Here is a 115,343-nt window from a genome sequence, read left to right as displayed (position 1 = left end):
GCCGGTGGCGCGTCAGTCGGCCCCGCAGTTGGCGAAGCTTTAAACATCAAGTCACATCCAACGGCGGCGGTATAAACCGCAGTCCCTGTCATTGCCGAAACTAATCAATAGCCGTTAGTAGGTGTATCGCGAGTGGCGGGCCGTTGCACTTCACCCCGCTTCATTGCGGCTCATTGCGGCTCATTGCACTTTATTTTGTGAAATACCGGATATCGCGCCACTCGTGCACAAAAGTAAAATCCGCTATTGAGTCAGCAGGCAACGCGGCAATAAAACAACTGGCTTTTCCCCCATGAAGGCGTAAATCAGTGCCGAGCAAAAATTAGTTAATTTATCTGTCGCTGCTCGCTAAGAGCCAACACCGTTTGTTTGATTTTGACCGCCTTTTCAAAATGGTCGAATTGGTTTTCCATGATCCACCAGTTCGCGGCTTGCATGAGCAACGGCGGGTTATCGTTTTTATTGGCAAAAAATGCATAAAACGAAAGTCCTACGTTTTCGCCTTTTTGCTCAATCTTTCGAGTGCAGACGTCAAGGATCTTGTTAATCAGTTCTGGCGGCATTGCTTAACCTCTCGGCGGGTGACTGTCTGATATTCAGGGTATTGCGTTACGAGCCCATGCCGCCCCTTGTGTGGGGCGCACAGAGGGTGCAGAGCCATTTGCCTGGACGGGTAAACCGTGGGGCTCAATCACGACCGTCTCAACGTCGCTGGCTGGCCGACTTGAGCGAGCCCAACCGAACCTGTAATCACGATTGAGGCGGGTCAGCTCGCGCCTAACAGCAGCTAAACACCGGCAAGCCCTGAATAAATGCCTCTCCTGTGAAAACATCTGTGTGCGCCCTGAAAATATTTGAGCCTTTCTGATTTTGATTGCCGTCAGTCGAGGCGGACAATAGGCCCAACGAAACAACCTACACTAAACGTCAAGGAAAACTCTCAGGAGCCCCCATGAAAAAGCTGATCCTATTGCCGCTCGCTCTGGCCCTTGCTTCCAATGCCGCACTCGCCGCTAATTCGGTGGACCTGCGCGTTACCGGTACTATTACCCCGGCGGCGTGCGATATCACTCTCGCAGGAGGCGCTTTTGACTTGGGTAGCTTTGATGTCGGCGATTTGAACGCAACAGGTAATACTAGGCTTCCAGTTCCAGCCGCTAAAAACCTGAGTGTGATCTGCTCCGCCCCTACACTGGTGGGCATTACAGTCGTTGACAACCGACCAAATACGGTACCCGTCGACGCTGAGTTCGGTCTAGGCAGCGACGGCGCCGGAGCCGATATCGGCTGGTACATCATTGATCTTTTGCCCCCTACCGTTGACACGGCAAGCGGCGTATTTACCCAAAGTGAAAATGCCGGGGCTACATGGACCTCAGCGGCTAGCTATCTAAATCATAATGCGAGTAGCGTTGCCTCTTGGAATACGGGCACGGGAACCGACCCTATCCAAGTCACGACTATAGTTCAGCCGATTACGGTATCTCCGGTGATCTATCCGACAAACAATCTTGATACCAGTTCTGAAATCACTTTCGACGGTTCCGCCACTATCGAACTGGTCTACCTGTAATTCGCTGACCGCTGAACTTGTTGAGCGACCGGTGCAATGCCGGTCGCGTTATGCAACACCGCTTTGCGGGGCGCCGTTGTCACTGAATGGGTTCGTGCGTAGAAGGCTCCTGCCCATTCAGTGATAACAGTGCCTCACTTTATTTTTAATCTCGCCTTGGCAGAGCCCGCAGCCCATCAACGGCCTAGGTGTAACCCCGTGGATTGGTCCGCGTAACAATATGGAATCTGAAATGACAGTCAAATATAGGCCGCTCCACGCTAAAGCACTCGTCAAAAGCCGCCTCGCAATGGCGTGTACTCCTCTTCTGATGATCGCGCTGCCTATTTTTCCTGCGTTCGCTGCCGACGTTACCTCTCCCGCCACACTTGAAGTGATCGGCCATGCTCCCACGGCCACCGTCCCGGTCTTGAGCAACGCCACCGCTCCCGGCAAGAACCCTGCGGTCGGTGATACCCTGAGCGCGACCTACACCCTTCTAGACTCCGACGGCGACCTCGAAGACCCCGCAACGACGGTCCGTCTTTGGAAGGCCGACAATGCCGCCGCCGCAGGCACCAGCAATACCCTGTCCTATGTCCCGCAGACCGGCGATCTCGACAAGTTTTTGAGTTTTGAGGTCACCCCGGCCACGAACGACCTGATTACTGACCCGTCCAAGGCAACAGCCCCGGTCAGCAGCGGATTGCAGACGGCACCCGTATTACCTTCGCGTGCCCAACTGGCCAGTGAATATATCCGATCGCCGTCTAGCAAACGTTGGGGCGATGCCTACATGTACTGTGCGGATCAGGGCGAGCGGTTACCAACACCTACTGAGCTACAAACTCTGTTCATCACTTATACCCGGGCCAATGCCGTCGGCGAGCAGGCTCAGGCGGATATGCAGAATACCTATGGCTGGGGCGGCCATACCTACTGGGCCAGTACAACCGATGCCGTAGATCGACATCATTATGTCTATATCAATGACGATGGCCGCATCGCTAAGAATGCCGATTCGGGTGCCTATAATTTTGCATGCATCAAAGCCGGGGCCGCTGAAGGACTGCCGACGGTCACCGGGATCACCATTCCCAATGCAGCGGTCGGCACGCGGGTCACGGCGGCCTATACCTACAACGGCAACGCCACCATTCCGGATCGCTCGCGCTTTCAGTGGTACACCGCCACCGCCACCAACGGCACGGGCAAAGCCCTCGCCACCGGGGCTGGTGCCACGACCAAAACCTACACCCCGGTAGCCGCCGACGCCGGCAAGTACCTCATGGTGGAAATCACCCCGGCCAGTTACGACACGGTTGCGGGCACCATGGTGACGAAGGTCGGTATGCAAATCGTCTCCATTCTGACCATCACCGGGCTGACCATCGAGAAGCCGACGCCAGCCCGCGGGTCCTTCGAGGCCAAGTACACCACCATCACTGGTGGCACCGAAGCCGACTTGACCTATCAATGGTACTGGAAAGGCGCCGCCATAAACGGTGCGACGGCGAAAACCTTTGCCTTCTCGACCTTGACCATTCCTTCGACCAGCGCAGCGGAAGAGCTAAAAGTGGAAGTCTCAAAACGTCCCGCTGTAGCGAATCGGCTTAATCGGGTCGCTGAAGAAAAGGCCGCCCTGGCGACCGCCACGCTGTGGTTAAGGAGTTCGATTGCCTGGAATGCGCCGTTCGGCCAGGGAACCTGGTACGACATGGCGAAAACATGCGCCAGTCAGAGCAATGGCAACAAACGCCCCGGCACCACCGCCGAGCTGCAAGCCTTGGTCGCGTCGCTGGGCAACATGGCCGCTTACGGGGTAAATACAAGCAATAGCTATTGGACACGCACCATTGGCGCGACTCAGGGCACGCATCAGATCGTCCATTTGGGTAAAGGGGAAATGTCGAACTCATATGCAGATAGCGGTACGGGCGAGCGCGGATTGTGTGTGGCCGGTACGGCGCCTCCTGCCCCGGCATTGGGCGGCAAAAAAGCTAACGGACACATCTTTGACGAGTCCAACTTCCCTACTACGGGCTTTGATGGTGCTTACTTTGAATTTGAAGGCTTGGAGGATCGCCAAGGCTATGCCTATCGCTCAACGGATACTTCCAAAGCCATTGTTTATAACGATGGCCAATGGCATGGCGGCGTAACGCTGAAAGCCAAAGGCTCTGTCAACATTGAAGTTTATAACGTGGACGGTGGCAATCCGGCCATTTACACCATCAACCCAAGTAGTTGGTTTTTTAACAAAAATTATAAAGGCAATCGGGCGAATGCTCGATCGAGATGTCAGAGTGGCACGGATTTACCGTATTGGGAGCATTTGACGAAAACGACGTCCGGTTCAAGCCCGAGGGGGACAGGAACGTTGTATTCCGAATGGGGTGATATGGCAAGTTACGGATGGACAACCAATAATGGGTACTACTGGACTGATTCTGATTACGGCGCCGCCAGCTCCTATATCGTGGAACTAAATAACGGTAATCGGCACGTTAATACAGAATCGAGCACTCAAAACACTGTTTGCAGAAATCCAGCACCCTAACGGAGCAAAAAAAAACAGTGCCCCCTACATAATGTCGCAATAGAGCGGCATTATGATCAGAGATGGTATATTTATGCAAATCAAGGGTAAGTTGCATTAAATGAATCCCTGATTCTCTTTGTCGTTTAACTTGTAGAGCGACCACGTATAATCCGGTCATTCAATAGCCACACCGCTGTATGGGATAACGTCGCCACTGAGGGTTTAGTGAGGCTCTCAGGAATTCGATGGCGACGTTCCCCACGTTGAGCATAAATACCGGTAAGACTAGCTAGGCAGACTGAAAGTACTTCGACATATGCAAAAGACTTTCCACAACTAATTTTATAGCACTACCGAACTATGAGTGGCGCGCCATCGCTCTGGCCACAGCTGTTCATTAAGCTGACCAGCCTAAAAACCAACAACACTCCTAGGCGCCGTTATTATTGCTACATATATTTGATTGCTATCAATGAAATAAACTTGACAAGGCCGGATTATTTTCGGTAATAAAACAATGCAGTGTGCACGTTTTTTGGGTTCTGCCATTAAGGGGGGCTAAACAAGTGCTCTGCCAGCTCTCTGGCGAAGGTAGATGCCCCAAATGACTTTAACGTTCAGCTTAAAATACGTCTTATTTTCCGGAACTTCATGATTGGACGCCCTCGCACGAGCAAAATTCCAGGGAGGACGATCTGATCCCAGATGAGCCGAATAGTTTTTTGCTGCTCTATCGCTGGAGTGCGAACAGCCAGCCCCCATCTAAATCCGCTGCTGCATGACGCAGAGAGGATTGACTACTGAAAACAGGTCTATGCGTTTAATTTCTCCTCTGTTGGGCCTCGGCGTTGTTTGCCTGAGTTCATTCGCCAACGCCGCGCCGAGCTCTTCACCGTTGTCGGCCCCGATCATCGGACGCGTACCGACGGCGACCGCCCCAGTCATCACGAACGTTACCGTGCCCGGCAAAAATCCCGCGCAAGGCGATGTGCTCAAGGGCACCTATACCTATGCTGACCCCGACAATGACTTGGTGGACCCGACCAGGAGTGTGTTTAGCTGGTCCGCTGCCGGCGCGGCGATCAGTGGCGCCACGGTAGAGACCTTCACCCCGACGGCGGCGCAGAACAAGAAGTTTTTGAGCTTCGCCGTGACCCCGGCGTCGCTGCCGCCCGCCGATCCGAGCAAGGCCACCACACCGGTGACCAGTCCGAATTCGGCGGCCCCGGTTTTGCCGCCTCGGTCGCAGTTGACGAATGAGTTTATAAAAAGCCCGAGCAGTCAGAGTTGGGGCGACGCTTACAAGTATTGCGCGATCCAAAATGAGCGCTTGCCGTCTGTTGCCGAACTGCAAACCCTATTTACCACCTATACCCGCGCTAATGCAGCAGGTGAGAGCAGTCAGAACGATATTGGCAATACCTATGGTTGGTCCGGCGGAAATCACTGGACAACTCAACCCAACGGTGAGGACCGACATGTCCGTGTCCACCTCTCGGATGATGGGCGTGCCCTCAGTGATTTCAATGGGTCAGAATACGTATTTGCCTGCATCAAAGCTGGGGCCGCAGAAGGCTTGCCGACGGTCACCGGGATCACCATTCCCAATGCAGCGGTCGGCACGCGGGTCACGGCGGCCTATACCTACAACGGCAATGCCACCATCCCGGACCGCTCGCGCTTTCAGTGGTACACCGCCACCGCCACCAACGGCAGCGGCAAAGTCCTCGCCACCGGTGCCGGTGCCACGACCAAAACCTACACCCCGGTAGCCGCCGACGCCGGCAAGTACCTCATGGTGGAAATCACCCCGGCCAGTTACGACACGGTTGCGGGCACCATGGTGTCGAAGGTCGGTACGCAAATCGTCTCCATTCTGACCATCACCGGGCTGACCATCGAGAAGCCCACCGCAACACGTGCCAGCTTCCAGGCTAACCACACCGTAACCGGTGGCACCGAAGCCGACTTGACCTATCAATGGTACTGGAAAGGCGCCGCCATAAACGGTGCGACGGCGAAAACCTTTGAGTTCTGGACCTTGACCATTCCATCGGCCAGCGCAGCGGAAGAGCTGAAAGTGGAAGTTTCCAAACGCCCGGCCATCGCTGATCGTCGTAATCGGATGGTTGAGGAAAAGGCCGCCCTGGCCACCGCTACGCTCGGCTTGAGGAGTTCGATTGCGTGGAACGCACCGTTCGACCAAGGCACCTGGTACGACATGGCGAAAACCTGCGCCAGTCAGAGCAATGGCAACAAACGCCCCGGCACCACCGCCGAGCTGCAAGCCTTGGTCGCGTCGCTGGGCAACATGAGCGCGTATGGCGTGAACACTAGCAATAGCTATTGGACCGGCACCAGAGGTGCGACACTAGGAACGCACCAGATCGTCCATTTGGGTAAAGGGGAAATGTCGAACTCCTATGCGGACACGGGTACGGGGGGGCGTGGATTATGTGTGAACGGCACAGCAGCCGCGGCCCCAGCCGTTGGCAATAAATGGGCCAATGGACATTCGTTCAGCGAGAGCAACTTCCCAACTACTGGCTTCAATGGGGCTTACTTTGAGTTTGAGGGTTTGAATGGGCGCCAAGACTTCACTTATGTTTCCACCGACAATTTCAAAGCTATTGCTGCGACTGACGATGGTGAAGATGCGGGTGTACAACTGAATTCAAAAGGCTCTGTTAACATTGAAGTTTACAACGTTGCAGGCGGCAACCCGACCATTTACACCGTTAATCCGAGAAATTGGTTCTTCAGCTCCGAACCTTATCGATTTGATTCCGCCAATAGTGAATGTTTCCTACTCGGCGGTCGTATGCCAGAGTTCCGCGACGAACTTTCACATGGTACTGGTGTGCGGGGAGTTGGATCTTTGTACAGCGAATGGGGTAATGTTAGCTCGGCATTTGGAACAAAACCTGTATGGAGCGGCGAGTTCGCGTTCACGCACGGGGCCATTATAAGAGTTGATTTTTACTATGTAGTCAACCTACAGACCGGCGATTACGATAGTACAAACGAGATAGATAGGGGGGTAAGTGGGACTGCATGTGTGAAATGAATCCCTGATTCTCTTTACCGTTTAACTTGAAGAGCGACCGCGTATAATCCGGTCATTCAATAGCCACACCGCTGTATGGGATAACGTCGCCGGGAGGCTCAGAAATTCGACGGCAACGTTCCCCACCTATGCCACAGCGCTCTGCGGGGCGCGGTTGTCACTGAATGGGGCCGTGCATAGAGGGCTCCTGCCCATTCAGTGACAACAGTGTCGCACCTTATTCTGATACGCCTCCTGTCAAACCTCCGGTCCTTCGCCAATTAATAAGCTCAGGCCGTGCCCCGCGCAGCCCTGCGCCTGCATCCGCCACATAACGTCCTTCGCGTGAATATTCAGGACTTCCAACCAAGCGGGCCCAATCATGCCGGTCGACCCTCACTGCGACAGCGTAAAGCCGTCGCCAATTGAGCCGAAAAAGTGAACGCCGACGGCACGCGCCCCCACTGGACGAGCCCCATGAAAGACAGGACACCGTTTCCCCCTTACGATAAGGGATAGGCAAACGGTTATGTTTATGACTAACAGCAACGATAAGAGTGGGGAGCTTTTGGGCCAGGAGCGGCGACGCCGCTGGAGCCCGGAGCAAAAACTGACCATGGTTCGCGAGAGCCTTGAGCCAGGGCAAAGTGTGTCGGTCGTCGCTCGGCGCAACGGCATCAATGCCAACCAATTATTCCTGTGGCGCAAGCTTTACCAGGACGGCAGCTTGTCGGCGGTCAGTGCTGGCGAAGCCGTGGTGCCTGCCTCCGAGCTAAGCGATGCGCTTAAGCAGATCCGTGAACTGCAACGGATGCGGGGCAAGAAAACAATGGAAGCAGAAATCCTCAAAGAGGCCGTAGAGATCGCCCGGTCGCGAAAATGGATTGCGCACTCACCCTTGTTGCCGGGGGACGACCAGTGAAGCTGGTCAGTAAATGTCTCGGTGTAGCGCGCTCGCAATTAACGGTTCGAATCAAGCAATCGGTATCGCCCAAAGTGCGGCGAAGCAGGCCTGTGAACGATGTAGAGCTGGTCGCTGAGATCCAGCAAGAGGTCAGCGAACTGCCCAGCTATGGATACCGCCGCGTCTGGGGACTGCTGCGTCGTGCACGTGAAAAGCGGTCGCTGCCGGCGATCAACGTGAAACGGGTTTACCGGGTGATGCGTGATCACAACTTGCTGCTTGAACGCAGGATCAAACAACCCGGCGTGCCGCGTCGGCACGAAGGCCGTATTGCGGTGGAAACCAGCGATACACGTTGGTGCTCGGACGGTTTTGAGTTCCGATGCGAGGACGGCGCCAAACTGAGCGTGACCTTCGCCCTCGATTGCTGTGATCGCGAAGCCATCGGCTGGGTGGCAAGCCCGACCGGGTACAGCGGCGATGATATCCGCGACTTGATGCTGGAAAGCGTGGAGAAGCGTTTTGGTGATCAACTGCCCACCACGCCAGTGCAATGGCTAAGCGACAACGGCTCGGCGTACACCGCCGAACAGACACGCCTGTTTGCTCGACAGATCGGCTTGCAGCCGGTGACCACCCCGGTGCGCAGCCCGCAGAGCAACGGCATGGCCGAGAGCTTCGTGAAGACGATTAAACGAGATTACGTGGCGCACATGCCCAAGCCGGATCGAGAAACAGCGTTGCGTAACCTGGCAATTGCCTTCGAGCACTACAACGAGCAGCATCCACACAGCGCCTTGAACTATCGCTCACCGAGGGAGTTCAGGCGCTTAGCGGCAGCATCAATTTAACGGGGACTTGGTGTCCGGTTTGGTAGGGGCAAGTCCACCCACAACATTTGCAATTCATCCTCCGGCAAATGGCGTTGTGCAGCTGGTTAGCAAGATGGTTAACAGGAAAAACCGGCCATCGTTTCTTGAGACGCCAATGCTTGTGTCGGATTGGTCCTGAGCTACTTGAGAAAACTTCTATTGCCGAATCAATTCAAAAGCGTATGAAACACTGATGGCGCGGGCGCGAGGCCTGTGGGACAGAGGGTTATCTCACCGATGGAAAAGTGAACACCGCAAAAGTGAACCGAGCGTTCACTTTCTGAAGACTTGTATTCTGCCTGCTCGGGAATTAATTCCGCTTCAATTGCGCGTGTCAGCACTCCCCAATCAATTCAGGTGCCTGGACTGGTCAACACGCCAGATTTATTGATGCCTACCGGATCGATTTGAACGCGACACGAGCAGCAATTCGGGTTCAATACGGCGAAGGAACGAGGGGGTACCGCCCCCCTGAAATCAGTGCTCGTCAGAAGTAGAATTTTCTCCTAATCGGATCAAGGAAATTTTGCGTGAAGACATCATGTTTTTTCAGACAGCCAAATCATCCCCATCCTCAAGCAAGCCGAAGCCGGTAGTCCGGCCTCCGAACTGTGTCGCGAGCATGGCATCAGCACCGCCGCCTTTTACAAGTGGCGAACCAAGTTCGGCGGCATGGATGCGTCACTGATGTCTCGGTTGCGCGAGCTTGAGGAGGAGAGGCGCAGGCATTCCACGCGGGTTCCGCGCCAGCGTCCAAACAGGGGCAAAGTGGCGCCCAAAACTTCGCAATTCGGCGGGTACGCAACACTGAAGTACGCAGGTCGGTGAACTGACCCAAAAAGGTGGGACAAACACCTGTGGGTAGTATGGCAAAGTACACAGTTCAACAGAAGCTATTGGCGGTAAAGGAATACTGTACCGGCCGCGTCAGAGCGCGGTATGTCTTGATGAGGCGTAAAGCTCTGTCTAGATATGCCGGAGTTCATGTTCACGCGATCGGCGTTGGTCCAATGGTTGTCGTCGTTATGCAGAAGAAAAAAGACCCCGCGCTCCTGGGGAGAAGGCGCGGGGTAAAAGGTGCAACCCAGCGAGAAAGGCCGGCCTCACCGATACCAAACTGTATCCGTATTCCCCGCAGAAAGGAGTAGCCATGAAAATACCCCTTGCTAGCCTTCTCTTGTACAGGTTAAGAGTTCTACTTGCCTAAACAAAATTAAGAATAATCAAAGTGTTGGTAGCTCGATTTGCTCGGGCAGCTGATTACGACCTCATCGCGCTGTCATGCGGAAACGTAGGTTCAACTGCAAGTGAACACCATCGAAATTCCCATATCTGCCGGATGAAAGAAAGGGCGAACAGTAGTTATCCCATGCCTTCAGCACGGTTTTCTTGAGTATTCTCAGCTCATGCTTTGAAAGCCATGGACACCCGATATTAACCAATTTTAGCGGTTATGAGAAGTTATGGTTTTAAGCGAAATGACAAAATTTCGGGCTTACCTTCCCTGGACTAAGATTGCTTTCGCCAATTCCCTGTCAGATGCTTGGGCAAAAAAGGTGGTTTGTAAACGAATGACCTGGAATGCGCGCTCGAGTGTCACGCTCCGAATACTTCCTTCACTGGCAACGAAGCTGGCTGCGTCCGAGCGCGCCGCTCGCACAATATCGTTGTTTTGCAGTGAAAATGAGACATTGGAGATGGCGGCTGTGCTGGTGTCTAGAGATTCCGGAACAGCATCATAGGCCGTTATAAAACTGGCGGCATGTGCGCTGCTGGTCATTGTCGCAAAAATAAAAATTGTGGAAAAATGTAGACGCACAGGGACCTGCAAAAGGGCTAGTTTTCCGCCCGTCAGGGTATTTACTTGTTTACAGAAAGGAACATAAAGGAGTCATGGAGCGTAGGGAGGAAGAGGTGGCCTCTCTGTATGCAGCTACGGGCTTCTGCACACAAAATCTTTTATGGAGATTGCACCTGACAAGCAATCCAGGCCACTTCTTCCTCGGGAACTATTAGATATCGGCGAGTCGGCAATGAACAATCAATAGTTGTTAATAATCGGATTCGAAGTTTTTTTTGGGGGGGGGGGGCAGCGAATCGCGAAGTTCGTTCATCGCCTTCACATTTAACCGCCGGCAATTGCTCTGACGGGGGGGGGGGGGGGCACCGTCGTCTGGGCGCTCGAAATTACGTGCACTAGGAAACGGTGTTGTACGAATTACATGGTTCGACCCTCCTATGACGAGCGATAGTTTATGCTGGGCAGGAGCGGTGCGCGGCAACTGAGCAAATTTGTTTGGCGAGAGGTGCGAGGTGTTAACCATCTACCAGGAATAACGACGGCGTATCGGGGGAGAATATAAACGAGCTTGATAGCCTGAGACGATAGTTCAAGCTCCTTTCGAGAAGGGGAATTTTGAGTAGGGAATTAAGGGGGTAAAAGTGTGAGCGGGCGTTTTAAGCGCCGCTCACCTAGTGCGTTCCGTCAGTGGTGAAGAATGCGTGGCCGCGGAGTCTGAGTAGCCAATACCTGGCTACTCATCGTTTTAATACCGCGTTGTCAGGCGCAGACCTCTTAACGGCGCAGCTGTACTGCTCTGGTATCAGGTACGGTCACGGTAATGACCTCTTTCTGATCGCCGCCAACCGGAGTGTAGGTGTCGCTGGAGTCACCGACTACAGAAGAGCCCGCCTTCCAGATGTAAGCCAAGCTTGGGTCGCAGGTAGATGGGCAAGTAGGCACGGCGGTCAGTGCTTCCCCAACCGTTGGACGACCGGTGAGTGCGCCGTTCTCATTATGGATGACTACGCTGGTTGGTTTGTTCGCTGCGGTCGTTCCTGTGGCAAGCGTCACAGTCACCGGGTCACCGCCCACTGGGTCCGTTTCGGCGCTGTTGGTTGCAGGAGTAACAACCACCGTAATCGTTTTTGCAAGGTCAGTATCCTTCACCACATAGGTAAGTCCCCCCGTCTCTGGGGTGATCGGCCCATCGTCGTTGGACCAAGCGTACGTTGAGGTGCTGGTGTCATCGCCGTCGACATCGGTAATGCCAGGGGTCAAAATAATCGTTTCCCCTTCGGCTGGAGCCTGACCAGGACGGTCTTGGTTGGCGATCGTCGGAGCAGCGACAGACTTGTGTCCTTCAACCGCGAGTGTTGGAGTGGAAACAATGTCGACCGCAGAAGCCAGACCTGCGTGTGCGGTCAGGCCAATAGCAAGCGCCAAAGCCGAAGCCCACTTGATGGGAGTGCGTGTGGTTGTCAGCATAATAAATTCAAGGGCAGAAGAAGGGGAAAAATACTGCCCGTCGAGCCGATCAAATCAAAATCAAAAATTGTCTATCGCGGCGGCGGGGGGGCATTTCCACCCACGGCACTGTTACACCGAATGTTTGTCCCAGACGGCTCTGCGTATCTCGACGGATCCGAAAAAATCAGCGTAAGCGGCGTTGGGGGGCCTGAGCCAGTTATTGGCGGAGGCCTTTAAATTTCGAGGGGAACGTTTCCGATAAGATTTTTATGTCAAAGGTCTTCTTTGACGATTAGTGATTCGGCTACGCAGGATCGGGGTGCTAATGTTCAGTCTTCGAGGAGACGCGGGCAAAAATTTTAAATCGACGAGTAGTCGTGCAGGCCCACTGTGCGAACTCTGCTGCGCCCGCCAAAAAATTGCTAAACAAAAATTTATGGTTCAAAGGTACGCAATAACCTTATTTTATCTTGCGAAAATTGGCGTATGAAATAATTCGAGCCAATCGTAAGAAATAAAGGAAAGTAAAAATGAGTCGCGCCCTATTTTTGTTTTGTGGCGTGGCCTCGATTCTGACAGAAGATTATTCGGGTGAATACATAATGGCTATCTCTCAGTCACGACGTGGCGATAAGAAAACGCTCTTGATGCGAATAGGCGCGTGGATTGGCCTAAACGTTCGTGGAAAAAATTCAACTAAACGAGTCAGTACTTTATGCCGTCACTCCGCTCATTATTACGGCATGGCTGAGATCACGTTGTTTCGAGCGAATCGGAGGCAGCCGTTAGCCACATTTATTTCAGCCGTTTCAATAAATTCATATGATCATTCGAAACTTCGCTTGCCGTGCCTCTGGCCGATTGATGACCTAAGGCTGGCGACGCTGATTCGAGTGGTGTTGCCCGACGGTCGGGCGCAAACAGGCGCTGTGCTCTGGCAGTCCACGACCGAACTCGCATGGTATAAACTTCATGAGTAACAACAAAGAAGTTTGACGGGGCAGGGATCATCCCTTCGTAGACTGCTGAAATGTGAGCAACAACAACACGGCTGCTTTGGTTAATCGACTGAGTTTCAGATGTTGGTGATTGCTGGCTTGTTTTGACGGATGGACGCCATGATTTGACCCCAGCCAATCTGGAGATCCCATGAAACGTTTGCCTAGGATTTCGCTGTACTTCGTTTTTCTGGGGTGCTGTGTGCACGCCCAAGCCGAAACGATTTACCCCACAAAAGGGCAGAGTGCACAGCAGGTTCAACAAGACGTTAATGAATGTCGCAGGGCCACCGCCTCAACCGCGCCCCCACCCCCACCAGGCACTTCCCAAATATCGGGTGGAAGGGTTCGTGGCGCTGCGGTAGGTGCGGCTGCAGGTGCTGTAGGGGCTGAAGTCCGCGGGCGGCGACATGATGATTTGTATGACCAGGTTGATGACTCCGTAAAGCAGGACTATCGGCAGAACAATGCTAAATCAGCTGCCGCAACGGGCGTGATCATCGGAGGTGCGCGTCAGCGTCAAGAGCGCCGACAAGAGCGTCGAGAGAATCAGGCACAGGTTGTGAACGCCCAATCAACAAGTTCGGCAGCATATCTAGGCTGCTTGCAGGGGCGTGGCTACTCCGTTACCCCTTAGGTGTCGATTCCAGTGCTGGTTTCGGTATTTTATTTTGGTCTACGATTGATCGCTTGAAGCTAGGCATTCTATGGCTTCAACGTCCGCAGGCCATGTCCGAAAAACTGCTCCCCATTAATTTCGTAAACCAAGCTACTCAGAGGTCGAAGTCGCTGCGCTGACGTCCGAAGTTATGCTCGGGTGTGAGGCGCAAGGTAGAGGAGGGGGCTCATCGTGCACAGGCTGCAGTAAACGCTCTCGGCTCCTTAGGAGAGAGGCGTTGTGGGAAGTCGCTGATCAAGCAGGCGGATCATGAAGCAAGCGTAAAAGGTCACCGCGATAAACAACCCCATACGCAAGGCAAAGGCTGAATAGACGTCTTTGCCGGCCATGCTGTCGTGTACTGATTGTCCGAGAAGGATGATCATGGTGATAAGGCTATTCAGCCAGAAAGCTGGACCGTACTGGGTAGGAATGAGCCCGTAAATTTTCCGTGAAAAAAACAGGCTGAACAGCAACATCCACAGGAAGAGCATCCATAGGTGTACGAACAAACTAAGTGCGCACCAGAACAGTATTGCCAGCAATCCTCCCAGTAGCGTCGACCCGATCAGTTCACGTCCAGCGTTATCAGCCGCTGTTGTGCAACTTTGCTGGCCAAGGCTTACTGACTTGAGGATCAATGGCATAAAGCCGGCTGGATTGATTAACGTTAGGAAAAAAGCCGGCACTACTACCAGGGTCGCGCGGAATGCCATTCGATTGGCGAGGTTTGCAGGCACATATGAGCTGCTCGGTACTCCCTGCACCTGATCCGGCTCGGGAAGCAGCCAGTGGCTGAATGCCAAAGCCACGAGGGCCAGGATGAGTCCTTTCACCATCGCGCCTATCACCGTTAATGCGAAGGCGAAACTTAAGGTGCCAGCCGCTGAAATCATCGTCAAACCTATGACGAGAAACATCACGATCAGTTGATTGGCACCTCGCACACCCAATAGAAAGGCGAAAAAGAGGCCTGCTATAACCAGCAGCGCACCACCCACGGGAAAATAATGTAACACCGGGATCAAGACCAGGCCGCAGCCGGTGGTGAGCGTGAGCGCTATCGTTAAGCTCACACCGGCCTTGAAGGATATGGGGCGATTAGTGGTGGCGAGTAATACGGCGAGGACTGGGGCTAAAAAGGCTAGCGGCAGGGCAAGCCCGAAACTTACGACAAGGCTGAGTGAAGAGGATATTGCCAATCGCAATACCCTGCGGCTGCGCAAATCAGGCTGTTTCCCCTTTGCATCAGTAGGCATAAGAAAGCCAGCTCATCAAGTGCAAAAAGCCGCGACCGAGCACGTTCAGTGGATTGGTTTCACTAGGAAATGCCATGACCTCCGCTTGCCCGCCAGCGCGAAGACCGCGCAAGTCAGTGGACTGCTCTGAGGGGATATCGATTATCACGGGAAATCTCTGTGCAGGCCGAAGCCAGTCACGGCTATTTTGAACAGAGGGGAGGGTACCTGGTCGGGCTTGTAGCCCATCGCCGATTCCATGGCCGATGCTTCGAATGCGCCCCTCTATCACCTCACCCGGTCTGGCATCCAATACCACGGCGACTGGGGTACCCGGAGCAAGGAGTCCCAGGTTGTTCTCGGTCATTTCAGCGTTGATCCATATATCTTTAACCGCAATAAGCGTCATCACGGGACTGCCCGCTGCGGAGAACTGTCCCTTTGCCGTGCGCAGATCCGTGATGAGTCCCGCCGAACTCGAACGAATTTTCGTATTGGCCAAGTCTAATTCAGCTTTTTCCAGCGCGGTGGTCGCGCTGTGAAGCATGGCATTTTCTGCTAATGGACCGCCCTCGAGTTCTCGAGCTCGCTGTATTTCAGATCGCGCTGCGGTGACCTGCGCCATTGCTTGTTCTCGATTCGCTCGGGACACTTCGAGAAGTCGCACGGATACCGTACCTGGATCATCGCGGTACAGTCCTTCCAGCCGTTGATTATCCTGCGTAGTTTTCAGTTCGTAAGCTTCTGCGGCGCGTAGAGACGCTTGCGCTGCTGCGACACCTGCGGTATTGGCACCAATCTTTCGACGTGTGGACTCGACGTCGGCGCGTGCGCGGTCCACCTCGATTTGGTATTGGCGGGAATCTATCTCAAAGAGCAGCTCGCCCGCTTTGACGTTCTGATTGTCCCGGACATGCACTTGAGTCACTTGGCCGGCGACCTCAGAAGCCACCGGGATGACGAAAGCCTCCACTCGCGCTTGTTGGGTATACGGCGTGAAGCGATCGGCAAGTAAGTACCAGCTCAGACTACCGGCGATAATCAACACTACCCATCGGGTGCTTTTTTTTGCAGTGTCAGTAGTTGCAGGTGGAGTCGATGCTGGCGGGGTGGTCGGTTGAGCTTCACTCATGAGTAGTTACCCTTTGAGGAGTTAAAGGGGCCGCAAAGGTTGGATCGTCTAGAAGAGGTCCCCAATCGGAACGCGAGCGCATTTGATCGCGGATGCTTTGGTCGATGAGAGGACTGTTGCTGTGCCATCCACCACCGAGGGCTTTGTGCAACGCGATCAAGTTGCTCACGGCATTGCTGCGACTGATCAAGTAGTTGTCTTGCTGAATGGATAACGCCTGTTGCGCATCCAGTACACGCTGGAAGTCAGAATAGCCTTCACGATACTGGGATGTCGCTAAGACTAGTGAGCGTTTGGCTGCGCTTGATGCCTCCCGCAAAATCTTCTCGCGCTCCAATGATTTGCTCAGACCCACTGCCGCGTCGTCAGCCTCCCGTGCTGACTGGCGTACCTTGTCTCGATACACTTCAATGAGCTGCTGCAGTCGAACATCCTGTATGCGCACATTGTTTCTGATCTGATCGCGATCAAGGCGCCAGCGCAAACTGGGGCCGGCAATGAAATCCAACGAATTGGACGTACTGCCAAGAGAATCACTTGACCATACGATATTGCCGAGTAGGGCCAAGGATGGGTAAAAATCTGCTTTAGCCACACCTACCAGGGCCGATTGGGCTGCTACATCAAGCTCAGCAGCACGGATGTCCGGCCTACGCAGCAACAGTTGAGCTGGCACATCTTGAATCAGTGCGTGATCTACCAGTGGAATGAGCGCCTCATTTACCGCCAATTCAGGTAGCTGATCAGGTGAATGACCAATCAACAACGCGAGGGCATTGCGTAGTCGGTGGACCTGGTCTTCGAATTGGGGAAGGCTGCTCAGCGTGCCTAGATATTGAGTCTTGGCTTGCTGCAAGTCCAACTCGGAGTTCTGCCCACTGTTGAAGCTCTTTTCTGTAATTTCAAAACTGCGCTTTTGATGCGCAGCGTTCTCTTTGGCAACCCGTAGCCGTGCTTCCGCGGTTCGTACGGCGAAGTAGGTCTCGGCCACCTGAGCGTGGAGAAGGACCAGTGCGTGCTGGTAATTGGCCTGATTGGCGAAATAAGCCGCGTCGGCCGACTCTACTGCACGACTGAAGCGGCCCCAAAAATCCGCTTCCCATCCGATACCGAATTCCAACCCATGTTGCCAAGAACTGCTGTCTTGTGGATTGCGTCCACCAGATTGCTGGCGATGAACATAGAGGCTATCCGCGCCAATCTGCTGAAATTGCGGGTACTGGGTCCGCTGAGCGATGGCGAGCTGGGTATGGGCTTGCAGAACTCGTAATCCAGCCAGCTTTAGATCGGCGTTGTTTTGATCGGCTATGGTCATCAGACCATTGAGCGTGGAATCGCCAAAAATTTCCCACCACCGCAGGGGAGCTGCCTGTGGTTGGAGGATACTCACCTGGTCAACCGTAGGACTTTTCCATTGATCTATCCAGGGTTCGTGAGGCGTGCTGAAGTCTGGTCCCACACGGACGCAGCCGGTCAGGCTGATCACACTGAGTACCATTAGTCGTCCAAGTCGCATTAGTTCACATTCTGATCGTCAGGGGGGGATATGCAATCGGCGCCGTCCACCCAGTACCAGAACAGCTGGTAGGCAACTGCGAGGAGGATGGGGCCAATGAACAGGCCAATGATCCCGCTGGTAATCATGCCGCCCAATGCTCCAATGAGGATCACAGGCATGGGGACTTCGACGCCACGTCCCAGCAGGAGGGGTTTAAGTATGTTGTCCGCAAGGCCTGCGATCAGCACATATATCGCAAAGGCAATGTTCGTAGCACTTGCACCATCGGTTGCGAGCACATAAGCAATGACCGGTAGTGTTACAAGGCTTGCAGGCAATTGCGCGATGCCGAGTAACAGTACCGCGATCGCGAGTACACCTGCGCCTGGAACATCGTTAATCATAAAGCCCATGGCGACTAATATCGTTTGAATGAACGCGATGCCCACGACACCTTGTGCGACAGCGCGGGTGGTGGCGGTGCACAAAGCAGCAACGTGAGGCCCCCTTTCGGAGCCCGCAATCCTTGAGGCAATTAAGGATGCATTACGATGGCCGCTTTTCCCGTAGGCCATGATAATGCCGGCGATGATGAGCGATATGATGAAGGTGCCGAGTGCAGCGCCGATGCCTGCCAATTTACCCAGCGCTCCCACGCTAAACTGCTTGAGTTGCGGTAAAAACGTCTGCACCAATCCACTCAAGTCAGTTGAGGCCTGTAACCAAAGGCCGTACAGAGGCTTTCCCAAAACGGGCAGGTCGGCAATCGCTTGGCTTGGCGGGGGAACATGAAAGCTTCCCTCTTTGACAATTAGTAGGGATTGTTGAATCGAGCTGGTTAATGATGTACCAAGCAGGTAGGCGGGGACCAAGATTCCGATAATGGCGAGGGTAACGATTAATGTCGCACTCAATCCGTTGCGGTCGCCGAGCATTTTTTTAAGCTTGTTGTGAAGCGGGTAGAGCGTTACGGCCAATATCAACGACCAGAGCATCAAGTTTAAAAATGGCTTGAAAATATAAAAGCAACAGACTGCTAGTGCGGCGATGAGCCCCGCCCGAATAAGCACATCTAACAATCCGCGGAATAATGTCATCTCTGATCTAGTTTCCATGAAAAAACACCTCACTAAGAACGTACACAATGCGATATCAATATAGAATCGGACAAATCGTACTATGAGGGGGCGATCGCAGGTGGTCTACTTGATGCTGCTTAAAAATTATCAATGACGTCGTGGAGGGCGAGACGTCATTAACGCTCGAGTCCGCGAGCACATAGGCACCTTGAACAAGAAATTTGCCTTGATATTGTCTTCACGGTAGAAAGTGTCGCAGGTTGAACGATAAATGATTAGAACTTTGGATGTAAACCTGTTCAAAGATATTCAAAATCAGACACATACAAGGAAACGCCCAGCGATGTGCTCAGAGATATGCTGCCATCCGTGTTGTCCTCGATGGAAAATAGGAGAAATTCGTTGCGTTGTGCGGATGTTGTCGTGTGAGAGTAAAGCATCGCGCGGTGGTAAACGTCGAACTCGTCCTCGATGAGTTCGATATGCTCCTTAAATGGAATTAACGTTTTTTGGCCCGATTCGCCCTCCCAAATCCGGTTGTACGTTTTGTCGTTAAAACTATAAGTAGGCTTTCCGATAGGGCTATCAGGTCCGCTAATTCTGCGCAGGTCCGCCTCGTTATCAAGCGCAACCCGATTAATACGATTGAATAGAATCATGGTGCCGGAGGGGTCGCATGGGGAGTTAGCGGTTTGTACCTGGATCCATAGGTTTTCGGTATTCATGTAATACCGAGTCAAGGCATTAACGTTAGGAAGCTCTGTCGTGCCGACGCCGGTAATTTTCAAATTTTCAGGCGTCGAAGCAGCAGTGGTTTCAAGCAGCGGTCGAAAGGCTGGCTTGAAAGCAATGCCTTGTCTGGCGCTAAGCTGTTGCAAGGCTGGGGGGGAGAGTGCATGTTTTCGCGAAAAGAGATCCGATTTCAAAAATTGTTTCAACCATACCATGTGTGATTTCCTGTAAAGACAGCACGATTAATTTGTGTGACACTCAACACAACGGTTCGACTATTTCGTCATGTCGAATGCATTAAAATATAGCCCAATTAGTTTGCTATCCAGGCGATCAGCAAACCGGACACGTAAGCCATCAGTCCAAACACGATTTTTTGCTTTCGTGAAAGATTTTTCAATGTGAATTGCCGCATGTAATCTCCGGTGCTAATGAAGAAGCTCGCACAATCGATTATCGGAAATTTTACGGCGATACGGAAATTAAAAATTATGATTACGCGAAGAGGGGGGGAGTGCGGGCTGCGGAGGATCAAGAAGAGTGGGAGTATCATGTCAAGGGTTTTTACTCCAGGCCACCAGCCGCAGAAAGTGCCGAATGATGGCCCGGGTGTACTTTCAGTTATGCATGCAGCGTAACCGATTCAGTTCTTGGATATAAAAACACAATGCGTCTTTGTTGGGGGTTGGAAAAAATTTATAGCTCAGAATAGACCCCTCTTGTAGCGCGTACTGGCGCTTGAAAAACAGAGCTGGGTTAACATCAGCGAGCGACAAGTCAGAATTTTGCTTGAGATCTAATTTTTTGATCTGGGCTTGTGCGTCAAATTTATCGGCTGTTAGCACTTCGGCGGTGATGGTACCGCTTTGTGGTTTGGCGTTGATGTTTTCAATCGAGGTGAGGGTAAATGTTCGCTGATTCATAATTAGGTGTTCTTCAGTGCTAAACTGATTGCCGCTGCTGAGAGCTTGACGGGAAAAAGTATGATACCCCGTGTTTTCTTTATACGGCGTGTCAGAGTCCGCCAGTTCAAAGATGCACCCCAGCGCTATAACGCCTATGAGCGCCCAGTGCAAGCTGCGTTTCACTTTCGGCGTCATATGGGCTGCTCCAAGCATTGTTGAATCATTTTCTGAAGTTCTATCTGGTTGGTTTCGTATTGCAAATTTAACGTGCTTTGATCAGTGCGGATGCATGAAATCGAATAGCTTGTTTTGTCAGAGCTAATCCATACATTCCCGTTTAGTTTCTCAGGGAAATTTTTTAGCTGGGCAGAAAGCGATTTTTTTAACGTTGCAGCATTATTAGAGTCGGTGCCTACAAAGTTCAGCGTGACCGCGCCGATCTCAAGCTTTGATGCAGCGACGTTGGACGAGCCAAATGGTGTGATATGCAAAATTGTAATCACTGTGAGTGGTGCGAGTAAGGCATATCCAACCATTAAACTGTTAATTTTGCGTTTTTTCTTGGGGGGGGGAGCGTTAAAAAAAGGACTTTCGTTGGAGGGAGGCGGCGAAATTGGTTGCAGCGGGTCGGCAGCTGTTTCCGGCAAAGCGGGTTCGGGTTCATTTGCCATAGAATTGACCAGATAGTCCCGATTGAAACGGTATCCTCGGCGCGGCACGGTCATCAAGATTTCATGCTCTCGACTGTCGTTGAGAGTATTGCGAAGCGAAAAAATGGCCTGATTGAGGCTGCCAGAGGCTACTACTCGATCATCCCATACATATTCGACAATTTCGTTCCGGCTTTTAGTGGCTCCTGGGTCGCTCAGCAATAAACTAAGGAGGCGTGACTCAGCTCTGCCGAGAGTTGAGCGATTGATTTCCCCATGTACGCTTGTAATGGAGAGTATAGAGTTCTCCGCGTCGAAAATAGCAATTTCACCATTTTTCAACTTGAAAGAGTAGCTCATTTTCCGTCGTCCGTTCAGGTGGATTGGGTCTTTGGGAGTAGACTCATGTTGAATGTTGATCTTAAGCGTAGCTCATTTTACCATTCTCAAAACGTTTCTGACATTTTTGTTTTTTCCTAAGGCAAACCTGCAGAATGCGCTTTAGCGCTAGCATTAGAGGGCGGCCTAGAGGAAGGGCATTACTGCAAAGGTCGGCGAAGCAATGCTCAAAAAACCCCAAAGGTTTCTATCAGGTTCATCTCTCTTCTTTATCGGAAATTGGGTGAGAGTTCTGCTTGGTTGAATAAGTTTTGTCGGCGCGCTCTCGAAGCTGTTTCGCCCACATATCGAGCGCCAGGTAGGTATCCTCTACAGTGGCTTCGGCTCTGGGGGATACATTGTTACCGGTGCTGACACTCACTGATTGTCCCAATAGCTTTTTTGATTGGGCATCGCGCAACTCGGACTCAAAAAATATTCTCACGCTTTCGTCGCGAAATCCGGCGAAATGCATACTGCCCGATAGGATCATTCCAATTGGAAGGTACTCCAGTAGCGTAACATCTCGAGGAGTGCGCTTTGCGCCGGTTATTGCTGTGCGCAGCAAAAAAGTATTAGCCTCGGGTTGTGTGGTGATTTCGTAACCTGCAGTGAGAAACTCATATAAGAGAGCCTGGTGTAGATAGCGCAGCATTTTGCTTACATCCTCAGGATGCTCTGTCAAAAATTTCAGATCTTCCCCGGCCAGGTAATATAGGGGGGGCTCAAGGTAGATGCGCTTTTTATTTGGCGTAGCCAATTTCAGATGTGGGTCTACCCAATACTGGCTGCTGGGCCACGCATCATCTTTTTCGAGTTGACTGTAGTCGTCAAGGAAGCCCGATTGACGGCTCTCCGGCTTGGGAATGGTTGAGCAGCCTGCTAAGCCTATCAAGACAACTGCAGACAAAAGCGTTCGTATGTACATTGAGGTCCGTAATCTTCAGTCTGGAAATTTTGACGAGTATTGCTGTCTTTTCAATGCGGCGAAGGGTAGCGGGTTGCCTGAGCTAATGAAAATCATTGTTTTACATTGAGCGTTGTTATGTTTGGGGTAGTGTGATGGTTGTCTGGCGAGGCTTGAGATGGGGGAAATGTGAATTGTTGATTTCCCTGAAAGGGCGTGATCAGGAATTATGACAGCAGGGATATCCATTCCCTCTCGTGAAAAAACCAAGAATGGGGTTTGATAAAAATATGCATTTCAAGAGCATGGCTGTCGCTTCGCTAGTATCTTTGTTGTCTCTCCAGGCATTTGCTGATGATAAAGGTTTGTATGTCGGTGGGGGTATAACAAGCGTGGCCGTGGATAAGGGAGCATTGAGTGATGACGATACGAGCTACAAAGCTTATGCCGGATATCGGGCAAACGGATATCTAGCTTTTGAGGGGGCGTTGGTAGATTTGGGTGATTTCAAGGAAGGAGAGAAAAAGTTTGAAGGAAAATCGGCGCAGGTAGCAGCTCACGTGGGTTTTCCGCTGGGTCAGCGTATCCGTATGTACGGTAGCCTTGGCGCGCATGCCTGGGATTCCGACGGCAATGTCGATGAGGATGATACTGGTTTCGACTTGACGTATGGTGCGGGTGTGGAGCTGGATGTTTTTCGAAATGTTGGCGTGCGGGTCGAATACGAAATTCTTGAAGTAGGTAAAATTGATGTAGAACAAACCTCAGCTTCCGTATTTGCTCTGTTCTAATATTGTAAATAATGGCCCGCTTTCGTGGTGGGCCGTTATGTTTTGATAAGCGCGAATGTAAAAATTTCGGCCCAGATTTGAAGTGCGTTTTTTTATTTGTTGGTGTTGTAAATTGCATGGCGCGGTTGGGGTTTTAGTCCTAAGCGTGCCGAGCCGCTGGTATTTTATTGGATGTATTAAGGAGTACAGCATAAAGGAGCAATTTTCATGTTCCCTTATGCTTCGGGTGAATTTTAAATTTTAAATTTTAAATTTAAAATTTATTACTTTGTCGTTGTCTAACAAGATTTTTTTGGTTTGCTCCATTTTCTGTGAGTTTACCTGGATGGAATGATAACCTTTAGGCAGCGCCAAGACTAAGGGGGTATGGCCATATTTGGCGCCGTCAATGCTGACCACATCGTCATGTTTGTTGCTACGTACTGTCAATGTATACAGCGCATTGGTGCATAGCTGGGGATTGATGTCTAAAATTGTACAAGCCAACGATGATTTCGGATGTAAAGTCGCGTTGATTTGAACGGTAGCGCTTACGAAGCCATTCATGTCCATTTGAGCATTTTTGAACGAATGGTTAAAGCTGTAAGACAGATCGTTTTCGCTAAAAGGTGGCACCTTCCTGAAGGCGTTAGGATTTTTGCGCAATGCCATGGAGTAGTGATGAGCTATGTTTTCTTGAACCAACGACGTGATGTTTTTCTCTTCAAGGCAGTAGGACAAACCTTTGGCAGTGGAGCATTTAAAACTAAGGTTTTCAACAAAGGTCATTTCCTTTGGGAATGATTTCCTTGTTTCAGCTATCGCTAATTTATCTCGTGCATTTTCCAAGCGTGTGAGCGAAGTTTCAGTCTCAGCAATACTTACCTTGAGGCTGTTGCTTTTTTTTGTGGCAACATCGAAGATTTTTTTCATCTTGATGTACTGATTCTGAAGCGATTCCCGTTGGTCGTTTTGAGTGACGTACTCCGCCCTGATTTGGTCGAGTCCGTTGACCGTAGTTTTGCCCTGAAGGAAATTTTCCGTTTCTAAGACTATCGTCTGTTTCAGGCGCGCTTCCAAAGTCTTCGCTTCATTCAAATCCAGTTCTAGGGAGGCTAATCCCTCGGCTGCTTTGGTGGCTCTCTCCTCCAGTTCGAGCAGTTCCTTCTGTTTGGCGCGTAACGCCTCTCTAATATTTCCGATATTTGATTCTGTTGATGGCTGAACAACAGGAGTGGGTGCTTGCGTCGGTACCACGTTAATCTTAGAGGGAGCGGAATTATTGGCTGGAGCGGTTTCCCGTGCTGTGGAGGGCGCGATAGGACTGCTCGTTTTAGCAGTTGACGCAGCGGGGGGGGTAGATGTCTGCAGAGATGGGGGAGAATCGGGACTAATTTTGGTAGGAGCAGTAGTCGGTAATCCTCCGCCCTGAGACGTTTCTGACCTATCGGTAGAAGTCGTCGCGGTGTTCTGCTCGGCGAGGGCGCGCTGGGTTGGCAAACTGACCGGCGTGGCTTGAGCGGAGGCTAATGCTGCTGTCGGCTCTGGCGTAGCGCGCGGAGGTTGTGCGATGGCTTGCTGGGGTTGTGCATTTTTTTCTGCCGCCGTGGACCCTGCAGCGACAATGGGCGGTTCTCCACCTGCAAAGCTATATAAGGGCAAAAGAAGGACTGCGCCAGAGAGGGCGAGCAGTTTCTTTGGCGTTAAACAGGAAATCGTTGGGTTTTTATTGGTTGTGAGAGATATGGATCGAGTGTTTTCCATGCGAAAACGGTCCCTGGTCGGTAGAGTTAGGCGAATGAAAGCAAAAACAGCCCGGCAAACCCAATCAATAATTATCTATGTGGTTTGTGTCTCGCTCGCTTGAAATCCGTTGAAATTGGACGTCTGGGGTTTCTACGGGAAAGCGCCTCTCGGTCGCCTGGCGTGCCCTCTGTACAGGTTGGTACGTAGCGGTGGTGCGCGAAATCGTTAGTACGGTCTGCTAGGCCTGATTAGCAACAACGATCCTCCCACTAAGAATTTGCGATCAGCCTGAGTCGGCGTCCTTTCCTCCGCAGTCGATGGGGGGGGCGTCTTGATGCAGTGCTCAAGCGTTACCTGCCCATCTATTCCTAGCTTGGCATTGACTGGTTTGCTGAACGATTCGAAGGCTGGGGGAGTGGAGACGAGTATGGTAGAGGAGTGTTCATCTCCATAGCGGCATTTTTGCGTTCAGCCAACCCCGATCTCGCAGAGGGGAGGGGGGGCGGATTCCTTTGGGCTAATCATGGGGAGGCGAGAGTGCTGCCTGCGTTAAATACTGCTGTGTGAGTAGCTCGGGTGGAAGGTCTCGAGAATAATGCCAACCCTGCGCTAAGCGTACTCCCTTCTTGCGTAGCGAGGTGACCTGGCGCTCGTTTTCGACACCTTCTGCGACCACCTCTAGTCCTAACGACTTGGCCATTTTTACGATATGTGGCCAAAGAGCATCAGGTGCGTTTATTTTTTCTGGAGTCAAGAAAGAGCGGTCAATTTTGAGGATGTCCACCGGTAACTCCTCTATGTATGAAAGGCTCGAATACCCTGTTCCGAAATCATCCACGGCAAGGCGATGACCTAGGTCGCGCAATTGTTGGAGAATAATAGAGGCTTTGCCTTTATTTAGCAGTGAACTTTCAGTAATTTCGAATAAAATCGATTTTGCCGGTACTCGATGGCGCAAAAATAAACCATGGACGAAATCCGGAAAAGTCTCATCTTCCACATTTGCAGCGGAAAGGTTAATTGTAATATAGAGATTCCCGCATTTTCTAAAGTGCTCGGTGTAATCCTCAGTTGCTCTGGTAATCACCCATCTAGTGAGTTCTGCCATAAGACCCGCTTTCTCAGCTAGTGGGATGAATACAGAAGGTGGAACAGATTTGCCGTTGGCATTCCAGCGGATCAGGCATTCTGCGCCACTCCACTTGCCGGTTGTCATGTTGACTATTGGTTGATAGTGTAAGTGCAGTTCGGAATGCTTTATCGCTTTTTTTAATTTTGGAAGAAGTGAGATATGAAGGCTGTATAGATGATAGCTTCCAACAGTTACTGCGATCGAGATGATTGCGAAGATAAAAAATATGCTTATAAAACAAATTGCTCTCAGTCGTTGATATAATACATGCGATGTCGTTATCACAGAGAGTAGCTCTGGCCACTGGTTTTCAAATACGTACGAGATTTTGTCCTCAGAAAACGCTAATGTGCCTGAAGGGGGTAGAGTCCTCAAAGAAATTGGATCACGGGTGGACGAAAATACCGAACGTAAACTTCCTCGCTCGATCAGGTCAAAATCGTAATCATCAGGCAGGTCTAAGGTGCTCAGGAGAATCCCTTTATTCAACCATACAAAGGTTGATTTTTGGGCGACGATTATGAAGCTATCATCATTCGAGCCGGCTTTTCCGTTTTGAAGCCAGTAATCTAATTTGCCTGATTTATAATACTGTGCGCTGTTGAGTGTTGGGAGAGGCTGTAATGCGCGGCCATAGGACGTGCACACTGCCCCATTTTCCAGTCTAATCGCTGCTTCATAAATGTATCGGTTCGCTGCCACCAGGCGTGATAATTCTAAATGACTGCCTTCGGAACAGTGTTCTACCTGGGTATTTTGCTCTGCTAACGCTGATAGAGTGCTGTCAATCTGCGCATTAACTTCCGTTAGGGATGATTGGATAGCCGGATACAGGTCTTGCATAGACTCGGTGATGTAACGCTTAGCGATTACTTCAGCGGCGAGCCAGGAGACTCCCAAAATTAAGACCGCTGTCGAGCCCACAAAAAAAAGACGAAAGCGTTTCATAAGAGCAGGCGCAGTCCCCTCTCTTTTTATGCCCATCGACGAGAGGGGGCGTGGGGATTTAGCCACAGGTGAACCCTTCTTTTTGGGTTTTATGTCGAAAGTATAGACACTGAACGGTCAAGCATTTGATACGGTGGTCATCTCGCGCGTCCTGCGGTCAAACGGCCCCAGTGAGGCTGGTTGTTTTGCAACTGTTGAAACTATCTTTCATTATTTCCATAATAATTTGACGGGCGCCGGCAGTTCTGTCGGTTTCCGCTTGAAGCGGGCACAGCATATGGTTGAAAGCACGAAGCAGAACAGTTCACATGGTGATAACGCTTCGCAGGGGGGGGTAAGGTAAGAAATGCCGTGATTGGCTGCCTCGCTCACTGTTCTCGCCCAAGATAGGATTGACCCGTGCATAGCTTTGACAAGCGCAAAGCGCGAGACTATAGAGGTATCATTTTTTTCATTTTTAATCCCATGTTAATTTGTCTAGGTGTGATTGAGTCGCATTAATATACAGCATATGAATCAGCGAATATGAGCAGTATTTAGATGTGCTAGAGCATTGGCTGTCAATTATCCTATCCATTGCTGCCCTGTCTTTCTCTTTTGTTAGTGCTTTAAATGCGTGTAGCTCGATATTTTCGGTGAGTCGTATGGTACTTTTTTGACAGAAGACGATGGGGCCGCTGCATAAATTGGCTTCAACACGCTTCTCAATGGTTGAAATTGTCAGGTTTTTTTGTTCGTTAGAACCATTAAAATCCAAGGGGTGGACGAAGTCGGGGGCAGTTTCGGCCGACGCGTGAGCTGCGCCCAACGAAATCGCCATTGCGAATACGAATCTGAATAATTTTTGCGTCATTTGGATTTGCTTGCGTTTAGGTTTGAACACAAAATTCCATAGAGAAATGGCCGATTTGGCTGTCCAAACATGATTTTAGCGGGCATCGAGCGATTGATAAAATCAAAAACATACGTTGTTGAAAGGGCACGCCAGTGATCTCCCGAGGCGTGGAGGGTGACTGAGTGTTTGAGGTCGCGGTTTCCAAGGAAGGTAGAGGTGGCCTTTGGGTAAAAATCGACTATTGATCATTTCTGATTTTTATCTATGGCGGATACGGCAATTATTTCGCCCCGAGGCTATCAGCTGCGGGTTTTATTTTCAGCAAGGAGAGCAGCCTTATGGCTGCCCCATCGCATGTCGGTTGCCGTCAGGAAGCAAGGTTTGAATACCGCAGGTGCCTTCACCGTTGACTCGGCTGGAGACTCTTATCAAGAGGGGTATGAGGACTAGGTTATGGTCCAGGATGTTACGCGCGAAGTTCTTATCCCTTGACACGCCGTGGGGCAGCGCGTTCACAAGCCTCTGGAAGAAATAGGCGTTTTTGACAAGGCATCGCCGTTGCTGCTTGCTGCGCTCAAATCGGGTGAGCGCACGGCCACGGTCGAGATTCAGTGGTTTCGCACCTCTGCCCAATGCACTCAGGAGCATTACTGCACCACCAAGCTTGAGGGAGCGATAATCGTCCACATTAAAGATTACCTGCATAACTGTCAGCATTCTGCGCGCGCGCATTTTACTCATTTTAGAAGATGTGCATTTCACTTCCCATAAATCACCAGGACGCACGAGTTAGTGGTGCGTCGGGCTTTGATGATTGGCGTTCTCTGGTCACTCGCTAGACATTCTCGACGTGACGCGGCTGGTCGTAGTGGTCGATGTCATTTTTGGCGTGGTGCATGGCCTCTGACCTTTCCCCGAAAATCGCTTCCGTGAATAAGATTGATTTTTATCCGCGCGACTTTGGCGTAATCCAGATACATTTTCCCATTTTTGTAGGGCGGCGTCCGGGCCTATCTGCACCCTCACTAAAGATTAGGTGGCGGTCTGCGCTGATGGCGGTTAATTTCACTTCAGTGAAAGTAATGACCTCGCCATCGCGAAATTCTCTATAACGGCTCAGAATTTTCAGGCGAAATTTATGGCGACTCGTCCTTTTCAGTGCTTAGCGCTTCGGTTACTTCTTCGAATGGTTTTTTGGTAAGTTTCAATGTTTTTTGGTTTTGCAATGCATAGCCTTGCCGTGCGTTGTCTTTCGATGCTTAGAACTGTAATCCTAATGTCGCCGTTAATGACGATGGTTTCACCAATCCGCCTGTTAAGTATAAGCAAAAAATTCTTTACGATTGACTCTATAGCGTACTCAGGTGCGGATAGTAGGGTGAATAAATAATGATTAACTGTTTTACGTTGCCCTGGCCACTAGCAGTGCTGGGGCCAGGCCTGAAAGTAGGTAGCGGGTAGTTGGTTTTCACTTTCTCAGGTAGCGGAGTAGATCGATGGAATGTGTACGTAAGGTGGGCAAGATGGAAATACTTGAAGAAGAAAAACATTGCATGGAGATTGAGTCTGCGAAAGCCCACGCTCAGATGATAATCAGCTCCTATCTGCCATGGCTTGACCATAGCGTTTTTGTCATCCTGCCCTACTACGCATTCAGTCGGCGTTCTCCCATTAACGCATGTATGGTCATACTCCCCGCCTGCAGGTGAGGCGTCACAACTGAATTGCGGTGCTCGAATCGGCTCCGCTTCTTCGCATATTCGCGTTAACCATCTCCCGCTCGGATTCTTGCGTATTTTTATACGTTTGCTCTCGGCCATTTATCTGAGCGTTAGGCGCAAAAATTCTGGTTGTCTCATTTATTTCTACTTTAGCTGCCGATAGTTTAGGTGTTGTGCTCTGGTGGGGGGGGGTGTCTAAGCGTCGGGGCGAAGAGCTTCAGCTTTGACGCCAAACTGCCATCAAGTAAGCGGCGGGTGAGGCGTGACGATAAAACCTTAATAGGAGGTGCATGATCTTTGGGGGGTGTAATTTTCAAATGGTCAGCCTGGTTAACGTTTCACCAAATCAAACATAACGTCGTCCCGATAAAATCTTATTGGTTTGAATTTGATCATGGTCTGCAAATAAACAAATTCGAATTTGTTATTGATTTTCATGGCATGATAGTGCGATTAACATTAGCTTGTAGATAACAAGCGATGTTGTGTTTTCGGGCATTTGTTTTGCGTGATTTCTCCATTGGGTGTGCGATTTAATTGCCATCTTTTATCTTGACTGGGAGCGATAGAAGAGATGTATTTAAATTGTGGAGCGAGCACTTTTGCGAGGCGGAATCAATGTTTTAAGTTCTATTCCGTCGTCTGCTTGATGCTCAGATCATAGCAGGTGACCATTGCATAAAGTGCGACGTTTCGGCGGCGTTCCCTTACGATGATCTACGAGCTTCTATCAGGAGAAGTACTGTTTGGTGTTAGTTATTCACGTCGCTCCGTGCTTTCTCCGAGGTGATTTAAAGCAGCGATTGCCGATTGCCGATTGCCCCCGCCCTGTGCGATTGCCGGGATTGTGGTTCGCCAGCAAAACGACGATTCGCTGAGCTGATGTATAGATGGGAGGGAGGCGCTACGCTTCGCGGGAATAGCACTAAACCATTTAGGCCAGTCTGCAGCTTAAAATAGAATGTAGCACCAAGCTGTTAGGAAGGTCGTATGACAAAAAAATCTCTTCTAGCAAATCTGTTGCAAACAAGTATGTTGATCATTAGAGTATACCGTCAATCAGCTTATTATTTGGAGGCACCATGTCGAAACTCGTAGAATTCCGTTTGCTCGAAAAACACCTCGCCGAGCAGTTAAAAGCGCTGGAAACCTTGAAGGGTGACGCCGGTCTAAAGCAGGAAATTGAATTCGAAACCAAGCTCCGCGCCTTGCTTGGGCAGTACGGTTATAGTTTAAAAGACATCATTAACTTGCTAGATCCACAGGTGAATCGACAAGCCTACACGGGGGGGCTTCATTCTGGCCTGCGTAAAACTCGTCAAATAAAAGTATACAAAAATCCTCAAACCGGTGAGGTCGTTGAAACCAAAGGTGGCAACCACAAAACGTTGAAGCAGTGGAAGGCTCAATATGGTTCAGACACTGTCGAATCTTGGCTCAAGTAATCACCTCGGCTAGAGTCTTCTTGGCGCGGTTCTTGACGGAGCGTAGATATACGCTCTGTCGTTTACTCGAAAAATTTACCCTTACGTGCCCTGCGTTCCCTACGTCCCTCCCAATGATGCCGCGATATGCGGCCTGGCATTTCTAAGGCGTAATGCTCGCTGGGTTCTCGAGGCTCAGGATGGGCAACACATGATGAAGTGGTGTGCCCCCCGATAGGCATGACACTTTGGCCTTCAACTCAGTGATCAGTGAAGAACAGTGTTCATGTTCGATGTAGGAATCAAAGGAGGGGGCGTGATAGCAGGAGTGCAAGGCACAAGCTAACGACGCTCATAAGCATTCGCTCTTGTCGAAGTGACTGGTGGTGTGGAGTTGCAACGTTTTGTCCATTTACCATTCTTTGCTTGCTTGAGGCGTATAGCAGTCTATGCGTCGGGTCGGGGTTATAAGCTCTGCTTCGGAGCTTGCGATATGCTTAAATCGAATCGTGAATAGCACACAAGTGCATCAAGAGACCATTTCAAAGAACGGCGAGGTCATAAGCGCAGTTGTCGCGGTAATATTTCTAGCACTCGCACGTCGTCCGATAAAAGACCGTCCACACATTACGCCCAGGCTTGGCCTCTCTGGTTTCCGCGATGTTTCGTTATAATTTTGGCCCGCGGGCGCCTCGCGGGATCCATGCTTGTTGGGGTGAGGGCGAGTCGACGAGTTATTGGAGTGCCCGTTCTGGTTGCGGCAGAACCAGATGATCGGTCCTGCCATTCAAAAAAATCTGGTGCCAGAGAGGAGATTGATTTAATGCAGCGGTAAGCTCTACGATCACGTGCCTGTGTATTGACGCCGAACAAATGCCTAATTTCTCCGCCGCGAGTTTTAAAAATTTCCACCTCGGGATACTACTCGGGCGGACAGCTGCGCTGAAAAAATCGGCTGTTGGATCGTCATTGGATGTCACTCGGCATTACCGCTGCGCAAATCAAAGTGTTGAAGCTTATTTTTCGTGGGGATAACACTGCAGTCGCATTTTGCCGACACCTTTCCATCTACAGCGTCTCGATGACTCGAATGCTGGATCGCCTTGAGCGCAAAGGATTGATGATTCGGGGCCACGGGCATTACAAACGCTAGGTTCGCCTGGTATTGACCAGCAAGGGCGATGCTTCGAGATTCAAGTTTTCGACGATGGAGGCCGGTGCAATGAATGAGTTCACGGGGTCCCTCACAACAGAGGAATTGGAGAGGCAGAAGAGGCTGTTGGAAAAGCTCTTGTGCGCAGAATAGTCTCGCATTACTTTGACTCATTCTATCGGCTGGTTTTGCTCGGCTGATCTGGTCAAACGATACTGGACACAGTTGTAGGGTTTAGATTATTTCTCATGCCGCCAAGGCTTCCATGGCTACCGGAGTTCGATAGCCGTTGTAGCTGTGCAGCCTGATCCGATTGTAGTAGTGGGTCCATGTAGCGCAATACATCAGTACTGGCCTCGTCTTTGTTTCGATAACCGGCCTTGGCTATCCATTCATATTTCAAACTGCCAAAGAAATGCTCCATCGGGACGTTATCCCAGCAGTTTCCTCGTCTACTCATGATTTGTTTTATCCGCATGTCCGACAACGCTTCATGGAACATTTTAGTGCTGTAATGACAGCCCTGATTAGAATGGAACATTAAATTTTCAGAGCGTCCTCGCGACTCGAAAGCCATCTTCAACGCTCGACAGGTCAGTGCCGAATCCGGGCTTCTGGTCATCGCCCAGCCGACGATGCGTCGGGCATGCAGATCAAGTACCGCAGTCAGATAAGCCCATTAAGTACCAGCCCAAATGTAAGTCACGTCCCCACACCATACTTAATTGGGTGCCTCAAAGTTGAATTTACGCTCCAAATGGTTGGGGCGTATTGCGCCTTCGCACCGCTGGGTTTGTAACGGTGCCTGCGCCGTTGCTGGCTCTTCAACCCGATTTCGCGCATCAGGCTACGAGCCATTTAGCGATCTACCGACTACTTTTCGTTACGCAACGCCTCTGACATGCCGCGCGGCCCATTGAGCCGCGACTTTGCTGATGCAGTTCGATAGCCTTAATCTTTAGGCGATCGCGCTCAACATCAATTTTTTCCACCAGTTTCAGACGGTCGTAATAACTGCTGCGGTTAATTCCAAACACGCCACACAACTCGGATTTTGGGTATTGCTCACTTAACTCCTCGACCAGCCTTACCGATCGAAGGAATCCGACACCAAGAGAGCTGTAGCCTTTTTTAAGATTTCCTTCTCGCGCTCAATCCGGCGGATTTTTGCTTCCAGTTCCTGAATGCGTTGCTGATCGGGGGGCACGGCCTTGGACTTTTCGGGCGTCTTACCGTTGCGCTCCTCGCGCAACTGCTCAACCCAGCGGCGTAGAGTTTTGGGGCCTACCCCCATCGCTTCGCAGGCTTCACTTACCGAATAGTCTTTATCCAACCCAGGCCAGCCGCATCCCGTTTGAAATCTGTCCAAAAATACCGTCTAGTCAAAATCACGACCTCGTCGTTGGGCGTAGATTACTGCCCTTCAGGGGTGTCCAGAATCATTAATCCAGATCAATGCCCTTCAGCGTGTAGACAGGTTGAGCAGTGACACACATCGCAAACAACGACCGTCCCGATTTTGTCTTCGACTCTTCCAGTTATCTTCATCACCGTCTCGGCCTCTGTGATTGCTTTAAGCTTAGAAGCCCTAGCAGGAAGCGTAGACTGGCAATCGGCGGATCTACCGTCATCTAAAGGTCAGAGAACCGTCCGGCCTATTTTCCCCCGGATATGCCCGAGCGCCGCTCGTTCGTGCGCTTAAGCTGCATCGGCAAGCGAAAAGGTTGCATCGATGAAGACATGGAGTATTCCTGCATCAAGCAATGGCCGACTTCGGTCAACTGCACGCCGCTGGAGCGCACTTGAGTTCAGTGCTAGGCGATTTTTCTTTGACTGTCGCAGTAAACGAGGCGCATTTAATTTTGGCGTTTAAACAACGCCGATTCTGGCGTTTAAGGTTTTCGCGGCCCGCTGGCTTGGTTGGCTGTTTCCAGTCTTAATGAAAAGAATTCCAATCTTAGTGAAAACTCATGCAGGGTATGGCGACTAGGGTAGGGCTCATGGTCTGGCTTGCCAAGGGGCGCTGCGCATTTAGATCATTAACTTGTCAGTTACGGTCATTGAGTGACAGCGATGCGACTCATAGTCTGTCGTACATGACTGACGGGGGACGCAGAGCTCCCGCACTTTTTCCGTGATTGCTCGTTGTGGAGTTACCGATGACCGCCGCTCATTACCCGCACCTGTTGGCCCCGCTGGATCTGGGATTCACCACGCTGCGCAACCGCACCCTGATGGGCTCGATGCACACCGGCCTTGAAGAGAAACCGGGTGGCTTTGAGCGCATGGCCGCCTACTTTGCCGAGCGCGCGCGTGGCGGTGTCGGTCTAATGGTCACTGGCGGGATCGGCCCGAACGACGAGGGCGGCGTGTATTCCGGTGCGGCCAAACTGACCACCGAGGAAGAAGCGCTCAAACACCGCATCGTCACCCGCGCGGTGCACGAGGCGGGCGGCAAGATCTGCATGCAGATCCTCCACGCCGGTCGCTATGCCTACAGCCCGAAACAGGTCGCGCCGAGTGCGATTCAGGCGCCGATCAACCCGTTCAAGCCTAAAGAGCTGGACGAGGAAGGCATCGAGAAGCAGATCAGCGATTTCGTCACCTGTTCGGTGCTGGCGCAAACCGCCGAGTACGACGGCGTGGAAATCATGGGTTCGGAAGGTTATTTCATTAACCAGTTCCTCGCCGCGCACACCAACCATCGCACCGATCGTTGGGGCGGCAGCTACGAAAACCGTATGCGCCTGCCGGTGGAAATCGTTCGCCGCGTACGTGAAGCGGTGGGCCCGAACTTCATCATCATCTTCCGTCTGTCGATGCTTGATCTGGTCGAAGGTGGCAGCACCTGGGACGAGATCGTCATTCTCGCCAAAGCCATCGAGCAGGCCGGCGCGACCATCATCAACACAGGCATCGGCTGGCACGAAGCGCGCATTCCGACCATCGCCACCAAGGTGCCGCGTGCGGCATTCAGCAAGGTCACGGCCAAGCTGCGTGGCTCGGTGAGTATTCCACTGATCACCACCAACCGCATCAACACCCCGGAAATTGCCGAGCAGATTCTTGCTGAAGGCGATGCCGACATGGTCTCGATGGCGCGGCCGTTCCTCGCCGATCCGGACTTCGTCAACAAGGCTGCCGAAGGTCGCGCCGACGAAATCAACACCTGCATCGGCTGCAACCAGGCCTGCCTCGACCACACTTTCGGCGGCAAGCTCACCAGTTGCCTGGTCAACCCGCGTGCCTGCCACGAAACCGAACTCAACTATCTGCCGGTGCAGCAGATCAAGAAGATCGCCGTGGTCGGCGCCGGCCCTGCCGGGTTGTCGGCCGCGACTGTGGCTGCCGAGCGCGGCCATCAGGTGACGTTGTTCGATTCGGCCAGCGAAATCGGCGGCCAGTTCAACATCGCCAAGCGCGTGCCGGGCAAGGAAGAGTTTTTCGAAACCCTGCGCTACTTCAATCGCAAGCTGCAAACCACCCACGTCGAGGTGTGCCTGAACACCCGCGTCGACGTAGCGAAACTGGTCGATGGCGGTTACGACGAAATCATCCTCGCCACCGGTATTGCGCCGCGCACGCCGGCGATTCCGGGTGTTGAAAATGCCAAGGTGCTGAGTTATCTGGACGTGATACTCGAGCGCAAACCGGTCGGCAAGCGCGTGGCGGTGATTGGCGCAGGCGGCATCGGTTTTGACGTCTCGGAATTCCTCGTTCACGAAGGTATTGCCACCAGTCAGAATCGCGCTGCGTTCTGGAAAGAGTGGGGCATCGACGCCAACCTCGAAGCGCGTGGTGGTGTGGCCGGGATCAAACCGGCACCGCACGCGCCGGCGCGTGAGGTGTTCCTGTTGCAGCGCAAGAAAACCAAGGTCGGCGACGGTTTGGGCAAAACCACTGGCTGGATTCACCGTACCGGTTTGAAGAACAAGCAGGTGCAGATGCTCAACAGTGTTGAGTACCTGAGTATTGACGACGAAGGCCTGCACATCCGCATCGGCGAAACCGGCGAACCGCAGTTGCTGGCGGTGGACAACATCGTGATTTGCGCGGGGCAGGATCCATTGCGTGAACTGCACGATGGCCTGGTGGCGGCCGGGCATAATGTGCACCTGATTGGTGGCGCTGATGTGGCGGCTGAGCTGGACGCCAAGCGTGCGATCAATCAGGGTTCGCGTCTGGCTGCAGAGCTTTGACCCCGCCGGTCTAGCGCGCCAATGGCCATCGCGAGCAGGCTCACTCCCACAGGTTTTGTGTTGCTCACAGACTTTGTGAACACCACAATCCAATGTAGGAGTGAGCCAGTTCGCGATGGCTGCTTATGAGCGACTAGAATGCGGGCTCTGTTCCGAACGACTAGTCGCCCATGCTTCTTCCTTCCTCCAATTGGCTCCCCCGAGCTCCACTCGAACCGCTTCATCTGGACTGGCTCACCGCCGCCAATGTTGAAGTCGCCATCTTGCGCCTCGATCAAATCGACCCGCTGATCAGCGGCAACAAGTGGTTCAAACTCGTCGAACACCTCAAAGACGCGGATCGCGCCGGTGCCGAAGGCATCATCAGTCTCGGCGGCCCGCACTCCAATCACCTGCATGCGCTGGCGGCGGCGGGCAAGCGTCTGGGGTTTGAAACGGTGGGGCTGCTGCGCGGTCATCCGCAAGAAACACCGACCGTCGCCGATCTGCAAGCGTACGGCATGCAGCTGCATTGGCTGGGTTATGGCGGTTATCGGGCGCGACATGAACCAGGGTTCTGGGCGCCGTGGCGAGCGCTGTATCCAAATCTGCATACGGTGCCGGAGGGCGGTGGCGGATTAGCCGGGGCGCTGGGTTGTGCAGCCGTCAAAGAGCAGGTCGATGCGCAATTGAGCCGTTTGGGTTGGCGCGATTACCACGGTTGGTGGCTAGCCTGCGGCACTGGGACGACATTGGCCGGGCTGGTACTCGCCGAGGCCGGGGCGCACCCGGTGTATGGCGCGTTGGCCGTGCCCGAAGATCACGGCGTGGCGGCGCAAGTCGAGTCGATTCTGCGCGAAGCCGGCAAGGCCAGTGCTGACTATGAGCTGATTGATGCCAGTCGCGGCGGTTTTGCCAAGGTTGATTCGGCATTGCTGGCGTTCATTGCACAGGCCGAGCTGGACAGCGGCGTACCGTTGGAGCCGCTGTACACCGGCAAGGCGTTGCTGGCGCTCAAACAGCAGGTCGAGGCGGGTAAATTCGCTAGCGGCACACGGCTGATTTTCGTGCATACCGGCGGATTGCAGGGGCGGCGGGGGTTCAACACTCATTCTCTAGTCAGTTGAGCTTTTGTGGCGAGGGGATAAATCCCCTCACCACAGCGTCCTTGCAGTGCCTAACGTCGGGATCACCCACGCTTGGGCATCATCCGCAGCAGCGTGTTGTCCTTCACCACATAATGGTGATAAAGCCCCGCCAGCGCATGCAGCCCGATCAGCCAGTAACCGACGGTGCTGATCAGCACATGCCAATACTCCACCTGCTTGGCGAAGGCTTTGTCTTCACTCACCAACAGCGGCAGGTCGAAGCCATAGAACATCACCTGATGCCCCTCGGCACTGGTGATCAACCAGCCGAGAATCGGCATGCTGATCATGAACAGGTACAGCGCCCAGTGCATCAGCCGCGCCAGCAGCGTTTGCCATTGTGGCGAGGCCGGGAAGATTTTCGGCGCCGCACCGACGCTCCGGGCCAGTAGTCGAAACCACACCAGCACGAACACGGTCAGACCGAGCATGTAATGCACTTCGCGGATAAGCGTGCGACCGCCGCTGCCCTTGGGGAAGAAGCCGCGCAATTCCATGCTGGCGTACACCAGAATCAACAAAACCAGCATCAGCCAATGCAACACGACCGACACGGTGCTGTAGCGAGATTCGGAACTTGTCCACGGCATCCGGTGTTTCCTCACAAATCAGGGTTCAAACGAGCCGTTCTTGAGCGACGGCATGCATTGACTGTAAACCCGATGGCGCATTTTTGCTCTGATTGGTTGAGGTTTTTTCAACGCGGTGGTGCGACTTGGAAGTGTTTTATGGCGTTGGGTGGAGTGGCTGCATTAAATGAGTGTTAATTGTTTTTGCAGTTTGGACTTGCGGGTTCAATGATGGTGTAACGGCTTGTTGTTTATATTCTGTATTTGACTTCGGATTGCTTGGTTATGTCGGGCTGTTTACTGTGTGGGTAAGTCCTCGGGTGCAGATAGTTGCTTGAGGGTATTAATGTTGTTTAATTATTCAATTGGATTATTTATGTTCTCTAATAAAAATAAAAGCGCTTATTTTATTAAAAAGGCTATGGCCAAATGGCCTGTTTTCAGGCCGAAGCCAGTCGTCAAGCCAGTGGCGCCCAAACCTGTAGTGCCAGTCAAACCCCCCATCAAACCTGTTGTACCAGTCAAGCCTCCCGTCAAACCAATCGTCAGGCCGGTTAAGCCAATTGTGCCAGTTAAACCACCGGTAAAACCCGTTGCGCCAGTCAAGCCCATTTCGCCAACCAGACCTACAACTCCCGGCGGTATTGCCCGACCTGTTGAAACGAAAAGGCCCCCCATGCCTTGGCCGAACATCAACTTCAATATTGATCCGGTTGCTCTGGCGACACTTATTATCAGTTTGGGCGGAATCCTCAATACTGATGGCTCTGCGTCCCTTCCCGATGGCAGTCTGATTGATGCGGGTAAAAACTTACTCAAGGCCCCGGATGGCGTTATTCATCATCAGGACGGCCGTGTCGAGTTTCCCGATGGCCGGATTATCTGGGCGGATAATACGATCGAATACCCTGATGGACGTATTGTTTGGGAGGATGGAACAGAGCAACTTCCTGACGGTAGTACCCGATATCCGGACGGCCTCGCCTACGATGCGCAAGGTAATCTTGTCTCGCCATAAGTTGTCGGTTGGTTTACTTGTGAAGTTTCGTGATTGTCTGCGTCTCAATCTGTAAAACAGAAACACCGCCGACTGGCTATTAAGTCGGCGGTGTTTTTTTTGGGAGTTAGCAGGATTGCGGCATTTCACCGTTGGCCAGACGCTTGTTGATGTCGGCAATCACTTCCGGCAGATCGCTGATGGTGTCGATCATGTAATGCGGGCGCGAGCTTTCGAACAGCGCATGGATACGCTTGCGTTCGCTGGCCAATTCATCGCTGGCCAAGGCACGGAAACCCTCGTAATCCAGGCCCAGCGCGTTGCCCGAGCAGATCAGCGCCACCGTCCACATGCCGGCGCGGCGACCTTCGAGGATGCCGGGCACGGTGTCGTCGATCTTCACGCACGCGCCGACATCGTCGATGCCTAGCGTGATCACGTTGGCCAATGCCTGCGCAGGCCATGGTCGGCCGTTCGGCACTTCGTCGGTGGCAACCACGTGGTCGGCGACGTAGCCGTTGATGGCGGCCAGTTCGACGACTTTATCCATCACCTGTTTCGGGTAGCCGGAGCAGGAGCCGATCTTGATCCCTTGCTGGCGCAGGTTGGCGATGGTGTCCAGGGCACCGGGAATCAGCGCCGAGTGTTCGGCGATCTTTTCGATTTGCAGCGGCATGAAGCGCTCGTAGATGGCGGTGACGTCATCGTCGGTCGGCGTGCGGCCGAACGCTTTGCGATAACGCTCGGCCACCTGTGGCTGATCGCACAGAGTACGGATGTGGTCCCACTTGCCCATGCCCATCGGCCCGCGGGCTTCTTCGATGGAAACCTGAACGTCGAATTCGGCGAAGGCTTCGACGAAGATCTGCGTCGGCGCGAAGGAACCGAAGTCGACCACGGTGCCGGCCCAGTCGAGGATGGCGGCTTGCAGCTTGGTTGGGTTGGTGTAGTTCATGGCAATCAAATTCCTGAGTTGGCAATGCAATTCAAATGTGGGAGCGAGCTTGCTCGCGAAAGCGGTGTGTCAGCTGTATCAATGTTGAATGTTCAACCGCATTCGCGAGCAAGCTCGCTCCCACAGGGGAGTAGGGTGAGGATTCAGATTTCGAGCACTTCCATCTCGCGCAGTACTTCGCCTACGGCTGCGACCGCTTGGCGCATTTGGTCCGGGTTGACGTGGCCGATGCAGCCGATGCGGAAGGTTTCGACCTGGGTCAGTTTGCCGGGGTAGAGGATGTAGCCCTTGGCCTTGACCCGTTCGTAGAAGTCCTTGAACTGATAACGCGGGTCATTCGGCGCGTGGAACGTAGCGATGATCGGCGCCTGAATCGCCGCTGGCAGGAAGCTGCGCAAACCGAGATTGCCCATCTCTTCCATCAGTGCCTGGCAGTTGGCGGCGTAGCGCGCGTGTCGCGCCGGCAGGCCGCCTTCTTCGTTGTATTGCAGCAAGGCTTCGTGCAGCGCCGCGACCACATGGGTCGGCGGAGTGAAGCGCCATTGCCCGGTCTTCATCATGTAGGTGTGCTGGTCGAACAGGTCCATTGCCAGCGAGTGCGAATTGCCGGCGGCTGCGGCCAACGACTCTTTGCGAGCAAAGACAAAAACCATCCCCGGCACGCCTTCCAGGCACTTGCCTGACGCGGCGATCAGCGCGTCGAACGGCACTTGTTGCGCATCCACCGGCAGCGCGCCGAAGGAGCTCATGGCGTCGATGATCAGGCGCTTGCCGTGTTGTTCGACGACGCGGGCGATTTCCGCCAGCGGATTAAGAATGCCGGTGCTGGTTTCGCAGTGAATCAGCGCAACGTGGGTGATATCGCTGTCGGCGCGCAACAGACGGTCGACGTCGGCGGCGGTGGTCGGTTCGTCTTCAGCGGTTTCGAAAGTGCTGAACGAGCGGCCAAGTACTTCGCAGATTTTCGCCAGACGCTTGCCGTAGGCGCCGTTGATCAGCACCAGTATTTTGCCGTCGCGTGGCACCAGCGTGCCGATCGCCGCTTCGACCGCGAAGGTGCCGCTGCCCTGCAATGGCACGCAGTGGTGAGTCGCGGCACCGTTGAGGATCGCCAGTAATTGCTCGCAAAGGCTGGCGGTCAGTTGATTGAAGCGATCATCCCATGACCCCCAGTCGACCATCATCGCCTGGCGGGTACGGGCCGAAGTGGTCAACGGGCCGGGAGTGAGCAGGATGGGTTCGGCGATACTCATTCTTGTGTCCTCGGATAACGCTGTGGGATGAAGCTACGGGGCATACGTTGCAATTTGCTGCTGCATCAATCAAATTGTTTGTTGTTATGCTAGCCATCAGTGAGAGTTATTCATGAACCTGTTTCAACTGCGCGCGTTTGATGCCGTGGCGCGCGAAGGCAGCTTCACCCGCGCCGCCGCGCGTTTGTTTATCAGCCAACCGGCAGTGACCGGGCACATCAAGGCGCTGGAGGAGCACTACCAGATCACGTTGTTGCGGCGCACCGCGCGACGGGTGGAACTGACCGAGGAGGGCACCAAACTGGCGGCGATCACTCGCGCAATGTTTGGCTTGGCCGAAGAGGCGCAGACCATGCTCGAGGCCAACCGCCAATTGCTGACAGGCAGGCTGGAAGTGGCGGCGGACGGCCCACACATGGTGATGCCGATGCTGGCCAGTTTGCGCGCGCGCTACCCGGGGATCACCGTGAATCTGCGGCTGGGCAATGCCCAGGAAACGCTGGCGGCGTTATTGTCGGAACACGCGGACGTTGCGGTGCTGACCGAAGTCGAACCGCGCAAGGGACTGCATCTGCAAGCACTGAGCGAGTCGCGGATTTGCGCGCTGGTGCCGGCGGGGCATCCATGGGCAGCGCGTGCGGCCGAGGTGAAACTCAAGGAGTTGGATCAAGTGATCATGGTGCTGCGCGAACCGAGTTCAATTACCCGGCGTACGTTTGATCTGGCCTGCGCGCAGGCGTCGATTCATCCGCGCGTGTTGCTGGAGCTCGACAGTCGTGAGGCGGTGACCGAAGCAGTCGCCGCGCAGTTGGGCGTTGGCGTGGTGTCATCGGTGGAAGTCAGCCACGACCCACGGGTGGTGGCGATTCCGATTGTCGGCGAGGGATTGGTCAATCGGCACATGATCGGTTGCATGGAACGGCGGCGAGAGTTGCGCTTGATTCAGGCGTTTTTTGGATTAGCCCCAGCCTGAAGCACCGTGGTGTCTGATTCGCGAGCAAGCTCGCTCCCACAGGGAATTTGTATGCGCCGCAGGACCAATGTGGGAGCGAGCTTGCTCGCGAAGGGGCCGCTGTGGCCTACACCAGACTTTCGCGAACCATATCCAGGAAGGTCGCCACCACTCGCCGCGAACTCTGTTCGCGCAAGCATACCAAGGTCTCGGTCAAACGCCGGGTGCAATCGGTAATCGGCAGTGCGCAGACCCGTGAGTCGGCGCCGAATTCAGCCGCTGAAACCACCCCCACACCAATCCCCACCACCACCGCCTCGCGCGCCGCTTCCCGGCCTTCGACCTGAATCGCCGGGCGAATGCGAAACCCGGCCCGGGCCATTTCCTCTTCCAGCGTTTGCCGGGTCACCGAACCGTGTTCGCGCAGCACCAACGGCGTGTCATCGAGATCCGCCAGACAGATCGACTCACGCTCGGCCCACGGATGATTACGCGAAACAAACGCCACCATCGGATCGTTGCGCAGTGGCACGCAGAGCAAGCGTTCATCGCTGACATCACGCCCCAGCAGCGCCAGATCAGCCTGATAGTTGAATAGGCGAAACAACGATTCATCGGTGTTGCCGGTCTCGATTTTCACGCTGATGCCCGGAAAGCGCTCGCAGAACCGCGCGATCTGCGGCAGCACATGCACCGGCGCATCCACCGCCAGAATCAGACTGCCGGTCTGCAACGCCTCGGATTCCTGCAACAACTCCTGCGCCTCAGCTTCAATCACAAACAGACGCTGGGTGATCGCCAGCAAGCGTTCGCCCAGATCGGTCAGGCGCACCGAACGTTTATTGCGATGAAACAGCAAAACCCCAAAGCGTTCTTCGAGTTTGCGCACCTGGTCGGAAATCGCCGGTTGCGTGAGAAAAAGGCGCTGAGCGGCCTTGGTGAAGCTTCCATGCACGGCCACGGCGTGGAACGCTTTGAGTTGGGCGTGGGAAATTGACATGGCGGCTCCAGTTAAAAGCTCAGCTTATGTGTGAAATACGATAAATCGATTTTATTTATTAAACAGTAATTGCTTTGATCGGCTCACACCAGCGCCGACTGCTCGTTCAAGCAGCGGCGCCGGCCATGAGTCTGTGCGTGCAACAGCAGGACTCATCTGACCGGTATCGCCATAGGGATGGGGTGATATCGCAGTGCTCAACAATAAAAAACACAGGCGTTTACTCAACGATTCTGCCGGCACACTCACACCCTGAGGTCAGAACCACAATGAACAAGCACATCGGCACCATTGCGCGTTGGCGCATGCAGATTTTTGCGATCACATGGCTCGCGTACGCCGCTTTCTACTTCACCCGCAAAGCGTTTTCGGTAGCCAAACTCGGCATCGGCGAAGATCCGAATTTCATGCTCGACAAAATGACCATGGCCAACCTCGATGCCATCTACCTGGCGGCTTACGCCATCGGTCAATTCACTTGGGGCATGCTCGCCGACCGCTTTGGCCCAAGGGTTGTGGTGTTTGGTGGCTTGCTGATTTCTGCGGCGGCGGCGCTGGTGATGGGCAGTTTCGCGACGCTGCCGATCTTCGCCACCTGCATGTTGATTCAAGGGTTGGCGCAGTCCACGGGATGGTCGGGATTGTGTAAAAACCTTGGCAGTTTCTACCCGTCCAAACAGCGTGGGCGAGTGCTCGGCTTGTGGAGTTCCTGCTACGCATTTGGTGGGCTGGTGGCGTCGCCGTTCGCCGGTTGGTGGGCCTACACGCTCGTCGGCAGCTGGCACGCGGCGTTTTTTTCCAGTGCGGCAGTGGTGGCGGTGGTCGCGGTGTTGTTCTTCATCTTCCAGCGCGATAAACCGGAAGACGTGGGCTTGCCGGCGGGGGAACCGGAGCCTGTGTTGAGCGCCGAAGAGACCGAAGCCAACAGCAAGCTCAGCGTTTGGGAACCCTTGAAGGAAATCCTGAGTAATCGCACGGTGCTAGTGCTGGGCCTGGCGTATTTCATGTTGAAACCGGCGCGTTACGCGATTCTGCTGTGGGGGCCGGTGATCGTGTTTGAACAGATGCCCAGCGTCGGCAAAGTCGGTGCGGCGATCATTCCCACTTCGTTCGAGCTGGCCGGGTTGCTCGGGCCGATCATGATCGGTCTGGCTTCGGACAAACTGTTTGGCGCGCGGCGCATGCCAGCCTGCGTTATCAGTCTGCTGGCGCTGACCGTGACGCTGGCGCTGTTCATGGCTGTCTTGCAGACCGGCAGTGTTTTGCTGGTGGTGGCGTTGCTGTTTGTCATGGGCCTGACCCTTTACGGCCCCGACTCGATGATCAGCGGCGCGGCCGCCATCGATTTCGGCAAAGCCAAGGCCGGTGCCACTGCGGCCGGCTTCGTCAACGGCTGCGGCTCGGTCGGCGCAGTACTCGGTGGCTTGCTGCCGGGCTACTTCGACACGGTGACGGTGTTCATCGTCTTCGCCGGTTGCGCATTGTTTTCCGCGTTGGTGTTGATTCCGCACTGGAACAGCCGCCCGGTCGGGTTCATGGAACCGCGCGCGTCCATCCCCAACTGCCGCTTGACGATCAAACCTCTGCGTAACTGACAACCCTTTGCCTCGCGGCCTGCTGCGGTGTTCGCGGCAGGCTGTGCCGTGGCCAACTGACTGGAGAAATCCCATGAGACCGTTTTGGCTGGAGCAGGCCTTGCAGGCTGACACCTCCGAAATCTGCCCGCCGCTGCAAGGCGAAGTGCGCACCGACGTGTGCATCGTCGGCGGTGGTTATACCGGGTTGTGGACGGCGATCATGCTCAAGCAACAGAACCCCGAGCTCGATGTGCTGCTGATCGAAGCCGACATCTGCGGCGCCGGCGCCAGTGGGCGTAACGGCGGGTGTGCGCTGTCGTGGTCGGCCAAGTATTTCACCCTTGAGCGCTTGTTCGGCGTCGAGGAAGCGGTGCGCCTGGTCAAGGAGTCCGAACGCAGCATTCATGCGATCGGCGAGTTCTGCGAGCAGTACGGCGTCGATGCCGATTACCGGCTCGATGGCACGCTTTATACCGCGACCAATCGTGCGCAAGTCGGCTCGACTGACGCGGTAATCGCTGCGCTTGAGCGCAACGGCATCAACTCGTTCACCCAGCGTCCGGTGGCTGATGTGCAGCACATGGCCGGTTCCAGCAAGCATCTGGAGGGCTGGTTTTCCCCTGCAGCAGCCAGTGTGCAACCGGGCAAACTGGTGCGTGGTTTGCGCCGCGTCGCACTGGGACTGGGCGTGAAGATTCACGAAAATACGGCAATGACCGGTTTGGAGGAGGGCCGTCCAGCACGGATTCGCACGGCCAACGGCAATGTGCAGGCAGACCGCGTGGTGTTGGCGATGAACGCGTGGATGGCCCGCGCCTTCGCGCAATTCGAACGCAGCGTGGCGATTGTTTCCAGCGACATGCTGATCACCGAACCGCGTCCGGATCTGTTGCAGGAAATCGGCTTGACCAGCGGCGTCACCGTGCTCGATTCACGGATTTTCGTGCACTACTACCACAACACCCCGGATGGCCGGATCATGCTCGGCAAGGGCGGCAACACCTTCGCCTATGGCGGGCGGATGTTGCCGGTGTTCGATCAGCCGTCGCCTTACGCTGACCTGCTGAAAAGCAGTCTTGGCGATTTTTTCCCGGCGTTTGCTGACGTGAAAGTCGATGCGACCTGGAACGGTCCGTCGGATCGCTCGGTGACCGGTTTGCCGTTCTTTGGTCAGATGAGCAGCAGCGGCAATGTGTTTTACGGTTTCGGTTATTCGGGTAGCGGCGTCGGCCCGTGCCACATGGGCGGGCAGATTCTGGCGTCGCTGGTGCAGGGGCTGGACAACCCGTGGACGCGCTCGCCGCTGGTCAGCGGGCCGCTGGGCTATTTCCCGCCGGAGCCGATTCGTTATCTCGGCTCCTTGATGGTGCGCAACGCCATCCGCCGCAAGGAGCGCGCCGAAGACCATGGCCACAGGCCACGGCATCTCGACGTGCGCCTGGCGAAATTCGCCGCGGCGGCGGGCAAGGCTGACAAGGGCTGAGTTAATCAGATCCAATGGTCGGTGACTGATTTTGTGGCGAGGGGATTTATCCCCGTTGGGCTGCGAAGCAGCCCCAAAGCCATTCGATGCGGTGCGTCAGTCAAACGTAGGCTGTCTGGACCGGGGCCGCTTCGCAGCCCAACGGGGATAAATCCCCTCGCCACAGTGGATCTCACAAGGTCAAGTCATGGGGGTCGAGTGAAGGCACCGGATGAAGGTATGGGTCAAGTCATGGGCTGGCGCGATTCAGCAACCAGTCGAGCAACAGACTGTTGTCGGGCGCAGGCGGTGTTTCGCGGGGTGTGGGGTTGCGGGTGGTGCCCAGGCACAGGATCGGCCGGTCCGGATCGCTGTCGAGAAAGCTCACCCACACTTCACTGCCGACGTTAGGCAGTTCATCAGGCGCGAGTCGGCCGTTGGCCCGGGTCATGGCGACGGGCAGCCAGATGGCGTCGGTGTCGGCGGCTGGCGGTTGTTCCGATGGCCACAGCCTCACGGCGACACGTCCTTGCGCGTCGAGTCGCGCAGGTTGCCCGGGCGTCCCCAGCACTTGCGCCAGGTGATAGCCCGCAACGCTCGGGCGCGGTTGCTTGAGCGGCGGGCGAAAGTCGGTCGACCACGGTTGCGCGGTGAAATCGTTGTAATAACGGTGCACCGTCGGAGCCGGGTCGAGTATCGATGGGTGTTGCCCATGATGGCGTAGGGTGGTGATCCGCCATTGTTCGTTGAAATGGCTGATCGGATGTTCCGTCACTTGCAGCAAATGCCCGCTGAGCAATCCGACGCAGTCGCTGCGGCCATTGATCGAACGATGCTGGCAACGTTGTCGCTCAAGATGACGACGACTACGTTGTTCACTGTGGCGCTGTTGTGGCGAAGGCGTCGGCATCGACGGTTTTGACGGGGTCTGATTGGCCGCATCCTCGCCGACAGTCTGCAGCCCCCGATCGCGCACGGCGCGCAGCATTGGGATGGGCGCGGCATGGTGATGCTGGTACAGCGAACTGACACAGGGCGAGGACGCTTGCTCATCATCCATGAACGGCAGCAGCGCCGGTTCTTGCGGCAGGCTCAGGCTGTCATCTGCGAACACGACAACGTGCCCGTCCGTGCGGTGCTCGAAGTGATAGTGGATGCCTTCTTCTTCGCAAAGCCTGTGCAGCAGTGCCAGATCGCTTTCCTCGAACTGCACGCAGAACGGCCGCGCAGGATACTGACCCACGGTCATTTCGATCCGGTAGCTGTCGGCTGGAAGGGCATTTTCAGCGAGCAACTGTTGAAGAATCTGCGGCACGCTCAGTTGCACGAACACCCGCCGTCTGCTCGGCTGCGCCATCCGTTGCAGCGCCGGCACCACGATCAGTCGATACCCGATCCGGTGCGCCCCGCGATGCTCGCAACTGGCACTGTCGATCATGCCGTGAATGCCGTGATGGTCGTCCAGACGCAGAAATACCGGTTGCTGCACCAGCATGCCCGGCGCCACGGCGGGGGCCAGGCCAATCAATTCGATGTCGAAACGGTAGGGTTGGTTGAGCGCTTCCTCGCCATTGAAACGCACCACCGGCAGGCATAATCCACTGTCGGTCAGGGTGAGGGTAAACGGACTTTCCTTGTCATTGAGCATTCGAACAGGCTCTGTCAGGCAATACGGGTCTCAGAGGGTACGAAACCGCGGCGCTGAATGGTCATGTCAAAGGGTGTTTTCAGAATCGCCCTACAAGGTCTGGTGAAGATGTCGATTCCACATTGGATTTTTTTGGTCGATTGCCGACTTTAGGCCGTATAAACTTGGCGCCACGCGTCGGCCAATAGATGTCTCGGCGCCACAGATCAAGAGAGTGAGTAATGGGCGCACAGTGGAAGGTTAAACACAAAGAAGCGGCATCCAATGCCAAGGGCAAGATCTTCGGCAAACTGGTGAAAGAAATCACCATTGCTGCGCGCAACGGTGCCGATACCGCGACCAACGCGCACCTGCGTCTGGTAGTTGAGCAGGCCAAGAAAGCCTCGATGCCCAAGGAAACCCTCGACCGCGCAATCAAGAAAGGCGCGGGCCTGCTGGGTGAAACCGTGCAATACCACCGCGTGACCTACGAAGGGTTCGCTCCGCACCAGGTGCCGTTGATCGTCGAGTGCGTCACCGACAACATCAACCGCACCGTGGCGGAAATCCGCGTGGCGTTCCGCAAGGGCCAATTGGGCGCTTCAGGTTCGGTGGCCTGGGACTTCAATCACGTCGGCATGATCGAAGCGTCGGCGGACACCCCGGACGCCGATCCGGAAATGGCCGCGATCGAAGCCGGTGCCCAGGATTTCGAGCCGGGTGAAGAGGGCGCGACCCTGTTCCTGACCGATCCGACCGACCTCGACGCCGTGCAGAAAGCCCTGCCGGAACAAGGTTTCACCGTGCTGTCGGCCAAGCTCGGCTACCAGCCGAAAAACCCGGTCAGTGGTTTGAGTGATGAGCAGATGGCTGAGGTTGAAGCGTTCCTCGAAGGCCTCGACAACCATGACGATGTGCAGGATATGTTCGTTGGTCTGGCTGGCTGATTTGTTTATTCAGTAGAGCCGCCATCGCGGGCAAGCCCGCTCCCACAGGGTTCGTGGCGATCACAGAATTTGTGCACGACGCCATACCTGTGGGAGCGGGCTTGCCCGCGATTGACCGCGCAGCGGTCACGGCTTTTGCAAAACCTCAATCACTTCACTGAACCCCGGCCGCCCCAGCACATCCGCCTGACAGCAGCGCCGCTCCAGTGCTTCCAGCACTTCACGCCGTTCATCACTCAGCCCCGAGTCGATTCGCGCGAGCAATTCCCCCAGCAAAACCCCGAACGCCCGTACTTCGATGCGTTGCAGCGCCTGCGTTTCGAGGCTGTCGGTGGTGGCATGAAACGACGCTGCGCCGAAATCCCCGAGTAAACAGTCACCCTGATCGTTCAACAGAATGTTGTGCCCGTAGAGATCGCCGTGGGTAATGCCTTGTTGATGCAGATGCTCCGCCGCCGACGCAACGCCCATGGCAATGCGCAGTGCAACCTGTGCGCTGAAGCGGCGATCCTCGGCATAGACATCCCGCGAGCAGGACGCCAGGCTCGGCAATCCCGCCAGGTTGGCAAAACTCGGATCAATCAGTTGCATGACCAGACCTTGCTGGCCGTCGGGGTGGCCGTGGATGCGCCCTTCAATTCGAATCAGATTCGCGTGCAATCCAGCGGTGATGCAGGCGTTCATTTCGTGCAGCGGTGAGCCGTCGCTGGTCATCTCGCCTTTATACAGCTTCACCGCAACTGGCATTGACGAGCCATCGGCGCGCTGCCAGATCGCTTGGGAAATTACCCCGGAGGCGCCTTCGCCCAGTTGTTGCTCCAGGCGCAGCGCTGACCAGTCGATCTGCGGTGTGGCTTGAAGGGCAGCGGCGTCGGCTTCGGTTTCCAGCGGATTACCGGCATAGGCAAGCCACGTCAGGCTTGGCAACGTTAGCAGCCATTGTGGCAACTCAGTCAACTGGTTGGCGGCGATGCGCAGCAGTTCCAGTCGATGGCAATTACTCAGTGAAGACGGCAGCGATTGCAGGCAATTGCCTGCCAGCATGAGTTTTTGCAGATAAGGGCGTTCGCCCAATTCGCTCGGCAGGGTTTCGATGCAGTTGTCGGTCAGGATCAGCCAGCGCAGCAGTGGTGGCAGGGCGGTGCCCGGTACGTTGGCGATGCGGTTGGCCTTGAAGCCGATCATCGTCAGCGCAGCGCATTGGCCGAGGCAGGCAGGCAGCGCGGTGAACTGGTTGTCGGAGCAGAACAGCACGCGCAATCGCGTCAGGCGATGCAGGTCATCCGGCAAACTGCTCAAGGCGTTGCCGCTGAGATTAAGTACTTCGAGGGTGTCGGCCAGATCGAAGATTTCTGCCGGGAATTCGGTCAGGCCGCAGGACAGATCCAGCCGCGTGATGCCCGACAATTCGCCGGCGCGCAATTGAGCAAGGGTGTGCATGAGGGGATTCGCAAATAGAGGGTCGCTGGGAATGGGCGACATGATAGCGGCAAAGTCGCGGTTTGAGGCTGAGCCGGATCTTTCCAACACCGCGAAACCCTGTGGGCGCAAGCTTGCTCGCAAAGGGGCCGATCAGTCGAAACTGATGATTGCGAGTCCGCATTTGCGAGCAAGCTCGCACACCGGGTGACCTGCGCGATTTTTCAAAATTGCAGCGATTGCTTGAGCTGTTGCGCGGCGGGCGTATCAACCGGGCTGACCATCGCATAGTTGTAACCACCGCCCGACCAGTAATCCGCCTGCAAATCCCCATCACTGCGACTGCCTCGCGGCAAAAAGGTGTTTTTCGGCCCAGGTGGTCGCACATAAAAACTCACCTTGTGCCCACTCGCATCTTGATACATCACCATCGCCGCTGGCCCTTCATCGGTACTCAGCAAGCGCCCGCTGACCGGTTCAAAACCCGCCGCCGTCAAATCCGGCAAGCGACTGACCTGAGTGAAATAGCGATCAAGCCAACGCTGCATGTCACCATCGCCGTCAACCTTGTAATCCGCTGGCAGCATGCCTTGCTGGGCAATCAACCGATAGGCCTGCAACGCGTCGGTCATTGGTAATACGGAGGTGCGCACCAAGGTCATTTCCCGGGCCTGCCAACCGCTGAAACCTCCCACGCTCACCGCGATCAGCAATACCGCCGCGCTGGCCAGGTGGCGGCGCGACTGACGCTGGCGGCGCTGGCGAATCATCGCCGGATCAAGCGCTGGATTGGCCGGTTGCTGCAATTCACCGCTCAGTGCCGCGCGCAGTTGTTGGGCATCCTTTTGCCAGGCGCGAACCTGGGCGGCCTGGTCTGGATGGTTGCCGAGCCAGGTTTCCAGCACGCGCCGGTCGGCGTCGCTGAGTTGGTGGTCGACGTAGGCGTGCAGGTCACGTTCGTTGGGAGGCAGGCTGATCATTTGAGTATCCGCAAAGAAGGGCTGCTGATTTCGCCGTCGCTGAGTTGGCGCAAGGCCTGGCGGGCGCGGGACAGACGCGACATCACGGTGCCGATCGGGGCGTCGAGAATCTCGGCGACCTCTTTGTAGGAAAGGCCTTCAACCGAGACCATCAGCAGCAGGGCGCGCTGTTCGCTGGGTAATCGGTCGAACGCTTGCAGGGTCGATTGGGCGATCACGCTGCGCTCCACCGATGGCTCGGCATCGTCGCGCCCCGTGAAAAACTCGAGCATCCGCGCATAACGGCGCGAGCGGCGATGGGCATCAAGAAACTGCCGGTAGAGGATCGAAAACAGCCAGGCACGCAGATCACCGTCAGCGCGTTTGCCGCCCCAACTCGACAGGGCCCGCTCAAGGCTGGCCTGCACCAGATCGTCAGCGCTGCTGCTATTGCGCGTTAACGACACGGCAAAGCGGCGCAATCTGGGAATGATTTCTCTCAACTGTTCGTCGAATTCGCTCATGAATTTCTGCTAGTCACTACGCTGTGGACTAGGGAGACGCCCGGGGTTGGAGGTTATTCCACGTTCGGAAAAATAAATACCGAGCGAAGGAATAAATCCTGACGGGGTGCGTCTTGCTGATTCTTCCTACTTGTGGCCGCTGGCCCTGGAGTCGTTCATGGTTGATCGCTCATCACCCAACGCTGCACCGCCCGGCGGGCCGCAGCGCCCGCCACTGAGTGCCGCGAGCCTGGTATTGCGTCTGGGTGCCATTGCAGTGGTAGTCGCCGCCGTGGTCGGGGCGTTTGCCTACGTTCAAGGCACTTTTGACCCACAACGTCTGACGCCCAAAGCGCTGGTCGATGTGTTGGAGAAGAACAACGGCGTGCATCCCGGATTTCGTCGTAATCACGCCAAAGGCGTATGCGTGATCGGGCATTTCGAGAGCAGTGGCGAGGCGCGGGTGTTTTCCACCGCGCAGGTGTTCAACGAACCGCGCACCTCGGTGGTCGGGCGTTTCGCACTGCCGGCGGGCAATCCTTATGCGCCGGACAGCAGTGTGCCGATCCGCAGTCTGGCGCTGCGATTCACCCAGGCCAATGGTCAGCAATGGCGCACCGGAATGAACAGCATGCCGGTGTTCCCGGTCGGCACGCCTGAGGCGTTCTATCAGTTGCAGCAAGCGCAGTCGCCGGACCCGGCCACCGGGAAACCGGACCCTACCAAGGTGCCAGCATTTTTTGCAGCGCACCCGGAAGCCGTGCCGTTTCTGACCTGGGTCAAGACCGCCAAGCCGTCAGCCAGTTACGCCACTGAAACCTATAACAGCGTCAATGCGTTCTATCTGGTGGACGCCAGCGGCAAAAAACAGGCTGTGCGCTGGAGTATGAAACCCTTGGCGCAGGACGCTGCGGGTGCCACCGCACCTCAAGGTGGCGATTTTCTGGAAAAAGATCTGGTGCAACGCTTGGCCTCTGCGCCTTTGCGTTTTCAGTTGAACATCACTTTGGCCAATGCCGATGACCCGGTGAACGACGCCAGCAAGGCGTGGCCCGAGGGGCGCAAGGTATTGAATGCCGGGACTTTGGTACTGCAGCAAACCCAACCGCAACTGAGCGGCGAGTGCCGCGACATCAACTACGATCCGCTGGTGCTGCCGGCCGGGATTCAAGGTTCCGACGATCCGTTGCTCGCGGCTCGCTCCGCCGGTTACTCCAATTCCTACCTGCGACGCACCAGTGAAGTCAGCCAGTTGCCCGCCGCTAAACAGGAGGCTCGTCCATGAGCGCTCAACCGACTCATTTCGCGCTGCTGGCGCGGCTGCTGCATTGGCTGATGGCGCTGATGATCATCGCCATGCTGTTTATTGGCGCCGGCATGGTCACCTCGGTTTCCGAGCGCCATGAATGGCTGATCGATCTGCACAAGCCCTTGGGTATTGCGATTCTGGCGCTGGTGATCGTGCGGCTGCTGGTGCGTTTTTCCACTCGGCAACCACCGCTGCCGGCCGATTTGCCGGACTGGCAGGCGTTGGCGGCCAAGGCTTCGCATGTGTTGCTGTATGCCTTGATGCTGGTATTACCGCTGTTGGGTTGGGCGATGATCAGTGCGTCGGGCGAACCGGTGATGCTTAGCAGTTCGCTGCTGTTACCGTCGATTGTGCCGGCCGATGCGCAGTTGTTTGCGTTGCTGCGCAAGGCTCATGGGTATCTGGCGTATCTGTTGTTCCTGACGGTGCTGTTGCACCTGGCGGCGGCGCTGTTCCATGGCTGGGTGCGCCGCGACGAGGTGCTCGACAGTATGTTGCGCGGCCGCGGGCGCGATCGCGGTTAGCCGGCCTGAGTGGCGCATTGAGAAGATGCGCCACTTTTCAGCGTCAGGCACCAGTAAACCAGCGCCACGGCATTGATGCCCGCACCCAGCCAGCACACGCCGATCCAGCCGGCCCACGCGTACATGGCGGTGGAGCCAATCGAGCCCAGTGCGCTGCCGATCGAATAGAACAACATGTAACCGGCGGTGAGGCGGCTTTGTGCTTCGGGGCGTACGCTGTAGATCATGCTTTGGCTGGTGACGTGCACGGCTTGCAAACCCAGATCCAGGGTGATCACGCCGAGCAGCAACGCCCACAGCGAAGATTGGGTGAGGGCGATCGGCAACCACGAGCCGAGCATCAGCAACAGGGATAACCCACTGACCCATTGGCCGAGACCGCGATCAGCCAAATGCCCGGCACGGGCGGCGGCCAGCGCGCCTGCGGCACCGGCGAGTCCGAACAATCCGATTTCGCTGTGGGAAAGCGACAGCGGCGGGGCGGCCAGTGGCAGCACCATCGGCGTCCACAACACCATGGCGCTGGCGAAGGTCAGCAGGGCGAGCATTGCACGTTGCCGCAGCACGGGCTCTTCTCTGAACAAACTGAATACCGAGATGATCAATGCGCTATACGTTGTCATCGGTTGCGCATCTTCATCTTTGGGCAGCACGCGAAACAACAGCAAAGCCATCAACAACGTAACCCCCGCCGACAGCAGATAAATTGCCTGCCACCCAGCCAGATCGGCCATGGCGCCTGCGACCGTGCGCGCCAGCAGGATGCCGACTACGATGCCGCTGGTAACCACGCCAACCACGCGCCCGCGTTGTGCCGGGATCGCCAACGTCGCTGCGTAAGCCACCAACACTTGCGTCACCACGGCGAGCAAACCGGTCAACGTCATGCCGAGCAGCAACCACAAGCTGCTGGGTGCCAGCGCGATCATCAGCAACGCGGCGGCCGACAGCAGCGTTTGCGCGACGATCAATCGTCGACGGTTGAGTAAATCGCCAAGCGGCACCAGCAGCACCAAGCCGACGCCGTAACCGACCTGAGTCAGGGTAATCACGATGCCGATGGTTGCCGGCGACATGGCAAACGCTTCGGCCATGGCGTCCAGCAGCGGCTGTGCGTAATACACATTGCCTACAGCCAGGCCACAGGCAACGGCAAAGAGCAGCACTACGCTGTTGTTGAGTGAATGAGGTTTCATGCCCGGATTCCTTTTAGGTTTCAAATTAAAACCAGAACCACAGTAGGTAATCTGGTTTCTTTTTGCAACCTGATAGGTCGAGGCTGTGCAATGCACAAAACAAAAGATCGCAGACAAGCTGCGATCTTTTGCGACTACCGAGGGCGGGGGATCAGCGCAGGGTATCGACCATGTCGGCAATGGTGGTCAGCACGTCTTTGCCCAGCTGTTTGGAGCGTTTGCCCGACCAGCCGGTAACGTTATCGGGATGGTCGTCGTGATCCTTGAACGGCATTTCCAGGGTCAGCGACAGGCAATCGTACTTCTGGCCGACGCTGTTGCATGCCAGGGTCATGTTGGCCTGGCCCGGTTCGTCACGCGTATAGCCGTACTTGGTCTGGAAGTCTTTGGTGGTGTGCTTAAGGTGAGTGCGGAAATGCTCTTCGAGCTTCTCGATTCGTGGTGTGTAACCCGGATTGCCTTCGCAACCGGCGGTAAACACGTGAGGGATGGTTTCATCGCCATGGGCGTCGAGAAATAGATCGACACCGTATTTTTCCATTTGCTGCTGCACGAAAAGCACTTCAGGACTGACTTCCTGACTGGCGTTCTGCCAGGCGCGGTTCAAGTCCTGGCCCATGGCGTTGGTGCGCAGGTGACCGTGGAAAGCGCCGTCCGGGTTCATGTTCGGCACCAAGTACAGATCGGCGCTGGCGAGCAACTTGTTCAATACCGGATCATCGTGTCTTTCCAGGCGCTCGATCACGCCTTCCACGAACCATTCGGCCATGTGTTCGCCCGGGTGTTGCTGGGCGATGATCCAGACTTTGCGCTGGCCTTCGGCACCTGTGCCTTTGCGCAGCAGCTGAATGTCGCGGCCTTCGACGCTCTTGCCGGTGGCCAGCAGTTCGGTGCCGGCCTTGGTCAGCGCTTGCTCGATCAGCCAGTCGTGGCGGCCACGGCTGTAGGGCTCAAAATAGGCGAACCACGCGTGGGTCTGGGTGGCTTCAAGCGAGAAACGCAGGCAGTCGCCTTCGAATATCGTCGGCACACGGAACCAGTTGACGTGATCGTAGGAAGCCACTGCCTGATAGCCTGGCCAGCCTTTGCTGTAAGTCGATTGGCTGGCGTTGTTCAGGCGAAACCAGTGTTCCTGGCCAACATGCAAACCGCTGGCCTTGAAGTGAAACCACTGGAAATGCGCGCTGCGGGTGTCCGGGCGGATGGCCAGAACCGGGTTGAGCGGATTACTGATATCGATGACTTGGATATTGCCGCTGTCGAAGTTGGCGCTGATGTCGAACGAAGATTTGGCCACGGTCATAATCGGTTCCTGAATATGATTTTTATGGCCGTTACTTTACACACAAGACAGGGGTGAAACCGAGGGGAATTGTGGAGTGGAGGCGGGGGCGTCCTCCATGACGCGGATGCAGCTTAGTGTGTATGCGATTGATTCTCAAGTGCTATCTGCCGTTAGTTTTCCCCAATGCAGCCGGGCTTGTCTTGCCAATCGATATTCTTTTGATATTATCCGCGCCATCGAATTTGCAGCATCTAAGACTTCATTAGCCTGAAGCTATAAGCCCGAAAAACGGGTAAAAAAAGACCCGGCAAAAAGCCGGGTCAAAAACCGTGATTAGCCTGATGAGGAGATAGTCCAGAAGACCGACCTAAGGTCTCTGGCCCATCGACTGATCTCGCGACCAGCTGCGTGCAATAATAATCATTATCATTTGCAAGTCAAATGTTTTCATCTGCTCGATTGGAAAATTCTTTCCTTGCGCACGATCTCTCGTACTCAGGTTTCTTCGCCATCGAGCGAGTGGTCGACCATCGCCCGCGCCATATCCACCATGTGCACCACCGAAAATGCCAGGTCACGGCTCGCACCCTGCAGGTTTTCTGCTGCCTTGAACGCGGTGGCTGCCGCGCATCGCAGCAGATCGGATGCGTGCACCAAGGCTTCTTCGCCACTGAGATGGCGCCGGACATCGAAGAAACGCTCATCGACCTCAGGTTCTGACACAGCTGGTTTCAAGTAATAGTCCAGTGCTCGCTGTGCCGCCGCGTTGCCTTGTGGCGAGGTGAACGTGGTGTCCATTTGCAGATCGGGCAAGTCTTTGCTGCTGATGTTCATGATGGCGGGCCACTCCTTGTTCGATTGAAAATCCGTGCTTTCAGAATAGTACGAAGTGTAGTTGTCACTAAAAATTAAATACTACAATTTGTGTTTTGTCGCGCGAAAGGCCTCCGCGTAAGGTGCCGCACATGGATAAATGGATTGAGTTGGTCAAGGCCAAGATGAGTGAACTCAAAGTCACTCAAACAGTGCTCGGAGAGCGCGTCGGTATGTCCCAGGGAGGGATCGGTCATTGGCTGAACAAACGTAGAGAACCGGGCATCACCGAAATGAATCGCGTGCTGCAAGCGCTGGGCATGGATTATCTGGAAGTGGTGCTGCTGATCCGCGAGCCGCAGGAGACGCCGGATGACGAGATGCCACTGGCGCAGAAGTACAACCCGTACTTCCGTTACCCGGTCAGTGACTGGCGCACACCGTGCGAAGTGCGCGAAAGTGGGCAGCCGGCCTATGCGCCCGCGACCGATAAACAGCGCTTCGAACTGACGGATTACCACGCCCGAGGTGCAGCGTTCTGGCTGACGGTGACAGGGGATTCGATGACCGCGCCCAGTGGCCCAAGCATTGCTGAAGGCATGTTGATTCTGGTGGATCCGGAGGTGGAGGCGGTACCCGGAAAATTGGTGATCGCCCAATGGCCGGAAAGCGATGAAGCGATTTTTCGCAAACTCGACGAAGAGGGCGGCCAGCGTTACCTGGTGCCGCTCAATCCGACCTGGCCGAAAGCCCTGTTTACCGATGAGTGTCGAATTATCGGCGTAGTGGTTCAGGCAACGGCGCGTTTCTAGTCAGATCGATCCTCGCCAGGCGTAGGATCGATCTTCATTTCACACGGCTTCCAGTTCAACCAAAGCACTGCCTTCGCCAACCATTTCGCCTTCCTGGCAATACAGCGCCTTGATCACTCCCGCGTGTGGCGCGCGGATGCTGTGTTCCATCTTCATGGCTTCCAGCACCACCAGTTGCGCACCGGCCTCGACCGATTGACCGGCTTCGACCAGAACCCGGACGATGCTGCCGTTCATTGGCGCAGTCAGCCCGCCTTGATGACCGTGGCTGGCTTCGACAGCGCTGATCGGGTCGTACGACTCGATACGCCGCAACTCGCCTTCCCACTGCAAATACAACGAATCGCCCTGACGGATAGCGCGCAAGTCACGACGCACGCCGTCGTGCTCGACAATCAGTGCTTCACCCAACAGTTTCGCGTTGCTACCTGCACCCAACGTCAACGCGCGATCCTGGCCCTCGCAACTCAAGTGCAGGGTGATTTCACGAGGCAGACCTGCCCGCAACCCACTATTAAATGCCCATGGCGAAGCAGGGTCATCTGCCCGTGCAACCGCTGGCAGGCTCTGCGCAAACGCCTGTGCCGCCATATTCCAGAACGCATCACTTAACTCGCTTGGAGCTGGCAACAGTTGCTCCTGATAACGCGGAATAAATCCGGTATCCAGCTCAGCCTCAGCAAACGCTGGGTGAGCGATGATCCGTCGCAGAAAATTGATATTGGTCTTCAAACCGCCAATCGCAAACTCGTCGAGCATGCTCAACAGCCTCAGGCGCGCCTGCTCACGATCCTCGCCCCAGGCAATCAGCTTGCCGAGCATCGGGTCGTAGAACGGCGAAATCTCGTCACCTTCCGCGACGCCGCTATCGACCCTGCGTCCTGGGCCGTCAGATGATTCGCGATACAACGCCAGACGTCCGGCGGCCGGCAGAAAGTCATTCGACGGATCCTCGGCATACAAACGTACTTCAATGGCATGGCCGTTGAGCGGCACTTGCTCCTGTGTCATCGGCAGCGCTTCGCCACGGGCAACGCGGATTTGCCATGCCACCAGATCCAGTCCGGTGATGGCCTCGGTCACCGGGTGCTCAACCTGCAACCGTGTGTTCATCTCCATAAAGAAGAATTCGCCGCGAGCATCGAGCAGGAATTCCACGGTTCCCGCGCCAACGTAGCCGATCGCCTGTGCCGAACGCACAGCGGCTTCGCCCATCGCTCGGCGCAGTTCTGGCGTAAGGCCCGGGGCCGGCGCCTCTTCGACGACTTTCTGATGGCGGCGCTGGATTGAGCAATCACGCTCATTGAGGTAAAGGCAGTTGCCGTGCTGATCGGCAAATACCTGGATTTCCACATGACGTGGCTTGAGCAGGTATTTCTCCACCAGCATCCGCGAATCGCCGAAGGACGATTGCGCTTCACGTTGAGCAGAGGCGAGGGCTTCGGCTAACTGGCTGACCTCCTCGACGACCTTCATGCCTTTGCCGCCACCACCGGCAGTGGCTTTGAGCAGCACCGGGTAACCGATGCGTTCGCAGGCATCACGGAAGGTCTCGAGGTCTTGCGCTTCGCCGTGATAACCCGGCACCAACGGCACGCCCGCCGTTTCCATTAGCGCTTTGGCGGCGGATTTGCTGCCCATGGCGTCGATGGCCGAGGCGGGCGGGCCGAGGAAGATCAGACCGGCCGCTTCGATGGCGCGGGCGAATCCGGCGTTCTCGGAAAGAAAGCCATAACCCGGATGAATCGCCTGCGCGCCGCTGGCCTTGGCCGCCGCGATCAGTTTGTCGATTTGCAGATAACTGTCGGCCGCTTTGCTGCCGCCCAGATCAACGCGGATATCTGCTTCACGGCTGTGTCGCGCCTCACGGTCGGTGGCGCTGTGCACGGCGACGGTTTTCAGACCCAGAGCCTTGGCGGTGCGCATGACACGGCAAGCGATTTCGCCACGGTTGGCCACCAGCAGGGTGGTGAGAACAGGTGCGCTCATCAACGCGGCTCCTTGGTAGTGGTTGCGGCTTGCCAGTTGGGCGGACGTTTTTGCAAAAAGGCGCGCAAGCCTTCCTGACCTTCTGGGCTGACGCGGATGCGGGCGATGGCGTTTTCGGTGTAGCGGCGCAGGGCTGGCGTCAGCGCGCCGTTGCCGACTTCACGCAACAGATCCTTGCTGGCGCGCATGGCAGCGGGGCTGTTGAGCAGCAGATTGTCGATCCATTGCTCGACCTGTTGCTCAAGTTCTGCGCTGGGATAACTTTCGGACAACAAGCCGATTTCCCGCGCACGCTGGCCACCAAAACGCTCGGCGGTCAGGGCATAGCGACGAGCTGCGCGTTCGCCGATGGCCTGCACCACAAACGGACTGATCACCGCAGGCGCCAGACCAATGCGCACCTCCGACAGGCAGAACTGCGCGTCATCGGCGCCAATCGCCATGTCGCAGCAACTGATCAGACCCAAAGCGCCACCGAACGCCGCGCCTTGCACCACGGCCAGGGTCGCAATCTTCAGTTTGGCGAGGTTGTACATCAACTCCGCCAGTTCCCGAGCGTCGTCGAGGTTGGTGTGATAGTCGAGTTCGGCCGATTGCTGCATCCACGCCAGATCGGCGCCGGCGCTGAAGTGCTTGCCGCGCCCGCGCACCAGCAGGAAACGCAGGCTGGCATCGCTGGCGACTTTGTCGAGGGCGAGGATCAGCTCGCGGATCATTTCGGCGTTGAAGGCGTTGTTCTTCTCTGCACGGTTGAGCCACAGAGTCGCAAAACCGCGTGGATCAGCCTGTAGTTCCAGGGTATTGAAATCGCTCATATTCATCCGTCTCCACGGTTTCTGTGGGAGCGAGCTTGCTCGCGAAGAACGATGACGCGGTCTTACCGATGAACCGCGCTGAATCCTTCGCGAGCAAGCTCGCTCCCACAAAAAAGCATCACATCCGGAACACGCCGAAGCGGCTCGGTTCGATAGGCGCGTTCAACGACGCGGACAAGGCCAGGGCCAATACATCGCGGGTCTGCGCCGGGTCGATGACGCCGTCGTCCCACAGCCGTGCGCTGGAATAGTAGGGGTGACCCTGTTCTTCGTACTGGTCGAGAATCGGCTGCTTGATCTCGGCTTCCTGCTCGGCGCTGAACGCCTGACCGCTGCGTTCCGCCTGTTCGCGCTTGACCTGCACCAAGACGCCGGCGGCCTGTTCGGCACCCATCACGCCAATCCGCGCGTTTGGCCACATCCACAGGAAGCGTGGATCGTAGGCGCGACCGCACATGCCATAGTTGCCTGCGCCAAAGCTGCCGCCGATGATCACGGTGAATTTCGGCACCTTGGCGCACGCCACAGCGGTCACCAGTTTTGCGCCGTGTTTGGCGATGCCGCCGGCCTCGTATTTCTGGCCGACCATGAAGCCGGTGATGTTTTGCAGAAACAGCAGTGGAATGCCGCGCTGGCAGGCCAGTTCGATGAAGTGCGCGCCTTTCTGCGCGGCTTCGGCGAAGAGAATGCCGTTGTTGGCGAGGATGGCGATCGGGTAGCCGTGCAGATGGGCGAAACCGCACACCAGCGTAGTGCCGAACAGTGCTTTGAATTCATCGAACACCGAACCGTCGACCAGCCGCGCAATCACTTCGCGGACATCGAACGGCTGCTTGGCGTCGGCCGAGACCACGCCGTACAGTTCATCGCTGGCGTAGAGTGGGGCAATCGGCGCGCGTTGTTGCAACTCGCCGAGCTTGCGCCAGTTGAGATTGGCGACACTGCGGCGGGCAAGGGCGAGGGCATGTTCGTCGCTCTCGGCATAATGGTCGGCCACCCCGGAAATCTTGCAGTGCACATCGGCGCCGCCCAGATCCTCGGCGCTGACCACTTCCCCGGTCGCGGCTTTCACCAGCGGCGGGCCGGCGAGGAAAATCGTTGCCTGGTTGCGCACCATGATCGCTTCGTCCGCCATCGCCGGCACGTAAGCGCCGCCGGCGGTGCATGAGCCCATGACCACGGCGATCTGCGGAATGCCCATCGCGCTCATGTTGGCCTGGTTGAAGAAGATCCGCCCGAAGTGTTCGCGATCCGGGAACACTTCGTCCTGACGTGGCAGGTTGGCGCCGCCCGAATCCACCAGATAAATGCACGGCAAGCGGTTTTGCTGGGCGATGGTCTGGGCGCGCAGATGTTTTTTCACGGTCAGCGGATAGTACGAGCCACCTTTCACCGTCGCATCGTTGGCGACGATCATGCATTCGACGCCTTCAACCCGGCCGATACCGGCGATCACGCCTGCGGCCGGAACGTCTTCGCCATATACGGCGTGGGCGGCCAACTGGCTGATTTCCAGAAACGGCGAGCCAGGATCGAGCAGGCGGTTGATGCGTTCACGCGGCAGCAGTTTGCCCCGTGAGGTGTGGCGTTCCTGGGCTTTCGCGCCGCCACCTTGTGCCACTTGGGCGAGCAGGGTGTGCAGGGCGTCGACCTGTTTGAGCATCGCCGCGCTGTTGGCGGCGAATTCCGCTGAACGAGGATTGAGCTGAGTGTGCAGGGTAGCCATGGCCAGCTCCGTTTAGCGGGTTTCGTTGAACAGTTCGCGACCGATCAGCATGCGACGAATCTCACTGGTGCCGGCGCCGATTTCGTACAGCTTGGCGTCACGCAGCAGACGACCGGCAGGGAATTCGTTGATGTAACCGTTACCGCCGAGAATCTGGATCGCGTCGAGGGCCATTTGCGTGGCGCGTTCGGCGGTGTAGAGGATTACGCCGGCAGCGTCCTTGCGCGTGGTTTCACCGCGCTCGCACGCCTGGGCTACCGCGTAGAGGTAGGCGCGGCTGGCGTTGAGTTGGGTGTACATGTCGGCGACTTTGCCTTGGATGAGCTGGAATTCACCGATGCTCTGGCCGAACTGCTTGCGGTCGTGGATGTACGGGACGATCAAATCCATGCACGACTGCATGATCCCGGTCGGGCCGCCGGACAGCACAACACGCTCGTAATCGAGGCCGCTCATCAGCACTTTCACGCCACCATTGAGCACGCCGAGGATGTTCTCTTGCGGCACTTCGACGTCATCGAAGAACAGCTCGCAGGTGTTGGAACCGCGCATGCCGAGCTTGTCGAACTTGCTGCTGCGGCTGAAGCCTTTCCAGTCGCGTTCGACGATAAATGCGGTGATGCCGTGTGCGCCTTTTTCCAGATCGGTCTTGGCGTAGATCACGTAGGTGTTGGCGTCGGGGCCGTTGGTGATCCAGGTTTTGCTGCCGTTCAGGACGTAGCGATCGCCACGTTTGTCGGCGCGCAATTTCATGGAAACCACGTCGGAGCCGGCGTTCGGCTCGCTCATCGCCAGGGCGCCGACGTGCTCGCCGCTGATCAGTTGCGGCAAGTATTTGGTTTTCTGTTCGTGGTTGCCGTTGCGGTTGATCTGGTTGACGCACAGATTTGAGTGCGCGCCGTAGGACAACGCCACCGAAGCCGAGCCACGGCTGATTTCTTCCATCGCCACCACGTGCGCCAGATACCCCAGACCGGCGCCGCCGTACTCTTCCGGGACGGTGATGCCGAGCAGGCCCATGTCACCGAATTTTCGCCACATGTCGGCGGGGAACAGGTTGTCGCTGTCGATCTGCGCCGCACGCGGGGCGATCTCTTTAGCGACAAAGGACTGAACCTGATCGCGCAGCATGTCGATGGTTTCACCGAGGGCGAAGTTCAGGGATGGGTAGCTCATGGGTCACCTTTTGGCTTTTTTGTAGGGTGGGGAGGGCGGTCACTCGGCTCTCACCTTGACGTTAACGTAAGCCTGCGATGAGTGGCTGTCAATCACACTTTACGTTAACGTCAACTTAGGCGAGAGTAAGGGCCGTTCAAGATTGAAAACGGACTGCACCATGTGGGAGCGAGCTTTTGTGGCGAGGGGATTTATCCCCGTTCGGCTGCGAAGCAGTCGTGAAATCTGTAAATCTGATTTGTCTGGAGGTATGCAGGGGGCGGCTTCGCCACCCAACGGGGATAAATCCCCTCGCCACAGTTGGCTCCCACAAAAAGTGCAATCCGGCAAACCCACTAATAAAGACAATAGGGGTCATCATGGATCAACCCAGTGCAAGCCCGCAGCACAGTTACACCCGTGGTTCCCAAGACCAAGCCTTGCTGGCGATGACCATCGGGCAGAAGTTCGACCAGACCGTCGCGCAATACCCGGACGGTGAGGCGTTGGTGGTGCGCCATCAGCAACTGCGCTACTCCTGGCGACAGCTCGCCGAAGCGGTGGATCTGCATGCCAGAGCTCTGCTGGCGTTGGGGTTGCAGTCTGGCGATCGACTGGGCATCTGGGCCCCGAATTGTGCGCAGTGGTGCATTACCCAATTCGCCACCGCTAAAATCGGGGTGATTCTGGTCAACATCAACCCGGCCTACCGCAGCTCCGAACTCGAATATGTCCTCAAGCAATCCGGCTGCAATTGGCTGGTTTGCGCCGGAGCATTCAAGACCTCCAACTATCACGGCATGTTGCAGGGACTGGTGCCGGAACTGGCGGAACAATCCATCGGCCAATTGCGCAGCGAGCGTCTGCCGGACCTGCGAGGGGTGATCAGCCTCGACGCAGAACCGCCGTCGGGGTTTCTGCCGTGGTCGCAATTGGCCGATCTGGCCGCCAGCGTCTTCCCCCAACAGCTACGTGAACGCAGCGACAGCCTGCACTTCGATCAACCGGTCAACATTCAGTACACCTCCGGCACCACCGGTTTCCCCAAGGGCGCGACCCTCAGCCACTACAACATTCTCAATAACGGTTACATGGTAGGCGAAAGCATTGGCCTGACGCCGCGTGACCGACTGGTGATCCCGGTGCCGCTGTATCACTGCTTCGGCATGGTCATGGGCAATCTCGGTTGCATCACCCACGGCAGCACAATGATTTACCCCAACGACGCGTTCGATCCGTTATTGACTCTGCAAACCGTCGCCGAAGAAAAAGCCACCGGGCTCTACGGCGTGCCAACCATGTTCATCGCCATGCTCGATCAGCCGCAGCGCGGCGAATTCGATCTGTCGAGCCTGCGCACCGGGATCATGGCTGGCGCCACTTGCCCGATCGAAGTCATGCGCCGGGTCATCAGCGAGATGCACATGAGTGAAGTGCAGATCGCCTACGGCATGACCGAAACCAGCCCCGTTTCGCTACAGACCGGGCCGAACGATGAGCTGGAACTGCGTGTAACCACCGTCGGCCGCACCCAGCCGCAACTGGAAAGCAAGATCATCGACGAGGCCGGCAACCTGGTGCCGCGTGGCACCATCGGCGAACTCTGCACCCGTGGTTACAGTGTGATGCTTGGCTACTGGAGCAATCCGCAGGCCACCGCCGAGGCCATTGATGGGGCAGGCTGGATGCACACCGGCGATCTGGCGAGCATGAACGACGACGGCTATGTGAACATCGCCGGACGCAACAAGGACATGATCATTCGCGGTGGCGAAAACGTTTATCCGCGTGAGCTGGAGGAGTTTTTCTTCACCCATCCGGCCGTGGCGGACGTGCAGGTGATCGGCATTCCGTGTTCACGGTACGGTGAGGAGATTGTTGCCTGGATCAAATTCCATCCCGGCCACAATGCTTCTGAGCTGGAGCTGCAAACCTGGTGCAAAGAGCGTATTGCGCACTTCAAGACACCGCGGCATTTCAAGTTTGTAGAAGAATTTCCGATGACCGTGACGGGCAAGATCCAGAAGTTCAAGATGCGGGAAATAAGCATCGAGGAACTGAAAACAATTGAGCGCTAACCACAATCACTGTGGGAGCTGGCTTGCCAGCGATGGCGTCAGGTCAGCCAGCATCAACGTTGAATGATCTACCGCAATCGCTGGCAAGCCAGCTCCCACAGGGATTGAGGGGATTCAGGAATCGCAGAATGCACAAAGGGGAGCCGAGGCTCCCCTTTAATTTTGTCGTCGCGTGCTCTTTTTTATTATTGAGGGTCGGTCTGTTGTTGTTTTTGGTAACCGTGGCCCTTTACCGCTGTTTTTGGCGACCCCCATCCGGGGTCAAGAGCAAACGTATTTTTTTGAGCGCTGATCTGCTTTCTCGTTAAACGATCCAACCGATTCGGGAGCTACCTGAAGGTAGTTTTATTATTCTCTGCCCGGTTGCGGGTCACTCCTGAGAGCACCCTGAAAAGCACACCTTCTCCAAAAAAATCTGTTAGCTGCGTCTCTGCCGTGTTGTTTTTGTTATGTCAGAGTCGTTACGTCTTATTTTTATTGGTTTGCCGCTTTTTATTCTTGTTATGCAATAGAGATAGCAGAACGCGTGCCAACTTTAAAAAACCATTACAAATCAATGACTTGATCTTTTACCGGGTTTTATCGCCTGGCCAAAGCCAGACAATTTGTTTCCGTGTTACTCGCTTGCGCCCACATTGCGGACGCAGCGGTAACACCGTTGGCCTCACTGTGCGTTACGCGCCTTGGCCACACGCGACCCGCTCGGGCGACCGAGCACCGCGCTGATTTGCTGGCCCGCGGCAATCAAGGCGTCCAGGTCGATTCCAGTGTCGATCCCCAGGCCGTTGAGCAGGTACACCACGTCTTCGGTGGCGACGTTTCCGCTCGCGCCTTTAGCGTACGGGCAGCCGCCGAGGCCGGCGATAGAGCTGTCGAACACCGCGATGCCTTCAAGCAGACTGGCGTAGATGTTGGCCATGGCCTGGCCATAGGTATCATGAAAGTGCCCGGCGAGTTTTTCTCTTGGCACCTGCGCCGAAACCACTTCAAACAGGTGACGAGTCGCGCCAGCGGTGCCGGTACCGATGGTGTCGCCGAGCGACACTTCGTAGCAGCCCATCGCGTACAACTCGCGCGCCACCATGGCCACTTGCTCCGGCGCGACCGTGCCCTCGTAAGGGCAACCGAGCACACAGGAAACGTAACCGCGCACGGTAACGCCATGCTGTTTCGCCGCGTCCATGATCGGCGCAAATCGCGCCAGGCTTTCACTGATCGAACAGTTGATGTTGCGTTGCGAGAACGCTTCGGATGCAGCGGCGAACACCGCGACTTCCTTGACCCCGGCAGCGACGGCGTCTTCAAAACCACGCAGGTTCGGCGCCAGAGCACCGTAGGTTACGCCGGGTTTACGCTGGATTTGCGCGAACACCTCGGCGGACCCAGCCATCTGCGGCACCCATTTCGGTGAGACGAAACTGCCGACTTCTATATAGCCAAGTCCTGCGGCGCTCAAGGCGTCGACCAGTTGCACCTTGTCAGCCACGCTGATGGGTTGGGCTTCGTTCTGTAGGCCATCGCGTGGGCCGACTTCGATCAGGCGTACTTGGGAGGGGAGGGACATGGGCTGACCTGCTCACATTTTGAATTCATGGAGAACCCTGTGGGAGCGGGCTTGCCCGCGATGGCGTCGGGTCAGTCAACACTAATGCTGGATGTTCCGGCCTAATCGCGGGCAAGCCCGCTCCCACAGGAAATGAGTGATGGCTGATTACTGCGCCACTTGCTGGCTCTTTAGAGTCTGCTCCAACGCTTGCACGCAGCGCTCTTCGGCGGTATCGAGCTCCAGTTTCATCTGTTCGATATCCAGCAACTGCTGCTCCAGTTGTTCCCGGCGCTCGCTGATTTTCGCCAGCATGCTGTTGAGTTGTTTGGTGTTACCGCTGGACGGGTCGTAGAGTTCGATCAGTTCGCGGCATTCGGCCAGCGAGAAACCGATGCGCTTGCCACGCAGGATCAGCTTCAGGCTGACCTTGTCGCGAGGCGAATAGATACGTTCCTGGCCGCGACGCTCAGGGCTGAGCAGGCCTTGCTCTTCATAAAAGCGAATCGCCCGGGTGGTGATGTCCAGCTCGCGGGCGAGGTCGGAAATGCTGTAGGTCTGGCTGCTCATGAAAGCGCTCGAAAAAAGGTCTTGGCGCTAAGCTAATGGCAGGTTGACGTTTACGTCAAGAAGGATGAATCGTTGTTGTCAGGGTTGGCCTCTTCGCGAGCAAGCTCGCTCCCACAGTAGGTCTGTTTTGAATACAAAATAGGTGACCGGCCGAGAACCCTGTGGGAGCGAGCTTGCTCGCGATGGCCGCAATGCGGTGCAAAGTCCTACACCTTATCCAGCTTCTTCTCATGCGCCGTCACCTGCTGGCACAGCTCGATCATCTGCTCGCGCATCCAGCGATTCGCCGGGTCTTGATCGGTGCTCTCATGCCAATACAGATGTGTCTCCACCGGCGGCACATCGTTGACCGGCAGATTAAACGCATGCAGTTCATGGCGACGGGCAAAACGCTCCGGCACGGTCATGACCATATCGGTCTGCTGCATCACCTGGGACGCCATCAAATAATGCTGCGAGCGCAGAGCAATCTTGCGTTGAATGCCCATTTTGCCCAGCGCCAGATCGACATAGCCCAGACCACTGCGACGGCTGGAAATATGGATGTGGGTCAGTGACAGATAGTCATCGAGGCTGAGTTTTTCCTTGCCCGCCATCGGATGGCCCTTACGCATCGCGCAAACGTAGCGGTCTTCCATCAGTTTGACGTGGCGCACCTGCGGGTCGGTGTTGAGCGGCGCATCCACGGCAAAATCCAGACGCCCGGCCGCCAGTTCCTTGGTGGTTTCGCGACGTTTGGACAGAAAACTTTCGATAATTACCGTCGGCGCCAAACGGCGCAATCGCTGGAACAGAGGCGGCAGAATCACAGCTTCGGTGAGGTCGGTCATGCTGATGCGGTAGGTCTTGGCCGCTTGCGCCGGGTTGAAAATACGACTTTCCTGAACCGACACGCGCAACAGCGACAGAGCGTTGCGCACCGGGCCGATGATGTTCTGCGCCATTGGCGTTGGCACCATGCCCTGAGCCGTGCGTACGAAGAGCGGGTCGTTGAACGTCTCGCGCAACCGCGCCAGCGCGTTGGACACCGCCGGCTGAGTGATGCCGACAATCTGCCCGGCACGGGTCAGGTTGGCTTCGGTATAGATCGCGTCGAAGACGATGAAAAGGTTGAGGTCGACCTTGCTCAGATTCATAACGCGGCTTCTCTTGTTTTTAAGGGCAGGTGTTTTGGGGGCTGACGATCAGCCGATCATATATCGGTGATGAATGTTAATACACGCCGAGAATAGGCTAGGTAAATTATCAACGCTGTTCTAGCATCGATTGCATGACTTAAACAACCTCTGCCCAACAAGGTAATTGCTCATGGATTTCGCTTATTCGCCCAAGGTGCAAGAACTGCGTGAGCGCGTAACCGCGTTCATGGACACTTACGTTTACCCGGCCGAAGCCGTGTTCGAACGCCAGGTTGCCGAAGGCGATCGCTGGCAGCCGACGGCGATCATGGAGGAGCTCAAAGCCAAGGCCAAGGCTGAGGGGTTGTGGAATCTTTTTCTGCCGGAATCGGAACTCGGCGCCGGTCTGACCAACCTGGAATACGCACCCCTGGCGGAAATCATGGGTCGCTCCCTGCTCGGGCCGGAGCCGTTCAACTGCTCGGCGCCGGACACCGGCAACATGGAAGTGCTGGTGCGTTATGCCAACGAAGAACAGAAACAGCGCTGGCTCGAACCGCTGCTGCGCGGCGAGATCCGCTCGGCGTTTGCCATGACCGAACCGGACGTCGCCTCGTCCGACGCCACCAACATGGCCGCCCGCGCCGTGCGTGATGGCGACGAGTGGGTGATCAACGGCAAGAAATGGTGGACCTCCGGCGCCTGCGATCCACGCTGCAAAATCCTCATCTTCATGGGCCTGAGCGATCCCGATGCGCCGCGCCACGCGCAGCACTCGATGATCCTGGTGCCGGTCGACACCCCCGGCGTGAAAATTGTCCGTCCGCTGCCGGTGTTCGGTTACGACGACGCGCCGCATGGTCACGCTGAAGTGCTGTTCGACAACGTACGCGTTCCATACGAAAACGTCCTTTTGGGTGAAGGACGCGGCTTCGAAATCGCTCAGGGTCGCCTGGGCCCAGGTCGAATTCACCACTGCATGCGTTCGGTTGGCATGGCGGAACGTGCGTTGGAATTGATGTGCAAACGTTCGGTGAGCCGCACTGCGTTCGGCAAACCACTGGCGCGTCTGGGCGGTAACGTCGACAAGATCGCCGACTCACGGATGGAAATCGACATGGCGCGCCTGCTGACGCTAAAAGCGGCGTACATGATGGACACCGTCGGCAACAAAGTGGCGAAGAGCGAGATCGCACAGATCAAGGTAGTCGCGCCGAACGTGGCATTGCGCGTGATCGATCGGGCGATCCAGATGCATGGCGGGGCAGGGGTATCGAACGATTTCCCGCTGGCCTACATGTACGCCATGCAAAGGACCCTGCGCCTGGCCGACGGCCCGGACGAAGTGCACCGCGCGGCGATCGGCAAGTTCGAGATCGGCAAATATGTGCCGAAGGAAATGCTGCGTAGCGGTCAGTAAGACCGCGTCGCCCGCTTCGCGAGCAAGCTCGCTCCCACATTCAACCGCATTCCATCAGAAGAAATGCTATCAAATGTGGGAGCGAGCTTGCTCGCGAAGGGGTCCATACATGCAACACATCAACACTTGGCTCAATAAACCCAAACCTCAACCCGCCGATTCTTGATCCTGCCTTCATCCGCGCTATTGGCCGCCACCGGCATCTGCGCGCCAAACCCGCGTACTTCGCGCAACACCACGCCGCTTTTCACCAACTCACGCCGCACGGCCATCGCGCGCAATTTGGACAGCAAGTCCGCCCGCGCCGGGTCGTCCTTGACGTCGCCAAACCCCACCAGCGTTACCGAGCGTTCGGTTTTGTCGTGGCGCTTTATATAGTCGAAAACCCGGGCCAGATCCTGGCGGGCCTTGTTGTCGAGGCTGGCACTGCCTTCCTCGAAGCGGAAGTTCACTGTCAGACGTTGGGCGTGACGGCTGAGGGATTGATAACCCTCGGGCATCAGCGCATTCGGTGCGACGGTCATCGCATGCACGGTCTGACTGATAAAACCATTGGCCGCGACGATCGCCTGGCCCTGACGACTTTGCGCAAACGCTACCAATGCCTTGGCCCATGGGTTTTGACTGTCGGGTGGCAGATAGAAGAACAATCGTCGCGACAGTGGATAGTCTTCGGTGGCGATCAAGCTGTTGAGTGGCGGCATTGATTGCGAGGCGCCATCGGCTATCGCCACCGCTTTGGCCTGGCGCACGTACGGCAAACCGATGAAGCCGATGCCCTGCGGGTCGCTGCTGACGGCGTCGGATAACTGCTCGCTGGATTCAAACCGTTTCGCAGCGCTACTCAGACTTTTCCCACGGCGACTCAGGACCAGTTCCTTAAACGTGTCGTATGTGCCGGACTGATCATCCCGCGCATATAAATGAATGGCACCGCCACGCCCGCCGAGTTCTTCCCAGGTTTTTACCGCTCCACTGAAGATCCGCGCCAGTTGCTCGGTGTCCAGTTGCTGCAATGGATTGTCGGGATGAAGGATGATCGCCAAGCCATCGATGGCGATGACTTGCTCGGCGGCCGCGCTTTTAAGATCACCGAGGGATTGCAGGCTGACGAGCTCGCTGTCCTTGATCTCGCGGGAAGACGCGGCCAGATCGGCGCTGGCGTTTTTCAATGCGACGAATCCGGTACTCGAACCGTGGGCGGCAACTTCCACGACAACGCGTTGACCTTGCGCAGTCTGGCCGACGATGCGTAGTTCATTGGCGGTGTCCGGAGTTTCGCGGTGGATTTTCAGCAGACCTTGCTCTTGCAGCAATCCTTCAACCAGTGCCGGGCCGAGTTCGGCGCCGATGGTGTTGGAACCCTGGATTCGCAGTGCGGGGCCGTTTTGCGCAATGGGCAGGGCAGCGGCGGAGACCTTCAGCCATGCGCTCAACAGAAACACGAATAGAACACGCAGGGTCATGCCGGCACCAATTGAAGCCAAGGGGATTGCCGGGGAGATTAAGTCAGAAAGATTTCTGAAAGATGACAGTGATCTAATTGTGGGAGCGAGCTTGCTCGCGAATGAGGCGTGTCAGGCACCTATTCCTGGACTGACACTCTGCATTCGCGAGCAAGCTCGCCGCCACAGGGGATTCCACGCGATTCGGCGATCAGCTCAGTTCAAGCCAGATCGGCGCATGATCCGACGGTTTTTCCATGCCGCGCAGTTCGTAGTCGACACCCGCCGCTTTGACCCGTGGCAGCAAACCGTTGGACGCCAGAATCACGTCAATGCGCAACCCACGCTTCGGCTGGTCTTCAAAACCACGGCTGCGGTAGTCGAACCAACTGAACATGTCGGTCACGTCCGGGTTCAGGTGACGGTAGCTGTCGGTCAGGCCCCAGTTTTTCAGGCGGGCCATCCACTCGCGCTCTTCCGGCAGAAAGCTGCATTTGCCGGTTTTCAGCCAGCGCTTCATGTTGTCCGGACCGATGCCGATGTCACAGTCTTGCGGGGAGATGTTCACATCGCCCATCACCACCACCGGCTGTTCGTTGTTGAACTGGCTTTCCAGCAGGGTTTGCAGATCGTTGTAGAAACGCTGCTTGGCGGGGAATTTGGTTGGATGGTCGCGGCTTTCGCCCTGTGGGAAATAGCCGTTCATGATCGTCACCGGTACGCCGTTTGCGTCAGCGAAAGTGCCCCAGATGAAGCGGCGCTGGGCGTCTTCTTCGTCAGTCGCGAAACCCTTGTGGATGGCAATCGGCTCCTGACGCGAGAGCATTGCCACGCCGTAATGGCCTTTCTGGCCGTGGTAATACACGTGGTAGCCAAGGGCGCGTACTTCTTCCAGCGGGAACTGGTCGTCGTGGACCTTGGTTTCCTGCAGACCGATCACGTCCGGCTGGTGTTTTTCGATCAGCGCTGCCAGCTGATGCGGACGGGCGCGCAGTCCGTTGATGTTGAAGGAAACAATCTTCATGGTCGGCAGTCCTGGCAAAAGGGCGATGCTAGCTGACATGTGGGATGGGGGCCAGTGTGGGGTAAGCGGATTCACTTTGTTCTGTCAGAAATGTGTCGTCTGCACCGACCTCTTCGCGAGCAAGCTCGCTCCCACAGGGGGATGCGCTCCAAATGTGGGAGCGAGCTTGCTCGCGAAGAGGCCGGCAAAATCGATGAAGATCCTGAGTTGGTCTATACCTGTGGGGAACCGCACCCTCACAAAAAGGTTCGTACCACAAGAGCGCTGCCATTCAAGCGGTGCCAGGGGAGATTCACTGACATGCCTGAAACCCAGACCGCCATCGCCGACATTCATATGCTCGACCGCGGCTATTCCCGCGAAGCGCGATCCCTGTTGTATCAAGCCTATCGCCACGAGCCGACCTTCAGTTACCTGTTCGAAGCCGAGCGTCCCGGATACGAGCAGCGCGTGCGGGCAACGGTGCGCGAACTGGTCAAACAGCACTTCTTGCAGGATTTGCCCGCCATCGGTCTGCTGGTCAACGACCGCCTGATCGGCATCGCCCTTATCGCGCCGCCGCAACGCCGCTTGGGCATCACCGAAAGCTGGGCCTGGCGCTTGCGTATGGTGCTCAGCACTGGCTTTCGCTGCACCCGGCGCTATCTGGAATACCACGATGCCGTCGCCGCGTGCGTGCCGAGCGATTCGGTGCACATGCTGCCGTTGCTCGGTATTCATCCGCAGTTCCAGGGCAAGCACTTCGGCGAGCAACTGCTGACCGCCGTACATAACTGGTGTGCAGTCGACGAAACTTCCCAAGGCGTGGTGCTCGACACCGGCAATCCGCGATATCTGGAATTCTACAAACGTCAGGGTTACGAGGAGATCGGCGAAGTTGCCGTCGGTCCTGTGCGCGAGCATGTATTTTTCCATGCCAATCCGCAGGTGTTACAAACTGCAACCGCATAACCATCGAACTTTTCGAGACAAGTCTGGTTCTATCACGCTCCCAAGCTCGTGATAGCATCCGCGCCTATGAAGTTTCCAGGAAGATTTACCAGTGGCGTGCTCATGCTGTTATCCAGCTGCGCGGCGCTGGCGCAAAGTGAATTGGATGTGCGGATCAAACCGTCCAACGATGAACTCAAGGCCAATATAGAAGGCTATATCGGCAGCCTCGGTGACCGTGACGAAGAAGCCTTGCTGCGCTTCAGTCGCGGTGCCGAGGAGCAGGCGCGCAAGGCCGCGCAGGCCTTGGGCTACTACCAGCCGCAGATCGACAGCGATGTGAAGGGCGGCGACAAACCGCGCCTGGTGCTGAACATCGATCCCGGCGAGCCGATCCGTTTGCGCAACGTCACCATCCGCGTCGACGGGCCCGCGGCCTCCTTCAAATCCTTTCGCGTACCGAAGGCCGACGTGCTCAAACCCGGCGCGGTGCTCAACCATGGTCGCTACGAAGACGCCAAGCGGCTGATCCAGAATCAGGCCTCACGCTTCGGCTATTTCAGCGGCCATTTCACCCGCCAGAAACTCTTGGTCGACCCGCGCGCAGGCGTTGCCGATGTCGAACTGATCTACGAAAGCGGCCCGCGTTATGCGCTGGGCAAAGTCAGTTTCGAAGGGGATACGCCGTTCGACGAAGACTTGTTGCAACGCATGGTGCCGTTCAAACCGGGCGAGCCTTACGACTCCGAACTGATCGCCGAACTCAACCGCGATCTGCAATCGAGCGGCTACTTCGAAGGCGTGCGGGTCGACGCTGCGCCGACTGCGGCAAAAAATGACGTAATCCCGGTGGACGTCAAACTCGACACGCGCAAGCCGCGCACCATGGGTCTGGGTCTCGGTTATTCCACCGACGTCGGCCCACGGATCAAAGCCAACTGGACGCGTCACTGGGTCAATCCGCAGGGCGACAGTTATGGCTGGGAAGCCGAGCTCTCGGCGCCTCGACAAAACGTCGGGCTGTTCTACGACATTCCGCTCGACCCGCCGCTGACCGACAAATTGCGTTGGGCCGGCGGCTATCAATACGAAGACATCGACGGCTCCGACACGCTAAGCAAGCTGCTGACCTTCGGCCCGGAATGGCACAGCAAGTTGCCGAGCGGCTGGCAACGGGTGATCTCGCTGAAATGGCAACGTGAGGAATATCAGCTCGGTGACGACTCGGGCTTGAGTACCTTGCTGATGCCCGGCATCAGCTATTCGTACCTGAAAAGCGACAACCGCATCGACCCGCACAACGGCTATCGTCTGACCTTTGAAAGCAAAGTCGCGAAGGAGGGCGTCGGCTCCGACACCAACCTTTTATATGGCACCGCGCTGGTCAAGGGCTTGACTACGGTGTTCGACAAGCACCGTTTGCTCGGTCGCGTGCAGGTCGGCGGCAGCGCCACCAACGGTTACAAATCGGTCCCGCCGTCGTTGCGCTTCTTTGCCGGTGGCGACCAGAGCGTGCGCGGTTACGACTACCAGAGCCTGTCCCCGGAAAACTCCGATGGCGACCGCATCGGTGGCCGCTACATGGTCGCTGGCAGCGTTGAATATCAATATTCCGTCGCCGAGAAATGGCGGGTCGCGACCTTCGTCGACCAAGGCAACTCTTTCAACAAACTCGAACTGCCGAACCTCAAGACCGGGGTCGGTATCGGTGTGCGCTGGGTCTCGCCGGTGGGGCCGATCCGCCTCGACCTGGCCCATGCGCTCGACGATGATGGCGGCATCCGGCTGCACTTTTCCATGGGGCCTGAGCTGTGAAGCGTGGTTTGAAAATAACGGCATTGACGCTGTTGGCGTTGGTTGTGTTGATTGTATTGAGTGTGGCCGTCGTGCTCGGAACCAAGACCGGCAGCCGCTGGGCGCTCGGTCTGGTGCCGGGCTTGAGCACGGAGAATTTCCAGGGTCGCCTCGGCGGACAATGGAGCGCCGATCATCTGGTGTGGCAGCAAGACACCAGCCGGGTCGAACTGGACAAAGCTATCTTCGCCTGGTCGCCGCTGTGCCTGACGCGCATGACGCTGTGCATCGATCAGCTCAAGGCTGATCGGGTTGTCCTGCAATTCCCGCCGAGTGAAGAAACCACCGAAAGCGGCCCGATCAAACTGCCGGATCTGCAATTGCCGCTCGGCCTCGAACTGGGCGATGTGCAGGTCGGTAGTTTGCTGTTTAACGGCAGCGAGCAACTCAAAGGCCTGCAACTGGCGGCGCACTGGACCGCCAAAGGCCTGCAGATCGACAGCGTGAAATTGCAGCGCGATGAGCTGAGCCTGAACTTGTCCGGGTTACTCCAGCCCACCGGTAACTGGCCGCTGAACATCGCCGGCGATCTGACCCTGCCGTCTCCGGGCACCGATCCATGGACACTGGCGTTGAAAATCGACGGCGATCTGTTGAAGACCCTCAACCTGCACGCCGACAGCCGTGGCTACCTCAATGGCCAGTTAAGCGGCGAATTACAACCGCTGGCGGAAAACCTGCCGGCCAAGGTGCGCATCACTTCTGAGGCATTCAAACCGAGCGCTGATCTGCCGGACACCTTGCAACTCAATCAATTGCTGCTGACCGGCGAGGGCGACCTGAAAAACGGTTACCAATTGCTCGGCAACGCCACGCTCCCAGCCGAGAAAGGCCCGGTGGCGTTGTTGCTAAAAGGCAAGGTTGACGCCAGCGGTGCGCAGATCGCCGGGCTCGACCTGAGCGCCAACGACAAGCAAAGCCTAAAACTCACCGGCAGCGTTGACTGGAGCAAGGGCCTGACGGCTCAAGCGAATATCAACTGGCAGGATTTTCCGTGGCATCGGCTCTATCCGGAAATCGACGAGCCACAAGTCGCCTTGCGTACCTTCATCGGGGAAGTGTCCTACACCGACGGTCAATACATCGGTAACTTCGCCGCCGCACTGGATGGCCCGGCGGGCGCATTCAGCCTGAGCAGTCCGTTCAGTGGCAGCCTAAAGCAGATCGCTTTGCCGCAACTGAAAATGGAAGCCGGGCAGGGCAAGGCTGAAGGGCACGTGAGCGTGCAGTTTGCCGACGGCATCGCTTGGGATGCGTCGCTGGTTCTGTCGGCGCTCAACCCGGCGTATTGGGTTGCAGAATTGCCGGGCACCTTGGCCGGGCCGTTGAAAAGCCAAGGCGAGATGAAGAACGAGCGCTTGAGCCTGACTGCCGATCTCGACCTCAAAGGAAAACTGCGCGGCCAACCGGCGATTCTCCAGGCCAAGGCTGACGGCGCTGGCGAGCAGTGGAATCTGAATGCCCTGCAAATCCGCCTTGGCGACAACAGCATCAGCGGCAAGGGCAGTCTGCAACAGAAAATCACCGGGCAGATCGACATCAAGCTGGCGCGTCTGGCCCAGCTGTGGCCAGAACTGCGCGGGCAGATCAACGGCCAGGTCAACGTCGCCGGCACGCTGAAAGCACCGCAAGGCAAGCTCGGTCTGCAAGGTTCGCAGCTGGCCTTTCAGGATAATCGCCTGCAAAGCCTCAACCTCGACGCCACCCTCGACAGCGCACAGCGCGCGAAAATCGATTTGAAGGGCAGCGGCATTCAGGCAGGCGAGACCTCACTGGGCACACTGACCGCCAGCGCCCAGGGCGACATCAAGAGCCAGAAGCTCAACCTCGACCTGCTCGGGCCAAAGCTGAAACTGGCCCTTGGCCTGGGCGGCAATCTGGACAAGGGCAATTGGCGCGGACGCCTGGCCAGCGGCGACATTCAGGCCGGCGGCCAGGATTGGAAACTGCAAAGCCCGGCCAGGCTCGAACGCCTGGCGGACGGTAAAATCAATTTCGGCGCCCATTGCTGGATGTCCGGCAGTGCCAGCTTCTGCGGTGAAGACCAACGGCTGATGCCCGAGCCGAAACTGCGTTACCACCTCAAACAATTCCCGATTGAAAGCCTCGCGCAATGGCTGCCGAAAGACTTCGCCTGGCAGGGCAGGCTCAATGCCGATCTGCAACTGGACTTGCCGGCCAGCGGCCCCAATGGCGTGGTCAGTATCGATGCCAGCGGTGGCACCTTGCGCATGCGTGATAAGGGCCAGTGGCTCGACTTCCCGTACCAGACGCTGAAACTCACCAGCAAACTCACCCCGAAACGTATTGACACCGACCTCAACTTCGTCGGCGGCAAACTCGGCGAACTGATGGTGCAGGCGCAGCTCAATCCGCTGCCGAAAAACAAACCGCTGAGCGGCTCGTTTCGTCTCACCGGGCTGGACCTGTCCGTGGCGCGGCCGTTTGTGCCGATGGTCGAGAAACTCACCGGGCACCTCAATGGCAGCGGCACGATCTCCGGTGGTTTGCTCGCGCCGCTGGTCAATGGCATGGTGCAACTCAGCGACGGCGAACTGTCTGGTGCCGAGTTGCCGACTGAGCTGCAGGATCTGCAACTCAAAGCGGTGATCGCCGGTGAAACGGTGCGCCTGGACGGTGGCTGGAAAAGCGGCAGGAGCGGGCAAGGCAGCCTGACCGGTAACATCGCCTGGGGCCAGGCGCTGGTGGTCGATCTGGCACTCAAGGGCACGCAGTTACCGGTCAGCGTCGAGCCGTACGCCAAGCTCGAAGTGGCGCCGGACCTGAAAATTTCCATGGCCGGCGATGAGCTGAAAATTGCCGGTAAAGTGCTGGTGCCCAAGGGCGAAATTACCGTGCGTGAATTGCCGCCATCGACGGTGAAGGTCTCCGATGACACGATCATCCTCGGCGCGCAGACCGAACAGGGCAAACCACCCATCGCCATGAAAATGGACATCGACGTGGTGGTCGGCCAAGACAAGTTGAGCTTCGCCGGTTTTGGCCTGACCGCCAATCTGCAAGGTCAGGTGCATATCGGCGACAACATGGACACCCGTGGCGAACTGTGGCTCAACGACGGGCGTTATCGCGCCTACGGTCAGCGCCTGACGGTGCGGCGTGCGCGTCTGTTGTTCGCCGGGCCGATCGATCAGCCGTATCTGGACATTGAAGCGATCCGCCAGACCGACGATGTGATCGCCGGTATTCGCCTGAGCGGCAGCGCGGAACAACCGACCACGCAGATCTTCTCCGAGCCGGCGATGAGTCAGGAGCAGGCGCTGTCCTACCTGGTCCTCGGCCGTCCGTTGAGCACCAACGGCGAAGACAACAACATGCTCGCGCAAGCGGCGTTGGGCCTGGGCTTGATGGGCAGCTCTGGTGTGACCAGTGGCCTGGCCAAGGATCTGGGTATTCAGGATTTCCAGCTCGACACCCAGGGCAGCGGCGACACCACCAGCGTGGTGGCCAGCGGCAATATCTCCGAGAAGCTCAGTTTGCGATATGGCGTTGGTGTGTTTGAACCGGCCAGCACCATTGCCCTGCGTTACAAGCTGAGCAAGAAGGTTTACGTCGAAGTCGCCAGCGGCGTGGCCAGTTCGCTGGACATCTTCTACAAGCGCGATTTCTAGTTAGAAGTGCCGATAACCGGATCGCCGCGCCGCGATCCGGTTCTCTCAGGATGTATTAGACTCAGCGGACTTGAAAGCCGCGCGGGCCGTTGCCTGACGCCTCATAGGTTGGTCTTATGGTCCGCTTGAGCATGATCCTGCTCGGTAACGATTTTGTCCGAAAGCGCTGGTCATCGTTGGCCCTGACCGGTGTGGTCTGGGGCGCTGCCGGCGTGGCGATATTCATCGATGCGCTGGACGGCGTGATGTATTTTCCGCTGCATTTTTTCGGTTATCTGCTGTTGCTCGATGCTTTGATCATTTTGCTGGTGCCGGCACCACACACCGGCACCTCTGCTGCTTTGCGCAAAGCGCGCGGTGTAGCTTTCCTGATACTCGGGCTGCTGATCGTCGACAGGCAATATGCCGCCGGCCTGATTCTCGCGGTGCTGTTTGGCGGGGCTTTTCTGGTCGATGGCGGCTTTCGTCTGGCAGCGGCAGTGGTCGTGCGTTTTGTCGGCTGGCGACTGTCATTGCTGACGGGGTTGTTCGAAATCGGTTTTGGCCTGTTCATCCTCGAACCGTACCCGACGCTCTATAAGGGCACGGTGCCGTTTTGCATTGGCATGAGCATTTTCCTCTCGGGAAGTGCCTTGCTGCGCCAGGCCATCCGCTTCAAAAACTGGCAGTCGCCGATCTCCATTTCCCCGGTCAGCGCGCCGGCATGCAGCAACGCACTGGTGATCCATGTCTGGACACCCAGCGGCACAGTTGACGACACCTTGGTGCGCAATCGCCTGCTCAACCGCTACATCGCGGCGGTCGATATCAATGGCGTCATCTCCGCCGGCCACGCCGCACTCGAATGCGGGCCGGACATCTACATCAGCCACTATCCGCAGGACGACATTGATCGTTCGGCCGGGGATTTCGTGCGGTTGTTGCGGGCCACTCCCAACAACGATGTCGCCGGCAGGTTTTTACCCGACTACCCGAGCGAGGTCGCCGACTGGTGCCCGTCTTCGGTTCAGGTCAGTTTTGCCCATTACGATGCCCAGCGATTGGCCGGGTTCTGGGCCAATTATCGGCAGAACGCCACCTACAACCTCACCAGCCGCAATTGTTCCAGCGCCGTCGCCCATAGCCTGGAAGCAGCCCTTGAAGGCGCGATGAATCGCGGCAAATCAAGCATGCTGGATTTCGCCCGGATCATCATCAGCCCCGAATTCTGGGTCGCGGCCCAAGTGCGCAAGCGCGCCGAAGCCATGGCCTGGACGCCCGGTCTGGTGCTCGATTACGCCCGGGCATTGCGTGCCGCCGTCGAGCCAGCACCACCGGGCTGGCACAGCATGTTCGCGGGCACGAAACGCGCCTGCGGCTATGTGGCCACTGCCTTGCGTGGGCGCGAAGTGCGTCCGGTGCAACCGCCATCGGCACCACCAGCCCGTCCTTCTGACGAATCCTGACTGACCTCAGACCGAGTCGCTGCCTTCGCGAGCAAGCTCGCTCCCACACTGGATCCTTGTTCGCAGGACGCTCTCTGTGGGAGCGAGCTTGCTCGCGAAGGCGTCCGCATGCACCCCACAAAATTCCAGCTCATTTATCAGCTAATTACCAAGCCTGCTAACTATTCCATTGACATTCGCTGCCTAGGCAGTAACATCTCGACACACATTCACTGCCTAGGCAGTTATTAGGTGAGCAAATGAAGCACTTCACCCCAGACGAATTCAAACACTGCCATCTCGGCCTGCTGCTGGGCCGTGCCGCTTTGCTCAAGGACCGGATCATCGACACCCACATGGAACCCCACGGCATCACCGCCGCGCAGTTCAAGGTGTTGATCATCATGGCCCAGTTCGGCGTCGATACGCCGGCCGAGCTGTGCCGGCATTTGTCGCTGGACAGCGGTTCGATGACACGCATGCTCGATCGTCTGGAACAGAAAGGTTTCCTTGCCCGCCACCGCAGCGAAGGCGATCGCCGTCAGGTGCAACTCAAACTGACCGAACAAGGCCAGCAACTGGCCGACCGCCTGCCGTACATCGGCGCCGACGCAATGAATGAACTGGCCGGCGCCATCTCCCGGGACGAGTTGAAGACTCTGGAATACCTCCTCAAGAAAATCCTGCTGGCAGCCGGTGACCCGATCACCCTCCAGCGGTTAGGTGAACACAATGAGCGGTAAAACCTTGCGCAGCAGCTTCACCCTGGTGCTGTCAGCGATGATCCTTGCCGGTTGCGCCAACTACAGCGGCCTCGACACTCAAGGCCAGGGCCTCAATGCGAAAAGCCTCAAAGTCGGTCAGTCGCTCAATGGCGTCACGCTGTCGCCAGCGGCATGGCCGAAAAGCGACTGGTGGACCAGCCTCGGCGATCCGCAACTCGACGGCTTGATCCGCGAAGCCCTGCACGACAGCCCCGACATGCAGATCGCCGAAGCCCGCGCCCATCAGGCCAGCGCTGCCGCGTATGCCGCCGATGCCGAACGTTATCCGACGCTGGACGCCAGCGCCGGCATCAGCCGTTCGCGGCTGGCCAAGGATCAGGACCCACGAGGGCAGGGTGATGCCTACGCCACCGTGCGTAACGTCAGCGCCGGCTTCAATTACAACTTCGATTTGTGGGGCGGCCAGCGTGACGCCTGGGAAGCCGCACTCGGTCAGGCCCGCGCCGCTGAAGTCGATCGTCAGGCCGCACAACTGACGCTCGCCGCCGACGTCGCACGCGCCTACAGCGATCTCGGTCAGGCGCACATCGTTTATGACCTGGCCAACGACGACCTCAAGCGCACCAAACAGATGCTTGAGCTGAGCCAGCGTCGCCTGAGTTCGGGGATCGACAGTCAGTATCAGTTCCAGCAAACGCAAAGCCTTGAAGCCAGCTCCGAAGCGAGCCTGATCGACGCGGAAAAACGCCTGAATAGCGCGAAAATCGCCTTGGCGGTGCTGCTCGGCAAAGGCCCGGATCGCGGCAATGAAATCGCCCGCCCGAAAATCCTGCAAGCCAGCGCCGTGGCCGTACCGTCGGTGTTGCCGGCGGAACTGCTCGGTCGTCGTCCGGATCTGGTCGCCGCCCGCTGGCGCGTGGAAGCCGCGAGTAAAGACATCGACTCGGCGAAAACCCGGTTCTATCCCAACCTGAACCTCACGGCCTCGGCCGGGGCGGAGTCGTTGTTGGGTGATGCGATGTTCGGTTCTGCCAGTCGCTTCTTCAACATAGCCCCGACCATTTCAGTGCCGATCTTCGACGGTGGACGCCTGCGCGCCAACCTCGATGCGCGAGACGCCGATTACGATCTGGCGGTGGCGCAGTACAACAAAAGTCTGGTGAAAGCACTCGGTGATGTCAGCGACACGATCAATCAGTTGCGTGACATCGGCCGGCAGATCGGTGCGCAGCAACACGCCACTGACATTGCGCAGGACTCTTACAACACCGTCGTCCAGCGTTACGGTTCCGGCATCGGCAACTACCTGGACGTGCTCAGCATCGAGCAGCAATTGCTCCAGGCCCAACGTCAGTTGGCCAACCTCAATGCCGAGCAGATCGACCTGTCGATTCAACTGATGCAAGTGCTGGGCGGCGGCTTCCAGGGGCAAACCCTGACCGCAGCCAACGCCCGCCCAGCCACGCCGCACAACTAATTCAAGGTATTTGTCATGGCCACTGCCGAAAACACTCAAGCTCAAGACAACACCCCGGACACCGGCAACCCGCGCAAACGCAAAGTGCTGCTGCTGACGCTGGCCGTCGTGGTGATCCTCTCTATCGCTGGCGTCTGGGCGTATCACGAATTCATCGGGCGCTGGAACGAAAGCACCGACGACGCCTACGTCAACGGCAACGTGGTTGAGATCACGCCGCTGGTGACCGGCACTGTGGTCAGCATTGGTGCTGACGATGGTGACTTGGTTCACGAGGGTCAGGTGCTGATCAACTTCGACCCCAACGACGCTGAAGTCGGCCTGCAAAGTGCTCAGGCCAAACTGGCGCGCACCGTCCGTCAGGTGCGCGGCTTGTACAGCAATGTCGATGGCATGAAAGCCCAGGTCAACGCCCAGCAAGCTGAAGTGCAGAAAGCCCAGGACAACTACAACCGCCGCAAGAGTCTTGCCTCAGGCGGGGCGATTTCCCAGGAAGAACTGTCCCACGCCCGCGATGACCTGACCTCGGCGCAAAACGCCTTGGCCAACGCCCGACAGCAACTGAAAACCACCAGCGCACTGGTCGACGACACCGTGGTTTCGTCGCACCCGGAGGTGATGTCTGCCGCTGCCGATCTGCGTCAGGCCTACCTGACCAACGCCCGCAGCACCTTGATTGCACCGGTCACCGGTTACGTCGCGAAACGCACCGTGCAGCTCGGCCAGCGTGTACAACCGGGCACCGCGCTGATGGCGGTGATCCCGCTGGATCAACTGTGGATCGACGCCAACTTCAAGGAAACTCAGTTGCGTGACATGCGCATCGGCCAACCGGTGGACATCGAAGCCGACATCTACGGCAGCGACGTGAAATACAGCGGCACCATCGACAGCCTCGGCGCCGGCACTGGCAGCGCGTTTGCCCTGCTGCCTGCGCAGAACGCCACCGGTAACTGGATCAAGATCGTCCAGCGTGTGCCGGTGCGGATTCACATCAACGCTGAAGAGCTGGTCAAGCACCCGCTGCGCGTTGGTCTGTCGACTAACGTCGAGGTCAATCTGCACGACCAGAGCGGCCCGGTGCTCGCCCAGCAACCACCGCAAAAAGCCTCGTTCAGCACCAACGTCTACGACCGTCAACTGGCCGAAGCCGACGCGATGATTGCGCGGCTGATCCACGACAACAGCGCCGCGGCCAGCAAAACCGCGCAACGCTGACATTCATCCTGTGGGAGAAATCTTTGTGGTGAGGGGATTTATCTGTTTAGAGGAAATTCATCTGTAGGTAAGGGGTTTATCTGTGATGAGGGAATTCATCTGTAGATAGGGGATTTATCTGTGATGAGGGAATTCATCTGTAGATAAGGGATTTATCTGTGATGAGGGAATTCATCTGTAGATAAGGGATTTATCTGTGATGAGGGAATTCATCTGTAGATAAGGGATTTATCTGTGGCGAGGGGATTTATCCCCGTTGGGTCGCGAAGCGGCCCCTCTTTTGATCTGGAAAGATGGGTCTGCTGCGCAGACCAACGGGGATAAATCCCCTCGCCACAGATAAATCCCGTCACCACAAATAGATCCTGCCACTACAAATAAATCCTGCCACCACAGATAGATCTCCTCATCACAAAAGCTCATTCCCACAAGCGCAGCTGCGTCTGTAACTGGCGCAGCGCCAATCAGGTTTCAAAGGATTCGCGATGAGCAATAACGCATCTTTCACGCCGCCCAGCCTGTTGCTCAGCACCATCGGCCTGTCGCTGGCGACCTTCATGCAAGTGCTCGACACCACCATCGCCAACGTGGCGCTGCCGACGATTTCCGGCAACCTCGGCGTGAGTTCGGAGCAGGGCACCTGGGTGATCACTTCGTTCGCCGTGAGCAACGCGATTGCGCTGCCGCTGACCGGTTGGCTCAGCCGCCGTTTCGGCGAGGTGAAGCTGTTTCTCTGGGCGACCATTCTGTTTGTACTGGCATCGTTCCTCTGCGGTATCTCGACGTCGATGCCAGAACTGATCGGCTTCCGTGTGTTGCAAGGCCTGGTCGCCGGGCCGCTGTACCCGATGACGCAAACGTTGTTGATCGCTGTTTATCCCCCCGCCAAACGGGGAATGGCCCTGGCGTTACTGGCGATGGTCACGGTGGTGGCGCCGATTGCCGGGCCGATTCTCGGTGGCTGGATCACCGACAGTTATAGCTGGCCGTGGATCTTCTTCATCAACGTGCCGATCGGCATCTTTGCGGTGATGGTGGTGCGTTCGCAACTGGCCAAGCGTCCGGTGGTGACCAGTCGTCAGCCGATGGATTACGTCGGGCTGATCTCGCTGATCATCGGCGTTGGCGCGTTGCAGGTAATCCTCGACAAGGGCAATGACCTGGACTGGTTCGAGTCGAACTTCATCATCATCGGCGCGGCGATTTCGGTGATTGCGCTAGCGGTGTTCGTGATCTGGGAAATGACTGACCAGCATCCGGTGGTCAATCTGCGCCTGTTCGCTCATCGCAACTTCCGCATCGGCACGATTGTGTTGGTGTTGGGCTACGCCGGGTTCTTCGGCATCAACCTGATCCTGCCGCAATGGCTGCAAACCCAGATGGGCTACACCGCGACTTGGGCTGGGTTGGCTGTGGCACCGATCGGCATTCTGCCGGTGCTGCTGTCGCCGTTTGTCGGCAAGTACGCGAACAAGTTCGACCTGCGCTTGCTGGCCGGGCTGGCGTTTCTGGCGATTGGCCTGAGCTGCTTCATGCGCGCCGGGTTCACCAATGAGGTGGACTTCCAGCACATTGCGCTGGTGCAACTGTTCATGGGCATTGGCGTGGCGCTGTTCTTCATGCCGACGTTGAGCATTCTGATGTCGGACTTGCCGCCAAGCCAGATCGCTGACGGCGCGGGCCTTGCGACCTTCCTGCGCACGTTGGGCGGCAGCTTCGCGGCATCGCTGACCACTTGGATCTGGATTCGCCGCGCGGATCAGCATCATGCCTATATGAGCGAAAGCATCAGCACCTATGAGCCGGCGACTCGCGAAACCTTGAATTCGTTGGGTGGAGCGAGTCAACCGGCCTACGCGCATATGGATCAGATCCTGACCAGTCAGGCGTACATGCTCTCCACCGTGGATTACTTCACGCTGTTGGGGTGGGGGTTCATGGGGTTGATATTGATTGTGTGGCTGGCGAAGCCGCCGTTTGCGGCGAAGGCGGGGCCGGCTGCCAGCGGTCACTAAGTAAAACGCGGTCAAAAATGTGGGAGCGAGCCTGCTCGCGAATGCAATGTGTCATTCAGCACTGAAGTGTCTGACGCACCGCTTTCGCGAGCAAGCTCGCTCCCACATTGGTTTTTGTGTTTCGTCAGTTAGCGGGTGCCGCTAGCTGTGGCGGCGGCGCAAAGTCGAACGGCGCCAACGCATACCCGTTCTCATCCACCTGCAACGCCCAACCCTGACGATCCCAATCGCCCAGCACAATCCGCTTCGCCGCCTGCTCACCGAGCTGCAGCTTGTGGATCGCCGGACGATGGGTGTGCCCGTGAATCAGGGTTTTCACGCTAAACGCCTGCATGATTCGCGGAATCTCTTCCGGCGTGACGTCGACAATGTCATTGGCCTTCATCCGCGTTTGCGCCCGGCTCTCGCTGCGCAGTTTGCGCGCCAGTTTATGGCGGGTGCGCAGCGGCAAATTGCGCAGGATAAACAGCGTGAGCGGGTTACGCAGATAGCGCCGCAGCTTCATATAGCCGACGTCGCGGGTGCAGAGGCTGTCGCCGTGCATCAACAGCACCGGCTCGCCGTAGAACTGCACGACACTCGGGTCCTTCAATAATGTGCAGCCGGCCTGTTTGCAAAAGGCCTTGCCGAGCATGAAGTCGCGATTGCCGTGCATCAGAAATATTGCCGTGCCGCTGTCGCTCAAATCGCGCAGGGCCTGGCAGATGGAACGCTGGAAAGGCGTCATGGCGTCGTCGCCAATCCACGCTTCGAAGAAGTCGCCCAGAATGTACAACGCACTCGCCGAGCGGGCGCGTGCGGCGAGCAAATCCAGAAACGCCCGGGTGATGTCCGGGCGCTCCTCTTCCAGATGCAAGTCTGAAATCAGCAATATCACGCTTCGATGATCTCGGCTTTCTCGATGATCACGTCGTCTGCTGGTACGTCTTGGTGGCCTGCCTTGGACGTGGTGGAAACGCCTTCGATCTTGTCGACAACGTCGAAGCCGGCAACCACTTTACCGAACACTGCGTAGCCCCAGCCCTGAGCGGTCTTGGCGCTGTGGTTGAGGAAGCCGTTATCGGTGGCGTTGATGAAGAACTGCGCCGATGCCGAATGCGGCTCCATGGTGCGAGCCATGGCCAGGGTGTACTTCTCGTTCTTCAGACCGTTGTCAGCTTCGTTCTGAATGCTTGGGCTCTTGTCTTTCTTTTCCTTCATGCCAGGCTCGAAACCGCCGCCCTGGATCATGAAACCCTTGATCACACGGTGGAACACGACGTTCTCGTAGTGACCTTTTTTAACGTATTCGATGAAGTTGGCCGCGGTGATCGGGGCTTTTTCGTCGTTCAGTTCGATGACGATGTCACCAAAGTTAGTGGTCAGTTTTACTTGAGTCATGATCAATGCTCTTTATAAGGAATTCGTGGGTATCGGGCCATTTTCACCCTGTACCGGTTCAGCCCGTGAAGGCCAAGGTGCGCAGTTTAGCGTGACAGGCGCGAATTTCGAGGCAGTTTTTCATTTCCGTGCGATTAAATGCACGCCTTTATAGGGCCTGCTCTGTCAGGCCCTTGACGGCATCGGCTATGATAGCGGCTTTGTTTTGTCAGGCCCCTCTTCTGCGGCCGCGCACATGTAAGTCAAGGATCCTATGAGCAAGCCCACTGTCGACCCTACCTCGAATGCCAAGTCCGGCCCTGCCGTGCCGGTCAATTTCCTGCGGCCGATCATCCAGGCAGACCTGGACTCGGGCAAGCACACCAAGATCATCACCCGTTTCCCGCCTGAGCCCAACGGCTACCTGCACATCGGCCACGCCAAGTCGATCTGCGTGAACTTCGGCCTGGCCCAGGAGTTCGGCGGCGTCACGCACCTGCGTTTCGACGACACCAACCCGGCCAAGGAAGATCAGGAATACATCGACGCGATCGAAAGCGACGTCAAATGGCTGGGCTTCGAATGGTCCGGTGAAGTGCGCTACGCCTCGCAGTCTTTCGACCAGTTGCACGACTGGGCCGTCGAGCTGATCAAGGCCGGCAAGGCCTACGTCGACGACCTGACGCCTGAGCAAGCCAAGGAATACCGTGGCAGCCTGACCGAGCCGGGCAAAAACAGCCCGTTCCGCGACCGTTCGGTTGAAGAGAACCTCGACTGGTTCGCCCGCATGAAGGCCGGTGAGTTCCAGGACGGCGCCCGTGTACTGCGCGCCAAGATCGACATGGCCTCGCCGAACATGAACCTGCGCGACCCGATCATGTACCGCATCCGCCACGCCCATCACCATCAGACCGGTGACAAGTGGTGCATCTACCCGAACTACGACGTCACCCACGGTCAGTCGGACGCCATCGAAGGCATCACCCACTCGATCTGCACCCTGGAATTCGAAAGCCATCGTCCGCTGTACGAGTGGTTCCTCGACGCATTGCCAGTGCCGGCGCAGCCGCGTCAGTACGAGTTCAGCCGCCTGAACCTCAACTACACCATCACCAGCAAGCGCAAGCTCAAGCAGCTGGTCGATGAAAAGCACGTCCATGGCTGGGACGATCCGCGCATGTCGACGCTGTCGGGCTTCCGTCGCCGTGGCTACACGCCGAAATCGATCCGCAACTTCTGCGAAATGATCGGCACCAACCGTTCCGACGGCGTGGTCGACTTCGGCATGCTCGAATTCAGCATCCGTGACGACCTCGACCACAGCGCCCCGCGTGCCATGTGCGTGCTGCGTCCGCTGAAAGTCGTGATCAGCAACTACCCTGAAGGCCAGGTCGAGAACCTCGAACTGCCGCGCCACCCGAAAGAAGACATGGGCGTGCGCGCTCTGCCGTTCGCCCGGGAAATCTACATCGACCGTGAAGACTTCATGGAAGAGCCGCCGAAGGGCTACAAACGTCTGGAAGCGGGCGGCGAAGTGCGTCTGCGTGGCAGCTACGTGATCCGCGCTGACGAAGCGATCAAGGACGCCGATGGCAACATCGTCGAACTGCGTTGCTCCTACGACCCGGAAACTCTGGGCAAGAACCCGGAAGGCCGCAAGGTCAAAGGCGTGATCCACTGGGTGCCGGCCGCTGCCAGCATCGAGTGTGAAGTGCGTCTGTACGATCGTCTGTTCCGTTCCGCCAACCCTGAGAAGGCCGAAGACAGCGCGAGTTTCCTCGACAACATCAACCCTGATTCACTGCAAGTGCTGACCGGTTGTCGTGCTGAGCCATCGCTTGGCAATGCACAGCCGGAAGACCGTTTCCAGTTCGAGCGCGAAGGCTACTTCGTTGCCGATATCAAGGACTCGAAACCAGGTCAGCCGGTATTCAACCGTACCGTGACCCTGCGTGATTCGTGGGGCCAGTGATTTAGCGTCAAGGAAACCAACGTGCTTACGATTTACAACACGCTCACCAAGAGCAAAGAAGTCTTCAAGCCGCTCGATGGCAACAAGGTGCGCATGTACGTCTGCGGGATGACCGTGTACGACTACTGCCACCTGGGCCACGGTCGCAGCATGGTCGCGTTCGACCTGGTGACCCGCTGGTTGCGGTTCAGCGGTTACGACCTGACTTACGTGCGCAACATCACCGACATCGACGACAAGATCATCAATCGCGCCAACGAGAACGGCGAGTCGTTCGAAGCGTTGACCGAGCGCATGATCGCCGCGATGCATGAAGACGAAGCGCGCCTGAACATCAAGAAGCCGGACATGGAACCGCGCGCCACGGATCACATTCCGGGCATGCACGCGATGATCCAGACCTTGATCGACAAGGGCTACGCCTACGCCCCGGGCAATGGCGACGTGTACTACCGCGTCGGCAAGTTCATGGGGTACGGCAAGCTGTCGCGCAAGAAGATCGAAGACCTGCGCATCGGTGCGCGGATCGAGGTCGACGAAGCCAAGCAAGACCCGTTGGACTTCGTCCTGTGGAAAGGCGTCAAACCGGGCGAGCCTAGCTGGGCATCGCCGTGGGGCGACGGGCGTCCGGGCTGGCACATCGAATGCTCGGTGATGTCGACCTGCTGCCTGGGTGAGACTTTCGATATTCATGGCGGCGGCAGCGACCTTGAGTTCCCGCACCACGAAAACGAAATCGCCCAGAGCGAAGCGGCCACCGGCAAGACCTACGCCAACGCGTGGATGCATTGCGGCATGATTCGCATCAATGGCGAGACGATGTCCAAGTCCTTGAACAACTTCTTCACCATTCGCGACGTGCTGGAAAAGTACCACCCGGAAGTCGTGCGTTACCTGCTGGTATCGAGCCACTACCGCAGCGCGATCAACTACTCGGAAGACAACCTCAAGGACGCCAAAAGCGCACTTGAGCGTTTCTACCACGCGTTGAAAGGTCTGCCGAACGTGGCTCCGGCTGGCGGCGAAGCGTTTGTCGAACGTTTCACCACGGTGATGAACGACGACTTCGGCACGCCGGAAGCCTGCGCGGTGCTGTTCGAGATGGTCCGTGAGATCAACCGTCTGCGCGAGAGCGATCTTGATGCAGCGGCAGGTCTGGCGGCACGTCTGAAAGAACTGGCCAGCGTGCTGGGTGTGTTGCAGCTCGAAGCCGATGACTTCCTGCAGGCCGGCGCCGAAGGGCGTGTTGATGCGGCTGAAGTCGATGCGCTGATTGCTGCGCGTCTGGCGGCTCGGGCCGGTAAAGACTGGGCCGAATCCGACCGCATCCGCGACCAGCTCACCGCCATGGGCGTGGTGCTGGAAGACGGCAAGGGTGGGACGACGTGGCGGTTGGCTGACTGATTGCTGTGTTTGCTGCAAAACAAAACCCGCCTTGTGCGGGTTTTTGTTTGGAGTCAAAAAAGCCCCTCACCCTAACCCTCCCGAAACGTCGGACCGCCCGTAGAGAGAGGGGACTGATTGGGGGATGCTTGAACGATACGCCGACCTGAACAATCTGCTCTGAATCCATATTCGACTGGTTTGTTCAGGTCGATGTATGCGGATCTGAACGGGCGGCTCTGAATCTATAATCGACGCGTTTTTTCAGGTCGATGGATGACCCGAGACTCCTCGGTCGGCCCCCTCTCCCTCCGGGAGAGGGCTGGGGTGAGGGGGTTGCTTTTGCTCTACGCGTAGGTCTTGATGTCTGACTCCGCCAACATGGGCGGCAGCGCTTGCAGCAGGATGCTGACCAGCGACGATCATGGAAGGGAGGAATCATGGCCAATCACTATCGCGACCTGTTAACGACCCCCGGCGCCACGGGGTTAGTGCTTGCGAGTTCTATTGCTCGATTGCCACAAGCAATGATCGGCATCGGCATCATCACCATGCTGGTCCAGCAAACCGGTGTCTACTGGTTGGCCGGCGCCGTCGCCGGTACGTTCACCTTGGCCAATGCGCTGCTCGGCCCGGCGATTTCGAGACTCGTTGATCAGCGTGGCCAGAGTCGAGTGCTGCCCATCGTCACGGCTTTCAGCGTGATCATGCTGCTGGCGCTGATCTTCGCCGTCTACATGAGGGCTCCTGCCGGATTGTTTTTTGTTCTGGCGGCACTGGCGGGGACGATGCCCAGCATGCCGTCCATGATCAGGGCACGCTGGACGCAGTTGTTCCGTGGCAAGCCGCAGCTGCACACGGCGTTCTCTCTGGATACGGTCCTGACCGAACTCGCGTACATCATCGGCCCGCCGCTGGCGATCGGTTTGAGCGTGAGCTTTTTCGCCGAAGCCGGGCCACTGGTGGCGGTCGGGCTGCTGGCCATCGGGGTGACGGCGTTTCTCATGCAGCGCCAGACCGAACCGAAAGTGGTCGTTGGCAACCGCAGCAACAGCGGTTCCACTTTGCTGATTCCTGGCGTTCGCACCATTGTCCTGGCGCTGTTGGCGATGGGTGCAATTGGCGGAGCAATCGATGTCGCCGTCGTGGCTTTCGCCAATGAACAAGACTGGCCCGCGTCTGCCACCTTCATCCTCGCCGCCTATGCGCTCGGCTCACTGGTGGCGGGCCTGACGTTCGGTGCATTGCGGATTTCGCTGCCGATAGAACAACAGTTCTTTATCGGGATATTGGTCACGGCGTTCACCGGCGTATTGCCTATTTTCTCCCCGGACGTTTATGTCCTGTCAGCGATGCTGTTTATCGCGGGCATATCGTTTGCGCCAACAATGGTTGTGGTGATGAAGCTGGGGACGATCATCATCCCGCCGTCGCGGATCACCGAAGGGCTGACGTGGATGACCACCGGCATCAGCATCGGCGTAGCGCTTGGGGGCATGGTTGCGGGGCTGGTCATCGATGCGTATGGCGCACGCGCAGGGTTCGGCGTCGCCATTGGCGCAGGTTTGATGATGGTGATTGTGCTGTTGGTGGGTGTGCGGACGCTGGGGGCTGCTGCCGCTGAGCATGTCGAACCGGCCTTTTCGCCCTCACCCTAACCCTCTCCCCCAGGAGAGGGGACTGATTGGGGGATGTTCAAAAAATCCGCCGACTTGAGCGATTTGCGCCGAATCCATAATCGACCAGAACTCGGGCCTTGAAGATCCCGGTCGAATCCATAATCGACCGGAACTCGGGCCTTGAAGATCCCGGTCGAATCCATAATCGACCAGAACTCGGGCCTTGAAGATCCCAGTCGAATCCATAATCGACCGGAACTCGGGCCTTGAAGATCCCAGTCGAATCCATAATCGACTCGGTATTTCAGGTCGACGTTTAGCGCCAGACACCTCGGTCGGCCCCCTCTACCTCCGGGAGAGGGCTGGGGTGAGGGGAAGGGGTGTTCACTCAGTCGCCAAGTTGGCGCAACCGCTTATAAAGGGTATTGCGACTAACCCCCAACCGCCGCGCCAAGTGCGAAATATTCCCCCCGGCCGCTTTCAACTCCCGGTTCAGCGCTTCCACATCATTAAGATCAACGCCCAACGGTTCAGCGCTCTCTACCGGCTCCATCTCCAGATCGACAAAAAAATCATCCGGCAGATGCTCCGGCCGCACCGGTTGCTCTTCAGCCATGGCCAGCGCCACCTGCATCACGCTGCTGACCTGGCGCAGATTCCCCGGCCACGGATGCTTATCGAACAACTCCAGCACCTCTCGGCTCAAACCCGCCCACTGCGTCGGTTCACGATGTTGTTCCCACAGCCGTTTAAACAACGCCTCCTTATCACTGCGCTCACGCAGCGGCGGCAGTTCCAGCGTCAGGCCACCAATGCGGTAATACAAATCCTCACGAAAGCGCCCCAACTGCACTTGTTCGCGCAACGAGCGGTTAGTCGCCGAGATAATCCGCAGATCCACCGGAAACAACTCGCTGCTGCCCACCGGTTGCACGCAACGTTCCTGCAACACGCGCAATAAGCGCGCCTGAGTCGGCAATGGCATGTCGCCGATTTCATCGAGGAACAGCGTGCCTTTGTCGGCTTTGCGGATCAGGCCGATGCTGCCTTTCTGGTTGGCACCGGTGAACGCGCCTTTCTCGTATCCGAACAGCTCGGATTCGACCAATTCGGCGGGGATGGCTGCGCAGTTGACGGCGATGAAGGCCTGTTTGCTGCGCGAGCTGGCTTGGTGCAGGGCTTTGACGAACACTTCCTTGCCGACACCGGTTTCGCCATGAATCAACAACGGAATGTCTTTTTCCAACAGCCGTTCGGCCTGACGCACGGCTTTTTCCACGCGGCTGTCGCCAAAGTGCAGGGTGTTTAGGCTGATTGCTGTTGAAAGCACTGGTTTAGCTTCAGCGGTAAACACTCGCGCCTGAATCGGCGCCTGTTTCGGCCGCTTCAACAAACACTGAAAACGGTTGCGCCCCGAGGTCTGCAACGCGAACGGCAGCCCGTCTGGCTGATTGATCAACTCCAGCAACGACACCTTGAACAGGCTCTCAACGCTCACCCGCGACAAACGAACGCCGAGCAGATTGTCCGCCCGGCGATTGGCCGACAGCACCTGACCGCTCTCATCAAAGATCAATAAACCGGCCCACTGACTGTCGAGGTTGTTCAACCCGGTGTTGAAGGTCAGTTGAAAATGCTGGCCGTGGAACAGGTTGAGGATCAGCCGGTTCTCAACGGTCTGGCTCATCATCTTGACCATGCCCAGCGTGTGCGACGGCGGCAGATAGCTGTCGCTAGAGACGTCGAGCACCGCGATCACCTTGCGCTCGGCGTCGAAAATCGGCGCGGCGGAACCGGTCATGAAGCGATTGGCTTTGAGAAAGTGTTCATCGTGTTCGATGTGCACGGCCTGCTCACACGCCAGCGCCGTGCCGATGGCATTGGTGCCGCTGCAGCGCTCCATCCAGCTTGCTCCGGCCTGAAAACCCCGGGCCAGATTCGGCTCGATAAAGCGTTGAGTGCCCCACGACGTCAGCACCTGGCCTTGATTGTCGGCGAGCATGATCAGGCAATTGGAATTGCTCAGGATGTTCTCGTAATAGGGCAGCACTTCCTGGTGGGTGGTCTGCACCAGTGAATGATGACTGTCGAGTAGCCGCGCAATGCTGGCGGCGGGCAGTTGATCGAAAGCCGGGGTGCTCTGGTGGTCAAGACCGAACGCGCGACAGCGTTGCCAGGAACTCTGGACGATCGCGTCGTGGGACAACGGCGGGGCAGGTGCGGCCATGGCGGGTCAGCCTCTGAAGCAGCGATTTTATTATTGTTATGGGCCCAAATCCTGAGAACTGCATGCATCCCCTGTGGGAGCGAGCCTGCTCGCGAAAGCGCCGGGTCAGTCAATAAATTCGTTGAATGACACATCGCTTTCGCGAGCAAGCTCGCTCCCACAGGGACCTATATCGTATTCAAGATCGGGCAAAAAGCGTTCATAGAGTGTTGTTCACTATTGTTCATTGTCAATCGTCCAACTGTTCAAATGTGTTCACCATTGAATGCCTCTTCTCGACGTTTTCAACGAATTTCACGACAAATCAACAGCTTGCCTTTTCTGGCACGAAAGTCGCTCTTGTGCACAGGTCGCTTGACTCCAAAAATAAAAAAGGCCGAGCCATGTCACTCACCCTGGAGCACGTCAGCCGCACCGTCGAGGGCCAGACCTGGATCGACGATGCCTGCCTGAAATTCGAACCCGGTTCGTTCAACGTTTTGCTCGGCCGCACGCTGTCCGGCAAAACCAGCCTGATGCGTCTGATGGCCGGCCTCGACAAGCCCGACAGCGGCCGCGTGCTGATGAACGGTGTCGACGTCACGCAACGGCCGGTGCGTTTGCGCAACGTGTCGATGGTCTATCAGCAGTTCATCAATTACCCGACGATGACCGTGTTCGAGAACATCGCCTCGCCACTGCGCCAGGCCGGTGTGTCGAAAGAGATCATCCACAGCCGGGTGCAGGAAACCGCGCGCATGCTGCGTATCGAGAAGTTCTTGCAGCGTTATCCGCTGGAGCTCTCTGGTGGCCAGCAACAACGCACTGCCATGGCCCGGGCGCTGGTCAAGGATGCCGAACTGATTCTGTTCGATGAGCCGTTGGTCAACCTCGACTACAAACTGCGCGAAGAACTGCGTCAGGAAATGCGCGAGCTGTTCAAGCAGCGCCACACCATCGCCATCTATGCCACCACCGAACCCAACGAAGCCCTGGCGCTGGGCGGCACCACGACCATTCTTCACGAGGGGCGGGTGATCCAGAGCGGCCCGTCGACCGAGGTTTATCACCAGCCGCAAACGGTGCTCGCTGCCGAATTGTTCTCCGAGCCACCGATCAACCTGATGCCCGGGCGGATTGCCGGCAACGAAGTCAGTTTTGCCAATTTCGTGCACTTTCCGTTGAACGTCGATTTGCGTCCGGTGGGCGAGGGCGAGTTCCGCTTTGGCGTGCGCCCCAGCCATATCTCGCTGGTGCCGAGTAACGATGACGACCTCGAATTGGCGGTCACCGTCGAAGTCGCCGAGATCAGCGGTTCGGAAACCTTCCTGCATGTGCGCAACGAGCATTTCCTGCTGGTGCTGCACCTGCCGGGTGTCCACGAATACGACGTCGATGCGCCGATCCGCATCTATATCCCGACCCATAAACTGTTTGTTTTCGATGCGCAGGGCCGTCTGGTGCAAGCACCAGGTCGGCGTGTCGCGAGGGTTGCCTGATGGCCGAAATCCGCTTGCAACACCTCGCCCACAGCTACAGCAAAACCCCGAGTGGCGCGGAGGATTATGCGATCCGCGAGATGGACCACGTCTGGGAGCAGGGCGGTGCCTACGCCTTGCTCGGACCATCGGGTTGCGGCAAATCGACCTTGCTCAACATCATTTCCGGCCTGCTCAGTCCCTCGCAAGGGCATGTGCTGTTCGATGGCAAAGCGGTCAACGACCTGACGCCGGAGAAGCGCAACATCGCGCAGGTTTTCCAGTTTCCGGTGGTCTACGACACCATGACCGTGTTCGATAACCTCGCCTTTCCCCTGCGCAATCAGGGCATGGCCGAGGCGAAAGTGCACAGCAAGGTGCAGGAAATTGCCGAAGTGCTCGACCTGCAAAACTTGCTGAGCAAGAAGGCGCGCAACCTCACCGCTGACGAAAAACAGAAAGTCTCGATGGGCCGTGGTCTGGTGCGCGATGACGTCTCGGCGATCCTCTTCGATGAGCCGCTGACGGTGATCGACCCGCACCTGAAGTGGAAACTGCGGCGCAAGCTCAAGCAGATCCACGAGCAGTTCAACATCACCATGGTCTACGTCACCCACGATCAGTTGGAGGCTTCGACCTTCGCCGACAAAATCGCGGTGATGTACGGCGGCCAGATCGTCCAGTTCGGCACGCCACGGGAATTGTTCGAGCGGCCGAGCCACACCTTCGTCGGCTATTTCATCGGCAGCCCGGGGATGAACCTGATCGAAGTGCAGCCGCAGCCCGGCGGCGTCGGTTTTGCCTCGACGCACCTGCCGTTGTCCGACGCCTTGCAGCGCCATATCGAACACGGCCAGTGGAAAAATCTGAAGGTTGGCATCCGTCCCGAGTTTATTCACGTGTGGGACGAGCCGTTTGATGACGCGATGCAGGCCAGGGTCGTACACGTCGAAGACCTTGGCACCTACAAGATCATGACCCTCGACCTCGACGGCGCGCCGTTGAAAGTTCGCCTGGCGGAAGACAAACCGGTGCCGCAGGGCACGGCGTACATCAGTTTTCCGGCGCAATGGCTGATGGTCTATGCCGACGAATTCCTCCTTGAAGCCACCGACAGTGAGGTGCAGCCATGAACAAGGTGCAGAACAACAAGGCCTGGTGGCTGGTGTTGCCGGTGTTCTTGCTGGTGGCGTTCAGTGCGGTGATCCCGATGATGACCGTGGTCAACTATTCGGTGCAGGACATCTTCGACCAGTCGAGCCGCTACTTTGTTGGCGCCGATTGGTACAAGCAGGTGCTGCTGGACCCGCGTCTACATGACTCGCTGCTGCGCCAGTTCATCTACTCCGCCTGCGTGCTGTTGATCGAAATTCCACTGGGCATCGCCGTCGCCCTGACCATGCCAACCAAGGGCCGTTGGTCGTCGGTGGTGCTGATCATTCTGGCGATTCCGCTGCTGATCCCGTGGAACGTGGTCGGCACCATTTGGCAGATTTTCGGCCGCGCCGACATCGGTTTGCTCGGTTCCAGCCTCAACGCCATGGGCATCAGCTACAACTACGCGGCCAACACCATGGACGCTTGGGTGACGGTGTTGGTGATGGACGTCTGGCACTGGACCTCATTGGTGGCGCTGCTGTGTTTCTCCGGATTACGGGCGATTCCTGACGTGTACTACCAGGCCGCGCGCATCGACCGCGCTTCGGGATGGGCGGTGTTCAGGCACATTCAGTTACCCAAGTTGAAAAGCGTGCTGCTGATCGCGGTGATGCTGCGCTTCATGGACAGCTTCATGATCTACACCGAGCCGTTCGTGCTCACCGGCGGCGGGCCGGGTAACGCTACGACCTTCTTGAGTCAGACGTTGACACAGATGGCTGTAGGCCAATTCGACCTCGGTCCGGCAGCGGCTTTCTCGCTGGTGTACTTCCTGATCATCCTGTTGGTGTCCTGGCTGTTCTACACCGCCATGACGCACTCCGACGCCAACCGCTGAGGCCCGGCCATGAGCAAAAGAAAGCTTATTCCGCTGCTGATCTACATTCTGTTCCTGCTGGTGCCGATCTACTGGCTGCTGAACATGTCCTTCAAGAGCAACACCGAAATCCTCGGCGGCCTGACGCTTTTCCCACAGGCGTTCACGCTGGCGAACTACAAGGTGATCTTCACCGATCCGAGTTGGTACAACGGTTATCTCAACTCGCTGTACTACGTCAGCCTGAACACGGTCATCTCCCTGAGTGTGGCGTTGCCGGCGGCCTATGCGTTTTCGCGCTATCGTTTTCTGGGCGACAAGCACCTGTTCTTCTGGCTGTTGACCAACCGCATGGCGCCACCGGCGGTGTTCCTGCTGCCGTTCTTCCAGCTGTATTCGTCGATTGGTTTGTTCGATACACACATTGCCGTGGCACTCGCGCATTGCTTGTTTAACGTGCCGTTGGCGGTGTGGATTCTTGAAGGTTTCATGTCCGGGGTGCCGAAGGAGATCGACGAAACCGCCTACATTGATGGCTACAGTTTCCCCAAGTTCTTCGTGAAGATTTTCATCCCGCTGATCGGCTCCGGCATCGGCGTCACGGCGTTTTTCTGCTTCATGTTTTCCTGGGTCGAGCTGTTGCTGGCGCGTACGTTGACTTCGGTAAACGCCAAGCCGATTGCGGCGGTGATGACGCGTACCGTATCGGCCTCGGGTATCGACTGGGGTGTGCTGGCGGCGGCGGGGGTGTTGACCATTCTGCCGGGCATGCTGGTGATCTGGTTTGTTCGCAACCACGTGGCCAAGGGCTTTGCCCTCGGTCGGGTCTGAGGAGCTGATGATGGAATGGATGAGTTGGACCACCCCCACAGCGACATTCTTCATCGTCATCGGCCTGATTCTGGTGGGCATGACCACTTGGGAATTGCGTTCGCCGAGCATTCTACGGCGAGGGTTTCTGCCGATTGCCACCACCCGTGGCGATCGCTTGTTTATCGGTCTTCTCGGCAGCGCCTACCTGCATCTGCTGGTAATCGGCGCCACCGACTGGAGCATCTGGGTCGCGTCCGCGTTGTCCCTGGTGTGGCTGTTGGCTGTGATGCGTTGGGGCTAGGGTCTGTACAAAAGTTCGCTCGACGAGCTCACGTAAAGCGTCTGCTCCACAACTTAAACAGGAGGTCTCTATGTTCGACAAAAACAATAAGCTGCGACATAGCATTTCATTGGCAGCCATGCTGGCACTCAGCGGCTTGAGCGCATCTGCCTGGGCCGATGCCTACGAAGACGCTGCGAAAAAGTGGATCGGCAGCGAATTCAAACCGTCGACCCTGACGGCCGAACAGCAGCTCGAAGAATTGAAGTGGTTCATCAAGGCTGCCGAGCCGTTTCGCGGCATGGACATCAAGGTGGTTTCGGAAACCCTGACCACCCATGAATACGAGTCCAAGGTGCTGGCCAAGGCCTTCACTGAAATCACCGGGATCAAGCTCACCCACGACCTGCTGCAAGAAGGCGACGTGGTGGAAAAAATGCAGACTGTGATGCAGTCCGACAAGAATATTTATGACGGCTGGGTCAACGACTCGGACCTGATCGGTACGCACTTTCGCTACGGTAAGACCGAATCGATCACCGACCTGATGGCCAACGAAGGCAAGAACTTCACCTCGCCGACCCTCGACCTCAAGGACTTCATCGGCATCTCGTTCACCACCGCGCCAGACGGCAAGATCTATCAATTGCCCGACCAGCAATTCGCCAACCTGTACTGGTTCCGCGCCGACTGGTTCGAGCGTGCCGACCTGAAAGCCAAGTTCAAGGAAAAGTACGGCTACGAGCTGGGTGTGCCAGTGAACTGGTCGGCCTATGAAGACATCGCCAAATTCTTCAGCGAAGACGTCAAGGAAATCGACGGCAAGCGCGTTTATGGGCACATGGACTACGGCAAGAAAGATCCGTCGCTGGGCTGGCGTTTCACCGATGCCTGGTTCTCCATGGCCGGTGGCGGCGACAAGGGCTTGCCCAATGGTTTGCCGGTGGACGAGTGGGGGATTCGCGTCGAGGACTGCCATCCGGTCGGCTCCAGCGTGACCCGTGGCGGCGACACCAACGGTCCGGCGGCAGTTTTTGCCACCACCAAATACGTCGACTGGCTCAAGGCCTACGCGCCACCGGAAGCGGCGGGCATGACCTTCTCCGAGTCCGGCCCGGTGCCCTCGCAGGGCAACATCGCCCAGCAGATCTTCTGGTACACAGCGTTCACCGCCGACATGACCAAACCGGGCCTGCCGGTGGTCAACGCCGACGGCACGCCGAAGTGGCGCATGGCGCCGTCGCCTAAAGGCCCGTATTGGGAAGAGGGCATGAAGCTCGGCTATCAGGACGTGGGGTCGTGGACCTTCATGAAGTCTACGCCTGAGAAACAGAAACTCGCGGCGTGGCTGTACGCGCAGTTCGTGACCTCGAAAACCGTTTCGCTGAAAAAAACCATCGTCGGCCTGACACCGATTCGCGAGTCGGACATCAACTCGCAGGCGATGACCGATCTGGCGCCGAAACTCGGTGGCCTGGTCGAGTTCTATCGCAGCCCGGCCCGCGTGCAATGGTCGCCGACCGGCACCAACGTGCCGGACTATCCGCGTCTGGCGCAATTGTGGTGGAGCCACATCGCCGAAGCGGCAAGCGGCGAGAAGACTCCGCAGCAGGCGCTTGATGGCTTGGCCAAGGATCAGGACGCGATCATGACCCGCCTCGAACGCTCCAAGGCCCAGGCCACCTGCGCACCGAAAATGAACCCGGAACGCGACGCGCAATACTGGTTCGACCAGCCGGGCGCACCGAAACCGAAACTGGCTAACGAGAAGCCGAAGGGCGAGACCGTGAGCTACAACGAACTGCTGAAATCGTGGGCGGATGCGCGTAAGTGATATTTGGACCGTGAAAAGCGAACGGCATCGAAAGGTGCCGTTTTTTTTACTGCCCGATCCACCGCTTTCGCGAGCAAGCTCGCTCCCACATTGGGTCTGCGGTACTCATAAAACCTGAGTCAAATCGAAATCACTGTGGGAGCGAGCTTGCTCGCGAAGGCGGAGTGTCAAACAACAAAAATATCGACTGATCCACCGCCATCGCCAGCAGGCTGGCTCCCACAGGTTTCAGTGGTGTTCACAAATGTCGGGTACACCCGGGATCACTGTGGGAGCTGGCTTGCCAGCGATGGCGGCCTCATATTCAACAATGATGTTGCCTGATCTGACGCCATCGCGTGCAAGCCAGCCACAGGTGCCGGTGGTGTTCACCTGTTTTTTGAGCCCGAACTAAACTAGAACAACCAGATCTGTGTATCGGGCAACCAATGGATCAGCAGTGAGGAGTTTCATCGGTTCGGTCATTGCAGTTGCAACGATAAGGCGGTCGAACGGACCGCGATGATGGTGCTCGAGATCTTTCACGGCGATGGCGTGTTCGGAAGTTATCGGTAGTTCGATAAAACCACTCTCGATGCAGTACTGCCGAATTTCCTCGAGATCAACGTTCAGCTTTCCGAGTCCTACCTTGATTGCCATTTCCCAGAAGGTGGCAGTACTGATGTAGATATCGGCAGCGTTTTCAATCAGCTTTCTGGCTTTGCCGGAAAGTCTGGCGTCATCACTGAGTGTCCAGAGCAGAATGTGCGTGTCGAGCAGAATCCTCATGCCTGGGTGCCCTCAAAAGCATCGAGCATGTCGTCAGGTAATGGGGCGTCGAAATCCTCTGGTAGCAGCAGTTTTCCTTTCATTGCCCCTATGCGTTGACCGCTGGTTTTTCCCATTGGGACGAGACGGGCTAGCGCACGACCATGTTTGGCAATCGTGATGACCTGTCCCGCTGCCGCGTCATCGACGAGTTTGGATAGATTGTTTTTGGCTTCAGCCAACGGAACGATGATCATCATGTCTCCCCCGTATTCTGGACAAATATAGCCAGAATATTGCAGGTCCGCAAAATCGCGTCGATGTCCCGCGTAGACAGGTGACAGGGCGGTACGACCACTTGTGTATGGCATCTGCTTGATTTTGCTCTGCCGGCTGGCTGCCATGGTATCGACGCCCTCAACCAATTCCCAAAAGATGTCTCGTTTCATCATCCTTCCTCGCTCTGATATTCCCTCCCGAAGGCATCCACAATAAAACCATTCACAGGTTATGGCTGTAGGACGAAACGGAGGTTGCGGCGAGAGCTTTCGGCGTTTGTGGGAGGATGGGTGCGTATCGGTAAAAAGTCGTACAAATGACCCAAATCCCACCGAACCGTCGCGGCGTACACAACATTTGTAGGAGCTGCCGAAGGCTGCGATCTTTTGATATTGATCTTTAAAAGCAAAAGATCGCAGCCTGCGGCGGCTCTTGCACGGATCACTCGGCGGTCGGGAAACCCAGTCGAAACACCGTCATCGCCCCCGGCAAACTCTTCACGTCGGCCACCCCCTGATGCAGGCTCATGATCGAGCGCACAATCGCCAGCCCAAGCCCTGTGCTGCCTTGCGAGCGCGAGCGGCTGCTGTCTACGCGGTAGAAGCGATCAAACAGATGGGGCAGATGCTGCGCCTCGATCCCCGCACCGGGATTGCTCACCAGCAGTGAAGTCTGCGTCGCGCCTTGTTCGATCAGCAGCGTCACGGTTTTTCCGGACGGACAATGGCGCAGCGCGTTGGACAGCAGATTCGATATCGCCCGCTGAATCATCAACCGGTCGCCCATCACCGAGGCACTGCCGACCACGTTCAAATGAATCTGCTTGTCCTGCGCCGACAGTGAAAACATCTCGGCCACCTTCGACGCCTCCTCTTCCAGCGCCACAGCATCAAACGGCGCCAGCGCCGACGGGTGGCTCACCTGCGCCAGAAACAGCATGTCCGAAACAATCCGCGTCACGCGCTCCAGCTCTTCGGTGCACGAGACCAGCACGTCCTTGTATTCCTCTGTTGTGCGTTCGCGCGACAGCGTCACCTGTGCCTTGCCCATCAGGTTATTGATCGGTGTGCGCAACTCATGCGCCAGATCATCCGAGAACTGCGATAGCTGCTGCACCCCCGCATCCAGGCGATGCAGCATGAAGTTGATGCCCTGCGCCAGTTCGCTCAACTCCTGCGGCATGTTCACCACCGACAGCCGATGATCCAGATCCTGGGTCGAGACCATCGCCGCCACTTTGCGAAACTCGCGCATCGGCGCCAACCCCCGTTGCACTGCGCCCCAAGCGGTCAGGCCGATGAAGATCAGCAGCAACGGCAAAGCCACTAGCGTCGAGCGCAAATAGGCACTGAGCAAGGCTTCATCGTGGGCGTTGTCCATCGACAGCAGTACCGGCACGCGGGTGCCGTCCTTGAGGCTGATCAGCCTCGACGCGGTGAGGAATTGCGCGCCCTCGGTATCGGTGCTGCTGGAGTAAGCCAGGTCGTCAGTAATCGCCCGCACAGCCCTCAATTCAATACGCGAATCGGCCATGCCAGTGCCGGACTTGAGCAACGGCGTGCGCAAATTGCTGCGTTCGTAAATCGTCAGCGTGAGGTTGTCATGGCCCATGACCTGATCGAGCAGGATGTGCGGTTTAGCGCCGATTTCGCCAGTGTCGGCGTACAACGTCAGGCTGTGTTCAACCTGCTCCATTTTCTTTTTCAGGCTGTCTCTGGACAGCGCATTGAGCTCATGGGTCAGAGCGAAATAGGCGAGGATCGCCAGAAACACCACCAGCAGCGCGCCGAGCACACTGACGGTCAAACCGAGGCGCATCGACAGACTGGCGGGCTTCATTCCCGCGCCTCCAGCACGTAACCGACGCCGCGCAGGGTGTGGATCAACTTGTGCTCGAACGGGTCATCGATCTTCGCCCGCAACCGCCGGATCGACACCTCGACCACGTTGGTGTCGCAATCAAAATTCATGTCCCACACCAGCGAAATGATCTGCGTGCGGGTGAGCACTTCGCCGGACTGGCGCATCAGCAAATGCAGCAGGGCGAATTCCTTGGTGGTCAGGTCGATGCGCTGCTCGCCACGAAATGCGCGATGGCGCCCCGGGTCGAGTTCCAGGTCGGCGACTTTCAGCACCTGCGGCTGCGGAATGTTTTCGCTGCGGCGCATCAAGGTACGCACCCGCGCCAGCAGTTCGGGAAACTCGAAGGGCTTGACCAGATAGTCATCGGCGCCCAAATCAAGTCCTCGAATCTTGTCGGCCAGACGCCCGCGCGCAGTGAGCATCATCACCCGCGTGGAGTGGGTGCGCCGCAGTTGTTCCAGCACGCCCCAGCCGTCGAGTGCCGGCAGATTGACGTCGAGAATGATCACGTCATAAACCTGTTGTTGCGCCAAATGCAAACCGTCGGCGCCGGTGGCCGCGTGGTCGACGATATAACCACTTTCGGTCAAACCCTGATGCAAGTATTCGGCAGCTTTAAGCTCGTCCTCGATGACAAGGATTCGCATGATCTATCACCACTTTTATTTAATGGATATTTAATTAAGGCGGCCCCTCACCCTAACCCTCTCCCGGAGGGAGAGGGGACTGAGCGCTGGATATTTCAGAACTACGCCGACGTGAAACAAATTTACTGAATCCATAATCGACTTGATTTAACAGGTCGATATATAACGCCATGCACTTCGGTCGGCTCCCTCTCCCACCGGGAGAGGGCTGGGGTGAGGGGAGGCGGCACAATAAAGGTTGTAGCGGCTATAGGGTCAACGACAAAACGCTCTAAGCCAGTGGTCCGCGACAGTCGGTCGCAGCGCGACCCACCAAAATCCCATAACTTCGGTTCACACAAGTGCTGTTCGGCAGACAACTAATCCGCATTTGTTTCCATGTATTGCAATAACACCGCTCGCACTTCGCATCCTAAAACAAAACAACTTCGCCCCACCGTGGATAACGGATTTGTAATGTTCCAGTCACCTTGTCGATAAGTTCAAAACCCTACCGTGGCGCATCGAAAAATCCTTAATTGAAGGAAGTCTTCCATTGCCCGGTTTAACCGAACTGACGGCGCGATCACGCCTGAAAAAAACCGCCATCGGCATCCTGTTGTTGGCCAGTACCAGCCTTGTGCACGCCTCGACCCTGACCCTCGAACAAGCCCTGCAAACGGCATTCGCCGGCAACCCCGATCTGGCGGCCGCGCAATGGGAAATCGGCATCGCCGAGGGTGATCGCCAACAGGCGGGGTTGATCCCCAACCCGGAGGTTTCGTGGGAGGCCGAAGACACCCGCCGCAACTCGCGCACCACCACGGTGATGCTCAGCCAACCGATCGAACTGGGCGGCAAACGCGGCGCCCGCATCGACGTCACCAGCCGCGCCCAGGACGCCGCGGGTATCGAACTGGAGCGCAAACGCAATGCCTTGCGCGCCGACGTAATTCAGGCGTTCAACAACGCCCAGACCGCGCAGCAGCGCTCGCAGTTGTCACGCCAATCCATGCAACTGGCCGAGCACGGTTTGCGCGTGGCGCAGGGTCGCATCGAGGCCGGCAAATCATCGCCGGTCGAAGGTACGCGGGCGCAGGTGCAACTGTCCGAAGTGCGTCTGGAACTGAGTCGCGCCGAACGCGATCAGGCCAACGCTTATCAGCAATTGGCGCAGGTCATGGGCGCACCGTTGCCGACCTCGACCAGCGTACAAACAGCCACGCCGAACATGCCCGCAGTGCCACCGCCGAGCCGTCTGTTGGACCGCTTGAACGAAACCGCTGAACTGCGTCTGGCCAAATTGCAGATCGATCAGCGCGAAGCCTCGTTGGGTCTGGAGAAGTCGCAGCGAATACCCGATCTCACCGTCAGCATCGGCAGCCAATACAGCGAAACCGAGCGCGAGAGGGTCAATGTGGTCGGGCTGTCGATGCCGATTCCGCTGTTCAATCGCAATCAGGGCAACGTGCTGACGGCAGCGCGTCGCAGCGATCAGGCGCGGGATCTGCGCAACGCCACCGAGCTGCGTTTGCGCACCGAAATCCAGACCAGCCTTGAGCAATGGCAGACCGCCAACGGCGAAGTCACAGCGTTCAATCAGACCATCCTCCCGGCCGCGCAAAGTGCCGTCGACAGCGCCACCCGCGGATTCGAAATGGGCAAGTTCGGCTTCCTCGACGTGCTCGATGCGCAACGCACCTTGATCAGTGCGCGCAGCCAATACACCCAGGCCGTCAGCGAAGCCACCGACGCTCGCGTACGCATCGAACGGATCTTCGGCGACCTCGCCGTCAGCCGTTGAATTTCATCTTTCTGAACACTGCGCGATGGCACGGCGCAGAGGAGTTTCCATGGATAAAAAATTGATTGTGGTCGCTGCGGCAACCCTGGCGCTGGGTATCGGCATCGGTTCGATGTGGCCGGGTAATGCGTCCATCGATGCCCACGCCGATGAAGCGGCCGAACATGCCGATCATGCCGAAGAAGGCGCGGCCGCTGACGACGACCACGGCGAAGAAGGGCACATTGAATTGAACGCCGAACAGATCGCCGCCGCCGGCATTCAACTGGCCGAGGCGGGGGCGCAGAACATCAGCCTCCGCTTGCCGTTTCCCGGCGAAGTACGCTTCGACGAAGACCGTACCGCCCACGTGGTGCCGCGTGTTCCCGGAGTGGTCGAGTCGGTGTCGGTCAACCTCGGTCAATCAGTGAAGAAGGGCCAGTTGCTGGCGGTGATTGCCAGTCAGCAGATCTCCGATCAACGCAGTGAACAGGCGGCCGCGCAACGCCGTTTGGCCTTGGCCCGCACCACCTATGAACGCGAGAAGAAGCTGTGGCAGGACAAGATCTCCGCCGAGCAGGATTTCCTTCAGGCGCGCCAAACCTTGGAAGAGGCAGAAATCGCCGTGAGCAACGCCCGACAAAAGATCAGCGTGCTCAGCGGCAGCGTGGTCGCCACGGGCGGTAATCGCTATGAACTGCGCGCACCGTTCGACGGTGTTGTGGTGGAAAAACACTTGACGCCGGGGGAGGTGGTTGATGAATCCACGGCGGCGTTCACCCTCTCGGATCTGTCGCGAGTTTGGGTGACGTTCGGCGTTTCGCCCAAGGATCTGAACAAGGTGCAGGTGGGCAAAACGGTCACCGTCATCGCACCGGAGTTGAATGCGCAAGTCACTGGCAGCGTGGCCTACGTCGGCAGTCTGCTCGGCGAGCAGACGCGCACCGCGACCGTGCGCGTCACCCTGGAAAACCCGCAGGGTTCGTGGCGGCCCGGCTTGTTCGTGACCGCGCTGGTGGCCACCGATAGCCGCCAGGCCAACGTCGCCGTGCCGGAAAACGCCATCCAGACCGTCGAGGAGAAACCCACGGTGTTCGTGCGCACCGACGATGGTTTCAAGGCGCAAGCGGTGGAACTGGGCAGTCGCGCAGGCGGTTTTGTGGAAATCACTCAAGGGTTGGATGCGGGCGCGCAAATCGCCAGCGCTGGCAGCTTCGTCCTCAAATCGGAACTGGGCAAAGCCTCAGCCGAGCACAGTCACTGATCCCGGAAGACTCCCATGTTCGAACGCCTGATCCAGTTTGCCATCGAGCAGCGCAACATCGTGCTGCTCGCCGTTCTGCTCATGGCCGGCCTCGGCATCGCCAGTTATCAAAAACTGCCGATCGACGCCGTGCCCGACATCACCAACGTCCAGGTACAGATCAACACCGGTGCAGCCGGGTTCTCGCCACTGGAAACCTCGCAGCGCATCACCTTCCCGATTGAAACCGCCATGGCCGGTTTGCCGGCGCTGGAACAGACCCGTTCGCTGTCGCGCTCGGGGTTGTCGCAAGTCACGGTGATCTTCAAGGACGGCACCGACCTGTTTTTCGCCCGCCAACTGGTCAACGAGCGTTTGCAGATCGCCAAGGAGCAATTGCCCGAAGGTGCGGAAGCCGTGATGGGGCCGATTTCCACCGGCCTCGGCGAGATTTTCCTGTGGACGGTCGAGGCGCAGGAAGGGGCGTTGAAGGACGACGGCACACCCTACACGCCGACCGATCTGCGGGTGATTCAGGACTGGATCATCAAGCCGCAATTGCGCAACGTGCCGGGTGTCGCCGAGATCAACACCATCGGCGGTTTCGCCAAGGAATATCAGATTGCGCCGGACCCGAAACGGCTGGCCGCGTACAAGCTGACCCTTACTGATCTGGTCATTGCACTTGAGCGCAACAACGCCAACGTCGGCGCCGGTTACATCGAGCGCAGCGGCGAGCAATTGCTGATTCGCGCACCGGGGCAAGTGGCGAGTACCGAGGACATCGCCAACATTGTCATGGCCAATGTCGACGGCACGCCGATCCGCATCAAGAACGTTGCCACCGTGGAAATCGGTCGCGAACTGCGCAGCGGCGCGGCGACGGAAAATGGCCGTGAAGTGGTGCTCGGCACGGTGTTCATGTTGATCGGCGAGAACAGCCGCACCGTGTCGCAAGCGGTTGCCAGCAAGCTCGAACAGATCAACAAATCCCTGCCCAAAGGCGTGATCGCGGTGACGGTTTATGACCGCACGCACCTGGTCGACAAAGCCATTGCCACGGTGAAGAAAAATCTCATCGAAGGCGCGATTCTGGTGATCGCGATTCTGTTCCTGTTCCTCGGCAACATCCGCGCAGCGCTGATTACCGCGATGGTGATTCCGCTGTCGATGCTGTTCACCTTCACCGGCATGTTCAGCAACAAGGTCAGCGCCAACCTGATGAGTCTGGGCGCACTGGACTTTGGCATTATCGTCGACGGCGCGGTGGTGATCGTCGAAAACACCCTGCGCCGCTTGGCTCATGCGCAGCAGCGTCACGGGCGATTGCTGACGCGATCCGAGCGATTCCATGACGTGTTTGCGGCGGCGAAAGAGGCGCGGCGACCACTAATTTTCGGTCAGTTGATCATCATGGTCGTGTACCTGCCGATCTTCGCCTTGAGCGGCGTCGAAGGGAAAATGTTCCACCCGATGGCGTTCACCGTGGTCATTGCGTTGCTCGGCGCCATGCTGCTTTCGGTAACCTTTGTTCCTGCGGCCATTGCGCTGTTCGTCACTGGCAAGGTCAAGGAAGAAGAGGGCATGGTGATGCGCGGCGCGCGTCGTGTTTATGCGCCAGCGCTGGCCTGGGTTATGAGTCATCGTGCCGTGGCAATCGGCGCGGCGTTGGGCGTGATCGTGCTCAGCGGCGTGCTGACCAGCCGCATGGGCAGCGAGTTTGTGCCGAGCCTCAGCGAGGGCGATTTCGCCTTGCAGGCCTTGCGTGTACCGGGCACCAGCCTGACGCAATCGGTGGACATGCAGCAGCGACTGGAAACGCTGATTCTGGCGAAAGTGCCGGAAGTCGAGCGTGTGTTCGCCCGCACAGGAACCGCCGAAATCGCCTCCGACCCGATGCCGCCGAACATCTCCGACAGCTACGTGATGCTCAAGCCGAAAGAGCAGTGGCCGGACCCTGACAAGTCCCGCGAAACCCTGATGGCTGAACTGCAAGCCGCCGCCGCGACGTTACCGGGCAGCAATTATGAGCTGTCGCAGCCGATTCAACTGCGCTTCAACGAACTTATCTCCGGCGTGCGCAGTGATGTGGCGGTGAAGGTGTTCGGCGATGACATGGACGTGCTCAATGCAACCGCCACGAAGATTGCGGCGGCCATGCAGAAGGTCAGCGGCGCGTCCGAGGTCAAGGTCGAACAAACCACTGGTCTTCCGGTGCTGACCATCAACATCGATCGCGACAAGGCTTCGCGCTATGGGCTTAACGTCGGTGATGTGCAGGACACCATTGCCGTGGCCGTTGGCGGACGTCAGGCCGGGACGTTGTATGAAGGCGATCGTCGCTTCGATATGGTGGTGCGTTTGTCCGATGCGATGCGCAAAGACATCGACGGTTTGTCGGCGCTGTTGATTCCGGTGCCCGCGATTAACGGCGCGGCCGATCAGATTGGCTTCATCGCGTTGCAAGAAGTCGCCAGCCTTGATCTGGTGCTCGGGCCGAACCAGGTCAGTCGCGAAAACGGCAAGCGCCTGGTGATCGTCAGCGCCAACGTGCGCGGGCGCGATATCGGTTCGTTCGTTGCCGAGGCGGGCGAAGTGATCGAGCGCGACGTGCAGGTGCCCGCAGGTTACTGGACCAGTTGGGGCGGGCAGTTCGAGCAACTGCAATCGGCGGCAAAGCGTTTGCAGATCGTCGTACCGGTGGCGTTGCTGCTGGTGTTCGGGTTGTTGTTCATGATGTTCAACAACCTGAAGGACGGTTTGCTGGTGTTTACCGGGATTCCGTTTGCGTTGACCGGCGGGGTGATGGCGCTGTGGTTGCGGGATATTCCGCTGTCGATCTCTGCCGGAGTCGGATTCATCGCGCTGTCCGGTGTAGCGGTACTCAACGGGCTGGTGATGATCGCGTTTATCCGCAATTTGCGCGAGGAGGGACGGTCTCTCACCGATGCGATCAACGTCGGTGCGCTGACACGCCTGCGGCCAGTGTTGATGACGGCGTTGGTGGCATCGCTGGGCTTCATTCCGATGGCACTCGCGACCGGTACTGGCGCAGAGGTGCAACGCCCACTTGCAACGGTAGTGATCGGTGGAATTCTGTCCTCGACGATCCTCACGCTGCTGATTTTGCCGGCGCTATACCAACTCGCCCATCGCCGGGATGAGGACACAATTCCCACCTGATTGTGAACACAACCTTGTGGCGAGGGGATTTATCCCCGATGGACTGCGCAGCAGGCCTGCTTTTTTTGGGGCCGCTGCGCGACCCATCGGGGATAAATCCCCTCGCCACAGGTATTGCGCAGGACGCGCAGTGGTGGGTAAGGCCAGATAACGAATATGTAATTCGCCCGCCACCGTCCCGATAGGTTCGCCTTGTTACCTTGATCCCGTCAGCTACTTAAACGAGGAATCAAACATGAAATTCGCTCAGATCAGTGCCTTCACCGCAGCGTTAGTGATGTCTTCCCTGGCCCTGGCCGAAGGTGGCGGTGACCGCACTTTCGAAAAAATGATGACCGCCAACAACCGCTCCGTGGAGCTGTTCGTAGCCCGGGAGCAGGCCGCTGGTAATCCGGTCGTTGTCAATGACAAGAAAGACGACAAAACCCAAGACCTGTAAGCGTGTCGCACTGCAACAAGCCCGACATCGCGCATCGATGCCGGGCTTTTTTATGGAGGTTTTAACATGAAGTTGATCAAGTCGATGACGTTCGCCGCCGTGATGGCGATGTCGCTGAACGTGCTGGCTGAAGGTGGCGGTGATCGCACGTTTGAGCGCGCATTCAGCGCTAACGCCAAAGCCATGGCGCAGTACGCCGCCAACCAGGGCAAAGCGGTGCCAGTGGTGAAGGAATACGAATACGGCATGAAGCTGGATGTGGTGAAAATAGTCAGCGTTGTGAAGCCGCAGCCCGCGTGCTCGGTAGTCCCCACCGCCATGACCTACGAAGACTCCGAAGGCCAACTCAACACCCTCAAATACAGCGTGGCGGGTGCCTGCCGGAACAGCGGTGGATAACCAACACCTAATCCCTGTAGCTGCCGAAGGCTGCGATCTTTTGATTCTGTTTTTACAAGCAAGATCAAAAGATCGCAGCCTTCGGCAGCTCCTACAGGGGAATGCATTTCAGGCAGGCATAAAAAAGGCGTCCCGAAGGACGCCAAAAATTCACCTCTTTCCAAAGGAGCAAGGAGCTTCTAAAGGTGAATGGTGGAGACGTTAAAACCTAAAGAATCGCCAGCGGATACTCGACAATCACCCGCACTTCCTCCAGATCCGACTCGAACGCCGTGGCGCGGGTTGTGGCCTGGCGCAAACGCAGCGACAAGTCTTTCAACGAACCGCTCTGCACCACGTATTTGACTTCAACGTCACGCTCCCAACGCTTCTGGTCCGTCAGCGGATTGCCCTCGGCATCGCGGCGCATGTACACGGCGTTGGCGTTGGAATAGTCGGCACCGGTGCCGCGGGCGTAGCGGGTCATGAACGACAAACCCGGCACGCCGTAGGTGGTCATGTCGAGGTCGTAGCGCACCATCCATGAACGCTCTTTCGGCGAGTTGAAGTCGCTGTACTGGATGGAGTTGTCGAGGAAGATCGAGTCGGACTGACGCAAGTAATCGAAGTCGTCGTTACCGTTGTTGCGCTGGTGCGACAGGGCCACGGAATGGGCGCCGAGTTTCACGCCAACGCGGCCACTCCAGATGTTGTTATCGAACTCGCCGAGCAGTCGTTTGCCTTCGTCGACCGCCCTGTAGTAATTCAAACCACCAAACAGCGACAGGTCATCCGACAGCGGGTACGTCCACGCGGTGCCTGCGTAATACTGATTCCAGGCGTCTTTGAGGCGACTGGAATACAGGCTGAAACTGAGGTTTTGGTTCAGCACATAGTCGCCGCCGCCATAAGCGATCCACGGCGAATTGACCGGGCCGGCGTAGAAGGTAGCGAAGTTCTCGCGCATGTCGCTCGACACCGGTTGGCTCATCGCATGCAGTCGACCGCCCTGAACTGAAAGACCTTCGATACTGGTGTTGGTCGCCGTGACACCACGAAAGCTCTCAGGCAGCAAACGGGAGTCACCGGCGGCGACCACCGGGTTGGCCGGGAACACGTCACCGACCCTGACCACCGTATCGAAAGCCCGTACCTTGGCGGCGCCACCTACCTTGCTGTATTCGTCCCGAGCCTCACCGTCACTGTTCACCGGCAATACGTCAAACGAACTACGCCCACCGTTGCGGCCGTCTCCGGTATCCAGCTTCAAACCGATCATCGCGAACGCGTCAACACCGAACCCGACGGTGCCTTGGGTAAAGCCGGATTCGAACTTGCTGATCACCGCATGCGCCCAGGCTTCGGAGTAACCATTGCCGGTTGGGCTGGACTGGCCGTTGCGGTCGTCACGATTGAAGTAGAAGTTGCGGTTGAGCACCGTCAGGCTGCTGCCTTCAACAAAGCCCTCAGGTTTTTCTTCCGCCAACACCATGGACGGCCCGGAGCCGACCACTACTGCTAAAGCGGCCATCGACATTTTTGTATTGTTAACCATCAATCACTCCTTGGGTTCGGCAGAACAGGAACGTGCTTCGGCGTGGGTTTTATTGTTCGACGGGCAAAGGCCCGCCGGCATTGGTCGCCGGGTCACATCGTTGCAAGCTGCGGATAACGCGAGGGTGATGGGGGAATTACAATTTCGTCATGTGGCAGGAACGCCAAGTCACGCGGGTGTACGCGGGCTTACGAACACCACTGAAACCTGTGGGAGCGAGCCTGCTCGCGATAGCGGTGTGTCAGGTAATGAAGATGTTGAATCTGCCGACGCCATCGCGAGCAGGCTCACTCCCACATTGATCAGGGTGGGTCTGATAGAACACCTGTGTGCAGAAGTGGCCTTTACTTTTCGAAGGTCACATCGCAATTGACGTGTCGGAACAGTTCACAGCACTATCCAGCCATGAATACCCAACGCCGAATGAACATGATGTGCTCCGCTATGACCGCTTCCGGCGGGCCATAAGGTCATACGTGATTGTTTTGACGTGTACCAGAAGCCCCGCCAGAGATGGACGGGGCTTTTTCATTTTCCATCTGCACATGGCTCAAGGAGAGAGAAATGTTCGAGATCAGAAGGGCTACCCCAAGCGATGCTCAAATAGCGTTCGACATTCGCCGACTGGCGATCCGGCATCAATGCATCGGAGCCTACAGCGAGCAGCAGATGCTCGACTGGACTAAAGGCTCGGCTGAGGACGGTTATGACACGCTCATGCACAAGCACTTTTATTTGGTCTGCATCGAGGGTGAGCCTGTGGCAACAGGCATGTTGGATCTGGAACACTGCGAAATCGGTGCAATCTTTATCCGTCCAGATTTTATGCATTGCGGTCTGGGCAAACGCGTCCTGCATTTTCTTGAAGATATGGCGCGGGATCTGGGGTTGACAGAGGTATGCCTCGACGCAACTTTGAATGCAGTCGATTTCTATCGGCGCTGTGGTTATGTCGGAGAGGGCAGTGCGGTTTATCAATCGCCTTCGGGTCTGCAATTGGCGTGCGTACCGATGATGAAAAAACTGTGATGTCGATCATGAACGTCTGGTACTGACTGTGTGGAGAGGGTGATTGCTCCCTCTTCACAGGTTCTTCTCCGCTGCGTAAATTCGACAAAAACAAAAACGGCACCCGAAGGTGCCGTTTCCATTTGCCGCTAAATCCGCCAGAGCAATCAGCCCGCCAGACCCGCCTGCTGAACCAGTGTCAGCAATGGCTGCGGGTAAACGCCGAGGAAGAACGCAACCAGGGCGATCGCCAGCAGCATCACGCCGCCTGCTTTCTGTTCCCAGTGCAGTTGCGCATCGTGACGACGCAGGTTCGGCTCGATCAGGTACAGGGTGACCATCACGCGCAGGTAGTAGAAAACGCCGATGGCGCTGCCCAGTACCAGCGAACCTACCAGCCACCATTGGTGCGACTCGACACCGGTGGCGATGATGTAGAACTTGCCGATGAAGCCAGCAGTCAGCGGGATACCGGCCAGGGACAGCATCATCACGGTCAGTACGGCGGTCAGGTACGGACGGCGCCAGAACAGGCCGCGGTATTCGTACAGGGCATCCGCGTCACGGCCGTTGTACGGCGAGGACATCAGGGTGATCACGCCGAACGCGCCGAGGCTGGTGATCACGTAGGTGACCAGGTAAACGCCGATGGCCTCCACCGCCAGACCCTTGCTCGCCACCAGTGCGATCAGCAGGTAGCCGAAGTGCGCGATGGACGAGTAACCGAGCAAACGCTTGAGGTTGCTCTGGGTCAGGGCCAGCAGGTTACCGAACAGGATCGAGGCGACGGCGATCACGCTCAGCACGTCGCTCAGTACGCCACTGCTTGCAGCAGGGGAGATCTGAAACAGACGCACCATCACCGCGAACACGGCAACCTTGGAAGCAGTCGCGAGGAACGCGGCAACCGGTGCCGGAGCACCTTCGTACACGTCCGGCGTCCACAGGTGGAATGGTACCAGCGACAGCTTGAACGCCAGACCGATCAACATCATGCCCAGGCCCAGTTGTGCCAGCGGGCTAGGCAGGCCAGTCGCGGCCAGTGCCTGACCGATACCGGTGAAGCTCAGCGAGCCGGCGTCTGCGTACAACAGCGCCATACCGAACAACAGGAACGCGGAACCGGCGGCCGACAGCACCATGTATTTGATGCCGGCTTCCAGCGAACGCTTGTTGAAGAAGGCGTAAGCCACCAGACCATAGACCGGCACCGAGAGCAGTTCCAGACCGATGAACAAGCCGGCCAGGTGCTGCGCGCTGACCAAAACCAGCCCGCCAAGTGCGGACATCAGGATCAGCAGGTACAGTTCTTCACGGTTGCCCGGGTAACCCGAACCGCCATCGCCCAAATAGGCGTGGGCGAGGGTGACACAGGCGAGGGTGGCGACCAGGATCAGTGCCATGTACAGGCAAGCGAAGGCGTCGATCTGCAGCAATGGGGTCACGGCCAGAGGCGCGACTTTCAAAGCAGGCAGGATCGACAACAGGGCCAGGTTCAGACCCGCCACCGAAATCAGGAAGGTCTGCGAGTGGTTGCGGCGCCAGGCGATTGCCAGCATCACCACGATAATGGTGAGGCTGGTGATCAACAGTGGCGCAAGCGCAAT

At 56.8% G+C, this 115,343-nt stretch carries 89 protein-coding genes and 3 pseudogenes (1 of these 92 cut by a window edge); 47 read left to right on the top strand and 45 right to left on the bottom strand.

Going from position 1 to position 115,343, the window contains the following annotated elements; translation table 11 throughout:
* Positions 1-43: the 3' portion of a hypothetical protein gene (locus ACIQVE_RS01600; RefSeq protein ID WP_402803872.1), read on the top strand. Its footprint begins 242 nt before the window's first position; only the last 43 of its 285 coding nucleotides appear in the window; its start codon lies off the left edge, out of view; it ends in the stop codon at positions 41-43.
* Between the two features lie 283 nt (positions 44-326).
* Here ACIQVE_RS01600 and ACIQVE_RS01595 read toward each other — a convergent pair whose 3' ends face one another.
* Positions 327-563 (bottom strand): DUF6500 family protein, encoded by a 237-nt coding sequence (locus ACIQVE_RS01595; RefSeq protein ID WP_402803871.1) that lies wholly within the window; start codon positions 561-563, stop codon positions 327-329.
* Between the two features lie 389 nt (positions 564-952).
* Between ACIQVE_RS01595 and ACIQVE_RS01590 the strand changes: the two genes are divergently transcribed.
* The 5 genes and pseudogenes from ACIQVE_RS01590 to ACIQVE_RS01570 form a co-directional block, all read left to right on the top strand.
* Complete coding sequence (locus ACIQVE_RS01590; RefSeq protein ID WP_402803869.1) at positions 953-1,573, top strand: DUF1120 domain-containing protein; 621 nt, start codon at positions 953-955, stop codon at positions 1,571-1,573.
* A 232-nt stretch (positions 1,574-1,805) separates the two neighbouring features.
* Positions 1,806-4,112, top strand: a complete 2,307-nt coding sequence (locus tag ACIQVE_RS01585) for a hypothetical protein (RefSeq protein ID WP_402803867.1) — start codon at positions 1,806-1,808, stop codon at positions 4,110-4,112.
* Between the two features lie 796 nt (positions 4,113-4,908).
* Positions 4,909-7,161 (top strand): hypothetical protein, encoded by a 2,253-nt coding sequence (locus ACIQVE_RS01580; protein WP_402803865.1) that lies wholly within the window; start codon positions 4,909-4,911, stop codon positions 7,159-7,161.
* A 514-nt stretch (positions 7,162-7,675) separates the two neighbouring features.
* Positions 7,676-8,895 (top strand): IS3 family transposase gene (locus ACIQVE_RS01575; RefSeq protein ID WP_402803863.1). Its coding sequence is split into 2 segments (ribosomal slippage): positions 7,676-8,021 and positions 8,021-8,895, totalling 1,221 coding nucleotides; the frame shifts between segments, so codons are not numbered across the junction.
* Between the two features lie 567 nt (positions 8,896-9,462).
* Positions 9,463-9,642 (top strand): annotated as a pseudogene (locus ACIQVE_RS01570) (transposase); the annotation flags it as partial.
* A 769-nt stretch (positions 9,643-10,411) separates the two neighbouring features.
* On the opposite strand, the gene ACIQVE_RS01565 reads toward ACIQVE_RS01570, so the two are convergent.
* On the bottom strand, positions 10,412-10,735 hold the full coding sequence (locus tag ACIQVE_RS01565; protein ID WP_402803861.1) for a DUF2388 domain-containing protein: 324 nt from the start codon (positions 10,733-10,735) through the stop codon (positions 10,412-10,414).
* 756 nt (positions 10,736-11,491) lie between these two features.
* Positions 11,492-12,184 carry a hypothetical protein gene (locus ACIQVE_RS01560; protein WP_402803859.1) on the bottom strand — a complete coding sequence of 231 codons (693 nt, stop codon included), beginning with the start codon at positions 12,182-12,184 and terminating at the stop codon, positions 11,492-11,494.
* Positions 12,185-12,696: 512 nt separating this feature from the next.
* Between ACIQVE_RS01560 and ACIQVE_RS01555 the strand changes: the two genes are divergently transcribed.
* Positions 12,697-13,146: a hypothetical protein gene (locus tag ACIQVE_RS01555; RefSeq protein WP_402803857.1), complete on the top strand. Its 450-nt coding sequence runs from the start codon at positions 12,697-12,699 to the stop codon at positions 13,144-13,146.
* 169 nt (positions 13,147-13,315) lie between these two features.
* A complete protein-coding gene (locus ACIQVE_RS01550; RefSeq protein WP_402803855.1) occupies positions 13,316-13,801 on the top strand; it encodes a hypothetical protein in 486 nt (161 codons plus the stop codon).
* A 245-nt stretch (positions 13,802-14,046) separates the two neighbouring features.
* Here the strand turns inward: ACIQVE_RS01550 and ACIQVE_RS01545 are convergent, their stop codons facing one another.
* The 8 genes from ACIQVE_RS01545 to ACIQVE_RS01510 all read right to left on the bottom strand — a co-directional run bounded on the left by ACIQVE_RS01545 (position 14,047) and on the right by ACIQVE_RS01510 (position 22,344).
* Positions 14,047-15,081 carry a DUF2955 domain-containing protein gene (locus ACIQVE_RS01545; protein WP_402803852.1) on the bottom strand — a complete coding sequence of 345 codons (1,035 nt, stop codon included), beginning with the start codon at positions 15,079-15,081 and terminating at the stop codon, positions 14,047-14,049.
* Positions 15,071-16,192: an HlyD family secretion protein gene (locus ACIQVE_RS01540; RefSeq protein WP_402803850.1), complete on the bottom strand. Its 1,122-nt coding sequence runs from the start codon at positions 16,190-16,192 to the stop codon at positions 15,071-15,073. The genes ACIQVE_RS01545 and ACIQVE_RS01540 overlap by 11 nt, the downstream gene beginning before the upstream one ends.
* Complete coding sequence (locus ACIQVE_RS01535) at positions 16,185-17,708, bottom strand: efflux transporter outer membrane subunit (protein WP_402803847.1); 1,524 nt, start codon at positions 17,706-17,708, stop codon at positions 16,185-16,187. Before ACIQVE_RS01535 ends, ACIQVE_RS01540 begins: the two co-directional genes overlap by 8 nt.
* On the bottom strand, positions 17,708-18,805 hold the full coding sequence (locus tag ACIQVE_RS01530) for an AI-2E family transporter (protein WP_402803845.1): 1,098 nt from the start codon (positions 18,803-18,805) through the stop codon (positions 17,708-17,710). Before ACIQVE_RS01530 ends, ACIQVE_RS01535 begins: the two co-directional genes overlap by 1 nt.
* Positions 18,806-19,068: 263 nt before the next feature.
* Positions 19,069-19,716, bottom strand: coding sequence for a DUF2491 family protein (locus ACIQVE_RS01525; protein WP_402803843.1), 648 nt, complete (start codon positions 19,714-19,716; stop codon positions 19,069-19,071).
* Positions 19,717-20,118: 402 nt separating this feature from the next.
* Positions 20,119-20,601: a hypothetical protein gene (locus ACIQVE_RS01520; RefSeq protein WP_402803840.1), complete on the bottom strand. Its 483-nt coding sequence runs from the start codon at positions 20,599-20,601 to the stop codon at positions 20,119-20,121.
* Positions 20,598-21,416: a transcriptional regulator gene (locus tag ACIQVE_RS01515; protein WP_402803838.1), complete on the bottom strand. Its 819-nt coding sequence runs from the start codon at positions 21,414-21,416 to the stop codon at positions 20,598-20,600. Before ACIQVE_RS01515 ends, ACIQVE_RS01520 begins: the two co-directional genes overlap by 4 nt.
* Positions 21,417-21,651: 235 nt before the next feature.
* Entirely contained in the window at positions 21,652-22,344 is a 693-nt protein-coding gene (locus ACIQVE_RS01510) for a DUF3313 domain-containing protein (RefSeq protein ID WP_402803836.1), read from the bottom strand.
* Between the two features lie 287 nt (positions 22,345-22,631).
* Here ACIQVE_RS01510 and ACIQVE_RS01505 point away from each other — a divergent pair, with 287 nt between their 5' ends.
* Positions 22,632-23,132 (top strand): porin family protein, encoded by a 501-nt coding sequence (locus ACIQVE_RS01505; RefSeq protein ID WP_402804040.1) that lies wholly within the window; start codon positions 22,632-22,634, stop codon positions 23,130-23,132.
* A gap of 240 nt (positions 23,133-23,372) precedes the next feature.
* Here ACIQVE_RS01505 and ACIQVE_RS01500 read toward each other — a convergent pair whose 3' ends face one another.
* From ACIQVE_RS01500 to ACIQVE_RS01490, 3 genes are all read right to left on the bottom strand, one after another.
* Positions 23,373-24,875 carry a PEGA domain-containing protein gene (locus ACIQVE_RS01500; protein WP_402803834.1) on the bottom strand — a complete coding sequence of 501 codons (1,503 nt, stop codon included), beginning with the start codon at positions 24,873-24,875 and terminating at the stop codon, positions 23,373-23,375.
* 499 nt (positions 24,876-25,374) lie between these two features.
* Entirely contained in the window at positions 25,375-27,003 is a 1,629-nt protein-coding gene (locus ACIQVE_RS01495; protein WP_402803832.1) for an EAL domain-containing protein, read from the bottom strand.
* Positions 27,004-27,394: 391 nt separating this feature from the next.
* Positions 27,395-27,820, bottom strand: coding sequence for a hypothetical protein (locus ACIQVE_RS01490; protein WP_402803830.1), 426 nt, complete (start codon positions 27,818-27,820; stop codon positions 27,395-27,397).
* A gap of 306 nt (positions 27,821-28,126) precedes the next feature.
* Here ACIQVE_RS01490 and tssD point away from each other — a divergent pair.
* Positions 28,127-28,611: pseudogene (gene tssD, locus ACIQVE_RS01485) on the top strand (type VI secretion system tube protein TssD).
* 316 nt (positions 28,612-28,927) lie between these two features.
* Here the strand turns inward: tssD and ACIQVE_RS01480 are convergent.
* Positions 28,928-29,101: a carbon storage regulator gene (locus ACIQVE_RS01480; protein WP_402803828.1), complete on the bottom strand. Its 174-nt coding sequence runs from the start codon at positions 29,099-29,101 to the stop codon at positions 28,928-28,930.
* Between the two features lie 1,474 nt (positions 29,102-30,575).
* Here ACIQVE_RS01480 and ACIQVE_RS01475 point away from each other — a divergent pair.
* Positions 30,576-30,938 (top strand): histone-like nucleoid-structuring protein, MvaT/MvaU family, encoded by a 363-nt coding sequence (locus tag ACIQVE_RS01475; protein ID WP_402803826.1) that lies wholly within the window; start codon positions 30,576-30,578, stop codon positions 30,936-30,938.
* Positions 30,939-31,890: 952 nt separating this feature from the next.
* Positions 31,891-32,070, top strand: a complete 180-nt coding sequence (locus tag ACIQVE_RS01470) for a MarR family transcriptional regulator (RefSeq protein ID WP_402803824.1) — start codon at positions 31,891-31,893, stop codon at positions 32,068-32,070.
* A gap of 246 nt (positions 32,071-32,316) precedes the next feature.
* Here ACIQVE_RS01470 and ACIQVE_RS01465 read toward each other — a convergent pair.
* Positions 32,317-33,462 (bottom strand): annotated as a pseudogene (locus tag ACIQVE_RS01465) (IS3 family transposase).
* A 767-nt stretch (positions 33,463-34,229) separates the two neighbouring features.
* Between ACIQVE_RS01465 and ACIQVE_RS01460 the strand changes: the two are divergent.
* On the top strand, positions 34,230-36,269 hold the full coding sequence (locus tag ACIQVE_RS01460; protein ID WP_402803821.1) for an FAD-dependent oxidoreductase: 2,040 nt from the start codon (positions 34,230-34,232) through the stop codon (positions 36,267-36,269).
* 170 nt (positions 36,270-36,439) lie between these two features.
* On the top strand, positions 36,440-37,375 hold the full coding sequence (locus ACIQVE_RS01455; RefSeq protein WP_402803819.1) for a 1-aminocyclopropane-1-carboxylate deaminase/D-cysteine desulfhydrase: 936 nt from the start codon (positions 36,440-36,442) through the stop codon (positions 37,373-37,375).
* A gap of 62 nt (positions 37,376-37,437) precedes the next feature.
* Here ACIQVE_RS01455 and ACIQVE_RS01450 read toward each other — a convergent pair whose 3' ends face one another.
* On the bottom strand, positions 37,438-37,986 hold the full coding sequence (locus ACIQVE_RS01450) for a cytochrome b (RefSeq protein ID WP_150618328.1): 549 nt from the start codon (positions 37,984-37,986) through the stop codon (positions 37,438-37,440).
* A gap of 325 nt (positions 37,987-38,311) precedes the next feature.
* Here ACIQVE_RS01450 and ACIQVE_RS01445 point away from each other — a divergent pair, with 325 nt between their 5' ends.
* Positions 38,312-38,983 (top strand): hypothetical protein, encoded by a 672-nt coding sequence (locus ACIQVE_RS01445; RefSeq protein ID WP_402803816.1) that lies wholly within the window; start codon positions 38,312-38,314, stop codon positions 38,981-38,983.
* 106 nt (positions 38,984-39,089) lie between these two features.
* On the opposite strand, the gene phnX is transcribed toward ACIQVE_RS01445, so the two are convergent.
* Both phnX and ACIQVE_RS01435 read right to left on the bottom strand, forming a co-directional pair.
* Entirely contained in the window at positions 39,090-39,917 is an 828-nt protein-coding gene (gene phnX, locus ACIQVE_RS01440) for a phosphonoacetaldehyde hydrolase (RefSeq protein WP_402803814.1), read from the bottom strand.
* A gap of 143 nt (positions 39,918-40,060) precedes the next feature.
* A complete protein-coding gene (locus ACIQVE_RS01435; protein WP_402803812.1) occupies positions 40,061-41,170 on the bottom strand; it encodes a 2-aminoethylphosphonate--pyruvate transaminase in 1,110 nt (369 codons plus the stop codon).
* A gap of 112 nt (positions 41,171-41,282) precedes the next feature.
* Between ACIQVE_RS01435 and ACIQVE_RS01430 the strand changes: the two genes are divergently transcribed.
* Positions 41,283-42,143 carry a LysR substrate-binding domain-containing protein gene (locus tag ACIQVE_RS01430; protein WP_402803810.1) on the top strand — a complete coding sequence of 287 codons (861 nt, stop codon included), beginning with the start codon at positions 41,283-41,285 and terminating at the stop codon, positions 42,141-42,143.
* 106 nt (positions 42,144-42,249) lie between these two features.
* Here the strand turns inward: ACIQVE_RS01430 and ACIQVE_RS01425 are convergent, their stop codons facing one another.
* A complete protein-coding gene (locus ACIQVE_RS01425) occupies positions 42,250-43,122 on the bottom strand; it encodes a LysR family transcriptional regulator (protein ID WP_402803808.1) in 873 nt (290 codons plus the stop codon).
* 269 nt (positions 43,123-43,391) lie between these two features.
* Here ACIQVE_RS01425 and ACIQVE_RS01420 point away from each other — a divergent pair, with 269 nt between their 5' ends.
* Entirely contained in the window at positions 43,392-44,717 is a 1,326-nt protein-coding gene (locus ACIQVE_RS01420) for an MFS transporter (RefSeq protein ID WP_402803806.1), read from the top strand.
* A 73-nt stretch (positions 44,718-44,790) separates the two neighbouring features.
* Entirely contained in the window at positions 44,791-46,182 is a 1,392-nt protein-coding gene (locus tag ACIQVE_RS01415) for an FAD-dependent oxidoreductase (protein ID WP_402803805.1), read from the top strand.
* Positions 46,183-46,411: 229 nt separating this feature from the next.
* On the opposite strand, the gene ACIQVE_RS01410 is transcribed toward ACIQVE_RS01415, so the two are convergent.
* The gene (locus tag ACIQVE_RS01410) at positions 46,412-47,809 is read right to left on the bottom strand and encodes a type VI secretion system Vgr family protein (protein WP_402803804.1); all 1,398 of its coding nucleotides are present in this window, start codon (positions 47,807-47,809) and stop codon (positions 46,412-46,414) included.
* A gap of 221 nt (positions 47,810-48,030) precedes the next feature.
* On the opposite strand from ACIQVE_RS01410, the gene ACIQVE_RS01405 reads away from it, so the two are divergent.
* Positions 48,031-48,735 carry a YebC/PmpR family DNA-binding transcriptional regulator gene (locus tag ACIQVE_RS01405; RefSeq protein WP_402803802.1) on the top strand — a complete coding sequence of 235 codons (705 nt, stop codon included), beginning with the start codon at positions 48,031-48,033 and terminating at the stop codon, positions 48,733-48,735.
* Positions 48,736-48,861: 126 nt separating this feature from the next.
* On the opposite strand, the gene ACIQVE_RS01400 is transcribed toward ACIQVE_RS01405, so the two are convergent.
* The 3 genes from ACIQVE_RS01400 to ACIQVE_RS01390 form a co-directional block, all read right to left on the bottom strand.
* The gene (locus tag ACIQVE_RS01400; protein WP_402803799.1) at positions 48,862-50,175 is read right to left on the bottom strand and encodes a leucine-rich repeat-containing protein kinase family protein; all 1,314 of its coding nucleotides are present in this window, start codon (positions 50,173-50,175) and stop codon (positions 48,862-48,864) included.
* Between the two features lie 203 nt (positions 50,176-50,378).
* Positions 50,379-51,134, bottom strand: a complete 756-nt coding sequence (locus tag ACIQVE_RS01395) for an anti-sigma factor family protein (RefSeq protein WP_402803798.1) — start codon at positions 51,132-51,134, stop codon at positions 50,379-50,381.
* Complete coding sequence (locus ACIQVE_RS01390; RefSeq protein WP_402803796.1) at positions 51,131-51,637, bottom strand: sigma-70 family RNA polymerase sigma factor; 507 nt, start codon at positions 51,635-51,637, stop codon at positions 51,131-51,133. The genes ACIQVE_RS01395 and ACIQVE_RS01390 overlap by 4 nt, the downstream gene beginning before the upstream one ends.
* Positions 51,638-51,794: 157 nt before the next feature.
* On the opposite strand from ACIQVE_RS01390, the gene ACIQVE_RS01385 reads away from it, so the two are divergent.
* The gene (locus tag ACIQVE_RS01385; RefSeq protein ID WP_402803793.1) at positions 51,795-52,901 is read left to right on the top strand and encodes a catalase family peroxidase; all 1,107 of its coding nucleotides are present in this window, start codon (positions 51,795-51,797) and stop codon (positions 52,899-52,901) included.
* A complete protein-coding gene (locus tag ACIQVE_RS01380; RefSeq protein ID WP_402803791.1) occupies positions 52,898-53,449 on the top strand; it encodes a cytochrome b in 552 nt (183 codons plus the stop codon). The genes ACIQVE_RS01385 and ACIQVE_RS01380 overlap by 4 nt, the downstream gene beginning before the upstream one ends.
* Here the strand turns inward: ACIQVE_RS01380 and ACIQVE_RS01375 are convergent.
* The 3 genes from ACIQVE_RS01375 to ACIQVE_RS01365 form a co-directional block, all read right to left on the bottom strand.
* A complete protein-coding gene (locus ACIQVE_RS01375; protein ID WP_402803789.1) occupies positions 53,446-54,645 on the bottom strand; it encodes an MFS transporter in 1,200 nt (399 codons plus the stop codon). The genes ACIQVE_RS01380 and ACIQVE_RS01375 overlap by 4 nt on opposite strands.
* Before the next feature lie 151 nt (positions 54,646-54,796).
* Complete coding sequence (locus tag ACIQVE_RS01370) at positions 54,797-55,948, bottom strand: M14-type cytosolic carboxypeptidase (protein WP_402803787.1); 1,152 nt, start codon at positions 55,946-55,948, stop codon at positions 54,797-54,799.
* Positions 55,949-56,425: 477 nt separating this feature from the next.
* Positions 56,426-56,764 carry a DUF6124 family protein gene (locus tag ACIQVE_RS01365; RefSeq protein WP_042559920.1) on the bottom strand — a complete coding sequence of 113 codons (339 nt, stop codon included), beginning with the start codon at positions 56,762-56,764 and terminating at the stop codon, positions 56,426-56,428.
* Positions 56,765-56,895: 131 nt separating this feature from the next.
* On the opposite strand from ACIQVE_RS01365, the gene ACIQVE_RS01360 reads away from it, so the two are divergent.
* Entirely contained in the window at positions 56,896-57,555 is a 660-nt protein-coding gene (locus ACIQVE_RS01360) for a LexA family protein (RefSeq protein WP_402803784.1), read from the top strand.
* Positions 57,556-57,594: 39 nt separating this feature from the next.
* Here ACIQVE_RS01360 and ACIQVE_RS01355 read toward each other — a convergent pair whose 3' ends face one another.
* The 4 genes from ACIQVE_RS01355 to ACIQVE_RS01340 all read right to left on the bottom strand — a co-directional run bounded on the left by ACIQVE_RS01355 (position 57,595) and on the right by ACIQVE_RS01340 (position 63,261).
* Positions 57,595-59,544: an acetyl/propionyl/methylcrotonyl-CoA carboxylase subunit alpha gene (locus tag ACIQVE_RS01355; protein WP_402803782.1), complete on the bottom strand. Its 1,950-nt coding sequence runs from the start codon at positions 59,542-59,544 to the stop codon at positions 57,595-57,597.
* The gene (locus ACIQVE_RS01350) at positions 59,544-60,359 is read right to left on the bottom strand and encodes a gamma-carboxygeranoyl-CoA hydratase (protein WP_402803780.1); all 816 of its coding nucleotides are present in this window, start codon (positions 60,357-60,359) and stop codon (positions 59,544-59,546) included. The genes ACIQVE_RS01355 and ACIQVE_RS01350 overlap by 1 nt, the downstream gene beginning before the upstream one ends.
* A 118-nt stretch (positions 60,360-60,477) precedes the next feature.
* Positions 60,478-62,085, bottom strand: coding sequence for a carboxyl transferase domain-containing protein (locus tag ACIQVE_RS01345; protein ID WP_210699735.1), 1,608 nt, complete (start codon positions 62,083-62,085; stop codon positions 60,478-60,480).
* A gap of 12 nt (positions 62,086-62,097) precedes the next feature.
* Positions 62,098-63,261 (bottom strand): isovaleryl-CoA dehydrogenase, encoded by a 1,164-nt coding sequence (locus ACIQVE_RS01340; RefSeq protein ID WP_402803777.1) that lies wholly within the window; start codon positions 63,259-63,261, stop codon positions 62,098-62,100.
* A gap of 359 nt (positions 63,262-63,620) precedes the next feature.
* Here ACIQVE_RS01340 and ACIQVE_RS01335 point away from each other — a divergent pair, with 359 nt between their 5' ends.
* Positions 63,621-65,318, top strand: coding sequence for an AMP-binding protein (locus ACIQVE_RS01335; protein WP_402803775.1), 1,698 nt, complete (start codon positions 63,621-63,623; stop codon positions 65,316-65,318).
* Positions 65,319-65,982: 664 nt separating this feature from the next.
* Here ACIQVE_RS01335 and ACIQVE_RS01330 read toward each other — a convergent pair.
* The 3 genes from ACIQVE_RS01330 to ACIQVE_RS01320 all read right to left on the bottom strand — a co-directional run bounded on the left by ACIQVE_RS01330 (position 65,983) and on the right by ACIQVE_RS01320 (position 68,567).
* Positions 65,983-66,882: a hydroxymethylglutaryl-CoA lyase gene (locus ACIQVE_RS01330; RefSeq protein WP_339477644.1), complete on the bottom strand. Its 900-nt coding sequence runs from the start codon at positions 66,880-66,882 to the stop codon at positions 65,983-65,985.
* A 147-nt stretch (positions 66,883-67,029) separates the two neighbouring features.
* Complete coding sequence (locus ACIQVE_RS01325) at positions 67,030-67,431, bottom strand: MerR family DNA-binding transcriptional regulator (RefSeq protein WP_007951507.1); 402 nt, start codon at positions 67,429-67,431, stop codon at positions 67,030-67,032.
* A 206-nt stretch (positions 67,432-67,637) separates the two neighbouring features.
* The gene (locus ACIQVE_RS01320; protein ID WP_339431992.1) at positions 67,638-68,567 is read right to left on the bottom strand and encodes a LysR family transcriptional regulator; all 930 of its coding nucleotides are present in this window, start codon (positions 68,565-68,567) and stop codon (positions 67,638-67,640) included.
* Between the two features lie 172 nt (positions 68,568-68,739).
* Between ACIQVE_RS01320 and ACIQVE_RS01315 the strand changes: the two genes are divergently transcribed.
* Positions 68,740-69,969 (top strand): acyl-CoA dehydrogenase, encoded by a 1,230-nt coding sequence (locus ACIQVE_RS01315; protein WP_402803772.1) that lies wholly within the window; start codon positions 68,740-68,742, stop codon positions 69,967-69,969.
* Between the two features lie 131 nt (positions 69,970-70,100).
* Here ACIQVE_RS01315 and ACIQVE_RS01310 read toward each other — a convergent pair whose 3' ends face one another.
* A complete protein-coding gene (locus ACIQVE_RS01310; RefSeq protein WP_402803770.1) occupies positions 70,101-71,435 on the bottom strand; it encodes a substrate-binding domain-containing protein in 1,335 nt (444 codons plus the stop codon).
* Positions 71,436-71,625: 190 nt separating this feature from the next.
* Positions 71,626-72,438 carry an exodeoxyribonuclease III gene (gene xthA / locus ACIQVE_RS01305; RefSeq protein WP_402803768.1) on the bottom strand — a complete coding sequence of 271 codons (813 nt, stop codon included), beginning with the start codon at positions 72,436-72,438 and terminating at the stop codon, positions 71,626-71,628.
* Between the two features lie 300 nt (positions 72,439-72,738).
* On the opposite strand from xthA, the gene ACIQVE_RS01300 reads away from it, so the two are divergent.
* From ACIQVE_RS01300 to ACIQVE_RS01265, 8 genes are all read left to right on the top strand, one after another.
* Positions 72,739-73,389: a GNAT family N-acetyltransferase gene (locus ACIQVE_RS01300; RefSeq protein WP_402803766.1), complete on the top strand. Its 651-nt coding sequence runs from the start codon at positions 72,739-72,741 to the stop codon at positions 73,387-73,389.
* Between the two features lie 66 nt (positions 73,390-73,455).
* Entirely contained in the window at positions 73,456-75,183 is a 1,728-nt protein-coding gene (locus tag ACIQVE_RS01295) for an autotransporter assembly complex family protein (protein WP_402803764.1), read from the top strand.
* On the top strand, positions 75,180-78,854 hold the full coding sequence (locus ACIQVE_RS01290) for a translocation/assembly module TamB domain-containing protein (protein WP_402803762.1): 3,675 nt from the start codon (positions 75,180-75,182) through the stop codon (positions 78,852-78,854). Before ACIQVE_RS01295 ends, ACIQVE_RS01290 begins: the two co-directional genes overlap by 4 nt.
* 116 nt (positions 78,855-78,970) lie before the next feature.
* Positions 78,971-80,299, top strand: coding sequence for an HdeD family acid-resistance protein (locus ACIQVE_RS01285; RefSeq protein ID WP_402803760.1), 1,329 nt, complete (start codon positions 78,971-78,973; stop codon positions 80,297-80,299).
* A 239-nt stretch (positions 80,300-80,538) separates the two neighbouring features.
* Positions 80,539-81,021 carry a MarR family winged helix-turn-helix transcriptional regulator gene (locus ACIQVE_RS01280; protein WP_402803758.1) on the top strand — a complete coding sequence of 161 codons (483 nt, stop codon included), beginning with the start codon at positions 80,539-80,541 and terminating at the stop codon, positions 81,019-81,021.
* Positions 81,011-82,480 (top strand): efflux transporter outer membrane subunit, encoded by a 1,470-nt coding sequence (locus ACIQVE_RS01275; protein ID WP_402803756.1) that lies wholly within the window; start codon positions 81,011-81,013, stop codon positions 82,478-82,480. The genes ACIQVE_RS01280 and ACIQVE_RS01275 overlap by 11 nt, the downstream gene beginning before the upstream one ends.
* A gap of 15 nt (positions 82,481-82,495) precedes the next feature.
* Entirely contained in the window at positions 82,496-83,698 is a 1,203-nt protein-coding gene (locus ACIQVE_RS01270) for an HlyD family efflux transporter periplasmic adaptor subunit (RefSeq protein WP_402803754.1), read from the top strand.
* A gap of 485 nt (positions 83,699-84,183) precedes the next feature.
* Positions 84,184-85,713, top strand: coding sequence for a DHA2 family efflux MFS transporter permease subunit (locus tag ACIQVE_RS01265; protein WP_402803752.1), 1,530 nt, complete (start codon positions 84,184-84,186; stop codon positions 85,711-85,713).
* Positions 85,714-85,837: 124 nt separating this feature from the next.
* Here the strand turns inward: ACIQVE_RS01265 and lpxH are convergent, their stop codons facing one another.
* Both lpxH and ACIQVE_RS01255 read right to left on the bottom strand, forming a co-directional pair.
* On the bottom strand, positions 85,838-86,590 hold the full coding sequence (gene lpxH, locus ACIQVE_RS01260) for a UDP-2,3-diacylglucosamine diphosphatase (protein ID WP_402803750.1): 753 nt from the start codon (positions 86,588-86,590) through the stop codon (positions 85,838-85,840).
* Positions 86,587-87,093 (bottom strand): peptidylprolyl isomerase, encoded by a 507-nt coding sequence (locus ACIQVE_RS01255; protein ID WP_402803748.1) that lies wholly within the window; start codon positions 87,091-87,093, stop codon positions 86,587-86,589. Before ACIQVE_RS01255 ends, lpxH begins: the two co-directional genes overlap by 4 nt.
* A gap of 253 nt (positions 87,094-87,346) precedes the next feature.
* On the opposite strand from ACIQVE_RS01255, the gene ACIQVE_RS01250 reads away from it, so the two are divergent.
* The 3 genes from ACIQVE_RS01250 (at position 87,347) to ACIQVE_RS01240 (ending at position 92,085) form a co-directional block, all read left to right on the top strand.
* A complete protein-coding gene (locus ACIQVE_RS01250; protein WP_402803746.1) occupies positions 87,347-89,044 on the top strand; it encodes a glutamine--tRNA ligase/YqeY domain fusion protein in 1,698 nt (565 codons plus the stop codon).
* Between the two features lie 21 nt (positions 89,045-89,065).
* On the top strand, positions 89,066-90,448 hold the full coding sequence (cysS, locus tag ACIQVE_RS01245) for a cysteine--tRNA ligase (RefSeq protein WP_402803744.1): 1,383 nt from the start codon (positions 89,066-89,068) through the stop codon (positions 90,446-90,448).
* Between the two features lie 419 nt (positions 90,449-90,867).
* Positions 90,868-92,085, top strand: coding sequence for an MFS transporter (locus ACIQVE_RS01240; RefSeq protein WP_402803742.1), 1,218 nt, complete (start codon positions 90,868-90,870; stop codon positions 92,083-92,085).
* 349 nt (positions 92,086-92,434) lie between these two features.
* Here the strand turns inward: ACIQVE_RS01240 and ACIQVE_RS01235 are convergent, their stop codons facing one another.
* The gene (locus ACIQVE_RS01235) at positions 92,435-94,273 is read right to left on the bottom strand and encodes a sigma-54-dependent Fis family transcriptional regulator (RefSeq protein ID WP_402803740.1); all 1,839 of its coding nucleotides are present in this window, start codon (positions 94,271-94,273) and stop codon (positions 92,435-92,437) included.
* Positions 94,274-94,656: 383 nt separating this feature from the next.
* On the opposite strand from ACIQVE_RS01235, the gene ACIQVE_RS01230 reads away from it, so the two are divergent.
* The 6 genes from ACIQVE_RS01230 (at position 94,657) to ACIQVE_RS01205 (ending at position 100,632) form a co-directional block, all read left to right on the top strand.
* A complete protein-coding gene (locus tag ACIQVE_RS01230) occupies positions 94,657-95,751 on the top strand; it encodes an ABC transporter ATP-binding protein (protein ID WP_402803738.1) in 1,095 nt (364 codons plus the stop codon).
* Positions 95,751-96,863, top strand: a complete 1,113-nt coding sequence (locus tag ACIQVE_RS01225) for an ABC transporter ATP-binding protein (RefSeq protein WP_402803736.1) — start codon at positions 95,751-95,753, stop codon at positions 96,861-96,863. Before ACIQVE_RS01230 ends, ACIQVE_RS01225 begins: the two co-directional genes overlap by 1 nt.
* On the top strand, positions 96,860-97,726 hold the full coding sequence (locus tag ACIQVE_RS01220) for a carbohydrate ABC transporter permease (RefSeq protein ID WP_042559892.1): 867 nt from the start codon (positions 96,860-96,862) through the stop codon (positions 97,724-97,726). Before ACIQVE_RS01225 ends, ACIQVE_RS01220 begins: the two co-directional genes overlap by 4 nt.
* A 9-nt stretch (positions 97,727-97,735) precedes the next feature.
* Positions 97,736-98,536, top strand: coding sequence for a carbohydrate ABC transporter permease (locus ACIQVE_RS01215; RefSeq protein ID WP_402803734.1), 801 nt, complete (start codon positions 97,736-97,738; stop codon positions 98,534-98,536).
* A 10-nt stretch (positions 98,537-98,546) separates the two neighbouring features.
* Entirely contained in the window at positions 98,547-98,819 is a 273-nt protein-coding gene (locus tag ACIQVE_RS01210; RefSeq protein ID WP_042559891.1) for a DUF2160 domain-containing protein, read from the top strand.
* Positions 98,820-98,889: 70 nt separating this feature from the next.
* On the top strand, positions 98,890-100,632 hold the full coding sequence (locus ACIQVE_RS01205; RefSeq protein ID WP_402803731.1) for a carbohydrate ABC transporter substrate-binding protein: 1,743 nt from the start codon (positions 98,890-98,892) through the stop codon (positions 100,630-100,632).
* A 390-nt stretch (positions 100,633-101,022) separates the two neighbouring features.
* Here the strand turns inward: ACIQVE_RS01205 and ACIQVE_RS01200 are convergent, their stop codons facing one another.
* The 4 genes from ACIQVE_RS01200 to ACIQVE_RS01185 all read right to left on the bottom strand — a co-directional run bounded on the left by ACIQVE_RS01200 (position 101,023) and on the right by ACIQVE_RS01185 (position 104,168).
* Positions 101,023-101,400, bottom strand: a complete 378-nt coding sequence (locus ACIQVE_RS01200) for a type II toxin-antitoxin system VapC family toxin (protein WP_402803729.1) — start codon at positions 101,398-101,400, stop codon at positions 101,023-101,025.
* Positions 101,397-101,750 carry a type II toxin-antitoxin system Phd/YefM family antitoxin gene (locus tag ACIQVE_RS01195; protein ID WP_402804038.1) on the bottom strand — a complete coding sequence of 118 codons (354 nt, stop codon included), beginning with the start codon at positions 101,748-101,750 and terminating at the stop codon, positions 101,397-101,399. Before ACIQVE_RS01195 ends, ACIQVE_RS01200 begins: the two co-directional genes overlap by 4 nt.
* Before the next feature lie 349 nt (positions 101,751-102,099).
* Positions 102,100-103,497, bottom strand: coding sequence for a heavy metal sensor histidine kinase (locus ACIQVE_RS01190; RefSeq protein ID WP_402803727.1), 1,398 nt, complete (start codon positions 103,495-103,497; stop codon positions 102,100-102,102).
* The gene (locus ACIQVE_RS01185) at positions 103,494-104,168 is read right to left on the bottom strand and encodes a heavy metal response regulator transcription factor (protein WP_402803725.1); all 675 of its coding nucleotides are present in this window, start codon (positions 104,166-104,168) and stop codon (positions 103,494-103,496) included. The genes ACIQVE_RS01190 and ACIQVE_RS01185 overlap by 4 nt, the downstream gene beginning before the upstream one ends.
* A gap of 535 nt (positions 104,169-104,703) precedes the next feature.
* On the opposite strand from ACIQVE_RS01185, the gene ACIQVE_RS01180 reads away from it, so the two are divergent.
* The 5 genes from ACIQVE_RS01180 to ACIQVE_RS01160 all read left to right on the top strand — a co-directional run bounded on the left by ACIQVE_RS01180 (position 104,704) and on the right by ACIQVE_RS01160 (position 111,194).
* On the top strand, positions 104,704-105,951 hold the full coding sequence (locus ACIQVE_RS01180) for a TolC family protein (protein WP_402803723.1): 1,248 nt from the start codon (positions 104,704-104,706) through the stop codon (positions 105,949-105,951).
* Positions 105,952-106,000: 49 nt separating this feature from the next.
* Positions 106,001-107,194 carry an efflux RND transporter periplasmic adaptor subunit gene (locus tag ACIQVE_RS01175; RefSeq protein WP_402803721.1) on the top strand — a complete coding sequence of 398 codons (1,194 nt, stop codon included), beginning with the start codon at positions 106,001-106,003 and terminating at the stop codon, positions 107,192-107,194.
* A gap of 15 nt (positions 107,195-107,209) precedes the next feature.
* Positions 107,210-110,356 (top strand): CusA/CzcA family heavy metal efflux RND transporter, encoded by a 3,147-nt coding sequence (locus ACIQVE_RS01170; RefSeq protein ID WP_402803719.1) that lies wholly within the window; start codon positions 107,210-107,212, stop codon positions 110,354-110,356.
* Positions 110,357-110,591: 235 nt separating this feature from the next.
* Positions 110,592-110,795, top strand: coding sequence for a co-regulatory protein PtrA N-terminal domain-containing protein (locus tag ACIQVE_RS01165; protein WP_402803717.1), 204 nt, complete (start codon positions 110,592-110,594; stop codon positions 110,793-110,795).
* A gap of 66 nt (positions 110,796-110,861) precedes the next feature.
* Positions 110,862-111,194, top strand: coding sequence for a DUF2790 domain-containing protein (locus tag ACIQVE_RS01160; RefSeq protein WP_402803715.1), 333 nt, complete (start codon positions 110,862-110,864; stop codon positions 111,192-111,194).
* Between the two features lie 208 nt (positions 111,195-111,402).
* Here ACIQVE_RS01160 and ACIQVE_RS01155 read toward each other — a convergent pair whose 3' ends face one another.
* Positions 111,403-112,728 carry an OprD family porin gene (locus ACIQVE_RS01155; protein ID WP_402803713.1) on the bottom strand — a complete coding sequence of 442 codons (1,326 nt, stop codon included), beginning with the start codon at positions 112,726-112,728 and terminating at the stop codon, positions 111,403-111,405.
* Positions 112,729-113,292: 564 nt separating this feature from the next.
* Here ACIQVE_RS01155 and ACIQVE_RS01150 point away from each other — a divergent pair.
* Positions 113,293-113,757: a GNAT family N-acetyltransferase gene (locus ACIQVE_RS01150; RefSeq protein ID WP_402804036.1), complete on the top strand. Its 465-nt coding sequence runs from the start codon at positions 113,293-113,295 to the stop codon at positions 113,755-113,757.
* Between the two features lie 146 nt (positions 113,758-113,903).
* On the opposite strand, the gene nuoN is transcribed toward ACIQVE_RS01150, so the two are convergent.
* On the bottom strand, positions 113,904-115,343 hold a 1,440-nt coding region (gene nuoN / locus ACIQVE_RS01145; protein WP_402803710.1), incomplete at its 5' end, for an NADH-quinone oxidoreductase subunit NuoN.

The sequence above is a fragment of the Pseudomonas sp. NPDC098747 genome, assembly GCF_044760045.1.
GTDB lineage: Bacteria > Pseudomonadota > Gammaproteobacteria > Pseudomonadales > Pseudomonadaceae > Aquipseudomonas.
Note: the sequence above shows the minus strand (reverse complement) of the source record. Positions and strands in the feature narration are given on the sequence as shown.

What these genes read in the sequence shown, in the direction of transcription:
- ACIQVE_RS01595 (WP_402803871.1), bottom strand. Translation starts at nt 563, where the DNA reads ATGCCGCCAGAACTGATTAACAAGATCCTTGACGTCTGCACTCGAAAG.
- ACIQVE_RS01590 (WP_402803869.1), top strand. Translation starts at nt 953, where the DNA reads ATGAAAAAGCTGATCCTATTGCCGCTCGCTCTGGCCCTTGCTTCCAAT.
- ACIQVE_RS01585 (WP_402803867.1), top strand. Translation starts at nt 1,806, where the DNA reads ATGACAGTCAAATATAGGCCGCTCCACGCTAAAGCACTCGTCAAAAGC.
- ACIQVE_RS01580 (WP_402803865.1), top strand. Translation starts at nt 4,909, where the DNA reads ATGCGTTTAATTTCTCCTCTGTTGGGCCTCGGCGTTGTTTGCCTGAGT.
- ACIQVE_RS01560 (WP_402803859.1), bottom strand. Translation starts at nt 12,184, where the DNA reads ATGCTGACAACCACACGCACTCCCATCAAGTGGGCTTCGGCTTTGGCG.
- ACIQVE_RS01555 (WP_402803857.1), top strand. Translation starts at nt 12,697, where the DNA reads ATGAGTCGCGCCCTATTTTTGTTTTGTGGCGTGGCCTCGATTCTGACA.
- ACIQVE_RS01550 (WP_402803855.1), top strand. Translation starts at nt 13,316, where the DNA reads ATGAAACGTTTGCCTAGGATTTCGCTGTACTTCGTTTTTCTGGGGTGC.
- ACIQVE_RS01545 (WP_402803852.1), bottom strand. Translation starts at nt 15,081, where the DNA reads ATGCCTACTGATGCAAAGGGGAAACAGCCTGATTTGCGCAGCCGCAGG.
- ACIQVE_RS01540 (WP_402803850.1), bottom strand. Translation starts at nt 16,192, where the DNA reads ATGAGTGAAGCTCAACCGACCACCCCGCCAGCATCGACTCCACCTGCA.
- ACIQVE_RS01535 (WP_402803847.1), bottom strand. Translation starts at nt 17,708, where the DNA reads ATGCGACTTGGACGACTAATGGTACTCAGTGTGATCAGCCTGACCGGC.
- ACIQVE_RS01530 (WP_402803845.1), bottom strand. Translation starts at nt 18,805, where the DNA reads ATGGAAACTAGATCAGAGATGACATTATTCCGCGGATTGTTAGATGTG.
- ACIQVE_RS01525 (WP_402803843.1), bottom strand. Translation starts at nt 19,716, where the DNA reads ATGGTATGGTTGAAACAATTTTTGAAATCGGATCTCTTTTCGCGAAAA.
- ACIQVE_RS01520 (WP_402803840.1), bottom strand. Translation starts at nt 20,601, where the DNA reads ATGACGCCGAAAGTGAAACGCAGCTTGCACTGGGCGCTCATAGGCGTT.
- ACIQVE_RS01515 (WP_402803838.1), bottom strand. Translation starts at nt 21,416, where the DNA reads ATGAGCTACTCTTTCAAGTTGAAAAATGGTGAAATTGCTATTTTCGAC.
- ACIQVE_RS01505 (WP_402804040.1), top strand. Translation starts at nt 22,632, where the DNA reads ATGCATTTCAAGAGCATGGCTGTCGCTTCGCTAGTATCTTTGTTGTCT.
- ACIQVE_RS01500 (WP_402803834.1), bottom strand. Translation starts at nt 24,875, where the DNA reads ATGGAAAACACTCGATCCATATCTCTCACAACCAATAAAAACCCAACG.
- ACIQVE_RS01475 (WP_402803826.1), top strand. Translation starts at nt 30,576, where the DNA reads ATGTCGAAACTCGTAGAATTCCGTTTGCTCGAAAAACACCTCGCCGAG.
- ACIQVE_RS01470 (WP_402803824.1), top strand. Translation starts at nt 31,891, where the DNA reads ATGTCACTCGGCATTACCGCTGCGCAAATCAAAGTGTTGAAGCTTATT.
- ACIQVE_RS01460 (WP_402803821.1), top strand. Translation starts at nt 34,230, where the DNA reads ATGACCGCCGCTCATTACCCGCACCTGTTGGCCCCGCTGGATCTGGGA.
- ACIQVE_RS01455 (WP_402803819.1), top strand. Translation starts at nt 36,440, where the DNA reads ATGCTTCTTCCTTCCTCCAATTGGCTCCCCCGAGCTCCACTCGAACCG.
- ACIQVE_RS01450 (WP_150618328.1), bottom strand. Translation starts at nt 37,986, where the DNA reads ATGCCGTGGACAAGTTCCGAATCTCGCTACAGCACCGTGTCGGTCGTG.
- ACIQVE_RS01445 (WP_402803816.1), top strand. Translation starts at nt 38,312, where the DNA reads ATGTTGTTTAATTATTCAATTGGATTATTTATGTTCTCTAATAAAAAT.
- phnX (WP_402803814.1), bottom strand. Translation starts at nt 39,917, where the DNA reads ATGAACTACACCAACCCAACCAAGCTGCAAGCCGCCATCCTCGACTGG.
- ACIQVE_RS01435 (WP_402803812.1), bottom strand. Translation starts at nt 41,170, where the DNA reads ATGAGTATCGCCGAACCCATCCTGCTCACTCCCGGCCCGTTGACCACT.
- ACIQVE_RS01430 (WP_402803810.1), top strand. Translation starts at nt 41,283, where the DNA reads ATGAACCTGTTTCAACTGCGCGCGTTTGATGCCGTGGCGCGCGAAGGC.
- ACIQVE_RS01425 (WP_402803808.1), bottom strand. Translation starts at nt 43,122, where the DNA reads ATGTCAATTTCCCACGCCCAACTCAAAGCGTTCCACGCCGTGGCCGTG.
- ACIQVE_RS01420 (WP_402803806.1), top strand. Translation starts at nt 43,392, where the DNA reads ATGAACAAGCACATCGGCACCATTGCGCGTTGGCGCATGCAGATTTTT.
- ACIQVE_RS01415 (WP_402803805.1), top strand. Translation starts at nt 44,791, where the DNA reads ATGAGACCGTTTTGGCTGGAGCAGGCCTTGCAGGCTGACACCTCCGAA.
- ACIQVE_RS01410 (WP_402803804.1), bottom strand. Translation starts at nt 47,809, where the DNA reads ATGCTCAATGACAAGGAAAGTCCGTTTACCCTCACCCTGACCGACAGT.
- ACIQVE_RS01405 (WP_402803802.1), top strand. Translation starts at nt 48,031, where the DNA reads ATGGGCGCACAGTGGAAGGTTAAACACAAAGAAGCGGCATCCAATGCC.
- ACIQVE_RS01400 (WP_402803799.1), bottom strand. Translation starts at nt 50,175, where the DNA reads ATGCACACCCTTGCTCAATTGCGCGCCGGCGAATTGTCGGGCATCACG.
- ACIQVE_RS01395 (WP_402803798.1), bottom strand. Translation starts at nt 51,134, where the DNA reads ATGATCAGCCTGCCTCCCAACGAACGTGACCTGCACGCCTACGTCGAC.
- ACIQVE_RS01390 (WP_402803796.1), bottom strand. Translation starts at nt 51,637, where the DNA reads ATGAGCGAATTCGACGAACAGTTGAGAGAAATCATTCCCAGATTGCGC.
- ACIQVE_RS01385 (WP_402803793.1), top strand. Translation starts at nt 51,795, where the DNA reads ATGGTTGATCGCTCATCACCCAACGCTGCACCGCCCGGCGGGCCGCAG.
- ACIQVE_RS01380 (WP_402803791.1), top strand. Translation starts at nt 52,898, where the DNA reads ATGAGCGCTCAACCGACTCATTTCGCGCTGCTGGCGCGGCTGCTGCAT.
- ACIQVE_RS01375 (WP_402803789.1), bottom strand. Translation starts at nt 54,645, where the DNA reads ATGAAACCTCATTCACTCAACAACAGCGTAGTGCTGCTCTTTGCCGTT.
- ACIQVE_RS01370 (WP_402803787.1), bottom strand. Translation starts at nt 55,948, where the DNA reads ATGACCGTGGCCAAATCTTCGTTCGACATCAGCGCCAACTTCGACAGC.
- ACIQVE_RS01365 (WP_042559920.1), bottom strand. Translation starts at nt 56,764, where the DNA reads ATGAACATCAGCAGCAAAGACTTGCCCGATCTGCAAATGGACACCACG.
- ACIQVE_RS01360 (WP_402803784.1), top strand. Translation starts at nt 56,896, where the DNA reads ATGGATAAATGGATTGAGTTGGTCAAGGCCAAGATGAGTGAACTCAAA.
- ACIQVE_RS01355 (WP_402803782.1), bottom strand. Translation starts at nt 59,544, where the DNA reads ATGAGCGCACCTGTTCTCACCACCCTGCTGGTGGCCAACCGTGGCGAA.
- ACIQVE_RS01350 (WP_402803780.1), bottom strand. Translation starts at nt 60,359, where the DNA reads ATGAGCGATTTCAATACCCTGGAACTACAGGCTGATCCACGCGGTTTT.
- ACIQVE_RS01345 (WP_210699735.1), bottom strand. Translation starts at nt 62,085, where the DNA reads ATGGCTACCCTGCACACTCAGCTCAATCCTCGTTCAGCGGAATTCGCC.
- ACIQVE_RS01340 (WP_402803777.1), bottom strand. Translation starts at nt 63,261, where the DNA reads ATGAGCTACCCATCCCTGAACTTCGCCCTCGGTGAAACCATCGACATG.
- ACIQVE_RS01335 (WP_402803775.1), top strand. Translation starts at nt 63,621, where the DNA reads ATGGATCAACCCAGTGCAAGCCCGCAGCACAGTTACACCCGTGGTTCC.
- ACIQVE_RS01330 (WP_339477644.1), bottom strand. Translation starts at nt 66,882, where the DNA reads ATGTCCCTCCCCTCCCAAGTACGCCTGATCGAAGTCGGCCCACGCGAT.
- ACIQVE_RS01325 (WP_007951507.1), bottom strand. Translation starts at nt 67,431, where the DNA reads ATGAGCAGCCAGACCTACAGCATTTCCGACCTCGCCCGCGAGCTGGAC.
- ACIQVE_RS01320 (WP_339431992.1), bottom strand. Translation starts at nt 68,567, where the DNA reads ATGAATCTGAGCAAGGTCGACCTCAACCTTTTCATCGTCTTCGACGCG.
- ACIQVE_RS01315 (WP_402803772.1), top strand. Translation starts at nt 68,740, where the DNA reads ATGGATTTCGCTTATTCGCCCAAGGTGCAAGAACTGCGTGAGCGCGTA.
- ACIQVE_RS01310 (WP_402803770.1), bottom strand. Translation starts at nt 71,435, where the DNA reads ATGACCCTGCGTGTTCTATTCGTGTTTCTGTTGAGCGCATGGCTGAAG.
- xthA (WP_402803768.1), bottom strand. Translation starts at nt 72,438, where the DNA reads ATGAAGATTGTTTCCTTCAACATCAACGGACTGCGCGCCCGTCCGCAT.
- ACIQVE_RS01300 (WP_402803766.1), top strand. Translation starts at nt 72,739, where the DNA reads ATGCCTGAAACCCAGACCGCCATCGCCGACATTCATATGCTCGACCGC.
- ACIQVE_RS01295 (WP_402803764.1), top strand. Translation starts at nt 73,456, where the DNA reads ATGAAGTTTCCAGGAAGATTTACCAGTGGCGTGCTCATGCTGTTATCC.
- ACIQVE_RS01285 (WP_402803760.1), top strand. Translation starts at nt 78,971, where the DNA reads ATGGTCCGCTTGAGCATGATCCTGCTCGGTAACGATTTTGTCCGAAAG.
- ACIQVE_RS01280 (WP_402803758.1), top strand. Translation starts at nt 80,539, where the DNA reads ATGAAGCACTTCACCCCAGACGAATTCAAACACTGCCATCTCGGCCTG.
- ACIQVE_RS01275 (WP_402803756.1), top strand. Translation starts at nt 81,011, where the DNA reads ATGAGCGGTAAAACCTTGCGCAGCAGCTTCACCCTGGTGCTGTCAGCG.
- ACIQVE_RS01270 (WP_402803754.1), top strand. Translation starts at nt 82,496, where the DNA reads ATGGCCACTGCCGAAAACACTCAAGCTCAAGACAACACCCCGGACACC.
- ACIQVE_RS01265 (WP_402803752.1), top strand. Translation starts at nt 84,184, where the DNA reads ATGAGCAATAACGCATCTTTCACGCCGCCCAGCCTGTTGCTCAGCACC.
- ACIQVE_RS01255 (WP_402803748.1), bottom strand. Translation starts at nt 87,093, where the DNA reads ATGACTCAAGTAAAACTGACCACTAACTTTGGTGACATCGTCATCGAA.
- ACIQVE_RS01250 (WP_402803746.1), top strand. Translation starts at nt 87,347, where the DNA reads ATGAGCAAGCCCACTGTCGACCCTACCTCGAATGCCAAGTCCGGCCCT.
- ACIQVE_RS01240 (WP_402803742.1), top strand. Translation starts at nt 90,868, where the DNA reads ATGGCCAATCACTATCGCGACCTGTTAACGACCCCCGGCGCCACGGGG.
- ACIQVE_RS01235 (WP_402803740.1), bottom strand. Translation starts at nt 94,273, where the DNA reads ATGGCCGCACCTGCCCCGCCGTTGTCCCACGACGCGATCGTCCAGAGT.
- ACIQVE_RS01230 (WP_402803738.1), top strand. Translation starts at nt 94,657, where the DNA reads ATGTCACTCACCCTGGAGCACGTCAGCCGCACCGTCGAGGGCCAGACC.
- ACIQVE_RS01225 (WP_402803736.1), top strand. Translation starts at nt 95,751, where the DNA reads ATGGCCGAAATCCGCTTGCAACACCTCGCCCACAGCTACAGCAAAACC.
- ACIQVE_RS01220 (WP_042559892.1), top strand. Translation starts at nt 96,860, where the DNA reads ATGAACAAGGTGCAGAACAACAAGGCCTGGTGGCTGGTGTTGCCGGTG.
- ACIQVE_RS01215 (WP_402803734.1), top strand. Translation starts at nt 97,736, where the DNA reads ATGAGCAAAAGAAAGCTTATTCCGCTGCTGATCTACATTCTGTTCCTG.
- ACIQVE_RS01210 (WP_042559891.1), top strand. Translation starts at nt 98,547, where the DNA reads ATGGAATGGATGAGTTGGACCACCCCCACAGCGACATTCTTCATCGTC.
- ACIQVE_RS01205 (WP_402803731.1), top strand. Translation starts at nt 98,890, where the DNA reads ATGTTCGACAAAAACAATAAGCTGCGACATAGCATTTCATTGGCAGCC.
- ACIQVE_RS01200 (WP_402803729.1), bottom strand. Translation starts at nt 101,400, where the DNA reads ATGAGGATTCTGCTCGACACGCACATTCTGCTCTGGACACTCAGTGAT.
- ACIQVE_RS01195 (WP_402804038.1), bottom strand. Translation starts at nt 101,750, where the DNA reads ATGCCATACACAAGTGGTCGTACCGCCCTGTCACCTGTCTACGCGGGA.
- ACIQVE_RS01190 (WP_402803727.1), bottom strand. Translation starts at nt 103,497, where the DNA reads ATGAAGCCCGCCAGTCTGTCGATGCGCCTCGGTTTGACCGTCAGTGTG.
- ACIQVE_RS01185 (WP_402803725.1), bottom strand. Translation starts at nt 104,168, where the DNA reads ATGCGAATCCTTGTCATCGAGGACGAGCTTAAAGCTGCCGAATACTTG.
- ACIQVE_RS01175 (WP_402803721.1), top strand. Translation starts at nt 106,001, where the DNA reads ATGGATAAAAAATTGATTGTGGTCGCTGCGGCAACCCTGGCGCTGGGT.
- ACIQVE_RS01170 (WP_402803719.1), top strand. Translation starts at nt 107,210, where the DNA reads ATGTTCGAACGCCTGATCCAGTTTGCCATCGAGCAGCGCAACATCGTG.
- ACIQVE_RS01165 (WP_402803717.1), top strand. Translation starts at nt 110,592, where the DNA reads ATGAAATTCGCTCAGATCAGTGCCTTCACCGCAGCGTTAGTGATGTCT.
- ACIQVE_RS01160 (WP_402803715.1), top strand. Translation starts at nt 110,862, where the DNA reads ATGAAGTTGATCAAGTCGATGACGTTCGCCGCCGTGATGGCGATGTCG.
- ACIQVE_RS01155 (WP_402803713.1), bottom strand. Translation starts at nt 112,728, where the DNA reads ATGGTTAACAATACAAAAATGTCGATGGCCGCTTTAGCAGTAGTGGTC.
- ACIQVE_RS01150 (WP_402804036.1), top strand. Translation starts at nt 113,293, where the DNA reads ATGTTCGAGATCAGAAGGGCTACCCCAAGCGATGCTCAAATAGCGTTC.